At 63.6% G+C, this 115,343-nt stretch carries 94 protein-coding genes, 6 tRNA genes and 1 rRNA gene (1 of these 101 running past the window's edge); 50 read left to right on the top strand and 51 right to left on the bottom strand.

What is annotated here, in order from left to right; all coding sequences use genetic code 11:
- The 3 genes from mreD to QD280_RS09130 form a co-directional block, all read right to left on the bottom strand.
- Window positions 1–422 carry the 5' portion of a rod shape-determining protein MreD gene (gene mreD / locus QD280_RS09140; RefSeq protein ID WP_043332574.1) on the bottom strand. 61 nt of this gene lie to the left of the window's left edge, so the window shows 422 of its 483 coding nt (coding positions 1–422); the start codon lies at window positions 420–422; its stop codon lies off the left edge, out of view.
- Window positions 422–1,399 (bottom strand): rod shape-determining protein MreC, encoded by a 978-nt coding sequence (gene mreC, locus QD280_RS09135; RefSeq protein WP_268750727.1) that lies wholly within the window; start codon window positions 1,397–1,399, stop codon window positions 422–424. The genes mreD and mreC overlap by 1 nt, the downstream gene beginning before the upstream one ends.
- Before the next feature lie 64 nt (window positions 1,400–1,463).
- Window positions 1,464–2,501, bottom strand: coding sequence for a rod shape-determining protein (locus tag QD280_RS09130; RefSeq protein ID WP_043332576.1), 1,038 nt, complete (start codon window positions 2,499–2,501; stop codon window positions 1,464–1,466).
- Window positions 2,502–2,830: 329 nt separating this feature from the next.
- On the opposite strand from QD280_RS09130, the gene gatC reads away from it, so the two are divergent.
- From gatC to QD280_RS09110, 4 genes are all read left to right on the top strand, one after another.
- A complete protein-coding gene (gene gatC, locus QD280_RS09125; protein ID WP_054555110.1) occupies window positions 2,831–3,118 on the top strand; it encodes an Asp-tRNA(Asn)/Glu-tRNA(Gln) amidotransferase subunit GatC in 288 nt (95 codons plus the stop codon).
- A 130-nt stretch (window positions 3,119–3,248) separates the two neighbouring features.
- A complete protein-coding gene (gene gatA / locus QD280_RS09120; RefSeq protein ID WP_153635165.1) occupies window positions 3,249–4,727 on the top strand; it encodes an Asp-tRNA(Asn)/Glu-tRNA(Gln) amidotransferase subunit GatA in 1,479 nt (492 codons plus the stop codon).
- Window positions 4,727–6,181 (top strand): Asp-tRNA(Asn)/Glu-tRNA(Gln) amidotransferase subunit GatB, encoded by a 1,455-nt coding sequence (gene gatB, locus QD280_RS09115; RefSeq protein ID WP_043332582.1) that lies wholly within the window; start codon window positions 4,727–4,729, stop codon window positions 6,179–6,181. Before gatA ends, gatB begins: the two co-directional genes overlap by 1 nt.
- 165 nt (window positions 6,182–6,346) lie before the next feature.
- Window positions 6,347–6,898 (top strand): cupin domain-containing protein, encoded by a 552-nt coding sequence (locus QD280_RS09110; RefSeq protein WP_043332584.1) that lies wholly within the window; start codon window positions 6,347–6,349, stop codon window positions 6,896–6,898.
- Window positions 6,899–7,020: 122 nt separating this feature from the next.
- Here the strand turns inward: QD280_RS09110 and QD280_RS09105 are convergent, their stop codons facing one another.
- From QD280_RS09105 to QD280_RS09095, 3 genes are read right to left on the bottom strand one after another with little or no spacing between them, the layout of a single operon-like run.
- Entirely contained in the window at window positions 7,021–8,517 is a 1,497-nt protein-coding gene (locus tag QD280_RS09105; protein WP_279839001.1) for an aldehyde dehydrogenase, read from the bottom strand.
- 2 nt (window positions 8,518–8,519) lie between these two features.
- Entirely contained in the window at window positions 8,520–10,034 is a 1,515-nt protein-coding gene (locus QD280_RS09100) for an aspartate aminotransferase family protein (protein WP_279839000.1), read from the bottom strand.
- 2 nt (window positions 10,035–10,036) lie between these two features.
- Window positions 10,037–10,825 (bottom strand): gamma-glutamyl-gamma-aminobutyrate hydrolase family protein, encoded by a 789-nt coding sequence (locus tag QD280_RS09095; protein ID WP_279838999.1) that lies wholly within the window; start codon window positions 10,823–10,825, stop codon window positions 10,037–10,039.
- A gap of 260 nt (window positions 10,826–11,085) precedes the next feature.
- Here QD280_RS09095 and QD280_RS09090 point away from each other — a divergent pair, with 260 nt between their 5' ends.
- Together QD280_RS09090 and QD280_RS09085 are read left to right on the top strand one after the other, a co-directional pair.
- Window positions 11,086–12,462 (top strand): glutamine synthetase family protein, encoded by a 1,377-nt coding sequence (locus tag QD280_RS09090; protein ID WP_192838334.1) that lies wholly within the window; start codon window positions 11,086–11,088, stop codon window positions 12,460–12,462.
- A gap of 317 nt (window positions 12,463–12,779) precedes the next feature.
- A complete protein-coding gene (locus tag QD280_RS09085; protein WP_279838998.1) occupies window positions 12,780–14,192 on the top strand; it encodes a Na+/H+ antiporter NhaC family protein in 1,413 nt (470 codons plus the stop codon).
- Window positions 14,193–14,353: 161 nt separating this feature from the next.
- On the opposite strand, the gene QD280_RS09080 is transcribed toward QD280_RS09085, so the two are convergent.
- From QD280_RS09080 to hemA, 13 genes are all read right to left on the bottom strand, one after another.
- Window positions 14,354–15,646, bottom strand: coding sequence for an FAD-binding oxidoreductase (locus tag QD280_RS09080; RefSeq protein ID WP_279838997.1), 1,293 nt, complete (start codon window positions 15,644–15,646; stop codon window positions 14,354–14,356).
- 237 nt (window positions 15,647–15,883) lie between these two features.
- Window positions 15,884–17,266: a glutamine synthetase family protein gene (locus tag QD280_RS09075; protein WP_052384404.1), complete on the bottom strand. Its 1,383-nt coding sequence runs from the start codon at window positions 17,264–17,266 to the stop codon at window positions 15,884–15,886.
- Between the two features lie 73 nt (window positions 17,267–17,339).
- Window positions 17,340–18,404 carry a spermidine/putrescine ABC transporter substrate-binding protein gene (locus QD280_RS09070; protein WP_192838332.1) on the bottom strand — a complete coding sequence of 355 codons (1,065 nt, stop codon included), beginning with the start codon at window positions 18,402–18,404 and terminating at the stop codon, window positions 17,340–17,342.
- Window positions 18,405–18,473: 69 nt separating this feature from the next.
- Window positions 18,474–19,538: a spermidine/putrescine ABC transporter substrate-binding protein gene (locus tag QD280_RS09065; RefSeq protein WP_279838995.1), complete on the bottom strand. Its 1,065-nt coding sequence runs from the start codon at window positions 19,536–19,538 to the stop codon at window positions 18,474–18,476.
- A gap of 112 nt (window positions 19,539–19,650) precedes the next feature.
- Entirely contained in the window at window positions 19,651–20,451 is an 801-nt protein-coding gene (locus QD280_RS09060; RefSeq protein ID WP_279838994.1) for an ABC transporter permease, read from the bottom strand.
- Window positions 20,448–21,371, bottom strand: a complete 924-nt coding sequence (locus tag QD280_RS09055) for an ABC transporter permease (RefSeq protein ID WP_279838993.1) — start codon at window positions 21,369–21,371, stop codon at window positions 20,448–20,450. Before QD280_RS09055 ends, QD280_RS09060 begins: the two co-directional genes overlap by 4 nt.
- Before the next feature lie 2 nt (window positions 21,372–21,373).
- Complete coding sequence (locus QD280_RS09050) at window positions 21,374–22,702, bottom strand: ABC transporter ATP-binding protein (RefSeq protein WP_279838991.1); 1,329 nt, start codon at window positions 22,700–22,702, stop codon at window positions 21,374–21,376.
- Window positions 22,703–22,777: 75 nt separating this feature from the next.
- The gene (locus tag QD280_RS09045) at window positions 22,778–24,115 is read right to left on the bottom strand and encodes an FAD-binding oxidoreductase (RefSeq protein ID WP_279838990.1); all 1,338 of its coding nucleotides are present in this window, start codon (window positions 24,113–24,115) and stop codon (window positions 22,778–22,780) included.
- A 298-nt stretch (window positions 24,116–24,413) separates the two neighbouring features.
- On the bottom strand, window positions 24,414–25,166 hold the full coding sequence (gene moeB, locus QD280_RS09040) for a molybdopterin-synthase adenylyltransferase MoeB (protein ID WP_279838988.1): 753 nt from the start codon (window positions 25,164–25,166) through the stop codon (window positions 24,414–24,416).
- 72 nt (window positions 25,167–25,238) lie between these two features.
- Window positions 25,239–25,739 (bottom strand): Lrp/AsnC ligand binding domain-containing protein, encoded by a 501-nt coding sequence (locus QD280_RS09035; RefSeq protein ID WP_043335877.1) that lies wholly within the window; start codon window positions 25,737–25,739, stop codon window positions 25,239–25,241.
- Between the two features lie 287 nt (window positions 25,740–26,026).
- Entirely contained in the window at window positions 26,027–26,875 is an 849-nt protein-coding gene (gene prmC, locus QD280_RS09030; protein WP_279838987.1) for a peptide chain release factor N(5)-glutamine methyltransferase, read from the bottom strand.
- 1 nt (window position 26,876) lies between these two features.
- Window positions 26,877–27,962, bottom strand: a complete 1,086-nt coding sequence (gene prfA, locus QD280_RS09025; protein WP_043335881.1) for a peptide chain release factor 1 — start codon at window positions 27,960–27,962, stop codon at window positions 26,877–26,879.
- Window positions 27,959–29,230, bottom strand: coding sequence for a glutamyl-tRNA reductase (hemA, locus tag QD280_RS09020; protein WP_192838326.1), 1,272 nt, complete (start codon window positions 29,228–29,230; stop codon window positions 27,959–27,961). Before hemA ends, prfA begins: the two co-directional genes overlap by 4 nt.
- Before the next feature lie 502 nt (window positions 29,231–29,732).
- On the opposite strand from hemA, the gene QD280_RS09015 reads away from it, so the two are divergent.
- The 8 genes from QD280_RS09015 to ychF all read left to right on the top strand — a co-directional run bounded on the left by QD280_RS09015 (window position 29,733) and on the right by ychF (window position 37,218).
- Window positions 29,733–31,595: a tetratricopeptide repeat protein gene (locus tag QD280_RS09015; protein ID WP_192838325.1), complete on the top strand. Its 1,863-nt coding sequence runs from the start codon at window positions 29,733–29,735 to the stop codon at window positions 31,593–31,595.
- A 122-nt stretch (window positions 31,596–31,717) separates the two neighbouring features.
- Entirely contained in the window at window positions 31,718–32,362 is a 645-nt protein-coding gene (lolB, locus tag QD280_RS09010; protein ID WP_279831760.1) for a lipoprotein insertase outer membrane protein LolB, read from the top strand.
- Window positions 32,363–32,418: 56 nt separating this feature from the next.
- Window positions 32,419–33,291, top strand: coding sequence for a 4-(cytidine 5'-diphospho)-2-C-methyl-D-erythritol kinase (gene ispE / locus QD280_RS09005; RefSeq protein WP_131431347.1), 873 nt, complete (start codon window positions 32,419–32,421; stop codon window positions 33,289–33,291).
- Window positions 33,292–33,320: 29 nt separating this feature from the next.
- A tRNA-Gln gene (locus QD280_RS09000) sits at window positions 33,321–33,395 on the top strand.
- Window positions 33,396–33,467: 72 nt separating this feature from the next.
- A complete protein-coding gene (locus QD280_RS08995) occupies window positions 33,468–34,409 on the top strand; it encodes a ribose-phosphate pyrophosphokinase (RefSeq protein WP_172978614.1) in 942 nt (313 codons plus the stop codon).
- A gap of 179 nt (window positions 34,410–34,588) precedes the next feature.
- The gene (locus QD280_RS08990) at window positions 34,589–35,224 is read left to right on the top strand and encodes a 50S ribosomal protein L25/general stress protein Ctc (protein ID WP_192838323.1); all 636 of its coding nucleotides are present in this window, start codon (window positions 34,589–34,591) and stop codon (window positions 35,222–35,224) included.
- A 29-nt stretch (window positions 35,225–35,253) separates the two neighbouring features.
- Window positions 35,254–35,838 carry an aminoacyl-tRNA hydrolase gene (gene pth / locus QD280_RS08985; RefSeq protein ID WP_043335900.1) on the top strand — a complete coding sequence of 195 codons (585 nt, stop codon included), beginning with the start codon at window positions 35,254–35,256 and terminating at the stop codon, window positions 35,836–35,838.
- 288 nt (window positions 35,839–36,126) lie between these two features.
- Entirely contained in the window at window positions 36,127–37,218 is a 1,092-nt protein-coding gene (ychF, locus tag QD280_RS08980; RefSeq protein WP_043335902.1) for a redox-regulated ATPase YchF, read from the top strand.
- Window positions 37,219–37,355: 137 nt separating this feature from the next.
- Here the strand turns inward: ychF and QD280_RS08975 are convergent, their stop codons facing one another.
- The gene (locus QD280_RS08975; protein ID WP_279838986.1) at window positions 37,356–38,306 is read right to left on the bottom strand and encodes a LysR substrate-binding domain-containing protein; all 951 of its coding nucleotides are present in this window, start codon (window positions 38,304–38,306) and stop codon (window positions 37,356–37,358) included.
- Between the two features lie 36 nt (window positions 38,307–38,342).
- Here QD280_RS08975 and QD280_RS08970 point away from each other — a divergent pair, with 36 nt between their 5' ends.
- Window positions 38,343–39,830 (top strand): FAD-dependent oxidoreductase, encoded by a 1,488-nt coding sequence (locus QD280_RS08970; protein WP_347881961.1) that lies wholly within the window; start codon window positions 38,343–38,345, stop codon window positions 39,828–39,830.
- A gap of 81 nt (window positions 39,831–39,911) precedes the next feature.
- Window positions 39,912–39,988, top strand: a tRNA-Met gene (locus QD280_RS08965).
- A gap of 216 nt (window positions 39,989–40,204) precedes the next feature.
- Here the strand turns inward: QD280_RS08965 and QD280_RS08960 are convergent.
- A complete protein-coding gene (locus QD280_RS08960) occupies window positions 40,205–41,533 on the bottom strand; it encodes a M18 family aminopeptidase (protein ID WP_279838983.1) in 1,329 nt (442 codons plus the stop codon).
- Window positions 41,534–41,826: 293 nt separating this feature from the next.
- Here QD280_RS08960 and QD280_RS08955 point away from each other — a divergent pair, with 293 nt between their 5' ends.
- Entirely contained in the window at window positions 41,827–43,935 is a 2,109-nt protein-coding gene (locus QD280_RS08955; protein ID WP_279838982.1) for a carboxy terminal-processing peptidase, read from the top strand.
- Between the two features lie 503 nt (window positions 43,936–44,438).
- On the opposite strand, the gene QD280_RS08950 is transcribed toward QD280_RS08955, so the two are convergent.
- From QD280_RS08950 to QD280_RS08930, 5 genes are all read right to left on the bottom strand, one after another.
- Window positions 44,439–44,514: transfer RNA gene (locus QD280_RS08950), tRNA-Asn, on the bottom strand.
- Between the two features lie 97 nt (window positions 44,515–44,611).
- Window positions 44,612–44,687: transfer RNA gene (locus QD280_RS08945), tRNA-Asn, on the bottom strand.
- A gap of 78 nt (window positions 44,688–44,765) precedes the next feature.
- Window positions 44,766–44,841 (bottom strand) — tRNA-Asn (locus QD280_RS08940).
- Between the two features lie 174 nt (window positions 44,842–45,015).
- Window positions 45,016–45,092: transfer RNA gene (locus QD280_RS08935), tRNA-Met, on the bottom strand.
- Window positions 45,093–45,178: 86 nt separating this feature from the next.
- The gene (locus QD280_RS08930) at window positions 45,179–46,075 is read right to left on the bottom strand and encodes a choline ABC transporter substrate-binding protein (RefSeq protein WP_279839122.1); all 897 of its coding nucleotides are present in this window, start codon (window positions 46,073–46,075) and stop codon (window positions 45,179–45,181) included.
- A gap of 482 nt (window positions 46,076–46,557) precedes the next feature.
- On the opposite strand from QD280_RS08930, the gene betI reads away from it, so the two are divergent.
- The 4 genes from betI (at window position 46,558) to QD280_RS08910 (ending at window position 53,621) form a co-directional block, all read left to right on the top strand.
- Window positions 46,558–47,214 carry a transcriptional regulator BetI gene (gene betI / locus QD280_RS08925; protein ID WP_043335913.1) on the top strand — a complete coding sequence of 219 codons (657 nt, stop codon included), beginning with the start codon at window positions 46,558–46,560 and terminating at the stop codon, window positions 47,212–47,214.
- Window positions 47,207–48,688, top strand: coding sequence for a betaine-aldehyde dehydrogenase (gene betB / locus QD280_RS08920; RefSeq protein ID WP_043335915.1), 1,482 nt, complete (start codon window positions 47,207–47,209; stop codon window positions 48,686–48,688). Before betI ends, betB begins: the two co-directional genes overlap by 8 nt.
- A 387-nt stretch (window positions 48,689–49,075) precedes the next feature.
- The gene (betA, locus tag QD280_RS08915) at window positions 49,076–50,791 is read left to right on the top strand and encodes a choline dehydrogenase (RefSeq protein ID WP_279838981.1); all 1,716 of its coding nucleotides are present in this window, start codon (window positions 49,076–49,078) and stop codon (window positions 50,789–50,791) included.
- Window positions 50,792–51,152: 361 nt separating this feature from the next.
- Complete coding sequence (locus QD280_RS08910) at window positions 51,153–53,621, top strand: acyl-CoA dehydrogenase (protein ID WP_279838980.1); 2,469 nt, start codon at window positions 51,153–51,155, stop codon at window positions 53,619–53,621.
- A 141-nt stretch (window positions 53,622–53,762) separates the two neighbouring features.
- Here QD280_RS08910 and QD280_RS08905 read toward each other — a convergent pair whose 3' ends face one another.
- A complete protein-coding gene (locus tag QD280_RS08905) occupies window positions 53,763–54,350 on the bottom strand; it encodes a hypothetical protein (protein ID WP_054555137.1) in 588 nt (195 codons plus the stop codon).
- A 365-nt stretch (window positions 54,351–54,715) separates the two neighbouring features.
- On the opposite strand from QD280_RS08905, the gene ugpB reads away from it, so the two are divergent.
- The 7 genes from ugpB (at window position 54,716) to QD280_RS08870 (ending at window position 61,975) form a co-directional block, all read left to right on the top strand.
- On the top strand, window positions 54,716–56,086 hold the full coding sequence (gene ugpB, locus QD280_RS08900; RefSeq protein WP_279838979.1) for a sn-glycerol-3-phosphate ABC transporter substrate-binding protein UgpB: 1,371 nt from the start codon (window positions 54,716–54,718) through the stop codon (window positions 56,084–56,086).
- Window positions 56,087–56,286: 200 nt separating this feature from the next.
- Window positions 56,287–57,162, top strand: a complete 876-nt coding sequence (gene ugpA / locus QD280_RS08895; protein ID WP_107335458.1) for a sn-glycerol-3-phosphate ABC transporter permease UgpA — start codon at window positions 56,287–56,289, stop codon at window positions 57,160–57,162.
- Window positions 57,162–58,007, top strand: a complete 846-nt coding sequence (gene ugpE / locus QD280_RS08890) for a sn-glycerol-3-phosphate ABC transporter permease UgpE (RefSeq protein ID WP_279837259.1) — start codon at window positions 57,162–57,164, stop codon at window positions 58,005–58,007. The genes ugpA and ugpE overlap by 1 nt, the downstream gene beginning before the upstream one ends.
- Window positions 58,008–58,109: 102 nt before the next feature.
- On the top strand, window positions 58,110–59,225 hold the full coding sequence (locus QD280_RS08885; RefSeq protein WP_279838978.1) for a sn-glycerol-3-phosphate import ATP-binding protein UgpC: 1,116 nt from the start codon (window positions 58,110–58,112) through the stop codon (window positions 59,223–59,225).
- 180 nt (window positions 59,226–59,405) lie between these two features.
- Window positions 59,406–60,233: a glycerophosphoryl diester phosphodiesterase gene (locus tag QD280_RS08880; protein ID WP_279838975.1), complete on the top strand. Its 828-nt coding sequence runs from the start codon at window positions 59,406–59,408 to the stop codon at window positions 60,231–60,233.
- Window positions 60,230–61,051, top strand: coding sequence for a DeoR/GlpR family DNA-binding transcription regulator (locus QD280_RS08875; protein WP_064503346.1), 822 nt, complete (start codon window positions 60,230–60,232; stop codon window positions 61,049–61,051). The genes QD280_RS08880 and QD280_RS08875 overlap by 4 nt, the downstream gene beginning before the upstream one ends.
- A gap of 105 nt (window positions 61,052–61,156) precedes the next feature.
- On the top strand, window positions 61,157–61,975 hold the full coding sequence (locus QD280_RS08870; RefSeq protein WP_216059670.1) for an HAD-IIB family hydrolase: 819 nt from the start codon (window positions 61,157–61,159) through the stop codon (window positions 61,973–61,975).
- 153 nt (window positions 61,976–62,128) lie between these two features.
- Here QD280_RS08870 and trpC read toward each other — a convergent pair whose 3' ends face one another.
- From trpC to QD280_RS08845, 5 genes are all read right to left on the bottom strand, one after another.
- Window positions 62,129–62,953, bottom strand: a complete 825-nt coding sequence (trpC, locus tag QD280_RS08865; protein ID WP_279838974.1) for an indole-3-glycerol phosphate synthase TrpC — start codon at window positions 62,951–62,953, stop codon at window positions 62,129–62,131.
- Window positions 62,953–63,999: an anthranilate phosphoribosyltransferase gene (gene trpD / locus QD280_RS08860; RefSeq protein WP_213114584.1), complete on the bottom strand. Its 1,047-nt coding sequence runs from the start codon at window positions 63,997–63,999 to the stop codon at window positions 62,953–62,955. The genes trpC and trpD overlap by 1 nt, the downstream gene beginning before the upstream one ends.
- Before the next feature lie 77 nt (window positions 64,000–64,076).
- Complete coding sequence (locus tag QD280_RS08855) at window positions 64,077–64,712, bottom strand: aminodeoxychorismate/anthranilate synthase component II (RefSeq protein ID WP_107336649.1); 636 nt, start codon at window positions 64,710–64,712, stop codon at window positions 64,077–64,079.
- Between the two features lie 322 nt (window positions 64,713–65,034).
- The gene (trpE, locus tag QD280_RS08850; protein WP_043335326.1) at window positions 65,035–66,522 is read right to left on the bottom strand and encodes an anthranilate synthase component I; all 1,488 of its coding nucleotides are present in this window, start codon (window positions 66,520–66,522) and stop codon (window positions 65,035–65,037) included.
- Window positions 66,523–66,709: 187 nt separating this feature from the next.
- A complete protein-coding gene (locus tag QD280_RS08845) occupies window positions 66,710–67,414 on the bottom strand; it encodes a phosphoglycolate phosphatase (RefSeq protein WP_279838972.1) in 705 nt (234 codons plus the stop codon).
- A 252-nt stretch (window positions 67,415–67,666) separates the two neighbouring features.
- Here QD280_RS08845 and QD280_RS08840 point away from each other — a divergent pair, with 252 nt between their 5' ends.
- Window positions 67,667–68,968, top strand: coding sequence for an NAD(P)/FAD-dependent oxidoreductase (locus QD280_RS08840; protein WP_192838310.1), 1,302 nt, complete (start codon window positions 67,667–67,669; stop codon window positions 68,966–68,968).
- A 96-nt stretch (window positions 68,969–69,064) separates the two neighbouring features.
- On the opposite strand, the gene QD280_RS08835 is transcribed toward QD280_RS08840, so the two are convergent.
- Together QD280_RS08835 and rpe are read right to left on the bottom strand one after the other, a co-directional pair.
- Entirely contained in the window at window positions 69,065–69,406 is a 342-nt protein-coding gene (locus QD280_RS08835) for a GIY-YIG nuclease family protein (protein ID WP_347421885.1), read from the bottom strand.
- A gap of 4 nt (window positions 69,407–69,410) precedes the next feature.
- Complete coding sequence (gene rpe, locus QD280_RS08830) at window positions 69,411–70,118, bottom strand: ribulose-phosphate 3-epimerase (RefSeq protein WP_043335268.1); 708 nt, start codon at window positions 70,116–70,118, stop codon at window positions 69,411–69,413.
- Between the two features lie 350 nt (window positions 70,119–70,468).
- On the opposite strand from rpe, the gene ggt reads away from it, so the two are divergent.
- The 3 genes from ggt to QD280_RS08815 all read left to right on the top strand — a co-directional run bounded on the left by ggt (window position 70,469) and on the right by QD280_RS08815 (window position 74,507).
- On the top strand, window positions 70,469–72,229 hold the full coding sequence (gene ggt / locus QD280_RS08825; RefSeq protein ID WP_279838970.1) for a gamma-glutamyltransferase: 1,761 nt from the start codon (window positions 70,469–70,471) through the stop codon (window positions 72,227–72,229).
- A gap of 165 nt (window positions 72,230–72,394) precedes the next feature.
- Entirely contained in the window at window positions 72,395–73,678 is a 1,284-nt protein-coding gene (locus tag QD280_RS08820; protein WP_279838969.1) for an MFS transporter, read from the top strand.
- A 223-nt stretch (window positions 73,679–73,901) separates the two neighbouring features.
- Window positions 73,902–74,507, top strand: coding sequence for a YajG family lipoprotein (locus tag QD280_RS08815; RefSeq protein WP_279838968.1), 606 nt, complete (start codon window positions 73,902–73,904; stop codon window positions 74,505–74,507).
- A 137-nt stretch (window positions 74,508–74,644) separates the two neighbouring features.
- On the opposite strand, the gene tmpT is transcribed toward QD280_RS08815, so the two are convergent.
- Window positions 74,645–75,316 carry a thiopurine S-methyltransferase gene (gene tmpT, locus QD280_RS08810; protein WP_225996460.1) on the bottom strand — a complete coding sequence of 224 codons (672 nt, stop codon included), beginning with the start codon at window positions 75,314–75,316 and terminating at the stop codon, window positions 74,645–74,647.
- A 40-nt stretch (window positions 75,317–75,356) separates the two neighbouring features.
- Window positions 75,357–76,055, bottom strand: coding sequence for a TIGR04211 family SH3 domain-containing protein (locus QD280_RS08805; protein WP_279838967.1), 699 nt, complete (start codon window positions 76,053–76,055; stop codon window positions 75,357–75,359).
- An 834-nt stretch (window positions 76,056–76,889) separates the two neighbouring features.
- Between QD280_RS08805 and miaB the strand changes: the two genes are divergently transcribed.
- From miaB to QD280_RS08775, 6 genes are all read left to right on the top strand, one after another.
- Window positions 76,890–78,239, top strand: a complete 1,350-nt coding sequence (gene miaB / locus QD280_RS08800) for a tRNA (N6-isopentenyl adenosine(37)-C2)-methylthiotransferase MiaB (protein ID WP_279838966.1) — start codon at window positions 76,890–76,892, stop codon at window positions 78,237–78,239.
- A gap of 268 nt (window positions 78,240–78,507) precedes the next feature.
- Window positions 78,508–79,617, top strand: coding sequence for a PhoH family protein (locus QD280_RS08795; RefSeq protein WP_131431329.1), 1,110 nt, complete (start codon window positions 78,508–78,510; stop codon window positions 79,615–79,617).
- A 113-nt stretch (window positions 79,618–79,730) separates the two neighbouring features.
- Entirely contained in the window at window positions 79,731–80,408 is a 678-nt protein-coding gene (gene ybeY / locus QD280_RS08790) for an rRNA maturation RNase YbeY (protein WP_347881963.1), read from the top strand.
- A gap of 128 nt (window positions 80,409–80,536) precedes the next feature.
- Window positions 80,537–81,445: a transporter associated domain-containing protein gene (locus QD280_RS08785; protein ID WP_052384764.1), complete on the top strand. Its 909-nt coding sequence runs from the start codon at window positions 80,537–80,539 to the stop codon at window positions 81,443–81,445.
- A gap of 86 nt (window positions 81,446–81,531) precedes the next feature.
- The gene (gene lnt / locus QD280_RS08780) at window positions 81,532–83,049 is read left to right on the top strand and encodes an apolipoprotein N-acyltransferase (RefSeq protein ID WP_279831820.1); all 1,518 of its coding nucleotides are present in this window, start codon (window positions 81,532–81,534) and stop codon (window positions 83,047–83,049) included.
- 103 nt (window positions 83,050–83,152) lie between these two features.
- Window positions 83,153–83,905 (top strand): YdcF family protein, encoded by a 753-nt coding sequence (locus tag QD280_RS08775; RefSeq protein WP_043335281.1) that lies wholly within the window; start codon window positions 83,153–83,155, stop codon window positions 83,903–83,905.
- Between the two features lie 124 nt (window positions 83,906–84,029).
- Here QD280_RS08775 and QD280_RS08770 read toward each other — a convergent pair whose 3' ends face one another.
- Window positions 84,030–85,247 carry a hypothetical protein gene (locus QD280_RS08770; protein WP_279838964.1) on the bottom strand — a complete coding sequence of 406 codons (1,218 nt, stop codon included), beginning with the start codon at window positions 85,245–85,247 and terminating at the stop codon, window positions 84,030–84,032.
- Complete coding sequence (locus tag QD280_RS08765; RefSeq protein ID WP_347881960.1) at window positions 85,247–85,927, bottom strand: zinc ribbon-containing protein; 681 nt, start codon at window positions 85,925–85,927, stop codon at window positions 85,247–85,249. Before QD280_RS08765 ends, QD280_RS08770 begins: the two co-directional genes overlap by 1 nt.
- A gap of 319 nt (window positions 85,928–86,246) precedes the next feature.
- Between QD280_RS08765 and leuS the strand changes: the two genes are divergently transcribed.
- The 4 genes from leuS (at window position 86,247) to QD280_RS08745 (ending at window position 91,354) form a co-directional block, all read left to right on the top strand.
- The gene (leuS, locus tag QD280_RS08760) at window positions 86,247–88,847 is read left to right on the top strand and encodes a leucine--tRNA ligase (protein WP_279837238.1); all 2,601 of its coding nucleotides are present in this window, start codon (window positions 86,247–86,249) and stop codon (window positions 88,845–88,847) included.
- A gap of 180 nt (window positions 88,848–89,027) precedes the next feature.
- Window positions 89,028–89,573, top strand: a complete 546-nt coding sequence (gene lptE, locus QD280_RS08755) for an LPS assembly lipoprotein LptE (protein WP_131431324.1) — start codon at window positions 89,028–89,030, stop codon at window positions 89,571–89,573.
- 350 nt (window positions 89,574–89,923) lie between these two features.
- Window positions 89,924–90,982, top strand: a complete 1,059-nt coding sequence (holA, locus tag QD280_RS08750) for a DNA polymerase III subunit delta (RefSeq protein WP_043335288.1) — start codon at window positions 89,924–89,926, stop codon at window positions 90,980–90,982.
- A 21-nt stretch (window positions 90,983–91,003) separates the two neighbouring features.
- On the top strand, window positions 91,004–91,354 hold the full coding sequence (locus QD280_RS08745) for a hypothetical protein (RefSeq protein WP_279838962.1): 351 nt from the start codon (window positions 91,004–91,006) through the stop codon (window positions 91,352–91,354).
- A gap of 247 nt (window positions 91,355–91,601) precedes the next feature.
- On the opposite strand, the gene QD280_RS08740 is transcribed toward QD280_RS08745, so the two are convergent.
- From QD280_RS08740 to fadB, 3 genes are all read right to left on the bottom strand, one after another.
- Window positions 91,602–92,534 carry an amidohydrolase family protein gene (locus tag QD280_RS08740; protein ID WP_107335475.1) on the bottom strand — a complete coding sequence of 311 codons (933 nt, stop codon included), beginning with the start codon at window positions 92,532–92,534 and terminating at the stop codon, window positions 91,602–91,604.
- Window positions 92,535–92,739: 205 nt separating this feature from the next.
- A complete protein-coding gene (gene fadA / locus QD280_RS08735; RefSeq protein WP_043335293.1) occupies window positions 92,740–93,918 on the bottom strand; it encodes an acetyl-CoA C-acyltransferase FadA in 1,179 nt (392 codons plus the stop codon).
- 93 nt (window positions 93,919–94,011) lie between these two features.
- Complete coding sequence (fadB, locus tag QD280_RS08730) at window positions 94,012–96,162, bottom strand: fatty acid oxidation complex subunit alpha FadB (protein WP_279838961.1); 2,151 nt, start codon at window positions 96,160–96,162, stop codon at window positions 94,012–94,014.
- 425 nt (window positions 96,163–96,587) lie between these two features.
- On the opposite strand from fadB, the gene QD280_RS08725 reads away from it, so the two are divergent.
- Both QD280_RS08725 and slyA read left to right on the top strand, forming a co-directional pair.
- Window positions 96,588–97,700 carry a DUF5924 family protein gene (locus QD280_RS08725; protein WP_279838960.1) on the top strand — a complete coding sequence of 371 codons (1,113 nt, stop codon included), beginning with the start codon at window positions 96,588–96,590 and terminating at the stop codon, window positions 97,698–97,700.
- A 217-nt stretch (window positions 97,701–97,917) separates the two neighbouring features.
- Window positions 97,918–98,364 carry a transcriptional regulator SlyA gene (gene slyA / locus QD280_RS08720; protein ID WP_043335305.1) on the top strand — a complete coding sequence of 149 codons (447 nt, stop codon included), beginning with the start codon at window positions 97,918–97,920 and terminating at the stop codon, window positions 98,362–98,364.
- Window positions 98,365–98,488: 124 nt separating this feature from the next.
- On the opposite strand, the gene QD280_RS08715 is transcribed toward slyA, so the two are convergent.
- Window positions 98,489–99,037: a hypothetical protein gene (locus tag QD280_RS08715; RefSeq protein WP_054555152.1), complete on the bottom strand. Its 549-nt coding sequence runs from the start codon at window positions 99,035–99,037 to the stop codon at window positions 98,489–98,491.
- A gap of 209 nt (window positions 99,038–99,246) precedes the next feature.
- Between QD280_RS08715 and QD280_RS08710 the strand changes: the two genes are divergently transcribed.
- Complete coding sequence (locus QD280_RS08710; protein ID WP_043335309.1) at window positions 99,247–99,699, top strand: universal stress protein; 453 nt, start codon at window positions 99,247–99,249, stop codon at window positions 99,697–99,699.
- Between the two features lie 161 nt (window positions 99,700–99,860).
- On the opposite strand, the gene QD280_RS08705 is transcribed toward QD280_RS08710, so the two are convergent.
- Window positions 99,861–101,798 (bottom strand): ATP-binding cassette domain-containing protein, encoded by a 1,938-nt coding sequence (locus tag QD280_RS08705; protein ID WP_279838959.1) that lies wholly within the window; start codon window positions 101,796–101,798, stop codon window positions 99,861–99,863.
- Window positions 101,799–102,124: 326 nt separating this feature from the next.
- On the opposite strand from QD280_RS08705, the gene QD280_RS08700 reads away from it, so the two are divergent.
- Together QD280_RS08700 and QD280_RS08695 are read left to right on the top strand one after the other, a co-directional pair.
- On the top strand, window positions 102,125–103,075 hold the full coding sequence (locus QD280_RS08700) for a TatD family hydrolase (RefSeq protein ID WP_279838958.1): 951 nt from the start codon (window positions 102,125–102,127) through the stop codon (window positions 103,073–103,075).
- Window positions 103,076–103,123: 48 nt separating this feature from the next.
- The gene (locus QD280_RS08695) at window positions 103,124–103,690 is read left to right on the top strand and encodes a hypothetical protein (RefSeq protein WP_225347560.1); all 567 of its coding nucleotides are present in this window, start codon (window positions 103,124–103,126) and stop codon (window positions 103,688–103,690) included.
- A gap of 91 nt (window positions 103,691–103,781) precedes the next feature.
- Here QD280_RS08695 and QD280_RS08690 read toward each other — a convergent pair whose 3' ends face one another.
- The 5 genes from QD280_RS08690 to QD280_RS08670 all read right to left on the bottom strand — a co-directional run bounded on the left by QD280_RS08690 (window position 103,782) and on the right by QD280_RS08670 (window position 110,133).
- On the bottom strand, window positions 103,782–105,461 hold the full coding sequence (locus tag QD280_RS08690) for a DEAD/DEAH box helicase (RefSeq protein ID WP_347881959.1): 1,680 nt from the start codon (window positions 105,459–105,461) through the stop codon (window positions 103,782–103,784).
- 216 nt (window positions 105,462–105,677) lie between these two features.
- Window positions 105,678–106,214 carry an HPP family protein gene (locus tag QD280_RS08685; protein ID WP_166019098.1) on the bottom strand — a complete coding sequence of 179 codons (537 nt, stop codon included), beginning with the start codon at window positions 106,212–106,214 and terminating at the stop codon, window positions 105,678–105,680.
- 113 nt (window positions 106,215–106,327) lie between these two features.
- Window positions 106,328–108,136 (bottom strand): iron ABC transporter permease, encoded by a 1,809-nt coding sequence (locus QD280_RS08680; RefSeq protein ID WP_279838957.1) that lies wholly within the window; start codon window positions 108,134–108,136, stop codon window positions 106,328–106,330.
- A gap of 141 nt (window positions 108,137–108,277) precedes the next feature.
- Complete coding sequence (locus QD280_RS08675; protein ID WP_279831848.1) at window positions 108,278–109,324, bottom strand: Fe(3+) ABC transporter substrate-binding protein; 1,047 nt, start codon at window positions 109,322–109,324, stop codon at window positions 108,278–108,280.
- 236 nt (window positions 109,325–109,560) lie between these two features.
- A complete protein-coding gene (locus QD280_RS08670; protein WP_279838955.1) occupies window positions 109,561–110,133 on the bottom strand; it encodes an elongation factor P hydroxylase in 573 nt (190 codons plus the stop codon).
- 378 nt (window positions 110,134–110,511) lie between these two features.
- On the opposite strand from QD280_RS08670, the gene QD280_RS08665 reads away from it, so the two are divergent.
- Entirely contained in the window at window positions 110,512–111,951 is a 1,440-nt protein-coding gene (locus QD280_RS08665) for an MATE family efflux transporter (RefSeq protein WP_240548781.1), read from the top strand.
- A 317-nt stretch (window positions 111,952–112,268) separates the two neighbouring features.
- Window positions 112,269–113,003, top strand: a complete 735-nt coding sequence (locus tag QD280_RS08660; protein ID WP_052384769.1) for a hypothetical protein — start codon at window positions 112,269–112,271, stop codon at window positions 113,001–113,003.
- Window positions 113,004–113,044: 41 nt separating this feature from the next.
- Here QD280_RS08660 and tusA read toward each other — a convergent pair whose 3' ends face one another.
- Entirely contained in the window at window positions 113,045–113,290 is a 246-nt protein-coding gene (gene tusA / locus QD280_RS08655) for a sulfurtransferase TusA (RefSeq protein ID WP_279838953.1), read from the bottom strand.
- A gap of 62 nt (window positions 113,291–113,352) precedes the next feature.
- Here tusA and QD280_RS08650 point away from each other — a divergent pair, with 62 nt between their 5' ends.
- On the top strand, window positions 113,353–113,637 hold the full coding sequence (locus tag QD280_RS08650; protein WP_043335322.1) for an antibiotic biosynthesis monooxygenase: 285 nt from the start codon (window positions 113,353–113,355) through the stop codon (window positions 113,635–113,637).
- Window positions 113,638–113,760: 123 nt separating this feature from the next.
- Here the strand turns inward: QD280_RS08650 and rlmM are convergent, their stop codons facing one another.
- On the bottom strand, window positions 113,761–114,834 hold the full coding sequence (gene rlmM / locus QD280_RS08645; protein WP_131431318.1) for a 23S rRNA (cytidine(2498)-2'-O)-methyltransferase RlmM: 1,074 nt from the start codon (window positions 114,832–114,834) through the stop codon (window positions 113,761–113,763).
- A 210-nt stretch (window positions 114,835–115,044) separates the two neighbouring features.
- Window positions 115,045–115,160 (bottom strand): 5S ribosomal RNA (rrf, locus tag QD280_RS08640).
- Window positions 115,161–115,343 lie beyond the last annotated feature (183 nt).

The following is a 115,343-nucleotide window of genomic DNA, read 5'->3' as shown; positions in this document are numbered from 1 at the left end:
CCGCCGATGACCGCCGAGAGCAGGAACGACAGGCTGACGGGGCCGGCACCGAACAGACTGCGCAGCCATTGATCCAGCAACTGCGCGATGCCCAGCACCACGATCACCAGCAACGCCTGCTGCAACAGCGAGTAGGCGCGAATGCGCTGATAGAGCAGCACACCCATGAAGGCCGTCAGCGACAGCACCAGGGCGTTGTGCCCCAGCGGTGCGCCCTGCAGGACATCCAGCGCCAGCCCGAACAGGAAGCCGTGGAAGACTCCGACACTCTGCGGCGAGACGATGCACCAGTAGACCAGCATCAGACCCAGCCACTGGGGCCGCCAGATCAGCCATACATCCGGCAATGGCATGACCTGCAGACACAGCGCCAGCAGCAGCGAGAACCAGCACAGCAAGGTGGTCTGGGGACGAAAGGCCATCAGTTGTTCTCCCCGGCAGCATCGGTGGGTGCCTGTGCGTCTGCCGCATCCTCGGCGGAGCCTTGCGCGGCGTCGTCACCCTCGGGTCTGGGCGCCGCCAGGTTGTCGCGCGGCAACTCATCGAGGCTGTCATCGACATACAGGTTGTCGGTGTCCACCGGCGGCGGCATCTGGATCAGGAAGTTGCGCGAACGCTCCAGCTGCGCGATGGGCTCGGCACTCACGCGGGCGAACGGCTTGCCGGGATCATGGTAGACCTCGGTGACACGTGCCACCGGCAAGCCGCGCGGAAAGCGCAGCGCCAGTCCGGAAGTCACCAGCAGATCACCGACACGAATGTCGGCGGTATCCGGCACATGCAGCACATCGACCTGGTCGATCTTGCCACTGCCCTGGGCGATGAAGCGCAGACCATTGCGATTGATCTCCACCGGCACGGCGTGACTGGCATCACTGATCATCAGCACGCGACTGTTGTAGGCCGAGGTGGAGATGACCTGCCCGACGAGACCATAGGCATCGAGTACCGGCAAGCCGATGCGCACGCCATCCTGCTCGCCGCGGTCCACCACCATGCGGTGGGAGAACGGGTCAGCATCGAGGGTCAGCAACTGGGAGGTGATATAGGGGATATCGCTACGCTGCCCGGCATTGAGCAATTCGCGCAGGCGCGTATTCTCGGAGGTCAGGCTCGCCATGCGTTGCACACGGCTGGACAGATTGAGCAGCTGTTCGCGCAGCGCGCGATTCTCGTCGGCCAGCTCCTGCTGGTCAGCAAACACCAGCGCGCCCCAGCTGATGCCTTCCGTCGGCAAGCTGACGACCCACTGCACGGGCGATACCAGCGTCGCCATGCTGGCGCGCACATCGACCATCCAGCTGAAGCGATCTTCGGCAAACATCAGCGCGAGTGACAGCACCGCGCACAACAGCATGCGGTAGCCGGGCACGGGGCCACGCGTGAACAGGGGTTTGATAGCACTTCCTCCGACAGGCCGGGACCAGCCGTACAGCACACAGCATGCCCGGCCCCGGACGAGGTCAATCGCTCGACAGCAGCTCGAAGGTGTGCTGATCGATCATTTCCAGCGCCTTGCCACCGCCACGCGCCACGCAGGTCAGCGGGTCTTCGGCGATGATCACCGGCAGGCCCGTCTCTTCCGCGATCAGCTTGTCGATGTCACGCAGCAGCGCACCACCACCGGTCAGCACCAGGCCGCGCTCGGCGATGTCGGAAGCCAGCTCCGGCGGAGACTGCTCGAGCGCGCTCTTGACCACCGAGACGATGGCCGCCAGCGGTTCCTGCAGCGCATCGAGGATCTCGTGGGAGTTGAGCGTGAAGGAACGCGGAATGCCCTCGGCCAGGTTGCGGCCGCGCACGTCGATCTCTCGCAGCTCGCCACCCGGGTAGGCACAACCGATCTCTTCCTTGATGCGCTCGGCCGTCGCCTCACCGATCAGGCTGCCGTAATGGCGACGCACATAGGAGGTGATGGCTTCGTCGAAGCGGTCACCGCCGATACGCACGGATTCGGAATAGACCACGCCGTTGAGCGAGATGATGGCGATTTCAGTGGTACCACCACCGATATCGACCACCATGGAGCCCATCGCCTCTTCCACCGGCAGGCCCGCACCGATCGCGGCAGCCATCGGCTCCTCGATCAGGTAGACCTCACGCGCGCCGGCCCCTTCGGCCGATTCCTTGATGGCGCGACGCTCGACCTGGGTCGACATGCACGGCACACACACCAGCACACGAGGGCTGGGTGTCAGGAAGGTGCTCTGATGCACCTTGCGGATGAAATGCTGGAGCATCTGTTCGGTAACGGTGAAGTCGGCGATGACGCCGTCCTTCATCGGACGGATGGCCGTGATATTGCCGGGGGTACGCCCCAGCATGCGCTTGGCATCGGCACCGACGGCCGCCACACTGCGGGCATTCCCGGACTGGCGAATGGCCACGACTGAGGGCTCGTCGAGCACGATACCGCGACCGCGCACATAAATAAGCGTGTTGGCAGTACCCAGATCGATCGACAGATCGCTCGAGAACAGCCCACGTAAACGTTTAAACATGGAAGTTGATCACCTAGTCCAGACCGGAACCCTGTGCAGACGCGAACGGTACCATTGCCACCCCATGGCGGCAAGCTGACACGCCTGCCAGAGCGACGCAGATGTGGTACATTTCACGCCGAATCACACTGTAACGGCGCATTCGGCGACAGATTGCTCCATCGCTGCAAAGCGCGCTGTTTTACAGGGTAACGGGCATCGGGTTTGCCGGGACACCACAATTTTCGAATTCGGCTTTTCGCGTACCTCGCGCCAGCCCAATTCCGTGTGGTCGTCTCCGACTCCTGCCGTCACCTCAAGCCTCTCGAAGCCAAGACAGGGAAACTTCAATGGCCCTTGAACATTCAGATGTGCTGCGTGCCGCTCACCTCGCACGCCTGGGTCTTGCCTCGCAGGATGCCGAAGCCTACGTCGAGGATCTCGACCGGATTCTCGCCATGGTCGACCAGCTGCAACAGGTCGATACCGACGGCGTCGCACCGCTGGCACACCCGCTGGAAGCCACGCAACGCCTGCGCGCGGACGAAGTCACCGAATCGAATCAGCGCGAGCGTTTTCAGCAGGTGGCCCCGGCCACAGAGCAGGGTCTGTATCTGGTTCCGCGCGTCGTCGAGTGATCTCGCCTGGCAGGTCGCTCACGCATCGTGACCGGCTGCCATCGGATACCACGTCACGCGGCACGCCCCGTCCGCCCCGGAATTTCTGCGGACGATGCCCGGCGCATCGTCTGCACTGATGGAATCGAACATGTCATCGTCCATTGCACTACATGACAAGACGCTCAGTGAGCTGGCGCAAGGCCTGGAGGCCGGCGAATACACCAGCCGCGAGCTGACGGAAGCCTTCCTGGCCCGTATCGAACGCCTCGACGGCGAGCTCAACAGCTACATCACCCTGTGCCGCGAAGACGCGCTGCGTGATGCGGATGCCGCCGATGCACGCCGTGCCGCTGGCAATGCCGCCGCGCTGACCGGCGTACCGATGGCCATCAAGGACATCTTCTGCACCGAAGGTGTGCGCACCAGCTGTGGCTCGAAGATGCTCGACAACTTCGTCGCGCCCTACGACGCCACCGTGATCGAGAAGCTCAAGGCCGAAGGCGTGGTGATTCTCGGCAAGACCAACCTCGATGAGTTCGCGATGGGCTCCTCGAACGAGAACAGCCACTACGGCGCCGTCAAGAACCCGTGGGATCTGTCCGCCGTGCCGGGTGGCAGCTCCGGTGGGAGTGCCGCCGCCGTCGCCGCAGGCCTTGCGCCGGCCGCCCTGGGCACCGACACCGGCGGTTCCATCCGCCAGCCGGCCGCCTTCTGTGGCATCACCGGCCTCAAGCCGACCTACGGTCGCGTCTCGCGCTACGGCATGATCGCCTACGCCTCCAGTCTCGATCAGGGCGGCCCGATGGCCCGCTCCGCCGAAGACTGCGCGCGCCTGATGAACGTGATCGCCGGTGCCGACCCGCGCGACTCCACCAGCGTGGTGCGTGGCGTGCCGGATTACGTCGAAGGGCTGGACTACAACCTCAAGGGGCTGAAGATCGGCCTGCCGAAGGAATACTTCGGCGAAGGCCTGTCCGAGGAAGTCGAAGCCTCCGTGCGTGCCGCGATCAAGGTCTTCGAGGATGCCGGTGCCAGCGTGCAGGAAATCTCGCTGCCGCATACCCACCTGGCCATCCCGACCTACTACGTAATCGCGCCGGCCGAGGCCTCCTCCAACCTGTCGCGTTACGACGGCGTGCGTTTCGGCCATCGCTGCAAGGACCCGCAGGACCTGGAAGACCTCTACAAGCGCACCCGCGAGGAAGGCTTCGGCGACGAAGTGAAGCGCCGCATCATCATCGGCACGCACACCCTGTCCGAAGGCTTCTTCGATGCCTACTACATCAAGGCCCAGAAGGTGCGTCGCCTGATCCGCCAGGACTTCCTCGATGCCTTCGACCAGGTCGATGTGCTGATGGGCCCGGCGGCGCCGACCCCGGCGTTCGATCTCGGCGCGCACAAGGACCCGCTGTCCATGTACCTGCAGGATCTCTACACCATCGCCATCAACCTGGCGGGCATTCCGGGCATCAGCGTGCCGGCTGGCCTGGCAGGCAAGCGTCCGGTGGGTCTGCAGATCCTCGGCCCGCACTTCGGTGAGCAGACCCTGCTGGGCGTCGCGCACCAGTTCCAGCAAATCACCGACTGGCACCGCCAGCGCCCGGAATTCGGACAGGAGCAAGCCTGATGCAATGGGAAGTCGTAATCGGGCTTGAGGTTCACGCTCAGCTCGCCACCCAGTCAAAGATCTTCTCCGGCTCTTCCACCACCTACGGTGCCGAGCCCAACACCCAGGCAAGCGCCGTGGACCTCGGTCTGCCGGGCACCCTGCCGGTGCTCAACGAGCAGGCCGTGGCCATGGCCGTGCGCTTCGGCCTCGCCGTCGATGCCGCCGTTGCCGGCCGTTCGGTGTTCGAGCGCAAGAACTACTTCTACCCGGATCTGCCCAAGGGCTACCAGACCAGCCAGATGGATCAGCCCATCGTCGGCCCTGGCGTGCTCGAGATCCTGCTGGAAGATGGCACGCGCAAGTCGATCCGCATCCACCACGCCCACCTCGAGGAAGATGCCGGCAAGTCGCTGCACGAAGACTTCCAGGGCATGACCGGCATCGACCTCAACCGTGCCGGCACACCGCTGCTGGAAATCGTCTCCGAGCCGGACATGCGTTCCGCCAAGGAAGCGGTGGCCTACGTGAAGGCGATCCACGCCATCGTCACCTACCTGGGCATCTCCGACGGCAACATGGCCGAAGGTTCCCTGCGTTGCGACGTCAACGTCTCGGTGCGCCCCAAGGGCCAGGAAGCCTTCGGCACCCGCGCGGAGATCAAGAACGTCAACTCCTTCCGCTTCATCGAGCGCGCCATCCACTTCGAGGTGGAGCGTCAGATCGAGCTGATCGAGGACGGCGGCAAGGTCGTGCAGGAAACCCGCCTGTATGATCCGGACGCCGACGAGACGCGCAGCATGCGCACCAAGGAAGAAGCCAACGATTACCGCTACTTCCCGTGCCCGGACCTGCTGCCAGTGGAAGTGGACGAGGCCTACATCGAACACCTGCGCCAGACCCTGCCGGAACTGCCGGCCGAGAAACGCGCCCGTTTCGAAAGCGAACTGGGCCTGTCCGCCTATGACGCCAGCGTGCTGTCCGCCAGCCGCGAGATGGCCGACTTCTTCGAGGAAGTGAAGGATGTCTGCGGCGATGCCAAGCAGGCCGCCAACTGGGTGCAGGGCGAGCTGGCCGGTCGTCTCAACAAGGAAAACCTCGACATCACCGTCAGCCCGGTCTCCGCGGCCCAGCTGGGTGGCCTGATCAAGCGCATCGTCGATGAGACCATCAACGGCAAGGCCGCCAAGCAGGTGTTCGCTGCACTGTGGGATGGCGAAGGCAAGAGCGCCGACGAGATCATCGAGTCACGCGGCCTCAAGCAGGTCACCGACACCGGTGCCATCGAAGCCGTGGTCGATCAGGTCATCGCCGACAACCCGGCCCAGGTGACCCAGTATCAGGAAGCCGAGCCGGACAAGCGTGGCAAGATGATCGGCTTCTTCGTCGGCCAGGTGATGAAGGCCTCACGCGGCACCGCCAATCCGCAACAGGTCAACAAGGTGCTGAAAGACAAGCTGGATAGTCTCAGCTGATCGCGTGGCCGATGATCAGGACAGCGCCGGCTCTGATGCCGGTGCCCCTGATCTTGACCACCAGCACGTGAACGACGGCCAGTCGCGGAGCTCCGTGGCTGGCCGTCGTCGGTCTGGAAGGGCTTGCCCCTCTCCTCAACTCGTCGCGACATGAAGGATGTTCTGATGGCAGATGATGTCGGTGCCCGCCTGCGGGCATTGCGTACCTTGCGTGGCATCTCGCAACGCGAGCTGGCCAAGCGCTGCGGTGTGACACACTCGAGCCTGTCACTGATCGAACAGGGCAAGGTCAGCCCGTCGGTGAGTTCACTGTCGAAGATTCTCGCCGCCATTCCCATGAGTGTCGGAGACTTCTTCACCATGGAGCTCGAGAACACCGCCAAGGTGTTTTACAGCGAGGAGGAGCTGATCAACGTCGGCAGCGGCGATGTCATCTTCAAGCTGGTGGGCGCCAAGCGGCGTGACCGCGCCCTGTCGTTCATGATCGAGACCTACCCGCCCGTCACTGACACTGGCCGCGAGATGATCACCCATCAGGGTGAGGAAGCGGGCGTGGTCATCGAGGGCGAGATAGAGATCACCATCGGTGGCGACACGCGGGTATTGAAGGCGGGCGACGCCTACTACTTCGATACCAACGTGCCGCATCGCTTCCGCAACATCGGCGATGTCGAGTGCCGTCTGGTCAGCTGTGCCACGCCGGCGCGGATGTTCTAGCCCTTGCGGCGAAGGCAAGAAAGAAGAGGCCACGCAATCGCGTGGCCTCTTCTTTCTTCGCAAGCCCCTGAGTTCACGGGGACCTACACAGCTCATTTCATTTCAGTTCAGCTCATCCCGGTTCAGCTCAGCTCGATCCAGACACTCTTGAGCTGGGTGTATTCCGCCAGCGAGTGATGTGACTTGTCACGGCCGTTGCCGGACTGCTTCACCCCACCGAAGGGCATGGTCTGATCGCCCCCCGCCCAGTTGTTGACGAAGACCTGACCGGATTCGAGACGATGCGTCACGCGCATGATGCGATCGATATCCTGGCTCCACACCCCTGCCGCCAACCCGAAGTCACTGTCATTGGCCAACGCCAGCGCTTCGTCTTCGGTCTCGAAGCCGAACACGGACAGCACCGGGCCGAAGATTTCCTCGCAGCCGATCGCCATCTGTGGCGTGACGCCATCGAAGACCACAGGACGAATGAAGAGTCCGGGCCCGTCGACCTCCTCACCGCCGGCGCGCAGTGCCGCGCCCTCCTCGACACCCTGACGGATATAGCCCATCACGCGCTCATACTGGGTGCTGTCGACCATCGCGCCCATGAAGCTTGCCGGGTCCAGCGGGTCGCCCGGCTGCATGCGTTCGGCAGCCGCGACCACCTTGGCGACGAAGGCATCGCGGATCGAGTTCTCCACCAGCAGACGGGAACCCGCGATACAGACCTCGCCCTGGTTGTAGAAGATGGCGGCAGCGGCACTTTCGGCGACGCGATCCAGATTGGCGCAATCGGCGAAGACGATGTTGGGACTCTTGCCGCCACACTCCAGGAACACCCGCTTCAGATTCGACTGCCCAGCGTACTGCATCAGCTGCTTGCCGACGGCGGTGGAACCGGTGAAGGCCAGGCACTCGACGTCCATCGACAGCGCCAGCGCACGCCCGACGGTATGCCCGAAGCCCGGCAGCACCTGGAAGACGCCGCTCGGGATACCGGCCTCACGCGCCAGCTGCGCCAGACGCAGCGCCGACAGCGGTGACTTCTCCGACGGTTTGAGGATGACGCTGTTGCCCGCCGCCAACGCCGGGGCGATCTTCCACGCCGTCATCATCAGCGGGAAGTTCCACGGCACGATGGAGGCCACCACGCCCAGCGGTTCGCGCAGCACCATGCCCAACGCCTGCTGACCGGTCGGGGCGACCTCACCGTAAAGCTTGTCGATGGACTCGGCCTGGTGGCGGATCGAGCCGATCGCCCCGGCCATGTCGTTCAGCGCGCTAGTGACCGGCTTGCCCATGTCGAGGCTATCCAGCAACGCCAGCTCATCCTGATGGGCTTCCATCAGCTCGGCCAGCCTGAGCAACACCTGCTTGCGCCGATTCGGGGCCATGCGCGACCAGACACCGCTCTTGAAGGCGGCACGCGCATGACGAATGGCGATCTCGGCATCGGCGCTGTCACAGCTGGCGACCATCGCCAGCCGCTCACCGGTGGCCGGGTTGAGGCTCTCGAAGGTCTCGCCGCTGACCGCCGGCACGAATTCGTCATTGATGAAGGCATTGCCTTGCAACTGCGAGGTCAGGCGGGCGGCCAGCGCCTGCCATTCGGCCAATGTCTGAGGACGGCTCATGATCAGGATTCCGAGGTCAGGGAAGAGGAAGGTTCAGAGGATGGAGCAGAGGAGAGTGAAGAAGGCAGCGAGGACGAGGGCGAAGTGGCCTTCAGCGCAGCGGAAGAGCAAGCGGCGGCGTGACTCGCCAGCTGGCGCGCCGTTTCATCCAGTGCCGCGCGCGCCAGACTGACCAGCGCATCGATCTGCTCATGCGTGATCACCAGCGGCGGCGAGATGATCATGGTGTCACCTACCGAGCGCATCACCAGCCCCGTCTCGAAACAGATATCACGACACAGGTTGCCGACGGCCTGGGAAGAATCGAAACGCGCGCCACTGGCCTTGTCGGCCACCAGCTCCAGCGCCCCCATCAGGCCAAGCGAACGCGCCTCGCCGACCAGCGGGTGGTCTGCAAGCGTGGCCCAGCGACTGGCGAGATACGGCCCCAGGTCGTCACGCACCCGGGTGACGATATCCTCGCGCTGCATGATCTCGAGGGTCTTGAGCGCCACGGCGGCACACACCGGGTGTCCGGAATAGGTGAAGCCATGGAAGAACTCGCCGCCCTCTTCGATCAGCGTATCGGCGACCCTGTCGCCGACCAGCACACCGCCGATCGGCAGGTAACCAGAGGACAACCCCTTGGCGATGGGCATCAGATCGGGCTTCAGGTCGTAATGCTGACTGCCGAACCATTCGCCGAGGCGACCGAAGCCGCAGATGACCTCATCCACCACCAGCAGGATGTCATATTTCGCCAGCACGGCCTTGATGGCAGGCCAGTAGCTGTCAGGCGGCATGATCGCACCGCCGGCACCCTGCACGGGCTCCGCCAGGAAGGCGGCCACATTGTCCGGGCCCAGTTCCTGGATGCGCGCATCCAGCGCCTCGGCACACAGTCGCCCGAAATCATCTCGGCTGTGTGGTTCAGATGCCGGGCTTTCACTCCCCTTTCCACGACCTTCCGCGAACCAGTAAGGCTGGCGAATATGCGTGATGCCGGGCACACAGGGGCCGCCCTGGGCATGCATCGGTGCCATGCCGCCCAGGCTCATGCCCGCGACGGTCGAGCCGTGATAGCCATTCTCGCGCGCGATGATCCACTGCTTTTCCGGCTTGCCCTTGAGCGCCCAGAACCGCCGAACCATGCGCAGCATGCTGTCGTTGGCTTCAGAGCCGGAGCCGGTGAAGAAGACATGATTGATATGCTCTGGCGCGAGACGACACAGCTCGGCCGCCAGCTCGATCGCCGGCGGGTGGGCGGTCTTGAAGAAGGTGTTGTAGTACGGCAGCTGCGTCATCTGCTGGGTGGCCGCCGCGACCAGTTCCGGCTGGTCATAGCCGAGGTTCACGCACCACAGCCCCGCCATGCCATCGAGAATCCGCTGGCCATCGGCGTCATGGATATAGACGCCGATGGCACCGGTGATGATTCGACTGCCCTGCTCGCCCAGCTGCTTGAAGTCGGTGAAGGGGTGCAGGTGGTGGCGCGCATCCAGCGCCTTCAGGCGTTCGCCAGCGTCATTCATTGCCATCTTCACGCCTCCTCGCGAGTCGGGTGACAGGTCGGCAAGGTGCCACCCTCGGCCTTGTCACGACAGGCCGCGGCAAAGCCTTCCAGAATCGCCTGATACAAGGCGTGCTCACGCGGCTTCCATTCCGGATGCCACTGCACCGCCAGCGTGAAGGACGCCGCACCACTGACCGAGACCGCCTCGATTAGCCCATCCGGGGCAACCGCTTCGATATTCAGGCCCTCACCAAGACGGGCGACCCCCTGCTGATGCAAGGAATTGACCTGCGCCTCGGGCGCGGCGTAAAGCCCTGCCAGCACTCCGCCGGGCGAGATGCTGATGGCATGCGATGGCGCGAACTGCGCCTCGAGATCGCCCTTGGGCTCACGATGATCCATCAGGCCTGCCACCTTCTGCACCGCCTGGTGCAAGCTGCCGCCGAAGGCAACGTTCAGCTCCTGAAACCCGCGGCAGATCCCCAGCAGCGGCAGTCGCAACTCAAGCGCCAGCGGCACCCAGCAGAGCACCGCAGCGTCGCGGGCCGGGTCTTCATAGGTGTTCTCCGGCGCGCTGGTCTCGCCGTAGCGTGAGGGGTGCATGTTGGAATAGCTGCCAGTCAGCAGCAGACCATCCAGGCGTGCCAGCAGGGCGCTGGCGGCGCCGGGCTCGACATCCTCCCAGACCGGAATGACCACCGGATCCAGTCCGAATTCACGCAGGGCGCTGACGTACTTGTCGGTCACCATATGCGCCGGATGACCTTCTACGGTGCGACGGCAGGCAATGACGCCCACCAGGGGACGAGGTGGCATGGGATCTCCTTTGAGGCGAACAAGCAGGCCTTGGATGATTGGTATGTTTTAATCAACATAGACTGAACGCCTTTCCTTGCCAACCCGACGAAACGACGATTTCACATAAATCAACATAAACCACTGTTCAAAAAGAATTTATCGCCATAACACCAAAGCCATCCAGCCACGAAAACCGTCACGTGTTGTAAAATATTTGACAACAATGGCCATGATGGCGATATATAAACCACAACATCCCATGCCCACAGGTGATATCCATGTACAGCCTCCCCGTCGATGAGGCCAGAGAATTTCTGGACCGTCATCCGGAAATCGAGAACATCGATCTGCTGATCAGTGACATCAGCGGTATCCAGCGCGGCAAGCGAATCCCGCGCGAGAATCTGGAAAAGGCCTATGAGAATGGCATCAACCTGCCAGGCTCCGTCTTCGCACTGGATATCGCCGGCAACACCATCGAGGAAACCGGGCTGGGGCTCAGCAGCGGCGACAGTGATCAGGTCTGCCGCCCCATCCCCGGCACCTTGATGGCAGCCCCCTGGCTGCGCAACGGCAAGCAGGGGCAGCTGCTGATGAACATGCGTGATGACAAGGATGGCCCCTTCTTTGCCGACCCGCGCAATCAGCTGCAGAAACAGGTCGATATTCTTGCCGACATGGGCCTGACGGCGGTCGTCGCGCTGGAGCTGGAGTTCTATCTGGTCGATCGCGAGCGCGATGACCTGGGCATGGTGCAGCCGCCGTGCTCCCCGCTGACAGGCGAGCGCGCCAGCGAAAGCCAGCTCTATTCCATCGGCGAGCTGGATGAGTACGCCGACTTCCTCGACGAGATCCAGACTGCCGCGCGCATCCAACAGCTGCCGCTGGATACCGCGCTCAAGGAATGTGCGCCGGGCCAGTTCGAGATCAACCTGATCCATCTCGACGATGTCATGAAGGCCTGTGACAGCGCTGTCCTGCTCAAGCGTCTGATCAAGGGCGTCGCCCTGCGCCACGGCTTCGATGCCACCTTCATGGCCAAGCCGTATGGCGACGAGGCCGGCAACGGCATGCATGCGCACATGAGCCTGGTGGACCAGCACGGCAACAATGTCTTCGCCGCGCAGGACGAGAATCCGCTGGGCACCGAGACCCTACGTCACGCCATCGGCGGCCTGCTGGAACTGATGCCCGCCTCGATGGCGCTGTTTGCGCCCAACCTGAATTCCTATCGCCGCTTCCAGCAGGGCCTGTACGTGCCGATGGCGCCGACCTGGGGCTTCGACAATCGCTCGGTCGCCATCCGTATCCCCTCCGGCCCCAACGAGGCACGTCGTCTCGAGCACCGCGTAGCCGGGGCCGACGTCAATCCCTACCTGCTGCTGGCCACCTTGCTGGCCTCGGTGATCCACGGCATCACGCATCAGGTCTCGCCGGGCGAGCCGGTCACCGGCAATGCCTATGACCAGTTCGAGCCGAGCCTGACCAACAGCTGGCCCGAGGCGCTGACGCTGCTGGAGGAGAGTGAAGCATTGGCCCACGCCTTCAGCGAGCGCTTCCTGAAAGTCTTCATCGCTGGCCGTCGCGCGGAGCGTGAAGCGGCCATGCAGATCATCAGCCGTCTGGAATACGACTGGTACCTGCGCAACATCTGATCCACACCGACCTCTCCACCAACTCCAGGGCTCAGGACATGACAATCATAAAAACCGTCGCTGCCCGCGACTTCGTTGGTCACTCACTGCATGGCCACGGCTTTGCAGACCGGCTCCCCGCAGAGCGCTGCTGCGCTGACCAACTCAGTGCCGAGCAAGTCAGTACCGACCAAGTCAGTACCGAGCAAGTCAGCACCGAGCACTTCCTCGCTGCATGGGAGGCCCGGGCATGAATCAGGTCTCTCCCGTCCCCCCCAGCGTCCCCACACCCCTTCGCTCCCTCCGTCAGCGCCCGTGGCAAGGGGCGCAGCATTGCCATGTTCGGCGTCATCCTGGCACTGGTGCTGGGCATCACCTTTACCCATGAGGCCGGCACGCCGTTCGGCTGGATCAGCCTCGTGCCATCGCTGATCGTGCTGGTGGTCGCCATCGCGACCCATCGCACCCTGGAAGCCCTGGCCATCGGCGCGCTCTCGGGTCTGCTGATACTGCAGCCTGACGACTACATCGGAGAGCTGGCCGATATCTCGCTGGGCGTGATGATGAACGAGACCATCGCCTGGCTGATTCTGGTCTGTGGGCTGATGGGCGGCTTCATCGCCATGATGGAGAAGTCCGGGTGCACGCTGAGTTTCAGCAACATGATCGGTCGCCTGCTCAAGACACGCCGTCAGTCGCTGATCGGCACCGTGATTCTCGGCATCCTCATCTTCATCGATGACTATCTGAATGCCCTGGCGACGCCGGCGGCGATGAAACGCCTGACGGACCGCTTCGGGGTCTCGCGTGAGAAGCTGGCCTATATCGTCGACTCGACTGCCGCCCCCATCTGCATTCTGGTGCCCCTCTCGACCTGGGCGGTGTACTTCTCCCAACTGCTCGAGGAAGGCGGTGCCACCGAAAGCGGCATGTCGCTCTATATCCAGGCGATTCCCTACATGCTGTATGGCTGGATCGCGATGGCGCTGGCCATGCTGGTCGCCATTGGCCTGATGCCGGACATCGGCCCGATGAAGGCCGCCGAGCGACGCGCCAAGGCCGGCCAGCCGATTCCTGACGGCGCCCCGGAGCCCCTGCCGGAAGCCCAGGCGCCGCAGTCCAGCCCCTGGATCGGTCTGATGAACTTCGTGCTGCCAATGGCCGTGCTGATCGGCGCAAGCGCCTGGTTCGAGATCGACCTGCTCAAGGGCGTGATCGTCGCTACGCTGTTCACCATCCTGCTGTATCTCGCCCAGCGCCTGGTGTCGTTTTCCTCGCTGATGGACGCGGTGATGGACGGCTTTCGCACCATGATGCTGCCCCTGGCCATCGTGGCGGTCGGGTTCGTGCTGCGCGAGGTCAATGACCAGCTCGGCATGACTACCTTCATGATCGAGAGCCTGACGCCCTATCTGACTCCGGCGATCCTGCCGGCCATCGTGTTCGTCAGCATGGCCGTCGTGGTCTTCGCGACCGGCTCCTCCTGGGGCGTGTTCGTGATCTCGATCCCGATCGTGATTCCCATCGCGCTGCACATGGATGCCTCGCTGCCGCTGATCGTCGGTGCCCTGCTGTCAGCCTCCAGCTTCGGTAGCCACGCCTGCTTCTTCTCGGACTCTTCGGTGCTGTCCTCACAGGGCTGCGGGGTACAGCCGATGCAGCATGCGCTGACGCAACTGCCCTACACCTTGATCGGTGCGCTGGTCACGACGCTAGGCTTCCTGCTGTTGGGATTCTGGATCGCCGGCTGACCCAACACTCACGCCATGAATCGGCAAGACATGCACTGCGCCCCGCTTTCAAAGGCGGGGCGCAGTGCGTTTCGGGCCAGGTCAGGCGTACTTTCCAGCCCATAGAAAAAGCCGCCTCCCGATAAGGAAGGCGGCTTGGGGCATTCTGGAGAACAGGCTGATCAGATACCGAGCTTGTCGCGGGTCTGGTAGTACCAGGCACCCACGGCAGACAGCGGCACCCGCAGCATGCGGCCACCGGGGAACGGCAGGTGCGGCAGGCCGGCGAAGGCATCGAAGCGGCCATCACGGCCGGTCATCACCTCACTGATCAAGCGCCCTGCCAGATGGCTGCAGGTCACGCCATGCCCGGAATAGCCCTGGGCGTAGTAGACGTTGTCATTGAGCACGCCGAACTGGGGCAGACGATTGAGCGTCATCAGGAAGGTACCGCTCCAGGCGTAGTCGATCTTGACGTTGGCCAGTTGCGGGAAGGCCTTGAGCATCTTGGGGCGAATCAAGGCTTCGATATTGCTGGGGTCTTCGCCGCCATAATTGACGCCGCCACCGAAGATGAGTCGGTTGTCACGGGTCAGGCGGTAGTAATCGAGCAGGTAATTGCAGTCTTCCACCGCCATGTTGTTGGGCAGCAGACTACGCGCCACATCCTCCGCCAGCGGTTCGGTGGTGATGATCTGGGTACCACAGGGCATCGACTTGCCTTCAAGCTCCGGCAGCACGCCGTTGAGGTAGGCATTGCCCGCCATTACGACGCGGTCGGCCCGCAGGGTGCCGCCCGCGGTCTTGAGCACGACGGGGCTGCCATGCTCGAGACTCAGCAGCGGGCTGTGCTCGAAGATCACGCCGCCCAGTGACTCGAAGACTGCGGCTTCGCCCAACACCAGATTGAGCGGATGGATGTGGCCACCGGAGTGATCGACCAGCGCGCCCGTATAGCCTTCGGCACTCACTTCACGCTTGTAGGCATCGCCTTCCAGCAATTCGAGGCTGGTGTTGCCATAGCGCTCCCACAGCGCCTTGTGCTCCTTGAGCCCCTTGAGCTGACGCGCATTGCAGGCGGCAAACAGATTGCCTTCGCGCAGGTCACAATCGATGCCATAACCGGCGATACGCTCACGAATGATGCGGTTGCCTTCAAAGGCCATGTCGCCCAGCGCACGTGCCGTCTGGGCGCCGAAACGCTCCTCGATCACATCCATGTCGCGGCTGTAGCTGTTGACGATCTGCCCGCCATTGCGACCAGATGCGCCGTAACCCACGCGAGCGGCCTCCAGCACCATCACCTTGAGGCCCTGCTCGGCCAGGTGCAGCGCCGCCGAGATGCCGGTGAAGCCAGCCCCGACGACGCAGACATCACAGCTGACATCTCCCGCTAGCGGGGGCCGTTCGGGCACGGCATTGGCTGAGGCGGCATACCAGGAGGCAGCATGTTCCAGGGGCAGAGAGGCACTCATGACAATTTCCTTGTGGTTATTTTAATCAACATAAAAGCACGATATCACGGATCATCGAGCCAATCACGCCGACTTTGATATGCAATAATCACCACAAGCAGCGACCTGCCAACACAGAGTGCACCACCTGAAACGCCGAAAGGCCGTGACGACTGTCACGACCTCTCGGCTCCCTCATGGGCATGCCCCGCAGGGTGAGATACACAGTGCTAGACACACAGGACATGTCCCGAAGGGCTAGACACGCAGCAGCAGGTGCTCCCGCTCCCACGAGCTGATGACCTGGAAGTACTCACGATGCTCGGCGCGCTTGACGGCCAGATAGCTCTTCACGAAGCGCTCGCCGAGAATATCCGCCAACGGCTTGCAGGAGTGCAGCGCATTCAGTGCCGGCCCGATATCGTCCGGCAGGCTGTTGCCGCCCTCCCAGGCAGAGCCCACGGCCGGCGGACGTGGCTCGATCTGCGCCATCATGCCCAGATAGCCGCAGGCCAGCGAGGCAGCCATCACCAGATAGGGATTGGCGTCGGCGCCGGCCAGACGGTTCTCGACCCGCGTCCCCTCGGCATCTGACACCGGCACCCGCAAGCCGACGGTGCGGTTGTCAAAGCCCCACTCCACGTTGATCGGTGCGGAGCCACTGGTCTCGCTGCGCATCAGGCGGCGATAGGAATTGACGTTGGGCGCGAAGAACGGCATCGCGGACGGCATGTAGGTCTGCAAGCCGCCGATGAAGTTGCGAAACAGGGTGCTGGCCCGCCCCTCATCATCCGCGAACAGGTTCCTGCCGGTCGCGACATCCACCAGACTCTGATGGATATGCATCGAGCTGCCCGGCTGATAGGCCATCGGCTTGGCCATGAAGGTGCCGTACATGCCGTGGCGCAATGCCGTCTCGCGCAGCGTGCGCTTGAACATCACGACCTGATCGGCCAGCGCCAGCGGGTCACCATGCTCGAAATTGACCTCCATCTGCCCGGCGCCCTCCTCATGGATCAGGGTATCGAGATCCAGCCCCATGGCCTCGCAGTAGTCATACATCTCCTCGAAGAGCGGATCGAACTCATTGACCGCATCGATGGAATAGGACTGACGGCTGCTCTCCTGACGACCGCTGCGCCCGATGGGCGGCTCCAGCGGATAGTCGGAGTCCTTGTTGGTCTTGACGAGGTAGAACTCGGCTTCGGGGGCCACCACCGGCTTCCAGCCGCGTGCGGCATACAGCGCCAGCACTCGCTTGAGCACATAGCGCGGCGACAGCTCAACCGGATCACCATTGAGGTAATAGCAGTCATGGATGATCTGCGCGGTGGGGTCTTCCGCCCATGGCACCAGATAGACGGCACTGGTATCCGGGATCAGCTGCATGTCCTGCTCGGCCGGATTCCAGAAGCGGCTGTCTTCATCATCCGGATACCCGCCGGTGACGGTCTGGATGAAGATGGAGTCCGGCAGGCGCGGTCGCCCACCATTGAGGTACTTGCGCGCCGGCATGATCTTGCCCTTGAGAATGCCGGTCAGGTCGGTGACCAGACATTCCACCTCGGTGATGCCATGTGCCGTGAACCATTCCTGCAGCACGGCTTCGTCGTCTTCGCGACCAGTGGGTTCGTACTTCATGACACCTTCCTTGAACGCTACAGGGCAGGCCACGCGCTCGGCAGCCTGCTTCGATAGACCCGATTGCCAGCGCTCAGCGCGCCTTCACCTCGGACCACAGCTGCTGGAATATCTGCAGCTGCTCGCCGGAGAGACTCGGTGAAAAACGCAGTCGCGCCATGTCCTCTTCGGAGGGCTGAATCGGTGGCTGAGTCAGCACCTCATCCAGATACGGCTCTGCCGCGGCATTGGGGCTGGCGTAGTAGTTGTAGTTGGAGAGCTGCGCGCCGACCCGGGCATCGAGAATGAAGTTGATGAAGGCATTCGCCAGCTCCGGGTGCGGCGCCCTGGCGGGAATCATCATCGAATCCACCCACTTCTCGGTGCCCTCTTCGGGGATGACGAACTTGATGTCAGCGAAGGACTCCGGATTTTCCTCACGATAGAACAGGTAGTCGCCATTGAAGGACAGCCCGGCATGCGTGACCTTGCGCGCCAGCTGCTGAAGTGCGGGCGTGCCGTCGGAGAAGCCACTGAAATTGCCGCGATGCTTGGTCTCGATCAGCAACCTGGCGGCCTCGCGCCAGTCGTCGAGATCCGTGCAGTCATAGCCATGGCCGAGATAGGCGCAGGCGATGCCCATGCTGACCTGACCACCGGTCATCAAGCCGAACGGCCAGGCATCATTGACGGTCGGATCAAACACCATCGACCAGCTCTTGGGCGCTTCCTTGAAGGTGCTGGCGTTGTAGACAAGCCCGGTGACACCCCACTGATAGGGCGCGGCATAGTCGAGCCCCTCCCCCAGCACCGGATCACGGAACTGCTCGGCGAGATTGGCCAGATTCGGCACCTTGTCCTTGTCGAGCTTCTGTACCAGGCCCATCTCGATCAGGCGCGGTACGTAGTAGCTGGAGGGCACGATGATGTCGTACTGGGAGACACCCCCGGCATTCAGCTTGGCGACCATTTCCGGCTGCGAGTTGTAGTAGTTCTCGACCACCTCGACGCCGAACTTCTCCTCGAAGGCGGTGATGATTTCCGGGTCCATGTACTGGGTCCAGTTGAAGAGATACAGCTTCCTGTCTTCAGCCTGGACGCCACCGGCCAGCAACAGGCTGGCGATGGCCGCAGCGAAACGCAGCGTGTCAGTTGTCATCGTGATGCTCCATGCGTGGCTTCGACTCAGACATCAATCAGAGCTCCTTCGGTTCAGAGCTCCCTCGGTTCAGCGCGACTGCACCTCAGACCACAGTTGCTGAAATACCTGCAGTTGTTGGCCGGAGAGACTCGGTGAGAAACGCAGGCGCGCCATGTCATCCTCAGAGGGCTGAATCGGTGGCTGAGTCAGTACCTCATCCAGATACGGCGCCGCGGCGGCGTTGGGGCTGGCGTAGTAGTTGTAGTTGGAGAGCTGCGCGCCGACCTTGGCATCCAGAATGAAGTTGATGAAGGCGTTCGCCAGCTCCGGGTGCGGTGCCTTGGCCGGAATCATCATCGAATCCACCCACTTCTCGGCACCTTCGTCAGGAATGACGAACTTGATGTCAGCGAAGGACTCCGGGTTTTCCTCCAGATAGAACAGGTAGTCGCCGTTGTAGGACAACGCGCCATGGGTGACCTTGCGCGCCAGCTGCTGAAGCGCCGGCGTGCCATCGGAGAAGCCGCTGAAGTTGTCGCGGTGCTTGGTCTCGATCAGTAGCCTGGCGGCTTCGCGCCAGTCATCCAGGTCGGTGCAGTCGTAGCCGTGCCCGAGATAGGCACAGGCAGACCCCATGCTGACCTGACCATCGCCCATCAGGCTGAAGGGGTAATCGCCATTGACGGCGGGATCAAACAGCAAGGACCAGCTCTTGGGCGCCTCTTTGAAGGTGCTGGCGTTGTAGACCAGTCCCGTCACGCCCCACTGATAGGGAGCGGTATATTCGGCGCCCGGATCGAAATTCGGGTCACTGAACTGCTCGGCGACATTGGCCAGGTTCGGGACCTTGGCCTTGTCGATCTTCTGCACCAGGCCGGTTTCGATCAGACGCGGCACGTAATAGTTGGACGGCACGATGATGTCGTACTGGGAGACGCCGCCCGCGTTGAGCTTGGCCAGCATTTCCGGCAGCGAGTTGTAGTAGTTCTCGACTACCTCGACACCGAACTTCTCCTCGAAGGCGGTGATGATTTCCGGGTCCATGTACTGGGTCCAGTTGAAGAGATACAGCTTCTTGTCTTCGGCCTGGACGGCACCTGCCAGCAGCAGACTGCCGATGGCGACAGCGAAACGCAGCGTGTTGTTTGTCATTGTGATGCTCCGCTCAACGTGCTTGAGAAGTGATGGGACGTGCGTGATTAATGATCAGGCCCGACGTCGGCAAGGACAGCAGTGTCAGACCGCCTGTGGATATTGCGTATGCTCACGACGCCGCGCGCCGGCGCGACAGCACCAGACTCATGAGCGCCGCCAGGGCGACCGCCGCCATCATCAATGTGGCGATGGCATTGATTTCGGGCGTCACGCCCTTGCGTATCGCGCTCCAGATGTAGATGGGCAAGGTGGCGCTCTCCGGTCCGGCGGTGAAGAAACTGATCACGAAATCATCCAGCGACAGCGTGAAGGAAAGCAGGAAGCCCGAGATCAATGCCGGCTTGAGTGTCGGCAACATGAAGAACTGCACGCGCTGCCGCGGTGTCGCGTAGAGGTCCTTGGCCGCCTCGAACAGCGTCGGGTCCAGCCCGATGAAGCGCGAGTAGACGATCAACGCCACGAACGGCACCTGGAAGGTGACGTGTGCGATGGTCATGGTGGCCAGTCCCGGCGACAGCAGACCGGTCAGCTCATTGATCTTGACGAAGAAGGTCATTTCCGAGATCCCGAACACGATGTCCGGCAGCACGATGGGCAGATAGATCAGCACGATCAGCCAGCCCAGCTTGCGGTGACGATGGCGATACATGCCATACCCGATCAGCGTGCCGATCATCAGCGCCAGCAATGACGACACCACCGCCAGCAGCAGCGAATTGCCCAGCGCCGACAGAATCGCGTCATTGCCCAGCAGGCGCCGATACCAGCGCAGTGACACGCCAGTGAAGCTGGCGGCACTGTTGGAGGCATTGAAGGAAAACAGCATCACCACGATCAGCGGCAGATACAGAAAACCGAGCGTCAGCCACCAGAAGCCCCGCAATCCCTTGTGAAAACCACCGCGCCTCATATCACCACCTCTTCACCGCCGCCCAGCCGCTTGCCGATGCGGCGCATGGCGTAGAGACCAATGAAAGTGGCGATCAGCATCAGGATCGCGCCCGCCGCCCCCAGCGGCCAGTTGGCGCTGCCAGCGAACTGATTGGCGACCAGATTGCCCAGCATCATGCCCTTGCCGCCGCCCAGCAGCTCCGGAATCACGTACATGCCGAAGGCCGGAATCGCCACCAGCACGACACCCGCCAACAGCCCCGGCAGCGTCTGGGGGAAGACCGCGTGCCAGAAGGCCTTGAGCGGCGAGGCGTAGAGGTCCTGCGCCGCCTCCACCAGTGAAAGATTCAACTTCTCGAAGGCGGCGTACAGCGGCAGCACCATGAACGGCAGGAAGTTGTAGACCAGCCCCAGAGTGACCGCGAAATTGGACGGATAGAGCCCCATGTTGGGCGCGATCATGCCCATGGCTTCTGCCAGCTCCGCCAGCGGCGTGCCCGGCGCCAGCAGATTCATCCAGCCGAAGGTGCGAATGACCTGATTGGTCCAGGACGGCACCACTATCGCCAACAGCATGATCGGCCGCCAGCGCTGGTCTGCCTGCGAGATGTAATAGGCGATCGGATAGGCCACCAGCACCACCAGCACAGTGGAAAGCACGGTCTGCCACAGCGAGCGCCCCAGCGTCATCAGGTTGCCCGGGCTCCAGCCGAGAAAGCCCTGTCCGGCCAGCTGCTGAAACGAGGTCAATGACAACGGCATTTCCGGCAGCCCATAGGGGCCGTTGGTCATGAAGGCCACGCTCATCAGATAGAGACTGGGCAGCACCAGAAAGACGATGATCCACAGTGCACCGGGCGCGACCGTCAGCAACAGGTGGCGTGACTCGGCGACCACCGCGCGGCTGCGCGCAGTGGCCAGGGTTGCGTGATAGGCCATCGTCATTCCCCCAGCGTGATCAGGTCTTGCGCGGCGACCACCACATCGACCTGGTCGCCGACTTCCGGCAACTGGCCACCCCGGTTGTTGACCACCACCTGCACGCTGACACCCGCTACCTCGACACGATATTCGGCGTGGCTGCCGCGGTAGAGTCGCTCCTGCACTCGGCCCGGCAAGTGGTTCTCCAGCACGTCGTGACGCTCGAACTCGCTGGCGGGTCGCCGGCGCAGGTCCAGCGTCTCGGGACGCAACAGCAGCAGACTGCCAGTGCCCGGCGCCTGTGCGGTCAGTACGCCCAGCGGCGTGGTCAGTCGGATGGCGTCACTGCGGCTGTCATCGCGAGCCGTGACGTCGAACAGATTGGCATGGCCCATGAAGCGCGCCACGAAGGCATTGGCCGGACGCTCGTAGATCTCACGCGGCGAGCCCACCTGCTGGAGGCTGCCGCTGTCGAGCACCGCAATGCGGTCCGACATCACCATCGCTTCCTGCTGATCATGGGTAACGAAGACGAAGGTCATGCCCAGGCGCTTCTGCAGGCGCAGCAGCTCGATCTGGATCTGGCTGCGCAGGCCGGCATCCAGCGCCGACAGCGGCTCATCCAGCAGCAGCACATCCGGCTCGCAGACCAGCGCCCGCGCCAGCGCGATGCGCTGACGCTGACCACCGGAGAGCTGGTCGACCCGGCGATCGATCAGGCTGCCCAGCTTGATGAACTCCGCCATCTCGGCAACCCTGGCCTCGCGCTCCCGGGGGGCGACACCGCGCATCTTCAGGCCGAATGCCAGGTTGTCGCGCACCGACAGATGCGGAAACAGCGCATAGGACTGGAAGACCGTGTTGACGCTGCGCTGATGCGGCGGCACCTCGGTGACATCCCGTCCGCCGATCACCACCTGACCTTCATCCAGCGCCTCGAGACCGGCCAGAATCCGCAACAGTGTCGTCTTGCCACAGCCCGAAGGCCCCAGCAGCGTGAAGAACTCGCCGGGCTGGATGCTCAGGTCAACGCCATCCAGCGCCGCCACCTCATTGCCGAAGCGCTTGTGCAGCCCCTTGAGCTGGATGGAGGATGCCGCGCGTCGCGGCAGCGCGGGCTGATCCGCCTTCGCGCCGTGGCTCTCGCCGACGCTCTCATTGACGGTATCGCCAAGGTTCTCACCGGCGTTATCGTCGAAGCTCTCACCGACATGCTCACTGACGCTATCGCTGGCGTGCGTGCCGCCAGGCGCCCGCGCGGCGGCAGGCTTTCTCGTCGTGTGCTGCTCGGGCGTACCAGCGTCCTTGCCATCCACCGCGCTCATCGCGCCTCCCTTGCGATTACTCACCAGTCGTTTCCAGCTCTTGGGCTGTCGGGATGTTCAACAATGTCAAATGTGCAGCACCTTCATCATGGCCTCGGCCTAGAGCCGATCACGCAACGTGTAGAAGCTGGTCGCCAGGACCAGCAGAGGAGTTCGCAGCCAGCGCCCGCCCACGAAGGGACGGTGCGGCATGGCGGCAAAGATATCGAAACGTTCTGCCTGACCGGCGATGGTCTCGGCGACCAGCTTGCCCGCCAATCCTGCAAGCGACATGCCATGTCCCGAGTAGCCCTGGGCGTAATAGACATTCGGCGCGAGACGCCCGAAGTCCGGCGCGCGGTTCATGGTGATGGCCACGTCACCGCCCCAGCGGTAATCGATCGCCACGCCATCGAGCACCGGAAACAGGCGGCGAATCTTGCTGTCCATGCGCGCCTTGAGGCCACGCGGCTCCTGACCGGTATAGCTCACCTCACCGCCATACAGCAGGCGCCTGTCGGCAGAAAGACTGTAGTAGTCGAGCACGAAGTTGGCATCGGAAAGCGCGTCATCCTGCGGCAGGACCTGCGCGACCTGAGCCTCGCTGAGCGGTTCGGTGGCGACGATGTAATTGGCGACGCGCATGATGCGCTCTTCCAGCGAGGCGACGAGGCCATTGAGGTAGGCATTGGTGGCCACGACCACGAATTCGGCGCTCACGCAGCCATGCTCGGTTTGGATACGAGCACGCCGTGAGGTGCCATCGGGTGTATCGCCGCTCCGGCCGTGGTCGAGCTGACGCACCCGGCTCTGTTCGCAGAGCGTGACGCCGGCCTGCTGGGCAGCTCGCGCAAGTCCGAGGGTATAGTTGAGCGGATGCAGATGCCCCCCCTCACCATCATGCAACGCGCCCGGATAGGCGTCGGTGACGACCCGCTCGCGCAGCGCATCGCCCTGCAGCCACTGCAGCGCGTGATAGTCGTAATCGCGTGCCATGCGCGCCTGGAACTCCTGCAGTTCGCGCACATGACGCGACTTGACCGCGGCATGCAGATAGCCCTGGGTGAAATCGCAGGGAATCTGATGCCGGGCGACCAGCTCGGCGGTCAGGCGCACGGACTCGCGGCTCATCTCCCAGATGGCGCGTGCCTGCTCGCGCCCCAGCGCCTTCTCGACCGTCGCGATATCGGTGCCGAGCCCCGGCAGGATCTGGCCGCCACTGCGCCCGGAGGCCCCGAAACCGATGGTCTGCGCTTCCAGCAGAATGACCGAATAGCCACGCTCGGCGAGATGCAGCGCAGCGGAGCAGCCCGTGACACCGCCGCCGATCACGCAAACATCGGCACGCTGCTCACCAGCTAGAGGCGGGCATGGGTCAAGCGTCACACGCTGGCTGTCCTGGTAGTAGGAATACGAGCCAGCACACTCGCTCTGCGTGCCTGATCTGAAGCCGCCCATGCACCTCCTCATCCGCTCTTGTTGAGTTTATTCACCATCGACTGGAATATTTTCGATATTTACCACACGTTTCGCTGGAATGCTGCATGTTGATTGCGCTGCATGGGAGAAATCTTCAACACCCCACGGCATTGGCGCACCCTGGTGGTGCGCACACCCAGCATGCGCAGCGCCGGCCGCTCCACCACAACATGCGACAAAAAAGCCCCGCCAGCCAGAAAGGCTGCGGGGCTTTTTAAAGATATGCTGTCCTGAAGACATGCGACTTGGAGATATGCCGTCGATTTGACCGGCTACATCATGACGCTTGACCACACACCTGGCAGCCGGGGTCGCGCTTGAGGCCCATGCGCCGCCATTCACCGCTCAGGCCATCGAAGGTGGCCAGGCCGCGATGCACGCTGCCGGCACCGCTGATCAGCTTGAGCGCTTCCAGCGCCTGGAAGGCGCCGATGATGCCGACCAGCGGCGCGATGACCCCGCTCTCGGCACAGGTCAGCTCTTCATCGCCCAGCTCATCCGGCGGGTACAGACAGCCATAACACGGCGCCTGTGGCTCACGGCGATCGAACACCGCCAGCTGGCCGGAGAAGCGTATCGCGGCGCCGGACACCAGCGGGGTGCCCGCTGCCACGCAGGCGGCGTTGATCGGGAAGCGCGAGCTGAAGCGATCGGTGCAATCGAGCACCACGTCTGCGGCGGCCACCTGCTCGGCAAGTGCCTCACCCTCGAGACGCTCAGCCAATGCGATCACCTCGGTATCGGGATTGATCGCCAACAGCGAGGCGGCGAGTGATTGCGCCTTGGGCTGATCGATGTCGGCGTCACCATGGGCGATCTGGCGCTGCAGATTGGACAGCTCGACGTGGTCATCATCGGCCACCACCAGGGTGCCGATGCCCGCGGCTGCCAGATAGAGCGCTGCCGGGCAGCCCAGACCACCCGCCCCGATCACCAGAACCCGCGCCGCCAACAGGCGCTGCTGCCCGGCGATGTCGACCTGAGGGAGCAGGATCTGGCGCGAGTAGCGCAGCAATTGCGAATCTTGCATGGGAGAAAAGCCGCCTATCGGTAAATGAAGTGAGAAGCCATGAGCCCTGCCTGGCAACAGCAGGGCTTGCCATTACTTGGCATCCAGCTCCTCGATATCGGGCACATGCAGCGAGAACTGCTCCTTGACCTCTTCCATCACCACATAACTCTTGGATTCCTTGACGCCGGGCAGCGTCAGCACCACATCGCCGAGCAGCTGACGATAGGCGGACATTTCCGGAATCCGGCACTTGAGGATGTAGTCGAACTGACCGGAGACCAGATGACATTCCTGGATCTGCGGCAGCTTGGAGACGGCGCGGCGGAACTCATCGAACACCGACGGCGACTGCGTCTCGAGACTGATCTCGACGAAGACCAACAGATTGGCCTTGAGCGCCTTGGGGTCGAGTACCGCCTTGTAACCGCGGATGACGCCGGCACGCTCGAGGCGCTTGACGCGCTCCAGGCACGGCGTGGTGGAAAGGCCGACTTCCGAGGCGAGGTCGACATAGGAGATACGGGCATTCTCTTGCAGGCAACGCAGAATCTTGAGGTCGATGCGGTCCAGAGAGCGTGATTTTGCTTTCATTGTAATAGTTTTCCCAGCAGGGTGACTTGCAGCAGGATCATCCGTGCTCCTGGCTTCCGTGCAGTCAGGCCGTCGGATAACAAGGGGGTTATCAGATGACCATGCCAATCATGCAGGTTCATTACTATCATACCCGGCCAACAGGGGATACGCCTTCACTGGCGGTACTGTGACGAGGATTCCACGCAGACTCCACTGAAAACGGTGGAATGCACTACAGGGGTGCCATGCGCGAGGATGTCAGCGGGGAGCACGCACGGGCACCACTAGACGGTGCCCGGAGAGCATCAGGCCAGCTTGCCCAGCGTGATGCGTTCGCGCCCGCCCAGGTCTTCCAGGGTCTCGACGTCGATGAAGCCGCCGGCACACAGTGCCTCGCGCACTTCATTGCCCTGGGTGAGACCATGCTCCAGCATCAGGTGGCCGCCTGCGGCCAGGTGCTGCGGCGCAGTGGCGATCAGATGCAGGAAGTCCGCCAGCCCTGCCTCGGCCGCGACCAGCGCCGAGCGAGGCTCGAAGCGCACATCGCCCAGCGCGAGATGCGGGTCATCATCGGCCAGATAAGGGGGGTTGGCGGTAATCAGCGCAAAGCCGCTCTCGGTGACGGCACTGAACCAGTCACTTTGGCGGAATTCCGCATTGGCGATCGCCAGACGCTCGGCATTGCCGCGGGCAAGCTGCACGGCTTCCTCGATGAGATCGACCCCCAACACCTGCCACTGCGGGCGATGACGCGCAAAGGCCAGCGCGATGGCGCCGGTGCCGGTGCCGAGATCCAGCAGCTTGCCGCTGGTGGCCTCGGCCAGTTCCAGCGCGCACTCCACCATCACCTCGGTGTCCGGGCGCGGAATCAGCGTGGCCGGCGAACAGGCCAGCGTCAGGCCATAGAACTCACGCCGCCCGAGCAGATGCGCCACGGGATGGCCCTCGGCGCGACGCGCCAGCAGCGCCTCGAAACGTGCCACGCCCTCGGCGCCGGCCTCGCTCTCGAGATCACGATCGCCCCAGGTGTAGAACCAGGTGCGCTCTCGTCCCATTACCTCGCCCAGCAGCAGCTCGGCATCCAGACGCGGAGAATCGCTGCCCGCCTCGCTCAGACGGGCAGTCGCGGCTGCCAGGGTGACATCGATTCTCACCTTATTGCTCCTGCAGTGCGGTCAGCTGATCGGCCTGGTATTCCACCACCAGCGGCTCGATCACTTCGTCCAGCTGGCCGGCGATCACTTCATTGAGCTTGTAGAGCGTCAGGTTGATGCGGTGATCGGTCAGACGCCCCTGCGGGAAGTTGTAGGTCCGGATGCGTTCGGAGCGATCACCCGAGCCGACCAGCTTGCGACGGGCATCGGAGGTGGCCTGAGCCTGGGTGTCCACCGCGGCCTGCTTGAGGCGCGCCGCCAGCAGTGACATGGCGCGCGCACGGTTCTTGTGCTGGCTGCGCTCGTCCTGACACTCCACCACCACGCCGGTGGGCAGGTGGGTGATGCGAATCGCGGAATCGGTAGTGTTGACGTGCTGACCACCGGCACCGGAGCTGCGATAGGTATCCACGCGCAGATCGGCCGGATTGATGTCGACGTCACCGACTTCATCGGCCTCGGGCATCACCGCCACGGTGCAGGCCGAGGTATGGATACGCCCCTGGGATTCGGTGGCGGGCACGCGCTGCACGCGGTGCGCGCCGGACTCGAACTTGAGGCGCGAGTAGACGCCCTCGCCCTTCACGCGGGCGATGACTTCCTTGAAGCCGCCGTGCTCGCCGTGGCTGGCGCTGACGGTCTCGACCTTCCAGCCCTTGAGCTCGGCGTAGCGCGAATACATCTTGAACAGGTCACCGGCGAACAGCGCAGCCTCGTCACCGCCCGTGCCGGCACGCACCTCGAGGAAGACGTTGGCACCATCATCCGGGTCACGCGGAATCAGCAGCTGGGTGATCTCGGCTTCCAGCGTCTCGAGCGCCGCATCGGTATCGCGGACTTCCTCACGCGCCATGTCGCGCATCTCGGGATCACTGTCCTCCGCCATCGCCAGCGCGGCGTCACGGTCTTCGTTCAGGCCGCGATGGCGGCGCCATGCCTCGATCAATGGCTCAAGCTCGGCATACTCCCGCGACAGGTCGCGGAACCTGGCCTGGTTCCCGATCACTTCGGGCTCCGACAACAGTGCGGAGATCTCCTCGAAGCGGTCATGGAAGGTGTCGAGCTTGGTGATGAGGCTGTCTTTCATGAAGGGTCCTGTGATGAATCAGCCGGCGCGAGCAGAAGCGTCTGGGCCGTCTGAAGAATATCCTGGCGATCGTCTCCCGAGGCCTGGCGCAGTGCCAGCGTCGGGTGATGCATGAAGCGATTGGCCAGCTGGCGTGCCAGCTGCGCGACCACTTCCTGGGGGTCGCGTCCCTGATCGAGCTCCGCCAGCGCCTGCGCCTCGCATTCGGCGCGCAGTTGCTCGCCATGGCTGCGGTAGCGCTTGATGACTTCGCCGCCACTGCGCACCCGCTTGAGGTGCAACCAGGCGTTGACGCCCTGGCGAATCAGCTCTTCTGCCTGGGCAGCGGCCAGCTCACGGTGGCGACGATTCTCGTCGATCACTTCCTGCAGATCATCGACCGTATAAAGGAAGACGTCGTCGAGGTCACCGACCTGCGGCTCGATATCGCGCGGCACGGCGATGTCGACCATGAACACCGGCTTGTAGCGGCGCTTCTTGAGCGCGCGTTCCACCATGCCCTTGCCGAGAATCGGCAGCTGGGAAGCGGTGGAGGCTATCACGATATCGGCATTCTCGAGGGCATGCGGAATGCCTTCCAGGCCGATGGCGCTCCCGCCCAGCTCATCGGCCAGACGCTCGGCGCGCGATACGGTGCGGTTGGCGATGCACAGGTTGGCGATGCCCGCTTCCTTGAGATGGCGCGCGACGAGCTCGATGGTCTCGCCAGCACCGATCAACAGGGCATTGGCCCGCGAGAAGTCATCGAAGATGTGGCTGGCCATGCTGACGGCGGCGTAGGCCACCGAGACGGGGTTCTCGCCGATACCGGTCTCGGTACGTACCTGCTTGGCGACCTGGAAGATATGCTGGAAGAGCTGCTCGAGCTCACCGCCCAGCCCCACCGAGTTGCGCGCGAACTGATAGGCGTCCTTGAGCTGGCCCAGAATCTGCGGCTCGCCCAGCACCATCGAGTCCAGCCCCACCGCGACACGGATCAGATGGCGTACCGCCTCTTCTCCCAGGTGCTGATAGCTGCAACGCGACAGCTCCTCCACCGGCAGGCGGTGAAAACGCCCCAGCCACTCGAGCACCGACTTGGCGCCATCGCTGGTCACGCAGTAGAGCTCGGTACGGTTGCAGGTCGACAGCACCGCCGCTTCGGAGACCGCCGGCAAGCGCTTCAATTCGCCCAGCGCGGCATCGAGCTGCGCAGGCGTGAAAGCAACGCGCTCGCGCACGTCAACGGCGGCGGTGCGGTGATTGATGCCAAGGGCAAGAAGGGTCATGGAGTCAGTCGTCAGGGTCTGGCCGGCAGGAATCGGCGTCAATGTCAGGCGGCTCTCGGTGCTGGCCTGCCGCGAGGCCAAGGCCAGGACAGCAGGTAATCCGCGCAGGCTCGGTGCCTTTACACCTGTCGACTCAATGGGGACAAAGGCGGCTGACATAAAGGCACACAGGGCTGCCGAAGCGGCTGAGATCGTAATATTAGCGCGCTCATTCTACCACAGCGTCTGGACCACGCGACCCCGCAGCACGTCGCAGCCGATGAGGATTTTCCATGATGCCGGCAGGCTATCGCTATCAGCCCGCGCGGCGTATCTGTCGGCATACGAGGCATCCGGTGGGTCATGCCACTTCCTCGCGTCGGCAACGCTATCCCCGCTCGCCGCCAGCCGTTATGCTGCGAGACACGACGCCTTCGTCAGCGCCACGCTGCGCGCATGACCCGGCCTGCGGCTCGACCGCCCCGTTCCCTCATCCTGCCCCCACTGACAAACGCGAGGTTGCATGCACGCTTCGACTGCCGCTGAACATAGCCCCCCGCACGCGCACACCACCCTTGATGCCCCCCGTCGCCCACGCGGCGGGTGGAAGTCCTGCGTCGTGGGCGGGTTGCTGCTGGGCATGACCGGCTGTCAGTCGATGAGCAACTCCGCGCCCCTGATGGCGCAGCCCGACCCGCTGGCCACGGCGCCGCCCATCCAGCAGGGCCTCGATGCCGACAGCCTCAATCAGCTGCTGAGCGCCGAACTCGCCGGACAGCGCGGGGACTACCCCCGCGCCGCCAATGGCTATCTGGCCGCCAGCCGTCACTTCGATGACCCGGAACTGGCGCGCCGCGCCGTGCTCGCGGCTCGTTTCGCCGACAACCCGGCCCTGCTGGAGCGCGCCGCCGAACGCTGGCAGCAACTCGACGAGTCCGCCAGCGAGCCCGGCATCATCCGCGCCCGCCTGGCGGTCGAGCGAGGCGACTGGCAGGCCGCACTCGAGCAGCGCCTGATGCTCACCGCCAGTGGCGGCAATGGCAATCTGGCGACCCTGGCCGAGCAGGCGATCGATGCCGGTGCCGAGCTTGAACCCCTGCTGGCGATGCTGGAGACGCATATCGCCCAGTATCCCGAGCAGCCGATGCCCGAGATTGCCGCGGCATTGTTCGAGGCAGCGCTGGGCGATGAGACAGCGGCGCGTGCACGCCTGGTGCGCCTGGAAAGTGCTCACGCCACACTGGCGGAGCTATGGCTGGCGCGCAGCGAGATCGAACGCAGTGCAGGGCGTCTCGAGGCGGCGCGGCGCGCGGTGGCCCGAGGCCTTGAGATCGCTCCCGATGACAGCCGCCTGATCCTGAGCGCCGCGCAGACCGAACTGGCCAGCGGCGATCTGGACGCGGCACGCGAACGCATCGACAGCCTCATCACCCGCCACCCCAACGCGCCACGCCTGCGCCTGGCGCTGGCCAGCCTCTATCTTGATGCCGATTCCCCCGAGGACGCCCATCGCCTGCTGCTGCCGCTGCTTGATGAAGACCCGGTGCCGGACGCCGCCTACGCCCTGCTGGGGCTGGCCGCCGAGTCCAGCGGCGACGTCGACAACGCCATCCTTTACTACCGTCAGGTGCCGGACGGCGAGCGCTACATTTCCAGCCGCGCCCGCGCCGCCCAGTTGCTGGTCGAACACGAGCGCACGGACGAGGCCCGTCAGTTCCTGGCCGTGGAACGCCTGCGCCATCCGCGTCATGCCATGACGCTGCTCAGCTTCGAGATCGACCTGCTCGACTCCCAGGAGGCGCATGCCGAAGCCGATGCCCTGCTCAGCAGCAGCATCACCACGCGCCGCAAGGCACTTGCGCAAGCCATCGCCGCCCAGGAGGCCGACACGCGCAACACGCTGGAAAGCGAGCTGGGCAGCCTGTTGTTCCTGCGCGGCATCCGCCGTCTGGAAGATGATCAGCTGGGCGGCATGGAAGAAGACCTGCGGGAAGTCATCGCGCTGGAACCCGACAACGCCAGCGCCTACAACGCGCTCGGCTACACCCTGCTGGTGGAGACGGACCGCCTCGAGGAAGCACTGGCCTTGATCGAGCGCGCCCATGCGCTGTCGCCCGACGACGCGGCCATTCTGGATAGCCTCGGTTGGGGCCGCTATCTGACCGACGACCTCGACAATGCGCTGGCACCACTGGAAGCCGCCTGGGCCCAGCAGCAGGATGCCGAGATCGGCGCCCATCTCATCGAGGTGCTATGGGCGCTGGGCCGCGAGGATGAAGCCCGTGGCCTGGCGGTAGAGCTGAGCGAGCGCTTCGAAGAAGCCAGCGAGCTCGAAGCCCTGTTCCAGCACATCCCCGAGCTGCGCCCGGTCGTCGACGCGCCCTGAAGGGCACTGCCACGCTACCCGGCACTTTCTGCCCACTGGCGAGTCCATTATCCTGACCCGTCAGTGAGTGGAGTCTCACTCACCGTCACTCATCTTCTCGCCATCCGGAAGGCCTTCGCGTCATGATCACTTCTCCCCTGTCACTCCCCCTGCTGGGCCAGGCACGCCGCCTGCTCGGGCCAGCCCTGCTGGCCATGACACTGGTACTCAGCGGCTGCGCCAGCCAGATGGCCAGCGACAATGCCGGTGATCTGACGCGCAGCGACGGTGACTGGCAGCAACAGGACGCGCAACTTGCCGCCCTGACCCACTGGCAGCTGGCAGGCAAGGTCGGCATTCGCACCCCCGAGGAAGGCCATAGCGCCAACCTCGACTGGCAGCAGGACGGCGATGACTACCACATGCTGATCACCGGCCCGCTGGGCGCGGGGCGCACGACTCTGGTGCGCGACGCCGATGGTGTGCGCCTCTCCTCCTCCGAGGGTGACTTCGAGGCCCCGGATGCCGAGAGCCTGATGCTGGCGCAACTGGGCTGGTCATTGCCGCTGGGTGCCCTCGACAACTGGGTGCGCGGCGTACCGGCCGCAGGCGAGCATGACATCGAGACAGATGAGCTGGGCTTCCCGACCATCCTCTACCAGGACGGCTGGGAAGTGGACTATCAGGATTGGACCCGCGCCGAAGGCCTGTGGCTGCCGCGCAAGATGAAGCTCTACTACGGCGACCTCACCGCCACGCTCATCGTCAACCAGTGGCAGGCGCTGTGATCGTGACACCTTCTCCTTCTTCCATGACGACCCCGACAGCCGCATCCGCATCGACCATGACTCTCACCCTGCCGGCACCGGCCAAGCTCAACCGCATGCTGCATATCACGGGCCAGCGTGCCGATGGCTATCACGAGCTGCAGACGCTGTTCCAGTTTCTCGAGCACGGCGACAGCCTCAGCTTCACGCTGCGCGACGATGAGGCCATCCGCCTCTCACCGCCTATTGAAGGCGTGCCCGAAGAGGCCAACCTGATCGTGCGCGCCGCGCGCCTGCTACGAGAAGCCGCACACGCGCAGGGCAAGGTCGCGTCACCCACCGCATTGCCCGGTGTCGATATCACGCTGGAGAAAGTGCTGCCGATGGGTGGCGGCCTGGGGGGCGGCAGCAGCGACGCCGCCACGACCCTGCTGGCGCTGGACAGACTCTGGGGGCTCGAGCTTGGCGAAGACGCCCTTGCCGAGCTCGGGCTGTCGCTTGGCGCGGATGTGCCGGTGTTCGTGCGCGGCTTCGCCGCCTGGGCCGAAGGCATCGGTGAACGCCTGGTGCCAGCCCCGCTGGACACCCCATGGTTCGTGGTGATCCACCCCGGTGTCGAGGTCGCGACACCGGCCGTGTTCGGCCACCCGCAATTGACACGTTCCAGCCTCGCGATTAGTATGGCGCGCGCACTGCAGGGGGGCCGCAACGACTGTGAAGTCGTGGTGCGCACTTTGTACCCGGCAGTCGCCGACGCCCTGGACTGGCTGGACCAGTTCGGCACCGCCAGACTGACGGGCACCGGCGCCTGTGTGTTCTGTGCGTTTGACGACGCACGACAGGCCAGCGAGGTGCTGGGTCGACTCGAACTCGAGCGCCCGATGTGGCACGCCTTCTCGGCACGCGGTTGCAATATCTCCCCTCTTCATGCCGCTCTGGCTTCGGCCTGAGCACAGCAACTGGTTGAAGTGAACGTTGCTGGGGTATCGCCAAGTGGTAAGGCACCGGTTTCTGGTACCGACATTCCCAGGTTCGAATCCTGGTACCCCAGCCAATCCTGGCCGTTCCCGGTCAACCCGGAATTCTCCACTCCCGAGATCCCACAAGACTCCAAAGGTGGCTGCGCGTGTCAAAACTGATGGTATTCGCGGGGAATGCCAATCCCGCTCTCGCCCGCAAGGTAGCTGAAGCCCTCGATACCCGCCTGGGCCATGCAACCGTCGGTCAGTTCAGCGATGGCGAGATTGCGGTAGAAATCAACGAAAACGTTCGCGGCAAGGACGTCTTCATCATGCAGTCCACCTGCGCACCGACCAACGACAACCTGATGGAGCTGATCCTGATGGTGGACGCGTTGCGTCGTGCGTCTGCGGCGCGTATCACTGCGGTCGTTCCCTACTTCGGTTACGCCCGTCAGGACCGCCGCGTGCGCTCTGCTCGCGTGCCGATCTCGGCGAAGGTGGTCGCGGACATGATGGTCAAGGCTGGCGTCAATCGCGTCATGACCATGGACCTGCATGCCGATCAGATCCAGGGCTTCTTCGATGTGCCGGTGGACAACGTCTACGGCTCACCGATCCTGCTCGACGACATCGAACGTCAGAACTATGACAACCTGATCGTCGTCTCCCCGGATGTGGGCGGCGTGGTACGTGCCCGTGCCATCGCCAAGCAGCTCAACTGCGAGCTGGCCATCATCGACAAGCGTCGTCCCCAGGCCAACCAGGCCCAGGTGATGAACATCATCGGTGATATCAAGGACCGCACCTGCGTGCTGGTCGATGACATGATCGATACCGCCGGCACCCTGTGCAAGGCGGGCGAGGCACTCAAGGATCATGGCGCCAACCGCGTCGTGGCCTATGCGTCCCACGCGATCCTGTCCGGCCCGGCGGTCGACAACATCACCAACTCCGTCCTTGACGAAGTGGTGGTTGCCGACACCATCCCGCTGTCCGACGCCGCGCGTCGTTCCGGCAAGATCCGCCAGCTGACAGTCGCTGGCCTGATCGCCGAGGCGATCCGTCGCGTCAGCAATGAAGAATCCGTCAGCGCCATGTTCCACTGAGTCCTGTCGGCGGGCCCTGCTCGCCGCTGCTCGGGGAAGAGGCACTGACAACGGCAGATGATCCGTCATCTGCCGACAAGCGGCCGGCCCGGAAATCTCCGGGCCGGCCTCATGGATCCGGTAGCGCTCTGGTCGCGGGGGCTACCGGATTCTCATTAGACCCTTGAGGTATCTGCAAAATGAAACTGTTCAAACTGAATGCTGAAGTTCGTGAAGACCTGGGGAAAGGTGCGAGCCGCCGCCTGCGTCGTACGAACGACTTCGTGCCGGCCATCATCTACGGTGCCGACCAGGCCCCGACTCCGGTCATGATCGACAAGCCGAGCCTGTACAAGGCGGTTGACGATGAGGCGTTCTACTCCTCCATCATCACCCTGAATGTTGCGGGCAAGACCGAGAAAGTCGTCATCCGTGACCTGCAGCGTCACCCGTTCAAGCCGCTGCTGACTCACGTCGACTTCCTGCGCATCGATCCGAACCACAAACTGACCATGAACGTGCCGCTGCACATCACTGGTCAGGAAGCCTGTGTCGGTGTCAAGGACCAGGACGGCGTCCTGCACGTCCTGGCGACTGACGTCGAAATCAGCTGCCTGCCGGAAGCCCTGCCGGAATACCTGGAGCTGGACGTGTCCAAGCTGGAAGTTGGCCACACCCTGCACCTGTCCGACATCGCTCTGCCGGAAGGCGCCGAGTCCGTTGCCCTGTCCCACGGTGCCGATCACGACACCGCTGTGGTCAACGTCACTCGTCCGAACATCTCTGCTGACGCAGAAGATGCTGCTGAAGGCGAAGAAGCACCTGCTGCAGAATAACGCAGCCTGATCAAGGAGCCAGACAGCGCATGTCACGAGTGAAAGCGATCATCGGCCTCGGTAACCCGGGGAACGAATACGAAGACACCCGTCACAATGCCGGCGTCTGGCTCCTTGACGCTCTTGCGCGCCACGGTCACACCACGTTGCGTCCGGAACGCAAGTTCCATGGCCAATACGCGAAGGTCCACTTCGCCGGCCAGGATCTGCATTTGCTGTTCCCATCGACGTTCATGAATCGCAGCGGTCAGGCCGTGGCCGCATTGTGCAACTTCTACAAGCTCGCCCCGGATGAACTGCTCGTCGCCCACGATGAGCTGGACATCGACCCCGGCACCGCCCGCTACAAGCAGGGTGGCGGCCATGGCGGTCACAACGGGCTGCGCGACATCATCAGTGCACTGGGCAACGACAAGTCGTTCCATCGTGCCCGCATCGGCATCGGCCACCCCGGCAATGCCAAGCTGGTGACCAACTTCGTGCTCGGACGCCCCGGCAAGGCTGAACGCCAGGCCATCGACGACGCCATCGACGAAGTGGTGATGACCCTCCCCGACGCCATCAGTGGCGAATGGGCACGGGCCATGAATCGCCTGCATTCCTTCAAGAGCTGAACCTCTGCATCACCCCTCTCCGAATTTCGGTGATTCGCTCAGCGCATCACCTCGCTTGCGTGCGCGCGTCTCGCCACGCGATCAGCAGCAAAAGGCATCATTTGTCGCGCGACATGCGCCCAATGGATGACCTCGGCGGCATGAGGCCTTACACTTCCCGCCTGTCTTCATTCCGTGCCTGCCCACTCGTTTCCCCGCATGCCCAGTGCCTGTGCACTCAGAGCCTGCTGGTCGAGACGACTGCCAGTGCCACGCCCCATTCGATACGTCACACCAGGATCTAGCGCCATGGGTTTCAATTGCGGCATCGTCGGCCTGCCGAACGTCGGCAAGTCCACTCTCTTCAATGCACTGACCAAGTCTGGCATTGACGCCGAGAACTTCCCCTTCTGCACCATCGAGCCGAACACCGGTATCGTGCCGATGCCTGACCCTCGCCTGAACGCGCTGGCCGAGATCGTCAAGCCGGAGAAGGTGATCCCGACCACCATGGAATTCGTCGATATCGCGGGTCTGGTCGCGGGCGCTTCCAAGGGCGAAGGTCTGGGCAACAAGTTCCTGGCCAACATCCGCGAGACCGACGCCATCGCGCACGTGGTGCGTTGCTTCGAGGATGACAACGTCATCCACGTCGCCAACCACGTCGACCCGGCCGCCGACATCGAGACCATCAACATCGAGCTGGCCCTGGCCGATCTCGACAGCGTCGAGCGCAGCATCCAGCGTCTGGCCCGTGTCGCCAAGGGCGGCGACAAGGAAGCCATCGCCACCAAGGCCGTGCTGGAACGTATCCAGCCGCACCTGGCCGAAGGCCAGCCGCTGCGCAGCTTCGGTCTCAGCGATGACGACCTGAAGATCGTGCGTGGCTTCGGCTTCCTGACCCTCAAGCCGACCATGTACATCGCCAACGTCAGCGAGGAAGGCTTCGAGAACAATCCCTACCTCGATATCGTGCGCGGCATTGCCGCCAACGAAGGCGCCAGCGTCGTACCGGTGTGCAACAAGATCGAAGCCGAGATCGCCGAGCTGGACGAGGAAGAGCGCGAGATGTTCCTCGACGAACTGGGCATGGAAGAGCCGGGCCTGGACCGCGTCATCCGCGCCGGTTACGAGCTGCTGGGTCTGCAGACCTACTTCACCGCTGGCGTGAAGGAAGTGCGTGCCTGGACCGTCAAGATCGGCGCTACCGCACCGGAAGGCGCTGGTGTCATCCACACCGACTTCCAGAAAGGCTTCATCCGTGCCGAAGTCGTCTCCTATGACGACTTCATCGCCTACAAGGGCGAGCAAGGCGCCAAGGATGCCGGCAAGTGGCGTCTGGAAGGCAAGGACTACATCCTCAAGGATGGCGACGTGGTGCACTACCGCTTCAATGTCTGATGGCTCACCGGTGCCCGGCGACGCCCGGGCCCAGCTGACGCCCTGACAGCCTGTCCTGACAGAACGCCCCTGATCTCTCACGAGGTCAGGGGCGTTCTGCGTTGTGGCGCGGCAAACTGTACAAACAGGGACACCGATCAAGCCATGGAGGGCTCAACCAGCGGCACCTGCAGCCACTGCGCGGCCTGTCTGGCGAGCTGGTCTGCCAGCGACTGCGCCAGCCTCGAACGCCCCGCCTCGCGTCGCCACACGGCACTCAGCACCAGCTCACCCGCCTGGGGCAGCTGACGCGCGCTCAAGCCGCGCTCCGTAGTGGCGGCATGCGCCGTGAGTGCATCGACCACCGCCAACCCCTCCCCCGCCTGAACCAGCGCCGCCGCCAGTGGATAGGTCTGCACACGCGTCACGATGCGCGGTGAGGATGGCAAAGCGCTTGAAGCTTCCTGCGCCACGCTCGCCAGCAGACCATCGAGTCGCCGCGCCAGCGGGTCGTGCGCTCCCAGCGCGATCAGGCGCTGACCGGCTAACTCCGCCACCGTCATCGGCGCCTGCTGACAGTCCTGCGCCCAATACCCTGCGGGCGCGAGCACCAATAGCGGCATGCGCACCAGCGGACGCGTCATCAGCGCAGGATGCGTCGGCGCACTCAGCGTGAAGGCGATATCCACCTCATGCAGCAACAGGGCATCGACGATCTCGCGGGTATGCTGGGTCGCCAGCTCACAGCTGACCCGTGGCTGACGCCTGCGCCACTGACCCAGCGCCTGCGGCAGCAATTGCTGGGCGATGGCAGGCGTCGCCACCACCTTGAGCGTGCGTGCCTCGCCCTCACGCAAGCCATCGACCAGCCGCCTCACATCGTCCAGCTGACCGAGCATTCCCTGACTGACCGCTTCCAGCTTGCGTGCCTCCTCGGTGGGATGAAGCTGCCCTGCACTGCGCGTGAACAGCGTGATGCCCCACTGGCGCTCGACCTGCTGCAGCGCCTTGCTCGCCGCCGGCTGGGAGATATGCAGCAACCGCGCCGCGCCGGTCACGCTGCCGGCCTGCAAGACGGCGTGAAAGATCTCCAGGTCCCTGAGCCGCATGCGCTATCTCCCTGTCCGGTTGTCTAGAGGGCTTACTTGAGGGCGTACTTGAGGGCGCAATTGAGCGCCTGCGCATCAGGTTACCCCATAACCTCGGGTTATGGCGCGGCACATCCTTTTCATTCGCCACTTACGCCAGCGACCGGCAAGCTCGAGCATGACTCGACCTTCACGACCCGGGAGCCCAGCATGCAACGCCACGTGACCGTCATCGGAGGCGGTGTGATCGGCCTCGCCAGTGCCCACGCCCTGGTACGCGCCGGCCACTGCGTGACCCTGATCGATGCCCATGCCGAGGTCGCCAGCGAGACCAGCCACGCCAATGGCGGCCAGCTGAGCTATCGCTATGTGGCGCCACTGGCCGATAGCGGCGTGCCCCGCCAGGCCATCAAGTGGTTGCTGGCAGGCAATGAGGCACCGCTGAAACTGCGCCCGAACCTGGACCCCGCACAATGGCGCTGGATGGCCCGCTTTGTGGCCGCCTGCAATCACCGCACCCATCAGGCCAGCGCAGCGCAGATGCTCTCGCTGGCACTGCACAGCCAGGCGATCATGAGCGAGTGGCGCACTCGAGATGCGCTCGGCGACTTCGCCTGGCAGCAGCGCGGCAAGCTGGTGATCCATCGTGACCCGGTGGCGCTCGACAAGGCGGCCGCCGCGCGCGTCGCCCCGCAGGACCAGCAGGTGCTCGATGCGCGCCAATGCATCGCGCTGGAGCCCTCACTGGCCCATCAGCAAGCCCATCTGTCGGGCGGCATCTTCAGCGCCTCGGACGAGACGGCGGATTGCCATGCCTTCTGTCAGGCGCTGGAGCGCAAGCTGCAGGCCTCCGGGCGCTACACGCGCATCGCCAACACGCGCGTCGCCCCGCTGAGCGCACGCAACGGGCGCATCGCGCAGCTCGAGCTCAGACACCTTGATGGCCGCCGAGAACACCATGCCGTCGAAGAGATCGTCATCGCGGCCGGCAATCATGCCGCCGAGCTGGTGCGCCCCCTGGGCATCCACCTGCCCCTGCAGCCGCTCAAGGGTTATAGCCTCACCCTGCCACTGGCAGCTGACACCCCGGAGACGGCCGCGCCGCGCATCAGCGTCACCGACTCGGCACGCAAGGTGGTCTACGCCGACCTGGAGTCGTCGGCATCGCGCCAGCTGCGCGTCGCGGCGATGGTGGATATCGGCCAGCGGGAGCGCGACAGCTTCCACCCCGAACTGGATGAGCAGCGCATTGCCGCGCTGCGCAAGCTGGCCAGCGCCACCTTCCCCGCAGCCGGCAATTTCGCGCAGGCCACTCCCTGGGCCGGACTGCGCCCCAGTACGCCCAAAGGGCCGCCGATCCTCGGCCGCCCCCGGCAAGCGAACAGCCCGGACAATCTGTGGCTGAACGTCGGCCATGGCAGTCTGGGCTTCACGCTGGCCTGCGCCAGTGGCGACCTCATCGCACGCGCCATCTCGCGAGAGGCTCTCCCCTGCTCTCTCTCCGACAGCCTACCTGATGCCCTCGCTGCGCGGCCGGGACGCTAGCCTGATGAATTCCCTGCCACTTTTTCGCGCTGATGCGTTGACAACATCGCGGACAATCCGTAATATTCGCCTCCGTTGGACGGCTACATAGCTCAGCTGGTTAGAGCACATCACTCATAATGATGGGGTCCCCTGTTCAAATCAGGGTGTAGCCACCAACCAAGATTCGAAAGGCCTGACTGCTTGCAGTCAGGCCTTTTTCGTTGTGCGCGATCCATACGCAAGACTCGCGCATCCGGCGTCCTGCGCCGTAGTCCTCGAGCCAGATCACAGGCATCAAAAAGGGCGACCCGCAGGCCGCCCTTTTTCCAGGCTCGTCTTTTTACGATATTACGCTACGCGCCCGCTCTCTCAGCACAATCCGGCTCGACTACTCAGTCCAGCTGCTCGCGATTGCAGAAGGCTACCAGCACCTTGATCAGCATGGCGACATCGGCACTGCCGGATGTCTCACGAATCGAGTGCATGCCCCACTGCGGCAGCCCCACATCCAGAGTCGGCACCCCCACCTCACTGGCGGTGATCGGCCCGATGGTGCTGCCACAGCCCATGTCGGCACGACTGACGAAGGTCTGCACCGGCACATCCTGCTCGCGACACATCTCGCGGAACAGCCCGGCCGTGGTGCTGTTGGTGGCGTAACGCTGATTGGCATTGACCTTGATGACCGGCCCGGCATTCAACTTCGGCCCATGCCCCGCATCATGCTTGTCCGCGAAATTGGGGTGCACGGCGTGGGCATTATCGCAAGAAATCATCAAGGAGCGCTGCACGAGGCACTGATAGCCTTCTTCGCTGTCCAAGCCGACGTAGTGATTGATGCGCTTGAGCACATCAGCCAGGAAGGGCCCCTGGGCACCACAGGCGCTGGCACTGCCGACTTCTTCATGATCGGTGGTGACGAACAGCGCCCCCTGACTGCCATCGGCCTCCAGCAGTGCCTCGAGACCGACGAAACAGGACAGCAGATTGTCGAGGCGCGCACTGGTGATCAACTCACCTTTCAGCCCCGACTGCGCCGCCGGCTGCAGATCATGCAAGCCCAGCTCGAAGTCGACGACATCCGCGACCCGCACGCCGTGCTGCTCCTCGATCAGCTCGATCAACAGCGCATTGAAGGCCTCCGCGGGCGTCCCGGCCTCTTCCCCAAGCTGCATGACCACGGCTGACATCTGGGTCTGGGCATTGATGGCACGCCCGCTGTTGACGTCACGATCCAGATGGATCGCCAGGCTCGGCACGCAGGCAAACGGACGCATGACCGTCAGCAGCAGCGTCTCGCGACGACCGTCCGCATGCCGCACCTGGACGCGGCCCGCAAGCCCCAGATCGCGATCGAACCAGGTGCTCAGCAACACGCCACCATAGGTCTCGACGCCCAGCGTCAACCAGCCCTGACTGGCCTGTGCCGGATTGGGCTTCAGGCGCAGACAGGGCGAATCAGTGTGCGCACCGATCATCCGAAGTGAGCTCAGCGACGTATCACCCTTCGGGAGCTGAAAGGCAATCAACGAGGAATCATTGCGCGTGACATAGGCGCGCTCACCGGGCGCCAGCTGCCAGGAAGACATCTCGCTGAGGCGACGATAGCCCGCCTGTTCAAGACGCTGCGCCATGGAAGCCGTCGCGTGCCACGGCGTGGGAGAAGAAGACAGGAAGTCGAGCAGTGCGGGAACGCGGGAATCCGCAATCGCATGAGTCATGATGGCGTCTGGTCCTCGAAGATATATGCAAGGCACTGTATAAGAAGAAACATGATGGGGAAAACCTGTGACGACCCTTCGATGACATGACTGCCATCCAGTCACCATTCAGCGGGGCGTCGAGAAGCGCGGCATGCCAGCCAAAGCCCTGCGCTGACAGAGTTTTCACAACCCCAACGCATCAACGCCAGACAACTGTGTATGGTGCGTGAGACTGCTACAATGCCCGCTCGACCCCCTGCGGGGAGGTCGTTCAGGGAGCAGAGTGTACATGAATCGGGAGTGCTTCATTGATGAGCCTGTTCGCAAACGTCCGGCGCACGGCATTCGTTGCCCTGTGTCTTGCCATGGCCGGCCCTGCCAGTGCCGCGGTCACCCCTACTGACGCCGATGCACAGGCTGCTCGCGAAGTTGCCGAGTCTTTGCGCTATGGGCATTACGAAGATGTGACCCTGGATGACCACTGGGCCAACCGCGCCTTTACGCAATACCTCAAGACTCTCGACCCCCAGAAAGCCTATCTGCTGGATACGGACATCAGCGAGTTCAGCGACCTGCGTCACGATTTCGACGACGCCATGGTCGATGGTGATCTCGAGCGTATCTATGGCCTCTACGAGCGCTATCAGCAACGCCTCACCGCACGCCTCACCTGGCTGGTGAAGACGCTGGACGCCAAGCCGAGCTTCGATTTCGACAAGGACGATCGCCTGGCGCTGGACCGCAAGGACAGCCCGTGGGCCGATAGCGAGCAGGAGCTCGACGAGCTGTGGCGCAAGCGCCTCAAGAATGCCTGGCTATCGATGTCGCTGTCCGACAAGAGCGATGACGAGATCGCCAAGACGCTCAGCGAGCGTTATTCCAACCAGCTCAAGCGCATCAAGCAGACCAACGATGAAGATATCCTGACGCTGGTGATGCATGCCGTGACCGGCAGCATCGACCCGCACAGTGAATACTTCTCGCCGCGCCAGGGCGAATCCTTCGATATCCAGATGAAGCTGTCGCTGGATGGCATCGGCGCCCTGCTGCAATCCGAAGGCGAATACGTCAAGGTCTCGAGCCTCGTGCCCGGCGGCCCTGCCGAGAAGGATGGCGAGCTCAAGCCGGCTGATCGCATCGTGGCCGTCGGCCAGGGTCAGGGCGACAGCGAGTGGACCAACGTGGTCGGCATGCGCCTGGATGACGTCGTGGATCTGATCCGCGGCCCGAAGGGCTCCGTCGTGCGCCTGGAAGTGATTCCGGCCCAGTCGCTGGATGTCACCAAGACACGTGAACTGGATATCACCCGCGACACCGTCAAGCTCGAGGACCAGGCCGCCAATGCCAAGGTCATCGACGTCAAGCGCGATGACGGCGTCCACAGGATCGGCGTCATTCATGTGCCCGCCTTCTATGTCGATTTCGATGCCTGGCAGGCCGGTGAAGACGACTACCGCAGCACCACCCGCGACGTGGCGCGCCTGATCGATGAACTGAAGGCCAAGCAGGTGGAAGGCATCATTCTCGATCTGCGCAACAACGGCGGTGGTGCCCTGCAGGAAGCCAATTCGATGATCGGCCTGTTCATCGATCGCGGCCCCACCGTGCAGGTGCGTGATGCACGCGGCCGTATCAGCCTCTACGGCGATACCGACGCCGGCACCCACTATGACGGCCCGCTGACCGTGCTGGTCAACCGCCTCTCGGCCTCGGCATCCGAAATCTTCGCCGGTGCGATCCAGGACTACGGCCGCGGCCCGATTCTCGGCAGCCAGACCTTCGGCAAGGGCACGGTGCAGACCATCTCCTCGCTGAGCGAAGGCGAGATCAAGCTGACCCGCGCCAAGTTCTATCGCATCTCCGGCGACTCGACCCAGAACAAAGGTGTGAAGCCGGACATCGCCTTCCCCAGCGTCATCGACCCGCAGGAGATCGGCGAATCCAGCCTCGACTACGCACTGCCCTGGGATCAGGTACGCCCGGTGAAGTATCGCCGCTACGGTGATCCGGCACGCTATCTGGCCGCATTGCGCGCCCGCCACCAGAGCCGCGTCGAACAGGACCCCAACTTCAGCTACCTGAAGAGCGAAGTCGCGCTGTCAAAGGCACTGCGCGCGCAGCAGACCAGCATCAGCCTCAATCGTGAGCAGCGCAAACGCGAGATGGATGCCCAGGAAGCCGAGCAGCTGGCACTGGAAAACAAGCGCCGTCGTGCCCTCAACCTCGAGCCACTGACAAGCTTTGCCGAACTCGATGCCGCCAGCGACCACATCTCTTCCCCCGAGAGTGATCCCGAGCAGGAAGCCGATATCGAAGAAGGCAGCAGCGACAAGGAAGCCAAGGACCCGATCGATCAGGCTCAGCTTCAGGAAAGTGCCGAGATCCTGCTCGACTACGCCCACCTCACCGGTGATCGCTAGACTCTCGTGACTCGCACCATGACCCGCGTCTGACGAAGCTGGTCGACCGCCAAGGCCCCTACCCTCATGCAACACCGAGCGCAGGGGCTTTTTCATGCCACAAAGAAAGCCAAGGCATGCGCAGCATCAAGGCCGCGCGAGGCAGCAACGCACACACATCAACACATACGAAGCAACACATACGAAGCAACGACAAGACAGAAAACGTAACAGCAGAAGCGGAATGGCATGCATCGCAACGCCAGGCAGCTGCCGCGCAGAGGATGACAGCAGCATGCTGGCGACGCGGGAACACACTCTCGAGGCAGAAAGCACGAAATGCTGAAGCAGCACGAAATACCAAAGCAAGATGCGGAGCAGGAGCGGACTGACGAGCAGAACTGAGGAAGCAGGGTTTGCGAACAGAGCTCAGAAACAGGGCTTATGGTCAGGGCCAACAAGCAAGGCTCAGGCAGCGATGGTGCGACCAGCAGAGAACACGAGGGGAAGCAGGGAAGTGATATTGGCTCCTCGAACAGGACTCGAACCTGTGACCCAATGATTAACAGTCATTTGCTCTACCAACTGAGCTATCGAGGAACAACAAAATATCGATCGATATCAGGGCGATATCGAAGCTGACGACGAGGAGCTCATCTATCAGCGTCATTTCCGGCATTGGCAGGAAGCCTTGGATTGGCTCCTCGAACAGGACTCGAACCTGTGACCCAATGATTAACAGTCATTTGCTCTACCAACTGAGCTATCGAGGAACGACCGGAAATCCATCTGTCAGTGACATCATCATGGATGCTATCAGGCTGACATTTCAAGCATGCTACATGTGCTATTGGCTCCTCGAACAGGACTCGAACCTGTGACCCAATGATTAACAGTCATTTGCTCTACCAACTGAGCTATCGAGGAACAACCTTGAACACGCGACGAATTATACGGAAATACTCAATGGCGTCAACCACCTTCGGCCATTCAGACCACCGCAGAACTCGTTCGATTCCTCCTGCCGGATCCACCTCCGAAAGCGCACTAAGCGACATCCAGATGTGACAAGGCCCGCACGGATGCAGGCCTTGGAATCACTGGTGGCTACACCCTGATTTGAACAGGGGACCCCATCATTATGAGTGATGTGCTCTAACCAGCTGAGCTATGTAGCCACACGACGAGGCGTATATTGCAGGTCAGGCTGCTGAATTGCAAGCACTTTTTATCAAAAGCTCAACAGACGAGCCTGACGGACCGATCAGATCCCCAGCGATGTCTTCACCGCGGCAAGGCCCGGCTGACCCTCCACGGTCTCGACCCCCTTGAGCCAGGCCTCCAGCACCTGCGGGTTCTGCTTGAGCCAACTGGCCGCCGCGTCATCCGGGTCTTCGCCGCCATCCATGATGTCGCCCATCAGCTGGTTTTCCATCTCCAGGGTGAACTCGAGATTGGAAAGCAGGGCCCCGACGTTGGTGCATGTCTCGCTGTAGCCCGCGCGGGTATTGGTATACACCGTCGCACCCCCCAGATTCGGCCCGAAGTAATCATCGGCTCCTTCCAGATAGCCCATCTCGAAGCGGGTATTCATCGGGTGCGGTTCCCAGCCGAGGAACACGACCCACTCCTCGGCGGCAATCTTCGACTTCACTTCCGCCAGCATGCCGGCTTCCGAGGAGTCGATCATCTCGAACTCGCCCATGCCGAAGGCGTCGTCATCGATCATGTCGGCAATGATCATGTTGCCGTCGTTGCCCGCCTCTATCCCGTAGATGCGGCCGTCGAACTTCTCGAGATTGTCGGCAAGGTCCGCCACCGAGGTCACGCCGGCATCCAGCACATACTGCGGCACCGCCAGGGTGTATTTCGCACCCTGGAGATTGGCGCGCGGGCGATCGACCTGCCCCTTGTCGATGTAAGGGTCACTGATGGAGGCCATCGACGGCATCCAGTTGCCCAGGAAGACATCGAAGTCATCATTCTTCATGCCGGCATAGGCGATCGGCACCGAGATGGTGTCAGAGGTCGTCTCATAGCCCAGCCCTTCCAGCACGGCACGCGTCAGGGCGGTGGTTGCCGTAATGTCCGTCCAGCCGACTTCGGCGAAACGCACCGTGCGACATTCTTCCGACACGGCGGCCTGGGCCTGATTCGCCATGACCGGCACGGCGATGACGCCCAGTGCCAACAGCACCTTACCAGGTGATCGTTTCATGCTAACCCCTTGTTTTATTGTTCGTTGTCATTCAACTCTCGGCCATCGGCGCAACGTTCAACCTACGTTGAGATCGACATGCTGCCCCTCCATGTTCTACCGCACTGTAGCGCTTTTACCAACCGGCCTCACCAACCCACAGTCTTGAACGCCCGCCTGTCGTTGGCCGCCACCTGCTCTCGATTCCTCGTGCGCCTCCCCCTCCTGACCATCCCTGACCGCCCCCCCTGACTGCTTCCGGCTGCCCCGCCTTGCCTCGACTTGACGCATCGGGAACCAGCCTCTACACTTTTTGTTAATTGAACGTTCAATAAAAATTTTGCACACGACAGCATGGTGCAGCGCTCGCGGCAAACCGGTGATGATCCAGTACCATGGCCACACCAAGTGTCACACCGACCCGATATACGAAAAGGACTCCGTTGATGCCCAAAGTGGGAATGGAACCTATCCGCCGCCGCCAATTGATCCAGGCCACCATGCAAGCCATCGATGAGGCAGGACTCGCCGACGCGACCGTGGCCCGTATCGCCCGTCACGCAGGTGTGTCCACCGGCATCATCAGCCACTATTTCGGCGGCAAGGATGGCTTGATGGAAGCCACCATGCGCCAGATTCTCACTGACCTGCGCAGCGCCGTCAGTGAGCGTCGCGCCGCACTGGCCGACGATGACGTCCGCAGCCATCTGCGCGCGGTGATCGACGGCAACTTTGACCGCAGCCAGGTCAGCCAGAGCGTCTCCAAGACCTGGCTGGCCTTCTGGGCCTCCAGCATGCACCGCATTCCGCTGGAACGCCTGCAGCGGGTCAACGACAGGCGGCTGATCTCCAATCTATGTGCCCTGTTCCGCCGCTGCATGCCGCTGAACGAGGCACGTGATGCCGCGGCCGGACTGGCCGCCTTGATCGACGGCCTGTGGTTGCGCGGTACGCTGGACCCGACCGGCCTCGATGTCGAGCGCGCACGCCGCCTCGCCTACGAATATGTCGACTACCAGCTGACACGTCACATGGCAGCATCCCTGAACGCGACAGACTCCCCCACTTCCCCTGAACCCAGTAAGGAGCGCACGCATGGCTAACGGCAACGCAAGCTTCCCGACCCAGACCCTCTACATCGGTGGCCGTCGGGTCGAGGCTACCTCCGGCGAGACCTTCGAGACCGTCAACCCGGCCACCGGCGAAGTCATCGCCGAGATCCAGCAGGCCAGCGGTGCCGACGTCGATACCGCCGTCGAAAGCGCCCTGCAGGGTCAGAAGGTGTGGGCCGCGATGACCGGCATGGAGCGTTCACGCATCCTGCGTCGCGCCGTCGACCTGCTGCGCGAGCGCAACGACGAACTGGCGCTGCTCGAGACACTCGACACCGGCAAGCCGCTGTCGGAGACCGAAGCGGTCGACATCGTCACCGGTGCCGATGCACTCGAGTACTACGCGGGCCTCGCGCCGGCCATCGAAGGCAGCCAGATGCCGCTGCGTCAGGAAGCCTTCGTTTATACCCGCAAGGAGCCGCTGGGCGTCATCGGCGCCATCGGTGCCTGGAACTACCCGATCCAGATCGCCTGCTGGAAGTCTGCCCCGGCCCTCGCCGCCGGCAACGCCATGGTCTTCAAGCCCAGCGAAGTCACTCCGCTGAGCGCACTGAAGCTGGCCGAGATCTTCACCGAAGCCGGTCTGCCGGATGGCGTGTTCAATGTCGTGCAGGGCGATGCCCGCGTCGGCGTGATGCTCACCGAGCACCCGGATATCGCCAAGATCTCCTTCACCGGGGAAGCCGGTACCGGCAAGAAGGTCATGTCCGCGTCCGCCTCTTCCAGCCTCAAGGAAGTCACCATGGAGCTGGGCGGCAAGTCCCCGCTGCTGGTGTTCGCCGACTCCGATCTCGACCGTGCCGCCGACGGCGCCATGATGGCCAACTTCTACAGCTCCGGTCAGGTGTGCACCAACGGCACCCGCGTGTTCGTCGAAGCCAGCGTCAAGGACGCCTTCGAAGCCAAGATCGTCGAGCGCGTCGCGCGCATCAAGGCCGGCGACCCGCAGGACCGCGCCACCACCTTCGGCCCGCTGGTCAGCTTCGAGCACCTGGACAAGGTCGTCTCCTATCTGGAGATCGCCAAGCAGGACGGCGCACGTCTGCTGGTCGGCGGTGAGCGCATGAGCGAAGGCGACTTCGCCAAGGGCGCCTGGGTCGCACCGACCGTCTACACCGACTGCAGCGATGACATGCGCATCGTGCAGGAAGAGATCTTCGGTCCGGTGATGTCCATCCTGTCCTTCGACAGTGAAGAGGAAGTCATCCGTCGCGCCAACGACACCACCTATGGCCTGGCGGCTGGCCTGTTCACCGAGAGCCTGAACCGCGCGCATCGCGTGATTCACCAGCTCGAAGCCGGCATCTGCTGGGTCAACACCTGGGGCGAGTCGCCGTCCGAGATGCCGGTCGGCGGCTACAAGCAGTCCGGTATCGGGCGCGAGAACGGTGTCGAGACGCTGTCTCACTACACCCAGACCAAGTCCGTGCTGATCGAGATGGGTCCGTTCGAGTCCGCCTTCTGAGCCATCACTGGCCGCAAGGCCTGACGACAGCAGCACCCTCTGGCGCCAGAGGCTGAAGTACCGGCTCTCAAGACCGGGCCTCAAGACCGGGTCTGAGCACCGGGCCTAAGCACCGGACCTCAAGTACTACAACGCGCCAGATGCCCCACCTGCCGGCATGTCGAACACTCGCCATGCCGGCTGCACGCCGCGTCGCTCGCCAGCGCCGCGCGCAGTGCCCGAATCCCGATGAGTCGTTGAGTCACCGATGGCAGCTTGCTGTCATGCGGTGCCCCGACGGCTCACCACAGACAAGCAAACGTATCCAGCAGCCCGGCAGTGGCCACTCCCCGTCGTGAACGGGGCATCATGTGCCCGCATGTGGCACCCGATACGAGAGGAGATTTCATGAGCCAATTCGAGCGTGAATACGACTACGTCATCATCGGCGCCGGCAGCGCCGGCAACGTGCTGGCCACCCGCCTGAGCGAAGACGCCGATGTCAGTGTGCTGTTGCTGGAAGCCGGTGGCCGCGACCACCGCTTCGACTTCCGCACCCAGATGCCCGCCGCGCTGGCGTACCCGCTGCAGGGTCAGCGCTACAACTGGGACTTCAAGACCGATCCCGAGCCGCACATGAACAACCGTCGCATGGAATGTGGCCGCGGCAAGGGTCTGGGCGGCTCCTCGTTGATCAATGGCATGTGCTACATCCGCGGCAACGCGCTGGATTACGACAACTGGGCCAAGGACCCCATCCTGGCCGACTGGAACTATCGTGAGTGCCTGCCCTACTTCCGCAAGTGCGAGACGCGCGATATCGGCCCGAATGACTACCATGGCGGCGACGGCCCGGTGTCGGTCACCACGCCCAAGCAGGGCAACAACGAGCTCTATCATGCCTTCATCGCGGCAGGCATCGAGGCAGGCTACCCGGCCACCGAAGACGTCAACGGCTTCCAGCAGGAAGGCTTCGGCCCGATGGACCGCTTCGTGACCAAGGAGGGCCGTCGTGCCTCCACCGCGCGCGGCTATCTGGATACCGCCAAGAAGCGCTCCAACGTCACCATCGAGACGCGTGCCACCACCGACGTCATCCTGTTCGAAGGCAAGACGGCGGTCGGTGTGAAGTACGAGCGCAAGGGCCAGGACCACCGCGTGCGTGCGCGCAAGGAAGTGCTGCTGTGCGCTGGCGCCATCGCCTCGCCGCAGATCCTGCAGCGCTCCGGCGTCGGCAATCGTGAACATCTCGAGCCGCTGGGCGTGAAGATGGTCCATCACCTGCCGGGCGTGGGCGAGAACCTGCAGGATCACCTCGAGCTCTACATCCAGTACGAGTGCACCCAGCCGATCTCGCTCTACCCGTCCCTCAAGTGGTACAACCAGCCGCCCATCGGTCTGGAATGGATGCTCAAGGGCACCGGTGTCGGCGCCAGCAACCAGTTCGAGGCCGCCGGCTTCATTCGCAGCGATGACAACGAGGCCTGGCCGAACCTGCAGTATCACTTCCTGCCGATCGCGATCAGCTACAACGGCAAGAGCGCGGTGCAGGGCCACGGCTTCCAGGCGCACGTCGGGTCGATGCGCTCCCAGAGCAAGGGTCGCGTTCGCCTGACCTCTCTCGATCCCAAGGCTGCACCGTCGATCTTCTTCAACTACATGGCCGAGGAGCGTGACTGGGAAGAGTTCCGCGCCGCCATCCGCCTGACCCGCGAGATCATCGCCCAGCCCGCGCTGGACCCCTACCGCGGCCGCGAGCTGGCACCGGGCGCCCAGGCACAGACCGACGCCGAGCTCGACGAGTACGTGCGCAACCACGCCGAGACCGCCTACCACCCGTGTGGCAGCTGCCGCATGGGCAGTGACGAGACTTCAGTGGTCGATGGTGCCGGTCGCGTGCATGGCCTCGACAACCTGCGCGTCGTCGATGCCTCGCTGTTCCCGGTCATCCCGACCGGCAACCTGAATGCGCCGACGATCATGCTGGCCGAGAAGATGGCCGACAAGATTCGTGGCCGCGCGCCGCTGCCGCCGTCCGACGCCGATTACTTCGTGATCGAACCCGGCACGCCGGCCAAGAAGCCCGCCAAGCGCAAGATCGACTCTGCTCCGATCAATGGCTGAGCACTGATCAATGACTGAGCACTGATCAACGCCAGAGCCCGTGCGAGTCAACGCCTGCGACAGGTAGTCTGACCTCACGCACGCAAGCGCTATCGATCGACCAAGGCCCCGCATTGCGGGGCCTTTTTCATGCCTGTCAGACAGCTTTCACTCACCCCGGTCTGGCGCTCGCCGACCGCCTCCCCCGGGCGACTGCCCTTTTCGAGAATGAATCCGCACACCTTAGACCTTGGACGTACTGCAGGTTCGGGCAACATGGGATACGCTGAAGAGAATTCAAACAACTGTTCTAAACGCATGGCTGCTACGCTGTAGAAACGCCATGCAAAGACACCATCCCTCGCCACCCGGAGATCCTGCCATGACGCAGCTCATCCTCATCCTTGTCGCCGTTGCCGGTCTGTTGGCCGTCATGGCACGCGAAGCCGGGGCCCTCGCGGCCATCGGCGTTCTCGCCATCATCGGTATCGTCGGCCTGGCGGTCGACGCGCCGGTGCTGGGTTGCCTGCTGCTGATCGGCGCGGCACTGGTCGCGGTATGTGGCCTGCCGGCCCTGCGCAGCAAGTGGCTCAGCCCGCGCCTGTTCGCGATGTTCAAGAAGGTCTCCCCCAAGGTCTCGGACACCGAGAAGGTGGCGCTGGAAGCCGGCACCGTGTTCTGGGACGCCGAGCTCTTTTCCGGCAAGCCGCAATGGGACACCCTGACCGCACAGCGCAACGACGGCATCTCCAGCGAAGAGCAGGCCTTCATCGACGATCAATGCTCTGTCGCCTGCGGCATGACCAACAGCTGGGAGATCGCGCGTGAGCGTGCCGATCTGCCCGAAGCGCTGTGGGAATTTCTCAAGCGCGAGAAGTTCTTCGGCATGATCATTCCCAAGGAATATGGCGGCCTGGGCTTCTCGGCCAAGGCGCAGTCGCTGGTGCTGCAGAAGCTGGCAGTCAACGAGACACTGATGGTCACCGTCGGCGTGCCCAACTCCCTCGGCCCGGGCGAGCTGCTGCTCAAGTACGGCAGCGAAGAACAGAAGAACTACTACCTGCCGCGTCTGGCCGATGGCCGCGAGATTCCGTGTTTCGGCCTGACCGGCCCGCGTGCCGGCAGTGACGCGACCTCCATCCCGGACACCGGCATCGTGTGTCGCGGCATGCATGACGGCGAGGAAGTCGTCGGTATTCGCCTGAACTTCGAGAAGCGCTGGATCACCCTGGCGCCGGTCGCCACCGTGGTCGGCCTGGCCTTCCGCATGTTTGACCCCGAGCACCTGCTGGGCGACGTGGAAGACATCGGTATCACCTGTGCCCTGATTCCGCGCGACACCGACGGCATGGACATCGGCCGTCGTCACCACCCGATCGGCGCGCCGTTCATGAATGGCCCGATCTTCGGCAAGGACGTCTTCATTCCGCTCAGCTACCTGATCGGTGGCGAGCAGATGGCCGGACAGGGCTGGAAGATGCTGGTCGAGTGTCTGTCGGTGGGTCGCTGCATCACTCTGCCGTCCGGCTCCGCGGGCATCTCGCGCTACGCACTGGGCTGGAGCGCCGGCTTTGCGCGCATCCGTCGTCAGTTCAATCTGCCGGTGGCCGAGATGGAAGGCGTGCAGGAGCCGCTGGCACGCATGGCCGCGATGAACTACATCAGCCAGGCGTCGGTGCTGCACACCGCCAACATGATCGACAACGGCCACAAGCCGGCGGTGCCCTCCGCCATCCTCAAGAGCCAGCTGACCGAGATGGCCCGCTCGCTGCTGGCCGACGGCATGGACATCCACGGCGGACGCGGCGTGACGCTTGGCCCGCGCAACTACATCGGCGTGGCCTACGCCGGCACTCCGGTATCAATCACGGTGGAAGGCGCCAACATCATGACCCGCAACCTGATGATCTTCGGTCAGGGCGCGATCCGCTGCCATCCTTACGTGCTGGAGGAGCTGGCCGCCAAGGACGCCGATGACCTGAACGCCTTCGACAAGGCCTTCTTCCGCCATGCCGGCCTGATCTTCGGCAACGCGGCACGCGCCTTCACCCAGAGCTTCGGCATCGGCGGCAAGGCCACCGGCTTCGACGCCGTCGCCACGCCCTACGCCAGCCACATCAACCGCTTCAGCGCCGCCTTCTCGCTGTCCGCCGATGCGGCCATGGCAAGCCTCGGCTCCAGCCTCAAGGCGCGCGAGATGCTGTCGGCACGCCTGGGCGACGTGCTCTCCAACCTCTACCTGGCGTCACTGACGCTCAAGCAGTGGCACGAATCCGAGGCCTGCGAACACGAAGAGGCGCTGTTCCACTACAGCATGCAATGGCTGTTGCACCGCGCGGAAAAGGCACTGGATGAGCTGTTCGCCAACCTGCCCAACCGTGCGCTGGGCACTGCCCTGCGCGTGATCGCCCTGCCGCGTGGCCGTCAGTTCGCCATGCCCAGGGACAGCCTGACCCGCGAGATCGCCCGCGCCGTCTCCACCGACACCGCCCTGCGTGCCAAGCTGACCGACAACACCTGGGACGCGCAGGACGAAGGCCAGCAGGACAACGCCCTCGCCCGCTACAACGCGCTGCTCAAGGACTACCCGCGCGCCGAGCCGATCTACAAGGCGCTGGCCAAGGCCTACCACAAGGGCGAGATTCCGGCCGACGCACTGTCACCGGAAGCGCGTATCGAAGCGGCGGTCGAGGCAGGCATCCTGTCCGCCGAGGATGGCGACTTCATGCGCGTCTTCGAAGCCGAGGTACTCGACATGCTGACCGTCGACCACTTCGAATTCGACGCCTTCGTGCGCAAGCCGATGGCGAGTGACGGCACCGCCTCCAACCCGCAGCAGGACGCCGCCTGATGACTGGCCGACGCCCGCTTGATCGACGCCCACCTGATCGATACAGGAATTGATCGCCGATCGCAGAACCACAAAGGCCCCGCTCACTGAGCGGGGCCTTTGTCTTGGCAGAGCATGTCATTCGCTTGCGTCATCTCATCCTCAGATATGACGCGCGAAGTGCTCCAGGTCACGCACGAAGGCGTTCTTGTAGGTCTCGAAGTCCTTCGGGCGCGCCTTGAAGGAGCGTTTGATGCGCTCGCGGTCCAGGCGCAGCGGCGCGTCGAGGGCCGCCAGGTTGCCGACACGCGCCGCCGGATTCATGCCGACCAGCTCGCGCGGTTGATCGCCTTCGGCCTCGGCCTCCAGCCAGTCGTTGATGCCGGCGCGACGCAGCACGCTGACCAGTGAGCTGTCGGTGATGCGCACCTGCAGGCGGCCGTGATCGGACAGCTGGGAGACCAGCGCGATGCCGTGGTCGTGACCGCGATGCACCGTCGGCGTCGCCCACAGCGCCAGATTCAGGCCACGTGCGTTCTCGTCGAGTACCAGCAGCGCGGCAGAGTGGATGCGCTCGGCATCGTCGACCAGCGCGAACAGGCGCGCCATCTCATTCTCGAACCACACCCCACGCACGCCGGCGTAACTCACCAGCGCATCCAGACCACCCTCGCGGCCATGGACTTCGGCGCACAGCATCGCCAGACAGGCATCACGTCGGGCACCGGCACTCACTTCAACCACTTTCATCGCGTTCTCCGCCACAGGCATTTTCAGCGCGCAAGACTAGCACACTCGCTCGCCGGCCGCTTATTCCGGACTTGAGTTACCCCCGGCGCCTCGCTTGCCAGTATGAGCCGAGCTGGCGGCGCCACACACTCGCTGCTCATTCACAAACTCAGTCACAAATTCAGCCATAAGCTCAACCTCGCTCGAATGAACATCTTCCTGTCACAAAGTTGTAAGGCGGGCGCTATAGAGTCGTCTACGCTTTTCGGACGATCATCAAAAGAACAAGAAAATGTTCACTTGATCGTCGCCATCGATCGTCAGCGGCCAGCGTCCTTCTTCTTTGTTGCGGAAGCTGGCCAGGGGAACCTCTCAGGAGTTTGACCATGCGCCGCCCGACTCATCATGCAAGCACCCGCACGACTGCCACCGCGTCTCGTCGCCTCGCCAGCCTCGCGCTGGCCATCGGTTTCGCCTCCGCCTCCGCCAGTGCCCTCGCCGCCACCGAGGTGGAGTGGTGGCACGCCATGGGGGGCGGACTCGGCAAGAAGGTCGACGAGATCGCGGCCGACTTCAACGCAAGCCAGGACGACTACGTCGTCAAGCCGGTCTTCAAGGGCAACTACTCCGAGACCATGACCTCCGCCATCGCCGCCTTCCGCGCCGGCAAGGGCCCGGACATCGTGCAGATCTTCGAGGTCGGCACCGCCACCATGATGAGCGCCAAGGGCGCGATCGTCCCGGTGCATCAGCTGATGGCAGACTTCGCGCCGCAGGAAGGCACCGCCTTCGACCCGAACGCCTACCTGTCTGCCGTCACCGGCTATTACACCGATACCGACGGCAAGATGCTGTCGATGCCGTTCAACTCCTCGACGCCGGTGACCTACTACAACAAGGACGTGTTGGCCAAGGCGGGCGTCGAATCCATCCCGCAGACCTGGCAGGAGATGGGCGCCGCGCTCAAGAAGGTCGTCGATTCCGGCGCCGCCAGCTGTGGCCTGACCACCACCTGGCCGTCCTGGGTGATGCTGGAGAACTTCTCGGCGCGCAACGACGTGCCCTTCGCCAGCCAGGCCAATGGCTTCGCCGGCACCGATACCCGCCTTGAATTCAACACGACCGCCGTGGTCGACCACATCCAGCGTCTCGATGACTGGCAGGCCGACAAGCGCTTCGTGTTCGGCGGTCGCTTCGATGACGCGGCGCCCAAGTTCTACTCCGGCGAGTGCGCGATGATGATGGGCTCTTCCGCCAGCTATGCCGGCGTCAAGGAAAGCGCCAAGGGCTTCGAGTTCGGCGTGGCACCGCTGCCCTATGACAGCGACGTGATCGAGACGCCACAGAACTCCATCATCGGTGGCGCGTCGCTGTGGGTGCTGTCCGGTCACAGCGATGAGGAATACCAGGGCGTCGCCAAGTTCTTCCAGTACCTCTCAAAGCCTGAAGTGCAGGCCGACTGGCACCAGTTCACCGGCTATCTGCCGATCACCACTGCCGCGGCAGAGCTGACGCGCGAACAGGGCTTCTACGCCGAGAACCCGGGCACCGACGTCGCCATCACCCAGATGACCTCCGCGACGCCGACCGAGAACTCCAAGGGCCTGCGCCTGGGCAACATGGTGCAGATTCGTGACGTGATCAATGAAGAGCTGGAGAAGATCTTCTCCGGCAAGGAAAGCGTGCAGGACGGTCTCGACAACGCCGTCAAGCGCGGCGATTCGCTGCTCGAGAAGTTCGAACGCGCCAACGGCTGATCATCGCCACACCGGGGGCGGGCCCATGCCGGGCTCGCCCTCCCGCTATTTTCTCCAGCCAGAGAGCGGAAAGCGCATCCGACATCCGGTGTCCTTTCCCTTCTCTCACGGCTTGATGGCGCAGGAGCGGCCGAGGCTTGCCGACTCCGTGCTACCGACGGAACCACCCAGTCCCTCCTTGCTTGCGAGACCCCTGCTGCATGGCCCATTTCAATCGACACCCCATCACGCCCTGGATACTACTGGCGCCTCAGCTGCTGATCGTGGCCGTGTTCTTCTTCTGGCCGGCCTACCAGGCCATCGAACAGGCCTTCTATGTCGAGGATGCCTTCGGGCTCTCGCGGGAATTCACCGGGCTGAGCAACTTCGTCGGCGTACTGAGCGAGCCGGAATATCTCACGACACTATGGACGACCACCTATTTCTCCTTTGCGGTGGCCTTCGGCGCCATGGCATTGGCGCTGGGGCTGGCCGTACTGGCCGACCGCGTGCTGCGCGGCGCACACGCCTACAAGACCCTGCTGATCTGGCCCTACGCCGTGGCGCCCGCCGTGGCCGGGGTGCTGTGGCTATTCCTGTTCGACCCGACGCTGGGCATTCTGCCGGAGCTGCTGTCCGCCATCGGCATCGACTGGAATCACAAGCTCAATGGCGATCAGGCCATGTTGCTGGTGGTGCTGGCCTCGATCTGGAAGCAGATGAGCTACAACTTCGTGTTCTTCCTCGCAGGCCTGCAGGCGATCCCCAAGAGCCTGCTGGAAGCGGCCGCGATGGACCGCGCCGGCCCATGGCGGCGTTTCTGGACCATCACCTTCCCGCTGCTCTCGCCGACCAGCTTCTTCCTGCTGGTGATGAACGTGGTCTACGCCTTCTTCGAGACCTTCGGCACCATCGATGCCACCACCCAGGGCGGCCCGGCCGGCTCGACTCGCACCCTGGTCTACAAGGTCTATGAAGATGGTTTCGTCGGGCAGGACCTGGGCTCGAGTGCTGCCCAGTCGGTGTTGTTGATGGTCATCGTCGGCGTGCTGACGCTGATCCAGTTCAAGTATGTCGAGAAGAAGGTGCAGTACTGATGCGCTACAACCGCCCCGGGCTTGATATCGCAAGCCATGCCCTGCTGATCGTCGGCTGCGCACTGTTCTTCCTGCCGGTCTGGATCGCCTTCAGCGCCAGTACCCACGAGATGGGTGACCTCTACTCCAACGTCGCCCCCGTCTGGGTCGGCGAGGCTGGCCTGGGCAACTACCGCCAGCTGCTGGCAGACCCGGTCAGCAGTCTCGGCGCCGACGTGATGACCCTGTTGTTCAACTCGATGCTGATGGCACTGGGCATCGCCATCGGCAAGATCATCATCTCGGTGCTGGCCGCCTACGCGATCGTCTTCTTCGAGTTCCGCTTCCGCAAGCTGTGCTTCTGGCTGATCTTCATCACCCTGATGCTGCCGGTGGAGGTGCGCATCCTGCCGACCTTCAAGGTGGTGGCCGACCTCAACATGCTGGACAGCTACGCCGGCCTGATCCTGCCGCTGATCGCCAGCGCCACCGCGACCTTCCTGCTGCGCCAGTTCTACCTGACCATCCCGGCGGAACTGGTCGAGGCCGCGCGCATCGATGGCGCCGGGCCGTGGCGCTTTCTCAAGGACATCCTGCTGCCGCTGTCGAAGACCAACATCGCGGCGCTATTCGTGATCATGTTCATCTACGGCTGGAATCAGTATCTGTGGCCGCTGTTGATCACCACCGATGCCGACTACCTGACCATCGTCGTCAGCCTCAAGCGCATGCTGACCACCGGGGATGGTCTGGTGCCGTGGCAGGACGTCACCGCCACCACGCTGCTGGCCATGGGCCCGCCGGTACTGGTGATCCTGTTCATGCAGCGCTACTTCATCAAGGGCCTGGTGGACAGCGAGAAGTGACCTCGCGCGCCGACCCGCGATACCTCGCCCCAAGCCCCCTGATTCCGTTACGTCGTGATGGACAGACTTGCCCGTCACGCCACCGCTCTGGATACACAACTCATGGCAACACTGGCGCTCAAGCAGCTCAAGAAGCAGTACCCCAATGGCTACAAGGCCCTGCATGGCATCGACCTGGCCTTCGGCGAAGGCGAGCTGATCGTCATCGTCGGCCCGTCCGGCTGTGGCAAGTCGACCCTGCTGCGCACCCTGGCAGGCCTGGAGGACATCTCCGAGGGCGATCTGGAGATCAACGGCAAGCGCGTCAATGAGCTGGAACCCGCCGAGCGCGACATCGCGATGGTGTTCCAGAACTACGCGCTCTACCCGCACATGAGCGTGTTCGACAACATGGCCTACGGCCTCAGGAACCGGCGCACGCCCAAGGACGAGATCCAGCAGCGCGTCAGCGAGGCCGCCGAGCTGCTGGGCCTGACCGAGCTGCTCGATCGCCGCCCCAAGCAGCTCTCCGGCGGCCAGCGCCAGCGTGTCGCCATGGGGCGCGCCATCGTGCGCAAGCCGCAGGTCTTCCTGTTCGATGAGCCACTCTCGAACCTGGACGCCAAGCTGCGTGTGCAGATGCGTCTCGAGATCCGTCGCCTGCAGAAGCGTCTCAAGGTCACTTCCGTCTACGTGACCCATGATCAGACCGAGGCCATGACCCTGGCGGATCGCCTGGTGGTGATGAATGGCGGCCATGTCGAGCAGTTCGGCACGCCGATGGCGCTCTATGATCAACCCGCCAGCCAGTTCGTCGCCGGCTTCATCGGCTCGCCGGCGATGAACTTCTTGAGCGCCACCCAGGCACAGGCAGGCCTTGCGCTGCCGTGTGGCGCAACCATTGCCCTGCAGGGCGAAGGCCTGGCCACGGGCGCCGAGCTGACCCTCGGCATTCGCCCCGAGCACCTGCAGGTACTGGGAGCAGCCGATGCCCTGCCCGCAGGGGCCGCGGAGCTTGAGGCGCGCATCGAGCTGGTCGAACCGCTGGGCGCGGACACCCTGGCGTACTGCCGACTGCAAGGCCAGAGCGAGCCGCTGGTGGTGAGACTGGATGGCGAGCACGCCGTCGCGGAAGAACAGACGCTGCGCCTGGCCATCCTTCCGGCGCGTGCCCATCTGTTCGGCGCCGACGGCAAGCGGCTGGCAACCCGCGAGCAGGCGACAGCGGCCATCGAATGAGCGCTTGCGTCCTGTCGCGGGGCGACGGAACCCCTTGCCCTGATAACGTCATCATTGGATGGTAATGCTTGAGACCTGCCCTGATCCGTCTCGCGTCTGAGCATCAGTGATCCGCCTCGACCGATCAGCGCCACAGCTGCGTGGCGGGCAGACATGCCATTCTTTCTGTGAGGATTCACCATGGTTTCATCGTCACATTCAGCCGACACATCACATTCAACTGACAGCGTCCTGTCCCTGCCCCTGGCGATCGCACATCGCGGCCTGTCGGCCTATGCGCCGGAAAACACCCTGGCCGCCATTCAGGCGGCGCATGAAGCAGGCTTTCAATGGGTCGAGCTGGACGTACAGTTGCTGGGCGATGGCACGCCGGTCATCTGGCACGACGCCGGCGTGAATCGCTGCTCGGATGGGCGTGGCAAGCTCAAGAATCTGGATTGGGACAGCGTGCAGACCTTCGATGTCGGCAGCTGGTTCAATGCGTGCTTTGCCGGTGAGCGCATGGCCTCGCTCAAGCAGGCGCTGGAGCTGATCGCGCGCCTGGACATGCGCCTGAATCTGGAACTCAAGCTCAGCCCTGGCCACGATGCCCAGGCGCTGGTCGATGCTGCCATCCCGATGGCCAGCGCCCATCTGCCCGCCTCACACCTGATCATCTCGTCGTTTGATCCCCAGGCGCTGCGGTTGACGCGTCAACGCGACCCGCAGGTGCATATCGGCCTGCTCTACGATGACATCCCCGACGACTGGCAGAGCCTGGCCGATGAGCTGAACGCAAGTTCCGTGCATGCCGATTGGCGCGCCCTGACTCGCGCCGCGGCCAGTGACATCACCAGCCGGGGCCACAAGCTGCTCTGCTATACGCCCAACGATGCAGCCGCCTTCGCGCCGCGCTGGGCCTGGGGTGTGGATGCCGTCATCAGCGATGACCCGGCCATCTTCAGCGAGGAGGATCGCGAGCCCACTCTACCGCACGACACCACCACGCAAGGGCTACCCCAGACATGACCCCGGGCATCGAGCGCGACAGTCGCAGCGTTGAACACGCGAGCAATGATGCACTGACGCCGCGCCAGCAACAGATTCTCGAGCGACTGGCCCGCGAGGGCCAGCTGGCCGTCGACCCGCTGGCCCACGCCTTCGACGTCACGCCCCAGACCATCCGGCGTGACCTGGGCGTGCTGTGTGAGCGCGGGCTGGCGCGTCGGCGTCACGGCGGCATCGAGCGCCCACCGGGCGGCTACAACCTGGGACATTCCCAGCGCATCATGCTGGCGCGCACTGCCAAGCAGGCCATGGCCGCCAGCGTGGTCGCCGAGATTCCCGATGGCGCCACCCTGGCGCTGGGCATCGGCACCAGCGTGGTGGCGGTCGCCGAAGCCCTGCTTGCCCGACGCGGCCTGCGCGTGATCACCAACAACCTGCAGGTGGCGCAGGCGCTCTCGACCCACCCGGATGTCGCCGTCCAGTTGGCGGAAGGACAACTGCGCCCGCAGGACCTCGACGTGGTCGGCAGCGCCACCGTAGCCTTCTTCGCGCGTCATCAGGTCGATATCGCGGTCCTCGGCTGTGGCGGTCTCGATGCCGGTGGGCTGCTCGACTTCGATCCGGAAGAAGCCGCGGTCAGCCGTGCGCTGGTCCATCACGCCCAACGCCGGATTCTGGTCGCCGATGCCAGCAAATGGGGGCGCGCCGCCATGTGCCGCATCGCCCCGCTCGAGGAGATCGACCTGCTGGTCACCGATGAACTGCCCCATCAGCCCGATTATCGCAGCGCGCTGGAGGCTGCCAGCCAGCAGAGCCTGTCGGTGCGTTTCACTGCCTGAACCGAGGCGCGTCGCGCAAGCCGGCACGCATCGACGATACTGAAGGGACACGCGACTGATGACAGCCGCGCTCCCGCTCACCTTCTGAGGATTTCTGGAATCACCATGCAAGCCTTCGCCCACTGTCCTGCCAGCACCCTGTCGGGTATCCGGTATCTGTTGACCGATATCGATGACACCCTCACCCATGAAGGGCGTCTCGCGGCATCGACGCTGGCGGCGCTGGAGCGCCTGGATGCCGCCGGCATCAAGGTCATCCCCGTCACGGGCGGTTGTGCGGGCTGGTGTGATCACATCGCACGCGCCTGGCCGGTCGCCAGCGTGATCGGTGAGAATGGCGCCTTTGCCTTCCGCCGCCAGGGGCAGCGCATCCTCACCACCTGGTGGGAAGACGAACAGCGCCTGCGCGCTCGCCAGCGCCACGTCATGACCGTCGCCCGCCAGCTGCTGCTCAACCATCCGCGCGCAGCACTGGCCCAGGACCAGCCCTTCCGCTTCGCCGATGTCGCGGTGGACCACTGTCAGGCGGTCGGCCCACTGGCCCAGAGCGAGATACGCGCCATCATCGCCGGCTTCACGGCCGCCGGTATTCAGGCGCGTGCCAGCTCCATCCACATCAATGCGTGGCAGGGCGAGTTCGACAAGGCGCGCATGGCGGTGCGGGTCCTCACCGAGACCTTCGGCCTGGACCGCATGCAGCTGGAGCAGGAGGTGATGTACGTCGGCGATGCGCCCAATGATGCGCCGATGTTCGCCACCTTCCGCCACACCGTGGGCGTGGCCAACATCATCCAGCACCGCGCGGCACTCGGTTGGGAGCCCAGCTGGGTGACACGCCACAGTCATGGCGCCGGGGTCGAGGAAATCGCCGAGGCTCTGCTCACGGCACGCAAGGGAGTCGAGAGCATCAAGACAGACGCCTGAGCCTGTGACTGATGGCGGGCATAGACCTCCAGCAGGATGACGGCCACAGGCCTTTGGACAGAAGTCAGCAGACAGGCATGAAAAAGCCCGCATGGCATTGCCATGCGGGCTTTTGTTATCCATAAGATAACGAATAACGCCAACTACCGGCTATCAATCCCCGAAAAACAATCCCCGCAGACCCTCGCCCGGATCATCAAAGCGCATGAAGGCTTCTCCCACCAGGAAGCCGTGGACGCCAGCGTCGCGCATCTTCGCCACATCGTCACGGGTATGGATGCCAGATTCGGTGACCACACGCACGCCCTGCGGCATGTCGGTCAGCAGGTCCAGCGTCGTCTCCAGCGACGTCTCGAAGGTGCGCAGGTCGCGGTTGTTGATGCCGACCAGCTCGATGCCCAGCGCCAGTGCACGCTTGAGCTCTTCGCCGTCATGCACCTCGACCAGCACATCCATGCCCAGCTCACGCGCCTGACGATACAGAGCACTCAGGCGCGCATCGTCCAGCGCCGCGACGATCAACAGGATGCAGTCGGCGCCGATGGCACGTGCTTCCAGCACCTGATACGGGTGGATGATGAAGTCCTTGCGAATCACCGGAATCGAGACGGCGTCGCGCGCCTCGATCATGAAGTCCTCATGCCCCTGGAAGAAGTCGGCATCAGTGAGCACCGACAGGCAGGCCGCACCGGCCTGCTCGTAGGCCACGGCGATCTCGGCGGGCACGAAGTCTTCACGGATCACGCCCTTGGAGGGTGACGCCTTCTTCACTTCGGCGATGATGGCCGGCTCGCCACGGTCGATGCGCGACGTCAGCGCCTCGATGAAGCCGCGCGGCGCGCTCTGCTTCTCGATCAGGGTCTGCAGGTCCGCCTCGCTCACCGCGGCGCTGCGCTCGGTGATCTCTTCTTCCTTGCGCGCCAGAATCCTGGCCAGGATGGTCGGCAATGCCTTGTCAGTCTTCTGCTCGGTGCTCATCAGCGGGTCGCTCCTTGATCATTGACCTGGGCGTAGACACGGGTGAAATCCGCCAATTCCTTCATCTTCTCGAACGGCAGCTTGCTGGCCTGCACGTCCTCGGCAATGCTGACACCCTCCTTGAGACTGTCCGCGATGCCCGCCACGTAAAGGGCCGCACCGGCATTGAGTGCCACGATGTCACTGGCCGGGCCTTCATCACCGCGCAGCGCCTGCTGCACCAGCTTGAGGCTGGCGTCCGAGGTCTCCACCGCCAGACTTTCCAGCGACTGGCGCGCGATTCCGAAGTCTTCCGGCGCGATGCGGTATTCGCGGATCTCGCCATCCTTGAGTTCATTGACCAGTGTCGGTGCCGCCAGCGAGATCTCGTCCAGACCATCATCGCTGTGCACCACCAGCACATGCTCGGCCCCGAGACGCTTGAGCACCTCGGCCATCAGCGGTACCAGCGCCGGGTCATAGACCCCCAGCACCTGGCGGGTGGCGCCGGCCGGATTGGTCAGCGGACCGAGGATGTTGAACATGGTACGCACGCCCATCTCGCGGCGCGGGCCGATCACGTGCTTCATGGCGGCGTGATGATTGGGCGCGAACATGAAGCCGACCCCGATATCATCGATGCAGCGTGCGACCTGCTCGGCGTCCAGCGCCAGATTGATGCCGGCCGACTCAAGCAGGTCGGCACTGCCGGACGATGACGAGACACTGCGGTTGCCATGCTTGGCCACATGACCACCGGCGGCCGCCACCACGAAACTTGCCGCCGTGGAGACATTGAACAGGTTGGCACCATCACCGCCGGTGCCGACGATATCCACTGCATCGGTGGCGCGCACCGTGACCCGCGTCATCAGCTCACGCATCACCTGGGCGGCGGCGGCCAGCTCATCGACGGTCTCGCCCTTCATCGACAGCGCCATCAGCAAGGCCCCGATCTGCGCCTGGGTCGCCTCGCCGGTCATGATGGCCGTCATGACCGCATGAGTGTCGTCGTAGCTCAGGTGCTGGCGGCGCATCACGGCGCCAATCGCCTCACGCATCTGCATGTTGTGTCTCCGCAGGCGCCAGCCTCGGCGGCTGACGCATGAAAAAATAGGATGTGACTCTTGCGATCAACGCCCGCTCAGGCGGCTTTCGCAGCCTCGCCGCGACGCAGGAAGTTAGCCAGAAGCTCATGACCCTGCAATGTCAGGATCGACTCAGGGTGGAACTGGACACCTTCGACATCCAGCTCGCGATGGCGCAGGCCCATGATCAACTGCGGCGTGACATCGTCGTCATCCGTCCAGCTGGTGACGATCAGACACTCGGGTAGGCTCTCACGATCGACCACCAGCGAGTGATAACGCGTGACTTCCAGCGGCTCGGCCAGCGCGGCGAAGACACCGCTGTTGTCGTGACGCACGGCGGAGGTCTTGCCGTGCATCACCTGGGGCGCACGTACCACCTTGCCGCCGTAGACCTGACCGATGGCCTGGTGACCGAGGCACACGCCCAGAATCGGCAGCTTGCCGGCGAAGTGGCGAATGGTTTCCAGCGTGATGCCGGCCTCGTTGGGCGTACACGGCCCCGGGCCCAGCACCAGATGTGATGCACCGAGCGCCTCGATCTGCTCGAGCGTGATGGCGTCATTGCGCACGGTCAGCACTTCCGCGCCCAGCTCACTCAGATACTGGACGATGTTGTAGGTGAAGCTGTCAAAGTTGTCGATCATCAGCACGCGTGGCGTGCTGGCGTCCTGCGAAGTGAATGTCTGCATGGTCAGTGTCCATTCTCGGGAGCGGATCATGCGCCGTGATTGACCGGCCTGCCCGCTCTCCTGTGGTGTCGTTCCCGCCGTCCAGCAACAAAAATGCCGCCCTGGTCGGCGGCATTCTTCTGGTCGTACGTCCTCGAACTTCAGACATGCGAAAGCCGCCCCCTTGTCAGGAGCGCCACCACTGCTGGCTGAGGTCGTGCGGGTTACGTAGCGTCATGGGTCAATAGTGCGTTGAGCTGCCAGGAGTGTCAATCACATGCGCCGTTGCAGGGAGTGACCCGCGAACACTGGCGAGTCACTCCTGAAATGCGTGGCGCGCCGATCAGTCCAGATTGTCCAGACCGCGCTCCGCCATCGCTACGGCACGGAACAGGGCACGCCCCTTGTTGAGGGTCTCGTCCCACTCGGACTGCGGCACGGAATCGGCCACGATACCGGCGCCGGCCTGGACGTGCAGCACCTTGTCCTTGAGCACCGCGGTGCGGATCGCGATGGCGGTATCCATGTTGCCGTGCCAGGAGAGATAGCCCACCGCACCGGAATAGATGCCGCGCTTGACCGGCTCCACCTCGTCGATGATCTCCATGGCGCGAATCTTCGGCGCTCCGGACAGGGTGCCGGCCGGGAAGGTGGCCCGCAGCACGTCCATCGGCCCCAGGCCTTCCTTCAGCTTGCCGGTGACGTTGGAGACGATGTGCATGACGTGGGAATAGCGCTCCACCACCATCTGGTCCGTCACCTTGACGCTGCCGGTCTGGCTGATGCGACCGGCGTCATTGCGACCCAGGTCGATCAGCATCAGGTGCTCGGCGACTTCCTTGGGGTCTGACAGCAGGTCCTTCTCCAGCGCCAGGTCTTCCTCTTCGGTGGCGCCGCGCACGCGGGTACCGGCGATCGGGCGCACCGCGACCTCGCCATCCTCGAGACGCGAGAGAATCTCCGGCGACGAGCCGATGACATGGTGGTCATCCAGATTGAAGAAGAACATGTACGGCGAGGGATTCAGGCTGCGCAGTGCACGGTAGAGATCCAGCGGCGCGGCGCGGTAGGGAATCGACATGCGTTGCGACGGCACGCACTGCATGACATCACCGGCCAGCACGTATTCCTTGATCTTCTCCACTGCGCCCTTGAAGCCTTCCTCGGTGAAGCCGGAGGTGAAGTCGGTCTCCTTGACCGGCTCGCCGCCGGTGCCGGGGCTGACAGTGTTCAGCGTCGCGCTGCGCAGCTGGATCTCGAGGCGCTCGAGACGCTCGCAGGCGGCCTCGTAGGCGTTCGGCGTTGCCGGGTCGGCGTGGGTCAACAGCGTCAGACGCCCGGACAGGTTGTCGAAGATCACCAGCTCGTCGGCGACCATCAGCAGGATGTCCGGCACGCCCAGCGGGTCCGGCTTCTCGACGCCGCGCAGGCGCGGTTCGATATAGCGCACGGTGTCATAGCCGAAGTAGCCGACCAGACCGCCATTGAAGCGTGGCGCACCGTCGATGACCGGCACACGGAAGCGGGTCTGGAACTGCTCGATCCAATCGAGGGGGTCCTCGACCTCGGTCATGCCGGTCTGCTCGCCATTTATCAGATGCGAGACCACCTGGCCACGCACCTCGATGCGCTCACGACACGGCAGGCCGATGATGGAGTAACGCCCCCACTTCTCTCCGCCCTGCACGGACTCCAGCAGGAAGGTCCACGGCATGTCGGCCAGCTTGAGATAGGTAGACAGTGGCGTGTCGAGATCCGCCAGCACGTCACGGGTGACGGGAATGCGGTTGTAACCGGCTTCGGCCAGTTCAGCGAAGTGTTGTGGGGTCATCATGACCTGCAGTTCCTTCCACGGAGGGTGCGTTGCCGACATGGGGCCGGCTTGTCTGGGACTCAGTCTATCATCGCGGGTCGCTGGCGGCAGCGCTGGTGGAGGCAAGTTCTGCCATCTCATGCTTCACTGTGCGCCCGAGCTGGACACCAGCCTCGCTCTGTCAATTCCCATCAATCCGCGTCACTCAGCCAGCCACGACCAGCTCGGCGAGCGAGTCGACGAGGTAGTCCGGGTGGCTGCGCGAGATCGGCTCGCCATGGTTGTAGCCGTAAGGTACCGCCAGGGTGCGGAAACCGGCGGCGCGGCCTGCCGCGATATCGTGGCGCGAGTCACCGACCATCAAGGCCTGACGCGGCAACACTCCCAGCCGCTCGGCGGCGAACAGCAGGGGCGCGGGGTCCGGCTTGCGCGTCGGCAGGCTATCGCCGCCCAGCGCCAGCGCGAAATGCTCGCTCAGCGCGAAGTGCGAAAGCAGCGGTTCGATGAAGGCTTCCGGCTTGTTGGTGATCAGCACCAGCGGGATCCCGGCCTGGCGCAGACCCTCCAGGCATTCCTGCACCCCGGGATAGAGTCGCGTACGCGAGCTGGGGTCGGCGGCGTAATGTGCCAAAAAGCTCTGATGCGCCTGCTCGACCCGCGCCAGGTCATCGGTCGCCAGGCCATGAGCTGCCAGGGCGCGCTCCACCAGTACCCGCGATCCATTGCCGACAAAGTCGCGTATCCGCGCCTCCCCCAGCGCCGTCAGCCCCTCTTGCTCAAGCATGCAGTCGATCGCATGGGCGAGGTCCGGCACCGAGTCGATCAGGGTGCCATCGAGGTCGAAGGCGACCATCTCGATCGCCCTGAGCGACGGATGTACCGGACCTGTGAATGTGGGATGATCGTGCATCCTTGCTCCTTTTCAGCGACAGAATTCGTGTAGGTGCCAAAAGCGCAACGACGAGTTCTCGCGTGCTCATGGCGAATATACGTAAAATAACGACATCTCGCGCATGCAGCACTATTTAGCACGCTCATTATCTTGTTATCATAGCGGTATCGCGACGCCAGTTATCGACTCCGGGCCTTGCATGTTCTGACTCGATAGCCGGCCGACACTTTTCACACCTTCCCCATCAATCTTGTCACTGAGGAGCACTCAATGGCCATTCCCCGCATCGTAGTCGTTGGCGGAGGCGCCGGCGGTCTGGAACTCGTCACCAAACTGGGCCACAAGCTGGGCCGCAAGAAGAAAGCCGAGATCATTCTGATCGACCGCAACTCCACGCACATCTGGAAGCCGCTGCTGCACGAAGTGGCCACCGGCGTGCTGGATTCCGGCCTCGATGAAGTCTCCTACCAGGGCCATTCCAAGGCCCACGGCTACAAGTTCCAGCGCGGCACCCTGGAAAGCCTAGAGCGTGAAGAGAAGCAGCTGACCCTGGCCGCCATCCATGACGCCAAGGGCAACGTGCTGCTGCCCGCCCGCCAGCTCAGCTATGACTATCTGGTGCTGTCACTGGGCAGCGTGTCCAATGATTTCGGCACCGAAGGCGTCGCCGAACATTGCCACTTCCTGGACAGCCCGCAGCAGGCCGAGAAATTCCGCCGCGACATGCTCGACACCTTCCTGCGCTTCAGCGCCAACGGCGAGGAATGTGAGCGCCAGCAGCTCAACGTCGCCATCATCGGCGCCGGCGCCACCGGGGTCGAACTCTCCGCCGAGCTGTTCGATGCCTCCAAGATGCTGCACAGCTACGGCTTCTCCTCGCTGGAAGACCGCCAGGTCAAGGTCCACCTGATCGAGGCCGCACCGCGCATCCTGCCCGCCCTGCCGGAACGCATCGGCAAGCCGGTCGCCAAGGAGCTGACCAAGCTGGGCGTCGATATCCACGTCGATACCCGGGTGACCTGTGCCGACTCACGCGGCATCACCACTGCCGATGGCACTCTGATTGAAGCCGACCTGAGCGTGTGGGCCGCCGGTATCCGTGCGCCCGCCTTCCTGTCCGAGCTGGGTCTGTCCACCGAGCGCAACCATCAGGTCAAGGTGCACCAGACCATGCAGAGCATCGATGATGAGTTCATCTTTGCCCTCGGTGACTGTGCCAGCTGCCCGCAGCCGGATGACAAGCGCGTCCCGCCGCGCGCCCAGGCCGCTCACCAGCAGGCCAGCCTGATGGTCAAGAACCTGCGTGCCGCGATGGCCAACAAGCCGCTCAAGGACTTCGTGTTCAAGGACCACGGCTCGCTGATCTCGCTGGCGCACTTCGATGCCGTCGGCTCGCTGATGCGCGGTGCCTCGGCGCGTTCGCTGTTCATCGAGGGCCGCCTGGCCAAGTTCTTCTACGCCTCGCTGTATCGCATGCACCAGATGGCGATCCACGGCGTGGTCAAGACCGGCGTGACGGTGGTGGTCGATGGCCTGAACCGCTACCTGCGCCCGAAGATGAAACTGCACTGAGACTGAGCCTGCCCGGCAGGGTCGCCAGTCAACAAAACGCCCCCGACGGATTCCGTCGGGGGCGTTTTCATTTCACGCATTCAATCAAGCAGGCCGTCAGGTCTCGCCGAGCAGGCTGTCCAGTGTCATCTCACCGGTGATCAAGCGACGCTTGGCCGCCACACTCAACTGCTTGACGCGATACTCGAGCTTGAGCGCCCGCGAGCGATCGCCGACCACCTGTTGATAACACAGCGTCAGCGGCCCCTTGCCGCGCAGCGCTCGCGCACCGCGCTTGCCGCCCTCATGCTCGCTCAAGCGGCGCGCCACATCGGTACTGATACCGGTGTAGAGGCGCCCCTGGGCCGTCTCGAGCACATACAGCGACCACTCGCTGAGCGCCGCGGCGTGAACCGAGCCGTCGGCTGCCTCGCCAGCTCGCGCGCTGTCATCCGTCACGCGATCAGCTGCGCACGCTGGCAAGCTCGGCACGCAGCTTCGCCAATACGCTGTCGTAGCGGTTGGCATCGCTGTCGCTGCGCGCATTGAAGATGGCGGAACCGGCCACGAAGGTGTCGGCACCGGCACGCGCGATCTCGGCGATGTTGTCGACCTTGACGCCACCATCGATCTCGAGACGGATGTTGTAGCCGGAGGCATCGATGCGACGACGCGCTTCACGCAGCTTGTCGAGGGTACCGGGGATGAACGACTGGCCGCCGAAGCCCGGGTTGACGCTCATCAACAGAATCATGTCGACCTTGTCCATCACGTAGTCGAGGTAGGACAGCGGCGTGGCCGGATTGAATACCAGACCGGACTTGCAGCCCGCATCACGAATCAGCTGCAGCGAGCGATCGACGTGGTCGGAGGCTTCCGGATGGAAGGTGATGTAGCTGGCACCGGCCTCGGCGAAGTCACCGATCATGCGGTCGACCGGCGTGACCATCAGGTGGGCATCGATCTCGGCGCTGATGCCGTAGTCACGCAGCGCCTTGCACACCATCGGCCCGATGGTCAGGTTGGGCACGTAATGATTGTCCATCACGTCGAAGTGGACGATATCGGCCCCGGAGGCCAGCACATCCTCGACCTCCTGCCCCAGGCGGGCGAAGTCAGCGGACAGGATCGACGGGGCAATCTTGAAGTCATTCGGCAGTAGTTCAGACATGTCATCAGGCGCCAGCGAGAAGTGGAAGGGGCATTTTACGCCACCCTCTCACAAAAGACAGGCGCTGTGTGAATGTGTACGGCCAGCCTACCGGTCCGTCGCCGGCCCACGCCAGGCACTCCACTGCGACCCACATCCTCAAGCCGCCCCCACACCAGGACCTCATCCCCTTTCCAGATCAGGCACCAACAAGAATATTGCCGTGCAAAGTTGAAATTGGTGCATTAGCAACTGATAGTTAAGCTGTTCTCTCGGCCCAGTGAGCAGCTCGCTGGCCTTCTGCGCATGTTCCTCGCACTGCACGCGTCATGTCGCATCTCTTATAACGATAACAGGAACCGACACCTCTCATGTTCGACACCTCTCTCGCAAACCGCAGACATCTCAAGGCGCTGGCCGCCGCCGCACTGTTGCCGCTGGCCGGCCTGCTGCCGACGGCGATTCCCGCCGCCTTCGCCGAGTCTTCCGCGATTCTGGAAGGCGAGCGCTTCCACCCCCAGGAAGGCCAGCACGGCATGGTCGCGACCAGCCACTATCTGGCCTCTCAGGTCGCACGCGATGTGCTGGCCGATGGCGGCAACGCCGTCGACGCCGCCGTGGTGGCAGGCTTCGCGCTGGCCGTGACCCAGCCGCGCTCCGGCAATATCGGTGGCGGCGGCTTCATGCTGGTGTCGGATGAGAAGACCGGTGAAGTGGTGGCCATCGACTACCGCGAGAAGGCCCCGGCCGCGGCCAGCGAGACGATGTTCCAGGACGAGAATGGCGAGGCGGTCTCCGAGTGGTCGCGCTTCACCCACCGTGCGGCAGGCGTGCCCGGCACCGTCGCTGGCCTGGCCAAGGCGCTGGAAGACTACGGCACCCTGAGTCTCGAGCAGGCCCTCGCCCCGGCCATCAAGCTGGCCGAAGACGGCTTCGTGATTCCAACGCGCTTCGCCAAGGGCTTGAGCGATGCCAAGGACCGTCTGGCCAAGTGGGACAGCACCGCCAAGGTGTTCTACAAGCCGGATGGCAGCAACTATCAAGCCGGTGAGCTGTTCAAGCAGCCGGAACTGGCCGCGACCCTCAAGCGCATCGCCGCCAATGGCCCGCGCGAGTTCTACGAGGGTGAGACCGCCCGGCTGATCGTCGCCGAGATGGAGCGCCACGACGGCATCATGACGCTGGATGATCTGAAGGCCTACAAGCCGGCCATCCGCGAACCGGTCCACGGCACCTATCGTGGCTATGACATCTTCTCGATGAGCCCGCCCTCCTCCGGCGGCGCGCACATCGTCGAGATTCTCAACATGCTCGAAGGCGATGACATCCAGGCGATGGGCTTCAATTCCGCCGCCACCCTCCATGTGATGGCGGAAGCGATGCGCCGCGCCTACGCCGACCGCTCCGAGTATCTTGGCGACACCGACTTCGTCGATGTGCCGCTGTCGGGCATCATCTCCAAGGACTACGCCAAGGAATTGCGCGCCCAGTTCGAGCTCGACAAGGCAACGCCCTCCAGTGAGGTCAAGCCCGGCAAGCCGCAGCCGTATGAGTCCAATCAGACCACCCACTTCTCGATTGCCGATGGCAATGGTCTGGCCGTCTCCAATACCTACACCATCAACTTCAGCTACGGCTCCGGCATCGTGGTCGATGGCGCAGGTTTCCTGCTCAACAACGAGATGGATGACTTCTCCGCCAAGCCGGGCGTGCCGAATGCCTATGGCCTGATCGGTGGCGTCGCCAACAAGATCGAGCCGAACAAGCGCATGCTGTCTTCCATGAGCCCGACCATCGTGATGAAGGATGGCAAGAACTTCCTCGTCACCGGTAGCCCCGGCGGCTCGCGCATCATCACCACCACGCTGCAGGTGATCATGAACGTGATCGACCACGGCATGAACATCCAGTCGGCGGTCAGCGCACCGCGCATCCACCACCAGTGGCTGCCGGACGAGATTCGCATCGAGGCGGGCATCAGCAAGGACACCATCCGTCTGCTCGAGGCGATGGGCCACAAGGTGGTGACCAAGGACGCCATGGGCGCCATCCAGTCGATCATGATCGACGACGGCACCTTCTACGGCGGTGCTGACCCGCGTCGCTCCACCTCTTCGGCCATGGGGCTGTAGACGATGGCTGCGACGGGGTAGTCTCTGCATCGCATCGCCGAGCTGCCCCATCAATGACGCCTTGACCCCATTGATGGGGCGGGCTATCTGTGACGGGCGACACTTCGGTGTCGCCCGTTCGCGTCTTGCTGCGCCATCACGCCCTCTGCCCTACAAGGTGCCCTCGTGTCCTCAACCAAGTCACTCACGCCGCCCATCTCTGGCTGGCGGCAATGGGCCAACCGCTATCCGGTCGCCTTGATCGCCCTGGCGCAGCTGTTCGGCACCAGCCTGTGGTTCACCCCCAATGCAGTCCTCACGCCGATGCTGGCGAGCTGGGACTTTACCGGCGATAGTGCCGCGGCACTCGGCCAGCTGACCTCCTCGGTGCAGGGCGGCTTCATCGTCGGCACCCTGGTGCTGGGGCTTGCCGGCCTGGCGGACCGTTTCGCGGCGCGCCATCTGTTCATGGCTTCCTGCGTGCTGGGCGCGCTGACCAATCTGGCGTTGTTGATCGCGCCGGGGCTGCTGAGCGCCTCAGGCTTGCGCGTGCTGACGGGGCTGGCACTGGCCGGCATCTACCCCATCGGCTTGAAGCTGATGGTGCAGACCGCACCGGACCGTGCCGGTGCCGCGCTCGCCTGGCTGGTCGGCATGCTGGTGCTTGGCACCGGGCTGCCGCATGCACTGGCCGCACTGCAACAGGGCGAAGGCATGCAGCTGCCGTGGGGCGCAGCCATCAGCACTGCCTCGCTGCTGGCCATCGTCGGTGCCGGTCTGGTCGCCTTGCTGGCCCCACCGGCGGCGAAAGCCACCGCGGCGCCCCGCCAAGCACCAGCGGCGAAAGACGGCCGCAACACCTTTCTCGCGCGTGCCACTCGAGGACTGGCGGCCTGGCAATATCCCGGCTTCGTACGCGGCGCACTGGGCTACTTCGGCCACATGTGGGAGCTGTACACCCTGTGGGCACTGACACCTCTGCTGCTGACCCAGATGGCCAGCGCGACAGGCGTGACGCTCTCTCCTGCCAGCCTGGCCTGGCATAGCTTCCTAGTGATCGCCATCGGCGCGCCCGGCTGTGTCATCGGGGGCTGGCTCTCGCGCAGCCGAGGCAGTCTGTGGGTGGCGCGTCTCGGGCTCGCCGGTTCGGTGACGCTGACGTTGATCTTCGTCGCCGCCACGCAGCTTGAGGCCGGTTACGGCGTGCTGCTGGCTCTGCTGGCGCTGTGGAGCCTTCTGGCCGTGATCGACTCGCCGCAGTTCTCGGCACTCGCCGCGGGCGGCACCCCGGTCGAGCTGCAGGCCAGCGCCCTGGCGATGATGAATGCCTTCGGCTTCAGCCTGTCACTGGTCTCGATCGCCTTGCTCACGCCGCTGATCGCCGGCCACGGCAGCCTGCTGTTGCTGGCCTTGCTGCCCGGCCCGCTGTTGGGCCTGCTGGCCTTGAGCAGACGCGTCGACGGCGCATGAGCCATGGACCATGAGCTACGAGCCATGAGCTACGGGCCATGAACCTCGCCAACTGTCGCTTGCAGAGGACAGGCGTGAGCCTGAATCTCCACTACGCTCAGGCGCCATTCTGGCCCTATACTCGCGCCATTGTGCTCCGGCCATCCCGCGCGGCAGGCGAGATATTGGCAACGGATGGCCGAGATGACTCCCATGACAACCGGCCTCAGGCCCAGGAACCCCGATGATGATGCACAAGTTGCGCACCACCTGCATGAGCGTGGCACTGATCGCCACGGCGGCACTTCTCAGCGCTTGCGGCACCAGCCCGCAGCGCCTGTACGTCAATCCGCAGGTCGGCGAGATGGGCGTGGTCGGCCACGGGCAACAGGTGGTGGTGGATGTGCTCGATGAGCGTCCGTCAGAGCGCATCGGCTCTCGCGATGGCGCCACCAATGCCTCGAGCTATCTGGTCGTGCCGACCGGCGACCTGACACCCAAGCTTGAGGCCCAGACCGTCAGCGCCCTGCGCCGCATGGGCTTCGTGCCGGTGTCCGCCGAACAGGCTAACCAGGACGCAGCAGAGCTGACCATCTCGCTGACCGAGCTGGCCTATGGCGTGAAGCGTGGCGGCCTGATCACCGATACCGCGACACTCAATGGCGTGATCAAGGCCGTCGCCGTGTCCGGCAAGCAGCGCTATACCGGCAGCTACACCGCGACGCGTGACCAGGGCTATGCCCTCAAGCCGAGTCAGGAGAAGAACACCGAGATGGTCTCTGAGGTGATCGGCGATGCGCTGACTCGCGCCTTCCAGGACACCACGCTGATCCGCCAGCTCGACCAGTAGGTTCGATCAGCAAGCTCGATCAGCAGCTCGCCACCAACGAAAACGCCACCGCCGCCCATTGGGCGGCGGTGGCGTTTTTCATGCGAGCTGAACCTTCATGAGGACTGGACCTGACTGACAAGGTCACCTCTGAGTCGTCAGCGACGCGGTCCCTTGCGCACCAGACTCCACACCGTCTCACGCAGGCCGCGCTCATCCGGGGCACGACGCTCCAGCACCTCAAGCGTGAAGTTGGCGCTCAACAGCTGACGAATCTCGTCTTCGGCGACATGGAACGGCGGGCCCTGATGCTGCTCCGTCTGCCGCTCGAGACTGATCAACAGGCCACGCGCGCCCGGGGGCAGCAGCTGCGCCAGATGGAAGGCGTAGCGCTGACGGGTGGCCGGCGGCAAGGCGATCAGCGCGGCGCGATCATAGAAGGCGTCCAGATGATCGACATGGTCGATATGGAAGTGGAAGAAGTCTCCGCACCACAGCTCGACCATGCCCTGGCGGAAGCATTCGAAGTGCTCCAGCCGATAGCGCGAGACATCCCCGGCACCTTCGGCGACGAACTGCTCACAGGCCTGGCGTGCAAGCTCGATGCCCAGCACCGGATAGCCCTGCGCCGCCAGCCAGCGCATGTCGAGACTCTTGCCACACAACGGCACCAGCACCTTGGCGCCCGCCGCGATCTCAAGCCGCGGCCACCAGCGCTCCAGCGCCGAATGCGTGGCAGGCAGATGAAAGCCGATCCGCCCTTCCTGCCATCGCGCCAGCCAGGGGTCACTGGCCGGCGTCGCGTCCATCGTCGTGTCTTGTGCCGACATGAGCTGACGCACTCCCTCTGCTATCGGTTACCGGAATGCCTTACAGGAAGCCGTGACGCTTCTTCTTGCGACGCGGCAGGTGCGGCACGATCAGGCCGACCAGCAGGCCGACACCCGCCACGCCACCGCCGTACATGAAGTAGCGCATCAGCAGGTCCTGCTTCTTGGTATCGAGCTTGGTTTCCATGTCCTGCATCTTGCTACGCGCCTGGGCAAGCTCGGCTGACTGGCTGTTGCTGGCCTGCTCAAGCTCCTCGATGCGCGCCTGACGCGTCTCGAGGCCGGTCTTCATGTCCTCGACACGGGTTTCCCACTCTTCATTGATGCCGTCGAGCCTGGCAGTCAATTCCTTGACCCTGGCGCTCAGCTCGGGCACCCGGGCATTGACGCTCTGGGTGTCCTGCAGGTCAGCGGAGGGAATCCACACCACGTCACCGCTGGCGGTGCGGATCTTGCTGTAGTCATTCTGGACCTCGAGCAGCTCGACCGGCTGGCCGGCTTCCACCGTGCCCACGATGCGGTAGCCATCCGTCGGGCCACTGCGCACGAAGGTGGTGAGGTCATCGGCGACCCAGCGGTCGGTGGCCGCATTGGCCAGCGGTGCACCCAGCAGCAGGCTGCCGGCGACGCCAGCCCCCAGCACCACACGGCGCAGTGAGCGCGCAAGCGTCGAACACGGCGATCGGGGTGACAGGAAACCGAAAGATGAAGGGGTGCTGGTAATGGAGAATCGCGTCATATCGTGTTCTTCATGGCTGTCTAAGGGCGTAAGCCGACCGTGTCAGGCGTGTGGGCACGAGGAGCAAGCGCGCTGAATCCTGCGTCCCCACATGCCGAACATGATCGACCGCTTTTGGGCGAAGGAAGGCTCGCCCTGTCTGCCCATGCGGTGTCTGCCAGGTTGCGCAATGCAAGGCATCCTGCCTGGCATCGCTGTCGCGCTTGGACGTACGGTAACGAAATTGCCGCGAGAAAAATCCGAGACTGTCATTTCAGTGTCTTCAGACATCCACACTTTCTGTGGATAAGTCTTGGGACAACCTCAAAGGGGCAGGTCTGCGCACGGCGAAATGCCTGCCCCGCCAACAAATCGATCAAATTTTAACCAGCTCAGGCAGCCGGGCTATCGGCATGAAAACCTCAACAAATCAAGCCATTGACAGCCTGATGTGCGTTGCGCAACACCTGCCTGATAACTATGAAACATGCCAAGCCCCTGTTGTAGCGTCAGGGCATGCGCGGGCTTTCTCGTGAGGATACCACAGCCACCATCAGGCTGAACCGGTGGTTGGCAGGCATCCTCCTCATTGCTGACAGCGATGCGACAGGGCTGGCCGCATGGCCGCCAGACTCCTATACTGTGCCGTCCCGATTTTGGCCTCGACCCGATCAGCGTGCCGCTTGGCACAGTATCGTCGCGCCCTCGATTCCCGGCCAGCCATCGGCGCCGGGGCTCATTCATTACAAGTCGTGCCCGCTTCTCCTGACCGCTGACGCTGCCCGCCGCCACCATGTGCCCGGGCGCGAGGCGCACGAAGCCCGGGCGCGCAGCTCAGAGCGTTCACACAAGGCAATGGCGAAGAAACTCTTCATCAAGACTCACGGCTGCCAGATGAACGAGTATGACTCCGCGCGCATGGCGGATCTGCTCGGCGAATCGCATCAGATGGAAGTCACCAGCGACGAATCCGAAGCAGACGTCATCCTGCTCAACACCTGCTCCATCCGCGAGAAGGCGCAGGAGAAGGTGTTCCACCAGCTGGGGCGCTGGAAGAAGCTCAAGGAAAAGAACCCGGAGCTGGTGATCGGCGTCGGCGGCTGCGTGGCCAGCCAGGAAGGCGACAACCTGCGCAAGCGTGCCCCGCATGTGGACATGGTGTTCGGCCCGCAGACCCTGCACCGCGTGCCGAAGATGCTCGACACCCGCCGCGACAGTCTCAAGCAGATTTCCGTGGTCGACGTGACCTTCCCCGAGATCGAGAAGTTCGACAACCTGCCCGCGCCCAAGAGCGACGGTGCCAGCGCCTTCGTCTCGGTGATGGAAGGCTGCTCCAAGTACTGCACCTTCTGCGTGGTGCCCTACACCCGCGGTGAGGAAGTCTCGCGTCCCTTCGAGAAGGTGATGGATGAAGTCATCCACCTGGCCGACCAGGGTGTGCGCGAGATCAACCTGCTGGGCCAGAACGTCAACGCCTACGCCGGTCTCAACCAGCTGGGCGAGGAGATCGACCTCGCCGAGCTGATCAGCTGCGTGGCGCAGGTCGAGGGCATCGACCGCATCCGCTTCACCACCTCGCATCCGCTGGAGTTCAAGGACTCGCTGATCGAGGCCTTCGGTGAGATTCCGGAGCTGGTCAGCCACCTGCACCTGCCGGTGCAGTCGGGCTCCAACCGCATCCTGGCGGCGATGAAGCGCGGCCACGAGCGTGACCTCTACATCGACAAGCTCGAACGCATCCGCGCGCTGCGCCCGGACATCAGCTTCTCCTCCGACTTCATCGTCGGCTTCCCGGGCGAGACCGATCAGGACTTCATGGACACCATGGACCTGATCGGCCAGATCGGCTTCGATCACTCCTTCAGCTTCATCTACTCCGCACGTCCGGGCACCCCGGCGGCGAATCTGGAAGATGACACCCCGGAAGAGGTGAAGAAGGAGCGCCTGCTCATCCTGCAGGAGCGCATCAACCAGCAGGCGATGCAGATCGGGCGCAAGATGGTCGGCACCACCCAGCGCATCCTGGTCTCCGGCTTCTCGCCGCGTGACCCGGGCCTGCTGTCAGGGCGCACCGAGAACAACCGGGTGGTCAACTTCCGCGCCGCCAACCCGACCGAGCTGATCGGCTACCTGGTGGATGTCGAGATCACCGAGACCTACCCCAACTCGCTGCGCGGTGAGCTCAGCTCGCCCTACCGCTATTGATCGCTCGTCGCTCATTGACGAAGCGCCATCAGCCCCCACTATCAAGCAGATAGCCACGCTGGCCGTACAGGACAATTGCCCTGTACGGCCATCGCGCATTAAGCTCTCTTGAGACTTCGGCAACGCGTCACCATTGACTCTGAAATGGCGCCGTCATGCGCCGTGGCGGGCAGAGCGCCCCGTGCATTACGCGCAGGTATCCGCCATCGCGGCTGCCCCTCATCGCCAAGCATCATCGCCACTCATCACTATCAGGATATTCGACGCCTTGAGCCACCAGTCACAGCAAGCCAATCGCATTCTCAACATGACGCTTGAGCCGGCAGACCCGCAGCGTCTGGCCAGCCTGACCGGCCAGCGCGACGAGCATCTCAAGCTGATCGAATCCCGGCTCGGTGTCACCCTGCGCAATCGCGGCAACGACTTCCAGATCGCAGGCCCCGCGGCCGCCGTGAAGGCGACCGCCAACGTGCTGGAGCATCTGTACCGCGAGACCGGTGCCGGCGAAGTCGATGCCGAGACCGTTCATCTGTTCCTGCAGGAATCCGGCGTCGAGGCGCTGGTCGAGGCCGCCGAGGACCAGGGCGCCACCTACGGTGATGTGGTGATCCGCACGCCCAAGGTGCTGGTGCGCCCGCGCGGCTTCAATCAGCAGGGCTATGTCACCGAGATGCGCAATCACGACATCAACTTCGGCATCGGCCCGGCCGGTACCGGCAAGACCTATCTTGCCGTCGCCGCTGCCGTGGAAGCGCTCAACAACAACGAAGTGCGACGCATCCTGCTGGTACGTCCGGCGGTCGAGGCCGGCGAGAAGCTCGGCTTCCTGCCGGGAGACCTGGCCCAGAAGATCGACCCCTACCTGCGCCCGCTCTACGACGCCCTGTACGAGATGCTCGGCTTCGAGCACGTCAACAAGATGATCGAGCGCCAGATCATCGAGATCGCGCCGTTGGCCTACATGCGCGGCCGGACGCTCAACAACGCCTACATCATTCTCGATGAGTCCCAGAACACCACGCGCGAGCAGATGAAGATGTTCCTGACGCGCATCGGTTTCGGCTCCACCGCCGTCATCACCGGTGACGTCTCGCAGGTCGATCTGCCGCGTGGCACCCAGTCAGGTCTCGCGCACGTGATGGAGGTCCTCAAGGACACCCCGGGGATCAGCATCACGCGCTTCCTGGCCAAGGACGTCGTGCGTCACCCGCTGGTGCAGCGCATCGTCGAGGCCTACGACACCTTCGAAGCCGCGGAAGAGCAGCAGGAAGGTGAGCGTCGCGAGCAGCGTCAGGCCGAGCGCGAAGCCCGCATGGCGGCGCTGAATGCCCAGAGCAACGTGCCGCCTGCCAGCACTCCGGCGGGAGGTAGCCAGTGAGCGAAGCCCCCGCAGTCGTCGTGGACCTGCAACTGGCCATCGGCGAGAGTGAACTCGATGGCCAGCCGCTGCCGGCCAGCCATCAGCTGGAAGCCTGGGTGGCGGCTGCGCTGCTGGCCGCCGCGGAAGACGGCGCGCTGGAGCGCGATGCCAGCGACGCCGCGGCGCCGTACGAGCTGACCGTGCGTCTGGTGGAAGAAGCCGAGAGCCAGGGCCTCAATCGCGATTATCGCGGCAAGGACTCCCCGACCAACGTGCTGTCCTTCCCGCATGAGCCGCTGGATCTGGACGACTTCGCCCTGCCGCCGGAACTGGCCGCGCGCTTCGCCGAGGAAGGCGATGACGACAGCCTGCCGCTTGCGGGCATGCCGGAGGGCGATCTGGATGCCGGCGAAGAGGAAGGTCTCGACGGTCACAACAGCGACGATGTCATGCTGGCGTCAGACGCCATGAGCGAAGCTGATGAGGCAGACGCCACTGACGCCGTGTCTTCTGGCTTCTCGACTTCTGCCCTCGGCTCTGCGGCTCCCGAGACCGCGGCTGAGCAAGCTCTTGATGAGCAGCGCTTTCTGGGCGACCTGATCATCAGCGTGCATGTCGTCGCCCGCGAAGCGCGGGAACAGGGCAAGTCGCTGGAAAATCATTTCGCCCACATGCTGGTTCATGGCACCTTGCACTTGCTCGGCTATGACCATATCGAGGACGATGAAGCCGAACGCATGGAAGCGCTCGAGCGTCATGTGCTGGCAGGGCTCGGCATCGCCGACCCCTACCGGGAAGAGAATCACTGATGCCGGCGCCCCTGCGCATCGGCAGCACCCGCCGTCGGGTGACTCGGGGCTTGTCCCCGGGTCGCTCGGCTGCCCCGATACCACCACGACGATGGGGTATCGCCACCGAGGAAAAGAGAAACTAACGCATGAGCGAAGACCGATCGGGAAGCCAATCGAAAACCTGGCTCGATAAGCTGTTCGGCGCCTTCTCAAGCGACACCGACGAACCCAGCTCCCGTAGCGAGCTGCTCCAGTTTCTGGCTGAGGTAGGCCCACGCCTCAACCTCGATCAGGACGCCATCGCCATCATCGAAGGCGCGCTGGAAATCAGCGACCAGCAGGTGCGCGAGGTGATGATCCCCCGCTCTCAGGTGCAGGCCATTCAGGTCGATCAGCGCCCGGAGGAGTACCTGCCGCTGATTCTCGAATCGGCTCACTCCCGCTATCCCGTCATCGACGAGAACCTCGACGAGGTGCTCGGCATCCTGCTGGCCAAGGACCTGCTGCCGCTGATTCTGCAAAATGACAGCGAGCGCAAGCGCTTCGATCTGCGCGAAGCGATCCGTCCGGCGATGTTCATCCCCGAATCCAAGCGCCTCAACAGCCTGCTCAAGGAATTCCGCGAGACCCGCAATCACATGGCGGTGGTCATCGACGAGTACGGCGGCACGGCAGGCCTTGTCACCATCGAGGATATCCTCGAGCAGATCGTCGGGGATATCGAGGATGAGCACGACACCGATGAGGATGAGGACATCCGCGAGCTGGGCGATGGTCAATTCGCCGTCAGCGCGCTGACCACCATCGATGACTTCAACGAGCATTTCGATACCGACTTCTCCGATGAGGAATTCGACACCATCGGCGGTCTGATGATCCAGCGCTTCGGTCACATGCCGCGCCGTCAGGAATCCACCGATTTCGCCGGCTGGCGTTTCACGGTGCTCAATGCGGACAATCGTCGCATTCGTCAGGTACAGGTATGCCGTCTGGAAGATGCCACCGGTGACGCGCCGCCCTCGGCCGAGCATCGTGCGCACATCAGCGGCGAGTGATTCATGGCCTGATCACAGGCTGACCCGATAGAGGACAATGCCAGACACATCCGCCGATGTGTCTGGCATTTTACAAGGAGAGCGGCATGTCAGATTCCCCCCGCGCGAGGAGCTTCCCGGGCGCCTCGTTGCTGGCCAATGTAGTGGCGATCATTGCCGGGGTACTGGTCACCTTGAGCTTTGCCCCCTTCGAGCAGTGGTGGCTGGGCCCGATCGGCGCAGGCCTGCTCTACGGGGCGCTGCGCATGGAAGGCGGTGGCTTCCTGCGCGCCTGGTGGTTCGGGGTCGGCCTGTTCGGCAGCGGGGCCAGCTGGGTCTACGTCTCGATCCATGATTATGGCTATACCGGCATGCCGCTGGCGGTGCTGCTGACGATGCTGTTCGTGGCCTGCATGGCGCTGTTCCCGATGCTGTGGATGGGCCTGTGGCAGCGCTTCTGCTCACGCAAGCTCGATGTGCTGTCATTCGCCGCGGTATTCGTGCTCAGCGAGCTGTTCCGCACCTGGGCCTTCACCGGCTTCCCGTGGCTGCTGCTGGGCAACAGTGCCGTGGGCTCACCGCTGGCCAGCTGGGTGCCGGTGCTTGGCGTCTACGGTATCTCGCTGATCATCGCGCTGTCCGGGGCGCTGCTGTGGAATCTGGCGCTGCGTCGCCGCTGGTGGGCGATCGCGCCGCTGCTCGTGCTGTGGAGCGCGGGTCTGCTGCTGCCGACCGACTGGACACAGTCCGGCGGCCAGCCGGCACGCGTCGCCCTGTTGCAAGGCAACCTGCCGCAGTTGATCAAGTGGAGTGCCGAAGGGCAGCGTCGTGCAGCCAATACCTACGCCGCGATGACGCGCGCCGTGCAGGACGATGCCGACCTGATCGTCTGGCCGGAGACGGCACTGCCGATGCTGCGCGACCAGGCCGAGCCCTTCCTCGAGCGCATCCAGGCAACTCTGCCGCCCAAGACCGGTCTCATTACCGGGATCGTCGAGCGTGACGCCGACAATCGCTTCTACAACAGCGTGATTCCCATCGATGACCCGTCGGCCCAGTATCGCAAGGAGCACCTGGTGCCCTTCGGCGAGTATGTGCCGCTGGAAAGCTGGTTGCGGGGCATCATCGGCTTTTTGGACCTGCCGATGTCGAGCATGCAGTCAGGCGACAGCCAGCAGCCGCCACTGATGGTCAGCGGTCTGCGTATCGGCGTGGCGATCTGCTATGAGATCGTCTACCCGGAGCTGGTCCGCCAGCGCGCCTTGAGCTCTACGGTGCTGCTGACCGTCTCCAACGACACCTGGTTCGGTCACTCCATCGGCCCGCTGCAGCACCTGCAGATGGCTCAGCTGCGCGCGCTGGAAAACGGCCGCTATCTGCTGCGTGCCACCAGCAATGGCGTTACGGCGATCATCTCGCCGCAGGGTGAGATCATCGCCCAGGCGCCCCAGTTCGAGGAGGCCACCGTCACTGGCGATATCCGCCTGCAACTGGGCATGACGCCCTGGATGCACTACGGCCTGCTGCCGGTGTGGATCCTGATCGCGCTGCTGCTGGCGCCGGGCCTTGTGCTGGGCATCAACGAATGCCTCAAGTCGCGCCGTCAACGCCCGCAGGACGCCTGAGGGCCAGAACGTCTGAGTCCCCTGGACCTCAGACGCTTGAACGCTCAACCTTACCCGTTGCCGGGCCGATGCCCGGCACTGCCTCTGCACAAGCGAGACCACAATGGGCATCACCGAGTTACTCGGCATCATCAAGGACCTGGTATTGCCGCCCGGCGGGCCTCTCCTGCTGCTGTTTCTGGCCATGCTGGTGCTCAAGCGCTGGCCGGGCCTGGCACGCGCCATGATGGTCGTGGCCATCCTGGGCATGTGGCTGCTGTCCTCGCCTGTCGTCTCCACGCGCCTGATGTCAGGGCTGGAGCGCATTCAGCCCAGTGAACCGGCAGAGTGGATCCAGGCGCAAGCCGTGGTCGTGCTTTCCGGCGGACGCTACTACGACGCCCCGGAACTGCAGGGCCGTGATCGCATCAATGGCGAGACGCTCAGCCGTCTGGACGAAGGCGTCCGCGTGGCCCGCAACGCGGAGCTACCGATTCTGCTCACCGGTGGCAAGGTATCGTCCTCCGATGACGGCACCCTCGCCGAGCTGATGCAGCGCTCGCTGATCGATGAATTCGACTACCCGGCGCGCTGGCTGGAGAATCGCAGCGAGAACACCCAGCAGAATGCGCTCTTCACGCGCGAGATGCTCGAGCAGGACGACATCAACAAGATCGTGCTGGTGACCAGCGCCTGGCACATGCCGCGCGCGATGCGCAATTTCCAGAACCAGGGCTTCCGCACCATCATCCCGGCGCCGGTGGGCTACACCACGGTGTCCGGACTGGGTATCGATGCCTGGATCCCCAACAGCTCCGCGCTGACCCAGTCACGCTGGGCACTGCATGAATGGATCGGCTGGCTGGTGGGTCGCTAGACCCGACAGCGCTGTTGGCAAGACAAGCGAAGGACTGCTGGCAAGACACACGAAGGGCTGCCCATGGGCAGCCCTTCGTGTATCTATATAACCCGCTCAGCAGACGCTTATCGCTGGATTGCGTTCAGACGTCGCTGTCACGCATCCAGCTGGCCTCCTTGAGCCATGGCCCCAGCTGGCGGAGCTGGAAGGCGCGATTGCGCGTCCACTCGTCACTGCCGACATGCACCGTGCCGCCAGGCGCTTCTCCCAGCACGTCGTCCGGGAACTTCAGGCTGTCGCGACCCTTGATCTGCAGCGAGTAACACCGGTCGTGGCTGACCAGGCTTTCGCGCAGGTAGCGCCACACGCATTCCTTCATGAACCACTGATCGATATTCGGCGTCTCGACATGCTGTGGCTGCCACTGGGCCAGCAATGTCTCGAGTGGCGGCAGGACTCCGGCCACCCCGCCCCACAGCCCCGCCAGCACCAGATCGGTATGACTCCACCAGTCACGCATGACATGGAAGAAGCGCCCGGAGGTCAGCCACATCTGCACCGCGCGCACTTCGCGCAGGCTGATGACGCTGTCGCAGTCGCGAACCACGAAGTAGCCCACCGTCGGGTCATCGGCGACCGCGAAGCGCCAACACAGCCGCTGTCTCAGGGTGTCACTGGAGGGACGCTCACACAGCTCGGCGTCCAGTTCCCGGGCCAGGGCCAGGAAATCATCGGGCACGCTGTCATCGTGATAGAGCCGAACCCGCCACCCCGGATACAGCACCGGCGCCAACAGCAGGTTATGCAGCATGCCGTTCAAGTAGCGCGGCCCCTTGCCCCAGAGGCCGAAGGACAGCACGCGCGTCTTGCCGGCGGCGACTGCCGAGGGGGATTCAGCGGGCAGCCGCCAGCCCTTCGCCAACGGCAGGCTCCCATGCTGCTCGTCCTTGAGCGCCAGGGCGCGACTGCCATGCTCGCGTGCCTCGTCATGGCGCTTGAGTCTGGCCGCGCTGCTGGCCAGCGAGTCGAACAGCACCGGATTAAGACAGCCTCGTGCGGCCAACGCCTCACCGGCCGCCAGCGAGCCGGCGGCATCATTGGCGCGCGACAGACACACCACCTGATTGAGCGCGATCTCTTCATCGGCCGGACACTCCACATGCCCCTGGGCCAGAATCTGGCTGGCCGAGCGATAATCCGCGAGCAGAAACAGGTAATAGGAGATCTGCTTGAAGAGGCCCGCCTCACGTGGACGCGGGCGCTGATTGAAGTGATCGATCAGCTGTTGCAACGCCTTGTGGCGCTGACCGGCGCTCCAGGTGGCATGCGCCGGGGCGAACCAGTCTGACGGTGTCGCCATCAGCCCTGATCACTCTCATCGGCCGCGGGAGGCTGACGAGTGACGGGCGGCGCGCCACGCGAGAAGAAGCGATGTCCACAGGCATGGCAGGGTTCCAGCACGCTGGGCCGCGTGAGCGTGGTGGTCGACTCGCAGTGCACGCAATGCAATAGCCCCGGCGCGATGACCTCGCCGCTGGTGTAGTCGGCGCGCGCGGCCTCGAGGTCTTCCTCGAAGTGGGCGCGGTCCACCACGGTGCGGTCCGCGATCGACATCAGCGCGGAACTGACACTGCGCGACAGCACCGAGAGATCGATCCCCAGCCAGCTGGCGATCCCTTCTCCACCGGTCGCCAGATGGCGGCGGAATTCACGCATGTCACGCTCGACCCAGGCACGCAGCAGCGCCAGCTCGTCGAGCGTGAATTCCTCGACCTCGGCCTCGAACTTGACCGCTTCATCCAGCTCGGCCTTGAGGCCATCCCACGACAGTTCACCGCTGCTGTCTTCCAGCCGCGTCAGGATTCGCCCATAGGCATCGCCGAGACGTCCTTCACCTTCGCTCTGCGGCTGACTGGAGGCTGAGCGCGAGGGCATCGGTGTATCTTCAAAGCCACTGTCATGCGAGGACGTGGCAGCCGTATCACGATCCGTGGCGCTGATCGGCTCATGGGGATCGCGGGGTTCACGTGGTTGGCTCATGGACTCTCCTTGTGTCTTCACCTTCTCCCGTACTACGGGAGGGCATGGCGCTCTACCTTCAGCATGGTGGCGTTGGCGTTGCGACACAAGCCACACTCTTCCACTCCCTGACACGCATCAAGGGCGTGGCACTGGCAGCATGAAGCGCATTCGCCTGGCGCCACAGCACTCGCCTCCCCTACCTGAGTCCTGGCGTCTGGGGTAGACTTGACCCCATCGCAGACAGCGGCGGCCCATCCCGATGTGACCGCCCACCTCTTCACGCCCTGCCTGTCCCTGGTGACGGGTAGCGGCCAATGCCAAGGTAGTGACGGACCCGATGGATTCACAGGATACTTCTCAACAGTACGCTCCCGATCAGATCGAACAGGCTGCCCAGCAGTACTGGGAGAAAAATCAGTGTTTCAAGGCGGTGGAAGATGCCAACCGCGAGAAGTTCTACTGCCTGTCGATGTTCCCCTACCCCAGCGGCAAGCTGCACATGGGTCACGTGCGCAACTACACCATCGGTGACGTGATCTCGCGCTTCCAGCGCATGCAGGGCAAGAACGTCATGCAGCCGATGGGCTGGGACGCCTTCGGCCTGCCGGCGGAAAACGCCGCGATGAAGAACAACGTCGCGCCGGGCAAGTGGACCCACGAGAACATCGCCTACATGCGCGATCAGCTCAAGGCGCTGGGCTTCGCCTACGACTGGAGCCGTGAGTTCGCCACCTGCGACCTGGAATACTATCGCTGGGAGCAGTGGTTCTTCGCCAAGCTGGTCGAGAAGGGTGTCGTCTACAAGAAGAGTTCCATCGTCAACTGGGACCCGGCGGATCAGACCGTGCTCGCCAATGAGCAGGTCATCGACGGCCGTGGCTGGCGTTCCGGCGCGCTGATCGAGCGCAAGGAAATCCCGCAGTGGTTCCTGCGTATCACCGATTACGCCGAAGAGCTGCTGGCCGACCTCGACAAGGTCGAGTGGCCGGAGCAGGTCAAGACCATGCAGCGCAACTGGATCGGCAAGTCGCGCGGTGTCGAGCTGAGCTTCGGCCTCGATGCCAAGGCCAGCCAGGTGCAGGAATCCCTGACCGTCTTCACCACCCGTCCGGACACCCTGATGGGCGTGACCTACGTCGGCGTCGCCGCCGCTCACCCGCTGGCCAAGGCCGCGGCGGAGCACAATGCGGAGCTTGCCGAGTTCAACGCCGAGTGCGCGCGTGGCGGCACCAGCGAAGCCGACATGGCGACCATGGAAAAACGCGGCATGGATACCGGCTTCAAGGCCATCCACCCGCTAACCGGCCGTGAAGTGCCGGTCTTCGTCGCCAACTTCGTGCTGATGGAATACGGCACCGGTGCCGTGATGGCCGTGCCGGCCCACGACGAGCGTGACCACGAATTCGCCACCAAGTACGACCTGCCGATCGAAGCCGTGATCGCCGATGCCGACGGCAATGCGCCTGACGTCAGCGAAGCCGCCTTCACCGAGCACGGCGTGCTGATCAACTCCGGTGACTTCGATGGCCTCGACTTCGAGAGCGCCTTCGATGCCATCGCCGCGCGCCTGGTCGAGCAGGGCCGTGGTGAGGTCAAGACCAACTTCCGTCTGCGCGACTGGGGCGTCTCCCGTCAGCGCTACTGGGGCGCGCCGATCCCGGTCAAGAATGGCCCGAACGGTGAATCCATCCCGCTGACCGACGACGAACTGCCGGTCGCTCTGCCGCTGGAAGTCGAATTCGACGCCTCCGGTGGCTCGCCGATCAAGAAGATGCCGTCCTTCAGTGACCTGGGCGATGGCTGGCAGCGCGAGACCGATACCTTCGACACCTTCATGGAGTCCTCCTGGTACTACGCGCGCTTCTGCTGTGCGGACAACGCCGATGCCATGCTCGACGAGCGTGCCAACTACTGGCTGCCGGTCGATTACTACATCGGCGGCATCGAGCACGCCATCCTGCACCTGCTCTACTCGCGCTTCTTCCACAAGCTGATGCGTGACTTCGGCCTGGTCGACAGCGACGAGCCGTTCAAGCAGCTGCTGACCCAGGGCATGGTGATCGCGGACACCTACTACCGCATCAACGCCAAGGGCGGCCGCGACTGGTTCAACCCGCTGGACGTGGACGTCGAGACCGACGACAAGGGCCGCGCCATCAAGGCCGTGCTGAAGTCCGATGGTCTGCCGGTGGAAATCGGTGGCACCGAGAAGATGTCCAAGTCCAAGAACAACGGTGTGGACCCGCAGTCGATGATCGACCGCTTCGGTGCCGACACCGTGCGCCTGTTCATGATGTTCGCCGCGCCGCCGGAGCAGTCGCTGGAATGGTCCGATTCCGGTGTCGAGGGCGCACACCGCTTCGTCAAGCGCGTCTGGCGTCTGGTCCACGAACATGTCGCCGCCGGCACTCCGGGCGCGCTGGACGTGACTGCCCTGAACGATGATCAGAAGGCGCTGCGTCGCAAGACCCACGAGACCATCGCCAAGTGCAGCGATGACATCGGCCGCCGCACCACCTTCAACACCGCCATCGCGGCCGTGATGGAGCTGGTCAACGCCATCAGCCGCTTCGAGGACACCTCCGAGCAGGGCCTGGCCGTCAGCCGTGAAGCCGTCGAGGCCTGCGTGCTGCTGCTGTCGCCGATCATCCCGCATGCCAGCCACTCGCTGTGGGCGACACTGGGCCACGACGAAGCCGTGATCGACGCCAGCTGGCCGGCCGCCGATGCCGAGGCGATGAAGAAGGACAGCATCGAGCTGGTCGTGCAGGTCAACGGCAAGCTGCGTGCGCGCCTGTCCTTCGCCGCCGATGCCGATCGCGACGCCATCGAAGCCGCGGCGCTGGCAGATGCCAATGTCACCAAGCACACCGATGGCAAGACGGTGCGCAAGGTGATCGTGGTGCCGGGCAAGCTGGTCAATATCGTCGCCAACTGATAGCGACCAGACCGAGCAAGATACCGGCGGCCCGAGTCGCCGGTCCCGTCAGAGCCCGACAGGCAGCTGGAAGGATGTCGGTCTCTGACGGCCATATTCCGTGCGCTGCGTGATGCTGACAGGCACCACGCAGCGCTCTCGCAAGATATTCATGACACTCGTTCATGACAGGAGGTCACGGTGACGCAAGCGAAGTCTTCCAGTGTTTCAGCAGACACATCAGAGCGTGCATCCCGCGGCCTCGGCCGCCGGCGTGTGCTGGCCGCCCTCGGCGTCGGCCTGGCGCTGACGCTGAGCGGCTGCGGCTTCCAGCTGCGCGGCGTGAACGATGCGCCGATGGCCATCACCGAGCTGGACGTCCAGGCACCGATCACCAAGACCCACGACGCCCTGCGCGACGCCCTCGAGCGTGCCGACGTCCAGTTGAGCGACAGCGCCCCGCTGACTCTCAACCTGGGCAAGGTTCGTGAGAACGTGCAGCAGATCACCTACGGCGATGCCGGCAGCATCAAGCGTGAACTGACCTATCGCCTGACCTACTCGCTGCAGCGCAAGTCCGATGGGGCCTATCTGGCCAACCAGCAGGAGCTGCAGGCCAGCAGCTTCTTCTATACCAACGATGATGACCTGCTCAACACCGACAACGTACATGAGCGCGCAGCCGGGGAAGTCAATCGTGATCTGAGCCGTCAGTTGCTGGAGCGCCTGCGCGCAATCAAGCCCTAAGCTCCACGCTCCCGCACTGAGGCGCCCCGTTCGTGAGTCATGAGTCGTGATCCATGAGTCGTGATCCATGAGTGCTGAAAGGCCAGACGATTGACGACAAGCCGATTGACGACAAGACGATTGACGACAGGCGAAGCCGGGAGAAGTGGAAGGAAGCAGACATCAGTTGGTAGAGATTGGAAATCGCAACGTTCGCCAGGCACGGCTCCACGATATCGGGCACCCGATCATCATGGAGCCGTGCCTGTTCAGGGCCACCATCACGCCAGGGCTAGCACCCTGCTCGCGACTGGCCGCCCGAGCCTTAGGCGCACTTGCCCACCAGACCCGCGCAGTATCGAAGGACATTCATGAAGGTCTATCCCGACAAGCTCGACGAGCAGCTCAACAAGCGCCTGTCTCCCGTCTATATCGTGGCCGGTGATGAGCCGCTGATTCACCAGGAAAGCTGCGACGCCATCCGGCGTGCGGCGCGCGCTGCCGGTGTCGAGGAGCGCGAGGTACTGCATGTCGAGAACGGCTTTCAGTGGGGCCGTTTGACCGAATCTGCCGCCAGCATGTCACTGTTCGCCTCGCGCAAGCTGATCGAGCTGCGCATGGGCACCCAGAGTGCCGGCCAGGAAGGCAGCAAGGTCCTCAAGGCCTACGCCGAGCGCATCGAGAAGGATGGCGACATCCTGCTGATCACCGCGGCGCGTCTCGATCGCAAGGTGCAGCAGACGGCGTGGTTCAAGGCATTGGAGAAGGTCGGCGTCTTCATCGCGGTGTGGCCGGTGGACCATTCCCGCCTCGGCTTCTGGATTCGCGATCGTGCCCGTCGTCACGGCCTCGAGCTGAATCAGGACGCCGCCCGCCTGCTGGCCGAGCGCATCGAGGGCAACCTGCTGGCCGCGGATCAGGAGCTGCAGAAGCTGGCGCTGCTGCACCCGCCGGGCGCGCGCCTGGATGGCAATGCCATCGTCCAGGGCGTCGAGGACAATGCCCGCTATGATGTCTTCACGCTGGCCGATGCGTGTCTGAAGGGGGAAGTCGAGCGCAGTGGCCGCATCGTGCTCGGGCTGCGGGGAGAAGGCGTCGAGCCGCCGGTGATCCTGTGGGCCCTGACCCGCGAGCTGCGCACCCTGCTCTCGCTGCGCCAGCACCTCGATCAAGGCCAGAGCTTCGAGCATGCCTGCAAGGCGCAGAAGCCGATGATCTTCGACAAGCGTCGCCCCTTCTATCAACAGGCGCTCAACCGCCTGCCCCACAAGCGCCTGCACAAGCTGCTGCTGTTCTCGCAGCGACTCGACATGGCGATCAAGGGCGGGATGACGCTGCCCATCTGGGACGGGATGGTCGATCTCGCCCTGACGCTCGCCGGCGGACGCGGCCCACTGGCCGAACTGCCTCACGCCTACAAGGTGGTGTGATTCAGACACCCGGGAGAACGCATGCAGACTTCCTCCAGCACGCTTGGCGAAGCCGTCGACGTCGAGACCCTGCGGCGGTGGCTCGCCGAAGGCAATACCCTGACAGTGGAAGTGCAGACGCTGGATCAAGGGCTTCATGTGGTCCGCCTGCATCACGCCGCTGGCATCAGTCGTCTGATCGATGACAACGGCCAGTCCCTGCGCTTCACCGGCACCCAGTGGATCAGTCGCCTGCTGTTGCCGCTGGGGCTGACCCACGGCGTTCAGACCTGGGCGGAAGTACAGGATGAGATGATCGGCCTGCCCACGACGCCGATCGACCATGCCAGCCTGCTGGCCCATGGCACGCGCGTGGCCTTCCAGACCCGCTAGACGCTGCGCGCCACGCCTCTCCTCGCTTGTCTTTCTCCCCTGCTCGTCGCTTGTCTTTCTCTTCGCCTCCCCTCTTGCCTTTCTCCGGCTCCCCTCTTGTCTTTCTTCGCCAATCATCAAGACGCCCCCACCAGCAGGCTGATGAGGGCGTCTTGTCATTCGGCTTCTGTGCCTTATGCGGCTTTTCGGCTTATACAAGTGATACCGCGTCACTCAATTGCGCCCTGCAAGCGTGGCAACTCTTCGCTCAGTGCGCCGCATCCGCCTTGGACTTCACGAACGCCTTGTAGCCATAAAGCTTGCGCGGATTGTCGCGGAAGATCTTCTCGCGCATCTCGCGCTCCGGCAACCAGCGCTGCATCAGCTCGGCTAGGGTGTCCTCTTCCGGCATCTCGACGCCGATATAGGGATGCGGCCAGTCACTGCCCCACACGACGCGCTCCGGATTGGCCGCCACCAGCGCCCGCACCAGCGCCGTGACATCGGAGTAAGGCAAGCGACCACGCGTGGTCAGCCGGTAAGGCGCCGACAGCTTGACCCAGGTGCGCCCCTGCTTGAGCAGTCGACACAGCGCGGCAAAGCCGGGGCATTCAGGGCCACGCGTGGCCGCCAGATGGCCCATGTGGTCGATCACCACCGGCACCGGCAAGCTGCCGAGGCGCGCCTCCATGTCACGGAAGGTCGAGACATCGATCAGGCATTCCAGGTGCCACTTGAAGCGTGCCAGGCGATCCGCCAGCAGCACCACATCACGCCAGCGCAACCCGCCGGCGAAGATCAGGTTGAGGCGAACGCCACAGACTCCCAGCTCGGAGAGCCGCTCAAGCTCGGCATCACTGATGTCGGGCGTGACAACCGCCACCCCACGGTAATCCAGCCCACGCTCACGACAGCTCTGCAAACTGTCGCACAGCAGGCGATTGTCGTAGCCATAGACACTGGGCTGTATCAGCACGCCATGGCTGGCACCCAATGCATGATGCATCTCGAGTGCTTCATTGAGCCCCACGGGGGCCGGGTCATAGGTTCTGTCCGCCGCCAATGGGTAACGCACCGGGTCACCAAACAGGTGAAGGTGACAATCAATACTGCCCGCCGGCAACCGGAAGGTCAGGGGGTGTGGCAAGGGTCTGGGCGGCGTGGCGCGCGGCAGATCCTGCTCGACATGATTCCAGTCCATCGATGCGACTCCCTCGCGTAACCTCAATCATCAAGCCCGGGGCGACGTGACGCTCGATCGCCCACTGCCACGATACTGCGCCGCCCTTCGCGTTTCCAGACAAAAGCCTGCCGACGAAAAAGCGGCATGTCCGAAGACATGCCGCTTGAGGTATCAGACGAGGGTCTGATCGCTTATCGAAAACGCTGACCGAAGACGCTGACGCTCAGTCGAGTCGCTCGAACACGGTCGCGACGCCCTGGCCCATGCCGATGCACATGGTCGCCAGGCCCAGGCGCGTGTTCTGCTGCTTCATGACGTTGAGCAGCGTGGTGCAGATACGCGAGCCGGAGCAACCCAGCGGGTGACCCAGCGCGATGGCGCCGCCGTTGAGGTTGACCGCCGTATCGACACGCTCCAGCAGGCCAAGGTCCTTGAGCACCGGAATCGACTGCGCCGCGAAGGCCTCATTCAATTCGACGGTCTGGATGTCCTCGATGGTCAGGCCTGCCGCCTTGAGCGCCTGCTTGGAGGCCGGCACCGGCCCGTAGCCCATGATGGAGGCGTCACAGCCTGCCACGCCAGTAGAGAGCACACGAGCGATGGGCTTGAGGCCCAGCGCTTCGGCGCGCTCGGCACTCATCACCGCCATGCCCGAGGCGCCCACCGACAGCGCGGAGGAGGTGCCCGCCGTCACGCTGCCGCCCTTGGGATCGAACACCGGCTTGAGGTTGCCCATGGATTCCATGCTGGCATCGCCACGGATGACCTCATCGCGGGTCACCATCACGCGACGCCCCTCGGCATCATGGCCCTCGACGCCGATGATCTCGTCATCGAAGCGACCTTCATCGGCGGCGGCCTGGGCACGCTGGTGAGAGCGCACACCGAACTCATCCTGCTGCTCACGACTCACGCCATGCATCTTGCCGAGCAGTTCCGCGGTCAGGCCCATCATCATCGCCGCCTTGGCCGCATGCTTGCTGGCCGCCGGGTTGACGTCGACCCCGTGTGCCATCGGCACGTGCTCCATGTGCTCGACACCGCCGATGATATAGAAGTCACCCATGCCGGCCTTGATGTTGGCGGTGGCGATATGCAGGGCGCTCATCGAGGAACCACACAGGCGGTTGACCGTCTGCGCCGGTACGGTGCGCGGAATGCCGGTCATGATGGCGGCGTTGCGCGCGATGTTCATGGACTGTTCCAGGGTCTGGTTGACGCAGCCCCAGATGATGTCGTCGACCTCGGCCGGCACCAGGCCGGGATTGCGATCGAACAGCGCCTGCATCACCGCGGCGGACAGATTCTCGGCGCGCACGTGTCTGAAGGCGCCGTTCTTGGCCTTGGCCATGGCGGTACGCACGCCATCGACGATTACCACATCTCTCGGATTCAGATTCATTGTCTGGCTCCCTCATGGCCCTCGCTGTCGCGAGGGCCGAAAATTCTGGTCGGATAGTGCTGGCGGCCACACGGGCGCTCAGCCATCAAAGGCTCAGGAGTAGAAGGCTTCGCCACGCTTGGCGCGCTCGCGCAGCGCCTCGGTCGGGCGATACAGCGGCCCCAGCTCATCGGCCAGGCTGTCGGCCAGCGCGACGAACTCGGCCACGCCCATGGCATCGACATAGCGCAGCGCGCCACCACGGAACGGCGGGAAACCGATGCCGTAGATCAAGGCCATGTCAGCCTCGGCCGGGCTGCCGACGATGTCGTCTTCCAGGCAGCGGATGGTTTCCATGCACAGCGGCACCATCATGCGCGCGATGATGTCTTCATCGGAGAACTCGCGCGTCTCGCTGACAACCTGGGCCACCAGCGCCTGAGCCTCATCATCCGCCAGCTTCTTCGGCTTGCCCTTGCGGTCTTCCTCATAGCGGTAGAAGCCCAGATCGTTCTTCTGGCCGAGGCGCTTGTTGTCATACATCACCTGGATGGCCGTCTTGCCGTCTCGCGCCATGCGGTCCGGGAAGCCTTCCGCCATCACGGCATTGGCGTGCACCGCGGTATCCATGCCGACCACATCCAGCAGGTAGGCCGGGCCCATCGGCCAGCCGAACTTCTCCATCACCTTGTCGACGCGCTGATAGTCGGCGCCCTTCTCGACCAGCAGGCTGAAGCCACCGAAGTAGGGGAACAGCACACGATTGACCAGAAAGCCCGGGCAGTCGTTGACGACGATCGGCGTCTTGCCCATCTGGCGGGCATAGGCGACGGTCGCGGCGATGGCCGCATCGCTGGACTTCTCGCCACGGATGACCTCGACCAGCGGCATGCGGTGCACCGGGTTGAAGAAGTGCATGCCGCAGAAGTTCTCGGGACGCTTGAGCGATTCGGCCAGCCGCGTGATGGAGATGGTCGAGGTGTTGGAGGTCAGGATGGCGTCCTCGGCGACGTTGTCCTCGAGCTCGGCCAGCACAGAGGCCTTGACCTTGGGATTCTCGACCACCGCCTCGACGACCAGGTCCACATTGCCGAAGTCACCGTAGGACAGCGTCGGGCGGATGTTGGACAGGCCCTGCGCCATCTTCTCGGTGGTCAGCTTGCCGCGCTCGACGCCCTTGCCGAACAGCTTGCGAGCCTCCTTCAGGCCCAGTTCGATGGCCTCGCCGTTGATGTCCTTCATCAGGATCGGCGTGCCCTTGCTGGCGCTCTGATAGGCGATGCCGCCGCCCATGATGCCGGCCCCCAGCACGGCGGCCTGCTTGATCTCACTGGCCTGCTTCTCGTAACCCTTGGCCTTCTTCTTGACCACCTGATCGTTCATGAACAGGCCGACCAGATTGAAGGCCACGTCGGTCAGCGCCATCCTGGCGAAGGTCTTGGCCTCGATGGCCTGGGCGCGCTCACGCGATTCCCCCGCCCCCTTCTGGATGACCTTGATGGCCTCCACCGGCGCCGGATAGTGCGGACCGGCCTTGCCGGCCACAAAGCCCTTGGCGGTCTCGAAGGCCATCATCTGCTCGATGGCATTGAGCTTGAGCGGCGAGGTCTTCTCGAGACGACGCGCCTGATAGTCCAGCTCGCCGGCATTGGCACGCGCTAGAATATCGAGTGCCGCCGCATCCAGCTCGGCCACCGGCAGGACGGCATCGACGGCGCCCACTGCCAGCGCCTTGTCGGCACGGTTCTCGGTGCCACCACAGATCCACTCGATGGCGTTGTCTGCCCCGATCAGACGCGGCAGTCGTACACAGCCCGCCCAGCCCGGGATGATGCCGAGCTTGGTTTCCGGCAGGCCGATCTTGGCGCTGTCGGCCATGACCCGGAAATCGGTGGTCAGGGTGATCTCGCAGCCGCCGCCCAGCGCCAGCCCATTGATGGCAGTGACGGTGGGGAACGGCAAGTCTTCGATGGCATTGAAGATGCCATGGATGTTCATGTTCATGTCGATGAGGAAGGCTTCATCCTTCTCGAACATCTGATGGAACTCGGTGATGTCAGCACCGACCACGAACGCTTCCTTGGCGGAGCGGATGACCAGCCCCTTGAGATCGGACGTCGCCTTGATGGCCTCGACCGCCTCTCCCAGCTCCTTGAGTACGTAGCTGGCCAGCTTGTTGACCGATTCGCCTTCAAGGTCGAGGGTCAACAGGGCGATGGCGTCCTGATTGGCCTCGACGGTTAGCGTTTTGCCTGAATAGATCATCCACGGATCTCCACAAGAGAAAGAGGTGAAGGGGCTGCCCGGCGCTCGAGGGTCACTGCCATTTGGCGTTGGCCATGAGGGCACTGGCAACCGGCCTCGCCGGACTCGCCGCTGGCAGAGGCACCGCGCGAGAGTCATCTCTCACCACAGCGCTTCATACAAGCGTTTGAATACAGCCAGCTTGGGCCAGTGACGGGCAAAGATCAAGCCTGCGGACATTAGCGAAAGGTCGGGGGTCACGGGCCGTCTGTATACTGGCCCGGGCTGACTGGCGCACGCCATCGACAGCCGATGTAGGCAAAGATCGACGCTACACCGCACAAGGCAGCCGCGTTACCCTGAACGCTTTCCCAACCCGCAGGCTGGCCGCGACACCTCCTCGCGCGCCAGCAGGCTTTCAAAGGCCTCATCGATATCATGCTTTCATGAGCAGCACTCTCACCGCCCTGTATCTGCGCCTGACCGGCCTTGTCGAACGCACCAAGCGCTGGCACTGGCTATGGCCGCCCATCGGCTTCGCCGCCGGCATCTGCAGTTTCTTCCTCGTCAATCGTCAGCAATGGCTGGGCGGCATGCTGGCGCTGGGCATGATGCTGGCCTGGTTGATCCTGATCGCCGAAGGCCTGTGGAGCCGTCTGCGCCGCCATCGCGGCCAGAATGCCCTGCCCCGCAAGCTGGCGACCTTCGTGGCCCAGCTGATCCAGCAGGAGACACTGTGTTTCACCTTGCCGTTCTTCCTGGCGACCACCGACTGGGCCAGCGGCCAGGCGGGCTTCACGCTGCTGCTGTGCGGCGCGACCCTGCTGTCGATTCTCGATCCCTTCTACTACCGGCTAGCCGAGCGCCATCGCTGGCTGTACTTCGGCTTCCACGCCCTGTGCGTGTTCGTGGTGGTGCTGGTCACCCTGCCCCTGCTGCTGGAACTGACCACGGGTGAGAGCCTGCTGGCCGCCTGTGCCGCCATGAGCCTGTTCGCGCTGCCCAGCGTCGCCAACCTGCGCATCGCTCGCGGGGTGGTCGGCGGTCTGGCGATGATCGGCATCAGCGTGATGCTCGGGATAGGCGCATGGGGGGCACGCGCCTGGATTCCGCCCGCCACGCTGTGGATCAATGCCAGCAGCCTGTCGCCGGACTTCGATACCGCGGCGCGCGCACCGCGTGGCGAGATGCAGCTGACGCCTGCGCAGCTCTCCGCCCGAGGCCTCTACGCCTTCACGGCCATCCGCGCCCCGCGCGGCCTGTCGGAGAAGGTCTATCACGTCTGGCGGCATGACGGCGAAGTCGTCGATCGCATCGCCCTGAACATCAACGGCGGGCGCAGCGAAGGCTACCGCGCCTGGACGCACAAGACCGCCTTCCCGCAGGGCAGCGAGGGCGAGTGGCGCATCGATGTCGAGACGATGAACGGACAGCGCATCGGCAGTCTGCGCTTCGTGGTCAGCGATGATCCGCAGCAGGCGACTCTGGCCGACAGCACCATCAGCCAGCCACCCGGCATCCCCGGCTGGCGTATCACCAACCTGATTCCGGGTTTGTGACAGTCGTCATCATGAGTCACTTTGCAAGCGGGAACGCTGAGTTACTCGACCTTGGACGTAAAATTCGTTCGCAGGCTTGTAATTATCCAGACTGCCTAGCATGCTGATGTGAAGGGCGGCGCGCACAAGGAATCAGTCTCATTCAGGTTTGAGTGATACTGGACGCGCGCCAATGACAAAAGCCCCTTCACATTTGCACTCAGCGGACGACCTATCCATGCATGAAGATATCGGACTCAAGCTTTCCCGCCTGCCGCGCCTGTGGCGCGCCATTCTGGACCAGCGACTGTCCCCACTAGGGCTGACCCAGACTCGCTGGATGACGCTGGTACACCTGTGGCGCATGGGCGATGGTCAGCCCCAATGTGATCTGGCTCGCTCCATCGGTATCGAAGCCCCGTCGCTGGTTCGCACCCTGGACCAACTGACCGAACAGGGCCTGGTCGAGCGCCGTGCCTGTGAGGAAGACCGCCGCACCAAGCGCATCTTCCTGACCCGCAAGGCGCTGCCACTGATCGAGAAGATCGATGCCATCGCCGAGCAGACTCGCATCGAGATGCTCGAGGGCCTGAGCGAAGCGCAGGTCGATCAATTCTGTGAATGCCTGCGCGTCATGGAGCGCAATGGCCTGGAAATCTCCGAGAAGGTGCCGGAGAGCGCCTGAGCCTACACGCCGACCGGAAATGGCCGGCCGCGCCAGCAGGACATGAGCGCAAGCGGAACATGAAAAAGCCCCCATCGAGTGACTCGATGGGGGCTTTTTTCTGCGGGCAGGAAGGCTGCGCGTGTCAGGCGTCCGGCATCTTCGGCTCGGTGCCCACCAGCGGACGACGCTTGTGCGAGATAGGCGCCTTGTCGATCAACAGCGCATGCAAGGCCTCGAATTCGCGCCGCCAGTCGTGACAGCTCTCCACATCCAGACTCTCGCCCCACCACAGCGTCAGACCGGAGAGCGACGACTCCAGCATCAGGGCATCCTCCGGCAGCGTGCGCGTGAAGCGCAGCAAGGCCGCGGCAACATCAGGGTCATCCGCCAGGCGACTCTCCTCGCGCCAGCGATAGCCCGGCACCGCCTCACGCAGGGCATCACTGGCCCATTCATCCTGCACCAGAATGAAGGGCGTGACATCGCGCTCGGTCGGCCAGGGGCGGCGGTAACCGACGATGCCCTTGGGCGCGTCAGAAAGCGCCGGCGCCTTGAGGTCCACCCGCATGCCATCGGCGATCACCGCCTTGCGGACCAGTGAAGTGCGCGTCTCGCGTTTGCTGGGGCGTAACCAGGTCAGCGGCGACAGCATCGCCAGCACGACAAAAATGATGATCAGCGCAGTCGTCATCGTCTATCCAACGGTTGTCTATTCAAGGGTTTCATCAAGCAGGACGTGGCGTGAAAGCGCAGGATAGGCTATGCAGCCCCGCAGTGTTGCGTATCACGCACTGCCATTACGTTGATGTAAGTCATTGTGTTCAAGGGGGCGGCAAGCCTAGCATGGAAGCAGGTGCACGACGCCACTCGAATGGCCAACCTCTGCGGGAGGACCTCAGGATGAGCAACGAATACAAGCATGTACTGGTCGCTGTCGACCTGACCAAGGATTCCCATCTGGTGCTGGAGCGGGCACTGCCGATCGCCAAGCGCAACGGCGCCAAGATTTCCATCATCCATACGCTGGAACCGCTGGGTTTTGCCTATGGCGGTGATATCCCGATGGACCTGACCAGCATCCAGGACCAGCTGGATTCCCACGCCCGTGAACGGCTTGGCGAGATCGCCTCCCCTCATGATATCGCCGCCGAAGACCAGTACGTGGTGGTCGGCATGCCGGACAGCGAGATTCATCGCTTCGCGGCCGAACACGACGTGGACCTGATCGTGGTCGGCTCGCATGGTCGACATGGCTTTGCGCTGCTGCTGGGCTCCACCTCCACGGGTGTCCTGCACGGTGCCCAGTGCGACGTGCTGGCGGTGCGCGTCGGCGCGGATGACAGCGAGGAATGACGACACCTCACGTCGATGACATGTGAGGGACGACAAGAGGGCTGCCCATGGGCAGCCCTCTTGTGTGTTCAGCTGACGGTCTTTCTGCACCGCACGGTCATCAAGCATCGTCACTCATGACCGTAGTTCATGACCGTAGTTCATGACCGTTCCTTGCGGCTTCAGCCTTCCTGCATGGCCTCAAGTTCCATCCAGCGTTCCATCGTTTCTTCCAGCACCTGCTGCTTGTGGCTGAGCTTCTCCAGCGTGTTCTTCACCGCCTTGGCATCCCCGGTGTAGAACTCCGGCGCCGCGATCTCGGCTTCCAGCGTCGCGATCTCCGCTTCCAGCTTCTCGATGGTCGCCGGAATCAGGTCCAGCTCGCGCTGGAACTTGTAGGGCAGCTTGACCTTCTTGTTGGCCTGCTGCGCCTGGGCGGCCTCACGCTTGCGGCGCTCGTCTTCTGCCTGGGCATCACGACGGTGCTTTTCCTCACGCTCACGCTCGACTTCCCACGGCGCCGGCGGCAGATGCCCGCCCTGACGTATCCAGTCGCTGTAGCCCCCGACATACGGCTTGACGACCCCGTCGCCCTCGAAGGCGAGGATGTTGGTGACCACGTTGTCCATGAAGGCACGGTCATGGGAAACCAGCAGCACGGTACCGTCGAAGTCGAGCAACAGCTCCTCGAGCAGCTCCAGCGTCTCGACATCCAGGTCGTTGGTCGGCTCATCGAGCACCAGCACGTTGGCCGGCATGGTGAACAGACGCGCCAGCAGCAGGCGGTTGGACTCGCCCCCTGACAGGGAACGTACCGGCTGACGCGCGCGGTCCGGCGTGAACAGGAAGTTCTGCAGGTAGCTCATCACGTGCATGTCACGCCCGCCGACCGTGACACGGTCGCTGCCGCGCGCCACGTTGTCGTAGACGGTGGCTTCCATGTCGAGGCCCTTGCGCAGCTGATCGAAGTAGGCGATCTGCAGCTTGGTGCCTTCGATGCGCTTGCCTTCGCTGGCTTCCAGCTGACCGAGCAGAATGTGCAGCAGCGTGGTCTTGCCCGCGCCGTTGCGCCCGAGCAGGCCGACCTTGTCGCCGCGCTGGATCTCGACGCTCAAGTCACGGATGACCCACTGCTCCTGCGCCTCGTCGTAGCGATAGCTGAGGTTCTCCAGCTCCACGACCCGCTTGCCGCTGCGCTCGGCGGAGTCGACGGCGATACGCGCACGGCCCTGCACTTCACGCCGCTGGCCACGCTCGGCACGCATCTTCTCCAGTTCACGCACACGGCCTTCATTGCGGGTACGACGCGCCTTGACTCCCTGGCGGATCCAGGTCTCTTCCTGGGCCAGTTTCTTGTCGAACTCGGAGTTCTCCTTGGCCTCGACATCCATCTCGTGCTGCTTCTGGGCCTGGTAGGCCGCGTAATCGCCCGGGTAACGCCCGAGACGGCCACGGTCCAGCTCCAGAATCTGGGTCGCGAGGCGCTTCAGGAAGGCCCTGTCGTGGGTGATGAACAGCACGGCGCCGGAGAAGGCCGCGACCTGCTCTTCCAGCCAGGCGATGGTATCGAGATCCAGATGGTTGGTCGGCTCATCGAGCAGCAGCAGGTCCGGGTCGGAGACCAGCGCACGCGCCAGCGCGACACGACGACGCCAGCCGCCGGACAGGTCTTCCATCATGGTGTCTTCCGGCAGGCCCAGGCGGGTCAGCACGGTATCGATACGCTGCTGGAACTGCCAGCCATCGACGCTTTCCAGCGCGACCTGCACGTGCTCGAGACGCTTGAGGTCCGGCTCGGGATCGCTGATCAGGTGATGGTACTCCGCCAGCAGCGCGCCCGCCTTCGGCAGGCCTTCAGCGACGATATCGAAGATGGTGCGTCCTTCGGCGGCCGGCAGGTCCTGCGAGAGCACACCGATCTTGAGGCCCGGTGCCTTCCACAGCTCACCGGCATCGGCCTGGAATTCGCCGGTGATCAGCTTGAGCAGGGTCGACTTGCCGGTGCCGTTGCGGCCGACGAGCGCCAGACGCTCGCCGCGCTCGACGACAAGGTCCGCCCCGTTGAGCAAGACGTGATGGCCATAGGCCAGCTGAAGATTTTCCAGTCGTAACAATGCCATGTGCAGCAGCAACTCGTGACGGGTCCACGGCCGGGAAGGCCACGGAGGAAGTGGGAGTCAGGCGGACAGGCCGCCGCCAGCGACGCGCGCCGGAGAATGCTGCCATTCTACCCGAGGCGCAGCGTGCAGGCGATGGAAGACGCCGCAAGGGCTGAAAGACTCCGGCGCCTTGGGTAGAATGGCCGACCGCTTGCAATCACGTCACGTGCCCTGCACTGCCAAGGCCCGCCTGGCATGCAGCGCTATCGAGTGCCAGGCCGACGGGCTGTTGCCCAGCCTTGGGCTGTCACGTGTCTTCTCCCTCCCCGCGATCCCAAGGGTGTCCGATGTCCGCGCTTCCCCCGCATGCCGATCCTGCCCCCCTGCCCTACTATGATAGCGAGCGGCTGTCCGACGAGACGCTTGCCGCCTTGTGTGACGACCTTGAACTCGGCGAGGCCGATATCGCGGCCGCGCTGACGCTGCTGGCACCGGAGCTGCGTTTCGCCAGCCCCTCTGCACTGGTCGATATCGGCGTCAACCTGACGCATGAGAGCTACGCGCGCGACATCGAGGGCACCTTGCTGCGAGCACGCGCGGCGGGCGTCAGCCAGCAGATCCTGACCGGCACCAGCCTGGATGGCTCGCGTGAGGCCCAGGCGCTGGCGGCACGCTATCGTGGCCTTTCTGCCACCGCCGGCGTGCATCCACATGATGCCAGCCAGTGGAACGACGGCGTCGAACGCGGCATCCGGGAGCTACTGGCGCAGCCGGAGGTCGTCGCGGTGGGGGAATGTGGTCTCGACTTCAATCGCAACTTCTCGACGCCCGCCGAACAGGCCCGGGCGTTCGAAGCGCAGCTGACGCTGGCCGCCGAGACAGGCCTGCCACTGTTTCTGCATGAACGTGACGCCGGTCGCCAGATGCTCGAGATGCTCAAGCACTGGCGCGACGATATCAGTCACGCCGTCGTGCACTGTTTCACCGGTGAGCGCGAGACGCTCTACGGCTATCTCGATCTCGACCTGCACATCGGTCTGACCGGCTGGCTGTGTGATGAGCGCCGAGGCGAACACCTGCGCAGCCTGTGCCGCGAGATTCCCCTCGAACGCCTGATGCTGGAAACCGATTGCCCCTATCTGGTACCGCGCAATCTGCCCGCCAAGCTCAAGGGGCGCCGTCATGAACCCTCACTGCTGGTGTGGATCATGGCGGAGGTCGCGGCGCTGCGCGGTATCGACATGGAAGAACTCGCAGAGGCCACCACCGCCACTGCCACACGCTTCTTCCGCCTGTAATCGGCATCAACGACTTTCCCTGCACGCTTCCCTGCTCTGGACATCACCATGCACGAATATGAACCCGAAACAGGGGACTTCCCCGCCTTCATCGCCGTCGAGACCGGCGAGGACTCCAGTCTGCCGCTGGCCATCGCCTGGGCGCTGCCCGATGGCCAGATGAAGCATGTGCTGATCCAGCCGGATGACGAATGGCTGGATGGCGAGATGCTGGAGCTGGGCGACTACAGCCTGGACGACCTGCGCAGCTTCGGCGTCAGCCCCCTCGATGTGCTCAAGGAGCTGGAGCAGGACTACTACCAGACCACGCTCTATACCACTGGCGTCATGGATGATGAGCAGGCACTGGCCCGCCTGTTCGACGCCTACAACATGGACCCCTTCATCGAGTTCGCGCCGGCGGAAGGCCTCTACCCTGAGCTTGCCCCGGGTGACTGGGCGCGCGAGCGCAACAACATGCTGTTCGAACAGGGCCTGCAGCCCTTCCGCCCGGACAACGAGGTGCTGGTGATGCTGGCCATCCATACCCGCCTGCGCGGTGATGGCGTGCGTGGCGAGCAAGACATCCAGGGCACTGGCCCGGATTACGAGATCGACTGGGAAGAAGACGTCTGATCAGACGCTCCTGCTCCTGACACACAAACGCCCCGACAACCGCAAGGTTGTCGGGGCGTTTGTGTTCAAGCCTTGGCCTCTACGGCGCGGCTCAGCCGTTGGAGCGGCCACCACCGTTGCCACCGCTGGAGCGGTTGCGACCACCACGTGAGCGGCGACGCGGACGCTCATCATTGCTCGGCGCATTCGGCGCACGGTTGCCGTTCACCTCCGGCTGCGGCGCGACGCGATTGCCATCGACTTCACGCTGCACCGGTGCACGGTTGCCGCGGTTGTCATCATCGACACGCGCGGTCTGCTGAGGCTGACCGCCAGTGCGATGACCTTCAGAGCGCTGGCCGCCCGAACGCGCGCCACCAGAGCGCTGGCCGCCATTGCCACGACCTTCACCGGCAGGCTTGCCGCCAGTGCGCTGGCCGCTAGAACGCTGGCCTTCAGAGCGCTGGCCGCCCGAACGCTGGCCGCCAGAACGCTGACCTTCAGAACGCGCGCCGCCCGAACGCTGGCCGCCATTGCCCCGACCTTCAGCGGCAGGCTTGCCGCCAGTACGCTGGCCACCCGAGCGCTGACCACCACGCGGCTGACGCGGCTCACGTTCCGGCTCGACATCGACTTCCGGCACGAAACCTTCCACTTCGACGCGCTTGAGCTTGCCCTTGAGCAGACGCTCGATGCCGCCGAGCTCCTTGCGCTCATCGCTGGAGACCAGCGAGATGGCACGCCCACTGGCGCCGGCACGGCCGGTACGCCCGATACGGTGCACGTAGTCTTCCGGTACGTTGGGCAGTTCGTAGTTAACGACCTGTGGCAACTGCTCGATATCCAGGCCACGCGCCGCGATGTCCGTCGCGACCAGCACGCGCACTTCGCCGTTCTTGAAGCCGGCCAGTGCCTTGGTACGCGCATTCTGGCTCTTGTTGCCGTGAATCGCCGCAGCACTGATGCCGGACTTCTCGAGCTTGGTCGCCAGACGGTTGGCACCGTGCTTGGTACGGGTGAAGACCAGCACCTGGTGCCAGTTTTCCTTGATGATCAGGTGCTTGAGCAGCGAAGGCTTGTGGCTCTTCTCCACGGTGTGGATATGCTGCTCGACCTTCTCGGCCGTGGTGTTGCGCGGGCTGGCTTCCACCGCCACCGGGTCATTCAGCAGCTTGTTGGCCATGCCGCGAATCTCATCGGAGAAGGTCGCGGAGAACAGCAGCGTCTGACGCTTGGTCGGCAACAGCTTGAGCAGACGACGGATGTCGTGGATGAAGCCCATGTCCAGCATGCGGTCTGCTTCATCCAGCACCAGCGTCTCGAGATCGGAGAAGTCGATGGCCTTCTGGGAGTGCAGGTCCAACAGGCGGCCCGGCGTGGCGGTCAGGATCTCGACGCCAGAGGACAGGCGGCTGATCTGCGGGTTGATCTTCACGCCACCGAATACCACGGCATTGCGCAGCTTCAGGTGACGGGAATAGGCAGTGACGTTCTCGTCGATCTGCGCGGCCAGTTCACGCGTAGGCGTGACGATCAGGGCCTTGATCTTGCGGGCACCCGCGGGAGCGCTCTGTGAGAGGCGCTCGACCAGCGGCAGGGCGAAACCGGCGGTCTTGCCGGTACCGGTGCGCGCGGCAGCCATCACATCACGGCCTTCCAGCACGGCAGGAATCGCACCTGCCTGGACGGGAGACGGCGTGGAATAGCCCATCTCGGCGATCGCTTTCAGGACAGGAGCGGACAGCCCCAGGGAGGCAAACGCCGGGACGGAATTGGCAGTAGTCTCAGTCATCAATATCTCTTCGGCTGACCGGCCACGTGCTGGTCGATCATTAAGGAATGGCGCCTGGCCGGGCACGTGCCGGGAGAGGGAGCGAGGCGTATCAGGCGCAGAGAAGTAAGAATCGGTCAGAGGGACCTCATCCGGCTGCTGCCAGTCGCTCGCGTCAGGCGATGGCCCAGTCTACCATCTTCCGCCGTCGCCTGCAGAAACGCGCATCCGATGGGCTCAATGCCAGTGCAGCGGATAGCGACGATGACGCGCCAGATTGTTGATCAACACCGCCAGCACCAGCATCGCCGCACAGCCAAGCCCCACCGGCAACAGGGCGTACCAGTAGCCCAGCTCGTGCAGCGGCTGACCGCCGATCACCGCGATCAAGGCCGTGGCGCCGCCCGGCGGGTGCAGGGTGTGCGTCAGCTGCATGACCAGCAGTGCCACCGAGACCGCCATGGCCGCTGCCAGCCAGCCATCGCCCAGCCAGTGATAGCAGGCGACACCGACCAGTGCCGACAGCATGTTGCCGCCCAGCACATTGCGCGGCTGAGCCAGCGGACTGTGCGGCGCGCCGTAGAGCAGCACCGAGGTCGCGCCGAAGGACCCCACCAGCAACAGCGAGCTGACCGCCAGATAGTGCGAGGACAGCCAGCCGATCAGCGCCATGCCCAGAAAGGCCCCGAGCCATGACCACAGGGCATCGGCAACATGCGGCCTGCCCCGCTTCAGGGGGCCACCCCGCATCTTGGCTACGTAAGGCTTGAGCATCGTGCGAACCATCTCCGGCGTTGTCCTGTCAGTGTCGAGCGCTGCACCCTAGGCGATCTCCACACGAGGAACAACTCTCATATGGCAATAAGCTGATGCCGACGCTGTCTTCATCATGACTCGCTGCGCGAGGCCACGATGGTGCGCGAGATCACGATCACCGGCAGGATGCCGACCACCACGATCACCAGCGCCGGCAACGCCGCCTGCTCGAGCATTTCATCCGAAGCGTACTGATAGACGTGGGTGGCGAGCGTGTCGAAGTTGAAGGGCCGCAGCAGCAAGGTGGCCGGCAGCTCCTTCATGGCATCGACGAACACCACCAGCGCCGCGGTCAGCAAGCCGGGACGGATCAAGGGCAGGTGCACCCGGCGCAGTGTCGAGAAGGTGTTCTCACCCAGTGAGCGCGCCGCCATGTCCATCGAGGGCGTGACCTTGTCGAGGCTCGATTCGATGGAACCCGCGGCGATGGCGAGGAAGCGCACCACGTAGGCGATGATGATCGCGCCCATCGTCCCCGTCAGCAGCAGACCGCTGGAGAACCCGAAGTTGGCGCGCAGGAAGCTGTCCAGCGCGTTGTCGAAACCCGACAGCGGCACCAGCACGCCCAGCCCCAGCACGGCGCCCGGCATGGCATAACCGAGACTCGAGAGCTTGAGCGCCTGCTGTACGCTGGCGGTGCGATCCAGCCGCTTGGCGTAGGCCAGCAGCACCCCGATGATCAGCGTCAACACGGCAGCGCTGACCGACAGCATCAGGCTATTGAGCGCGTAACCGGCGAAGTCCGGTGTCCACGACTCCTCGAAGTAGCGAATGGCATGCCGCGTCAGCAGCCCCACCGGCAACAGGAAGCCGAACAGCAGCGGCAGCAGGCAGGCCAGTGTCGCCAGCCCGGCGCGCCAGCCATGCAGGGTCGGGCGACGATAGCGACGATAGCGATCGCCCTTGCCGAACTGACGCTGCCGGCGCCGGGCATGCCGTTCCAGCCAGATCAGCGTGACCACGAAGATCATCAGACACAGCGCGATCTGGGCCGCACCGCGCAGGCTGCCCATGTTGAGCCACACATTGAAGATACCGGCAGTCAGCGAACGCACCGCGAAGTAATCGACGGTGCCGAAGTCATTGAGCGCCTCCATCATCGCCAGCGCCAGGCCGACGGCGATCGCCGGGCGTGCACTGGGCAGCGCCACGCGCCAGAAGCTCTGCCAGCCATTGCAGCCCAGGGTGCGGCTGGCATCGCGCAGTGACGGTGATTGATCGAGAAACGCCGAGCGCGCCAGCATGAAGACATACGGAAACAGCACCAGCGACAGCATCAGGATGGCGCCGCCCAGACTGCGTATCTCGGGGAAGTAGTAATCCTGCGGCGAGTCCCAGCCGAACAGCGCACGCAGCGCGCCCTGGAAGGGCCCGGCATACTCGAAGACATCGGTGTAGATGTAGGCGATGACGTTGGCGGGAATCGCGAACGGCAGCAGCAATGACCACTCGAAGGTGCGCCGCAGCGGGAACTGATACATGGTGGTCAGCCACGCCGACACCACGCCCATGCTGCCGCTGAGCACCGCTACGCCGGCCACCAGCGCCAGACTCGTCATGACGTAGTCAGGCAGCACGGTGGAGACGAGGTGCGGCCAGATGCCGTCACCGGCCTGATCACTGCCATCATCGCCGAACAACGCCAGCCAGATGACGGCCAGCACCGGCATCACCACCAGCGCGGCGACCCCCCAGGCCGTCGTGAACCACCCCATGTGCGTGCCCAGGCGCCGCTGACGACGTCTTATCGCCGCGTCTTCGGCGACTGACGTGCTGTGAGTCGCGCGCTCCAGGGCGAGCTCCGTCGCGCTGGTTGCCGTGCAGGCTTCCTCTTCAAGGCTCGCACCTCGCTTTGCCAACAGCCGCTTGCCTTGCGTCATCTGTTCTTCCTCACTGACCTGCCAACTGCAATTGCGTCTATTTTACATTGTTCACTCAAACGAAGAGGGGCTGTCGCATCGCGACAGCCCCTCTTCGTTTATGACATCCCACCCGATGGCTTACGCCAGCGGTGAGTGCCGTTACTGGTTGAAGCCGACTTCATTGACCATCTGAGCAGCACGCTTGCGGTATTTGGCGACCTCGGTCAGCGAGAGGTCATCCTGCTTGAACTCGCCCCAGGACGTCAGCAGCTCCGAGCTTTCGGCAGCCGGGTTGGCCGGATACTCGAAATTGACCTCGGCATACATGTGCTGGGCGGTCTTCTCGGTCAAGAAGCGCATCAGCTTGAGCGCATTCTCTTCGTGCGGCGCGTACTTGGTCATCGCCATGCCGGAGATGTTCATGTGCGTGCCGACACCGTTCTGGTCCGGGAACTCGATGCGTGCCTTCTCGGCCCACGGACGCTGCTCGTCGTTGTCGAGCATCTTGCCGTAGTAGTAGCTGTTGCCGATGGCCACGTCACAGACGTTGTCACGAATCGCCTTGATCTGATCGCGGTCCCCGCCCTGCGGCTTGCGCGCCAGGTTGTCCTTGAAGCCTTCCAGCCATTCGCGGGTCGCTTCCTCGCCGTTGTGGGCGATACGCGAGGCGATCAATGCCACGTTGTAGGGGTGATCACCGGCACGCGAACAGACACGGCCCTTGAGGCTCGGGTCCGCCAGGTCGTCATAGCTTGCGACCTGACCGGCCTCGAGGCGCTCGACGCTGGTGTAGAGCACGCGGGCACGGGTGGTGATACCGAACCACTGGTTGTCAGGACCGTGATACTGCTCGGGCAGGTTGGCTTCGATGACGTCGTCATTGACACTCTTGACCAGATCTTCGTCGACCAGCTCCTGCAGGCGACCGATATCCACCGTCAGCAGGACGTCAGCCGGCGTGTTGCGACCCTCACGCTTGAGACGCTCGGCCAGACCCTGCTTAGCGAATACCACGTTGACCTTGACGCCGGTCTCCTCGGTGAACTCCTTGAGGAACGGCTCGATCAGATAGGCCTGACGATAGGAGTAGACGTTCACCTCTTCCTGGGCTTGCGCCGGCATGGCCGTGACAGCCGTCACGCCGACCAGCGCACTCAACAACAGCTTGCGAGCGGAGGATGCAGAAATCATGGATACAGCAGTCATCGAATACCCCTGTTCAAGGTGTCCTGTCCTGACCAGGACTGCCATGAGCAGACCTGCAGGCCAGTAAAAGCGGAACCATTGTGTCAATGCGAATCATTCTAATCACAAAGCCCTGACACCTGCAACGTGAGTGCAACGCTGATTTGCAGATAATGCAATCCCGCTCAGGAAGGCGAGTTCCTGGAGGCACGCCCAGCGGGCGACGCCACTGCCGCCTGGCATGCTCAGACAAGGCATCACGCCAGCCGGCCGTCCACCCCCACCGCAGGCAACAGGGGCCTGGCATGGGCGATGGCCTGCTCAAGCGGCATCCCCTGCTGCCAGACTCCGGCGAGTGCGTGGCGGAAGGCAGCGGCCCGGGCGGGCAGGCCGCGCTGCTCGACATCGGCGGCGCGCTGCATCACACGTTGCGCGAAGGCGTCTCGATCCACCTCCAGCTCAAGATTGTCGACGCTGACATGAAACGGCTTGCCCACCGCCCGGTGAAACAGCAGCTCCAGCGCTTGCGGTGCGACCTCGACACTCTCGAAGGCACGCTGCTGCTCGGCGTCGCGGCCATCCGGCGCATACCAGTAGCCGTAATCTTCCTCGAGCCGCCGTCTGGCACCTGCGATGCACCAATGGCTGATCTCATGCAGCGCGCTGGAAAAGAAGCCACGTGCCAGATAGATGCGGTGATAGCCAAGCTCTGATTCCGGGACATGCCTGCCTTCCCCTCGCATGCCGGCCGGAAGGTACAGCGGCTCTTCAGGATCACAGCGCAGCAAGGTGTTGAAGGTGTCGCCGAACAGACCGTCAAACAATGCCATCAAGGTGGCGAGGTCATGCGCACGACGGGGGCTCCCGCTGGCGGAATCAGAGCAATGGACAGCAGGTAGGGACTCATGGGACGACACGGCAATTCTCGGCAAGCGCTGGCAGTGTGTGGGCATTCGATGGCGGCAGGAAAACCTGCTCTGCCGGATGGCTCATTGTACGTGGCTAGCGTATAGCGCGTCATTTCAGCTGACAGTGTCGCTCACAGCCGTGATAATTCATCAGCTTGCGTTCATGAAACCTGCTTATCTGCTAGGATGGCGCGCCAAGCAAGAATGATTCTCGATTACTAGCAGGAGCCTGCCGTGCCCCCCGCCGATTCATCCACCCCCTCCAAGCCTCAGACGACCCCCGGTTCTCCGCCTCCGCCACTGATTCCCCGCGTCAGAGCGGAAACCTCACGCCTGCTGACCCTGGCGCTGCCGATCTGTGGCGCGCAGCTGGCTCAGGCAGGCATGAGTGCCGTGGACGTGTTGATGACGGGGCGTTCCTCGGCCACGGACCTGGCAGCCGTGTCGGTGGGCTCAAGCCTGTGGGTGCCCCTGCTGCTGTTGATGGCGGGCACCCTGATGGGCCTGACGCCGGTGGTCGCGCAATTGATGGGGGGCAATCGCAGCGGTGAGGTGCGTGGCAACGTGCATCAATCGCTGTGGATCTCGCTGGTGCTCGGCAGCCTGTCCGGGCTTGCGCTGTGGTATCTGGCCGCGCCGATCTTCACGCTGATGGAGGTGCCTGAGGCCGTGGCCGAGCAGGCGACCCTCTACCTGATGGCCATCGCCTGGGGCATGCCGGGTGCCGCCTTCTATCAGGTCCTGCGCGCCTACTCGGACGGCATGAACCATACCCGCCCGGCACTGATCATCAGCCTGATCGGCCTGATATCGAACATCCCGCTCAATTACGTGCTGATCTACGGGTCTGCAGGCGTGGATGACCTGCTGGGGATCACCTTGCCGGGACTGTTGGGCGACATTCCGGCCATGGGCGCCGCCGGCTGCGGTATCGCCACTGGCCTTGCGATGTGGATCATGTGCCTGAGCATGTTCGCCTACACGCGTTACAGCAGCGCGTATCGCGCCGTGGCGCTGTGGTGTCAGCCCAGCGCCCCCCACTTCAAGCAGATGGGCGAACTGCTCAAGGTCGGCCTGCCGATCGGGATCGCGATCTTCTTCGAGGTCACGCTGTTCACGGTCATCGCCCTGTTCGTGGCCAGCTTCGGCGAGATCAAGGTCGCGGCGCACCAGGTCGCGCTCAACTTCACCTCGCTGCTATTCATGCTGCCGCTGTCGATGGCGATGGCCCTGACCGTGCGCGTCGGCCACACCATCGGCCGTGGCGACATGCGCGAAGCACGTTTCGTGGCCTGGAATGGCGTGGCCTTCTCGCTGGTGGTGGCGCTGGTGAATGACATCGTGATCTGGGTACTGGCCGAGCCGGCCGTGGCGCTCTACACCAGCAACCTCAAGGTCCAGGCCCTGGCCATGTCACTGATCACCCTGGCGATGCTCTATCAGGTCTCGGACTCCCTGCAGGTCGCCATGGCAGGCGCACTGCGCGGCTTCAAGGACACACGCATCATCATGCTGATCACCATGTTCGCCTACTGGGTGGTCGGGCTGGGAGGCGGACACCTGCTGGGCGTCGGCAGTGAGGCCTTCCCGATCTCGCCCTGGTCCATCGAGCAGATGGGCGTCTATGGCTACTGGATCGGCATGGTGGCCGGCCTGACCGTGGCGGCGCTGCTGCTTGGCTGGCGCCTGTGGATCATCGCGCGCCGTGGCGTGCGTGACGAGGCATTGGCGAGCCAGTGATGCCTGGCGGATAACGCCTGCGTCTCAGCCTGCATCCCAACAGGAAGCTCGGCCCGGATGCTGGGCTGACAGCTGCCTGAAACGCCGTGATGAGCAAGCCCCGCGACACCCGACAGGGTGACGTGGGGCTTTTGCGTTTAAACACGAAAAAGCTGATAGACGGTCATTTCGTCCAAGGAGGGGTTACCGTCAAGGCTCTGGCTGTGCTAATGGTTATTCAAGGCAGTGCTCTCTCGCTGACGACACACATGGCAGAAGCGAGAGAACGCACCAGCACACGCCGAGGACGATCGACAAGCTGCTGAGGAGGGTTCGTCATGGGCGTACCAGTATCTTCCCCCCGCTCCGCCAAGGTCATCGACCTGAGTGTCATGCGTGACAGGATGCGTGCACGACGTCGTATTCTCCGGCTGGCGCCGGAACACGACGGGTTGGAAATGCTCTATCAGCTCGACAGCGATCCGGACAGCTATTACAGCATTCCGGTACTGGCCTGGGGGCTGCGCGAGGATGGTGAAGTCGTCGGCATGGTGCCGTGGATGGAGGGGCTGATGCCCTGCCACGAGCTGGAAGACCCCCAGCAGGGGCATTTCGTCGGCTATCGCGACCCGGAAACCGACGAAGTCTTCATGCTGGCGCCTGACCACAAGGTGTTCGAGCTCGAACATGCCGCGGCCTATTACGACTATGAAGTCTCGGACAAGACGACGCTGCTCCAGCAACTGCCGGACACGCTGGGTACCCACGCGCTGTGCATGACCAACGGCGAGACACAGTGGCAGCTCAAGCAGGTCTTCGGCTGGCGTCTCTACAGCGATGGCAACATCGAGGCCTTGCTGGTCGATGAAGCTCGCGTCACCCAGACACCCGTGCTGGCCGGCGACGACTGCCTGTACCCGGGGCGCAGCCGGCATGATGTGGTCTATTTCTTCCAGCGCGCCATCGCCAATCAGATACGCGAGCAGGACCCGGCGACGCTGGAGGCTCTCGCGCTGATGATGACCGGCGAGAGCGACCAGGTCTGCGTCGAGGTCCATGACCGCGAAGCCTGAGGGCCAGTCATGGCCAGCGACTCACCGGATGCGGATGGCGCTCAACTGATGCGGATGTAATACAGGAACTGTTCCGTCGTCTCGTGGCTCAGTTCCAGGGTGTGGCCGAGAAAGGCGCAGAACTTGGGCACATCACGGGTGGTGGCCGGGTCGGTCGCCACTACCCGCAACAGGTCACCCGAGGCAAGTTCACGCACCTTGTTGTGCAGCATCATGATGGGTTCCGGGCAATACAGGCCACTGGTTTCCAGTTCGGCATCGGCCTCGGGCAATGTGATATCGGTCATCGAAGACTCCTGACAATCCTGCCGCCCTGGCTGGCGGCACGTACAAAAATGGGGAGACAGGCATGATCAAGGTTCTGATCGAACGGCATATCATGCCGGGACTGGAACAGGATTACGAACAGGCCTCGCGTGAAGTCGTACGCGAGGCCACGCATGTCCCGGGCTTCATCTCGGGCGAGAATCTGATGGAAACCGGCCGCGCGGGTCACCGCATCCTGATCACCTCATGGCGCGATGCGCGAGCGTGGCAGGAATGGTCGGTCAGTCCGGCCAGAGATCGCATGATGGCGCGCCTGGCGCCCATGCTATCCCAACCGGAGCGGATAATCCTGCTGGAGCATACTTGAGCGCGCCTCTCCGGCGAGCGAAGTCATCAGGCGCCCCATACAAGAACCCCACGACCTGGGCAGGCCGTGGGGTTCTTGTATGGGCCATGTGCCACTCGTGCATGCTGATTGAGCAACAGCCAATCAGTGCGTGATGCGCACGTGCACAGTGACCTCTTCACGGTCGTGATACAGATGACGACAGCGAATCTCGGCACCGACGTTGGAACGCTCGAGACTGGCGGCCAGATAGTCGAGGCAGCGAGAGACTTCCTTCCAGCGCTGCTTCATCGGCAGCTTGAGGTTGAAGACGGCCTCGTTGCACCAGCGCTTCTTCAGCCAGCGCTCGACCATCTCGGTCACACGAATCGGCTTGTCGACGATATCGCAGACCAGCCAATCCAGGCGCAGCGGCGGCTCCCAGGTGAAGCCATCTTCCTTGAGATGCTCGACCTGTCCTGTCGCCATCAGGTCCTTGTTCATCGGGCCATTGTCGATCGCGAACACGAACATGCCCTTCTCGACCAGCTGGAAGGTCCAGCCACCCGGGGCGGCACCAAGATCCGCTGCCTGCATGCCAGTGGCGATGCGACGCTCCCACTGATCGCGCGGCACGAATTCGTGCCACGCCTCTTCCAGCTTGAGCGTGGAGCGGCTGGGCGCACGACTCGGCGAACGCAGGTGACGAATGCCATTGGCATACTCGCTGCGGTTGCCCGGGAAGCTCATGCCCAGCTGGACTTCATCGCCATCCGTCCAGAAGACATGCAACGCCCGACCACCGGCCTTGCGGCGCAGGGCGCCCCGCTTCTTGAGCGCGGACTCCAGCGGGCGACCGACGGCCTTGCCCAGCCCCGACAGTGCCTTGCCATCGTTGGTATCCGGCATCTCGTGGCGGATCTCCTCGAAGCTCCAGCCGGCGTCGACCACCTGCTGCAGAATCGGCGAGACACGATTCTCCCGCGACATGCCGACCAGCGGCTCCAGCGCCACCAGGGTCTGACGAGCGAAGACCAACGCCTGTAGCGGCATGTCACGATGCAGGGCATTGGCGGGCTCATCACCCGTCACCACATAACGCACGAAGCCACTGTCGCGTGCCGCAATCGGATAACCCGGCGTGCCGATATACGCCGCTTTCTCGCTGACTTCTGCGGCCAGGTCAGCCTCGAAGCCAGGGCGGCAATACAGCAACAGTTCTTGAGGTTGCATCATCATCTCCAATACAGAAGGCTGGGGAGTCTAGCTTCTCGCCGCTGCCTTCTACAAGCGTGCATGTACGTGATGGGGCTGTGACAACGCTCAGGCCGTCGTCATGGGCGCAGCAGACGCCTCACGAAGCGCGTACATCTCTTGCTTTGCGCAACTTTTCTCACCACAAAGAGAACCGCCCCTGCAGCAAGGCTACAGGGGCGGTTCGGTATAAGTGCCTGACGATGACCTACTCTCACATGGAGAAACTCCACACTACCATCGGCGCTAAGCGGTTTCACTTCCGAGTTCGGCATGGGATCGGGTGGTTCACGCTCGCTATGGTCGTCAGGCGAAACGGTGGCATCTTGCGATGCCTGAGTCCCGAGGCTTTTGGCCTCGCGACTCGCAATATGAATCATGCTGACCGATATGTCTCGATCCTGTCGCAATCCCGGCGTTTGCCTGCGCAAACCCCTTGGGTGTTATATGGTCAAGCCTCACGGGCAATTAGTACTGGTTAGCTCAACACATTG

It is taken from the genome of Cobetia sp. 1AS1 (assembly GCF_029846435.1).
Classification (GTDB): domain Bacteria; phylum Pseudomonadota; class Gammaproteobacteria; order Pseudomonadales; family Halomonadaceae; genus Cobetia; species Cobetia amphilecti.
Note: the sequence above shows the minus strand (reverse complement) of the source record. Positions and strands in the feature narration are given on the sequence as shown.

Excerpts from the sequence above, each read along its gene's own strand:
- QD280_RS08815 (WP_279838968.1), top strand. The coding sequence starts at position 73,902 with ATGATGATGCACAAGTTGCGCACCACCTGCATGAGCGTGGCACTGATC.
- QD280_RS09015 (WP_192838325.1), top strand. The coding sequence starts at position 29,733 with ATGCACGCTTCGACTGCCGCTGAACATAGCCCCCCGCACGCGCACACC.
- QD280_RS09065 (WP_279838995.1), bottom strand. The coding sequence starts at position 19,538 with ATGACAAACAACACGCTGCGTTTCGCTGTCGCCATCGGCAGTCTGCTG.
- QD280_RS08705 (WP_279838959.1), bottom strand. The coding sequence starts at position 101,798 with ATGGCATTGTTACGACTGGAAAATCTTCAGCTGGCCTATGGCCATCAC.
- QD280_RS08880 (WP_279838975.1), top strand. The coding sequence starts at position 59,406 with ATGGTTTCATCGTCACATTCAGCCGACACATCACATTCAACTGACAGC.
- QD280_RS08840 (WP_192838310.1), top strand. The coding sequence starts at position 67,667 with ATGGCCATTCCCCGCATCGTAGTCGTTGGCGGAGGCGCCGGCGGTCTG.
- QD280_RS08740 (WP_107335475.1), bottom strand. The coding sequence starts at position 92,534 with ATGGACTGGAATCATGTCGAGCAGGATCTGCCGCGCGCCACGCCGCCC.
- QD280_RS08685 (WP_166019098.1), bottom strand. The coding sequence starts at position 106,214 with ATGCTCAAGCCTTACGTAGCCAAGATGCGGGGTGGCCCCCTGAAGCGG.
- prfA (WP_043335881.1), bottom strand. The coding sequence starts at position 27,962 with ATGAAAGACAGCCTCATCACCAAGCTCGACACCTTCCATGACCGCTTC.
- QD280_RS09060 (WP_279838994.1), bottom strand. The coding sequence starts at position 20,451 with ATGAGGCGCGGTGGTTTTCACAAGGGATTGCGGGGCTTCTGGTGGCTG.
- moeB (WP_279838988.1), bottom strand. The coding sequence starts at position 25,166 with ATGCAAGATTCGCAATTGCTGCGCTACTCGCGCCAGATCCTGCTCCCT.
- QD280_RS08700 (WP_279838958.1), top strand. The coding sequence starts at position 102,125 with ATGTCCGCGCTTCCCCCGCATGCCGATCCTGCCCCCCTGCCCTACTAT.
- trpD (WP_213114584.1), bottom strand. The coding sequence starts at position 63,999 with ATGCAGATGCGTGAGGCGATTGGCGCCGTGATGCGCCGCCAGCACCTG.
- QD280_RS09045 (WP_279838990.1), bottom strand. The coding sequence starts at position 24,115 with ATGGGCGGCTTCAGATCAGGCACGCAGAGCGAGTGTGCTGGCTCGTAT.
- QD280_RS09090 (WP_192838334.1), top strand. The coding sequence starts at position 11,086 with ATGTACAGCCTCCCCGTCGATGAGGCCAGAGAATTTCTGGACCGTCAT.
- QD280_RS09035 (WP_043335877.1), bottom strand. The coding sequence starts at position 25,739 with ATGAAAGCAAAATCACGCTCTCTGGACCGCATCGACCTCAAGATTCTG.
- betB (WP_043335915.1), top strand. The coding sequence starts at position 47,207 with ATGGCTAACGGCAACGCAAGCTTCCCGACCCAGACCCTCTACATCGGT.
- QD280_RS08785 (WP_052384764.1), top strand. The coding sequence starts at position 80,537 with ATGAGCGAAGACCGATCGGGAAGCCAATCGAAAACCTGGCTCGATAAG.
- QD280_RS09070 (WP_192838332.1), bottom strand. The coding sequence starts at position 18,404 with ATGACAACTGACACGCTGCGTTTCGCTGCGGCCATCGCCAGCCTGTTG.
- QD280_RS08990 (WP_192838323.1), top strand. The coding sequence starts at position 34,589 with ATGAAACTGTTCAAACTGAATGCTGAAGTTCGTGAAGACCTGGGGAAA.
- trpC (WP_279838974.1), bottom strand. The coding sequence starts at position 62,953 with ATGAGCACCGAGCAGAAGACTGACAAGGCATTGCCGACCATCCTGGCC.
- betI (WP_043335913.1), top strand. The coding sequence starts at position 46,558 with ATGCCCAAAGTGGGAATGGAACCTATCCGCCGCCGCCAATTGATCCAG.
- QD280_RS08715 (WP_054555152.1), bottom strand. The coding sequence starts at position 99,037 with ATGACGACTGCGCTGATCATCATTTTTGTCGTGCTGGCGATGCTGTCG.
- gatC (WP_054555110.1), top strand. The coding sequence starts at position 2,831 with ATGGCCCTTGAACATTCAGATGTGCTGCGTGCCGCTCACCTCGCACGC.
- QD280_RS08845 (WP_279838972.1), bottom strand. The coding sequence starts at position 67,414 with ATGCACGATCATCCCACATTCACAGGTCCGGTACATCCGTCGCTCAGG.
- QD280_RS08745 (WP_279838962.1), top strand. The coding sequence starts at position 91,004 with ATGCAGACTTCCTCCAGCACGCTTGGCGAAGCCGTCGACGTCGAGACC.
- QD280_RS08775 (WP_043335281.1), top strand. The coding sequence starts at position 83,153 with ATGGGCATCACCGAGTTACTCGGCATCATCAAGGACCTGGTATTGCCG.
- tusA (WP_279838953.1), bottom strand. The coding sequence starts at position 113,290 with ATGACCGATATCACATTGCCCGAGGCCGATGCCGAACTGGAAACCAGT.
- ugpB (WP_279838979.1), top strand. The coding sequence starts at position 54,716 with ATGCGCCGCCCGACTCATCATGCAAGCACCCGCACGACTGCCACCGCG.
- QD280_RS08695 (WP_225347560.1), top strand. The coding sequence starts at position 103,124 with ATGCACGAATATGAACCCGAAACAGGGGACTTCCCCGCCTTCATCGCC.
- QD280_RS08690 (WP_347881959.1), bottom strand. The coding sequence starts at position 105,461 with ATGACTGAGACTACTGCCAATTCCGTCCCGGCGTTTGCCTCCCTGGGG.
- QD280_RS08905 (WP_054555137.1), bottom strand. The coding sequence starts at position 54,350 with ATGAAAGTGGTTGAAGTGAGTGCCGGTGCCCGACGTGATGCCTGTCTG.
- QD280_RS09110 (WP_043332584.1), top strand. The coding sequence starts at position 6,347 with ATGGCAGATGATGTCGGTGCCCGCCTGCGGGCATTGCGTACCTTGCGT.
- gatA (WP_153635165.1), top strand. The coding sequence starts at position 3,249 with ATGTCATCGTCCATTGCACTACATGACAAGACGCTCAGTGAGCTGGCG.
- QD280_RS08675 (WP_279831848.1), bottom strand. The coding sequence starts at position 109,324 with ATGACTGCTGTATCCATGATTTCTGCATCCTCCGCTCGCAAGCTGTTG.
- QD280_RS08930 (WP_279839122.1), bottom strand. The coding sequence starts at position 46,075 with ATGGCGAATCAGGCCCAGGCCGCCGTGTCGGAAGAATGTCGCACGGTG.
- QD280_RS08650 (WP_043335322.1), top strand. The coding sequence starts at position 113,353 with ATGATCAAGGTTCTGATCGAACGGCATATCATGCCGGGACTGGAACAG.
- rlmM (WP_131431318.1), bottom strand. The coding sequence starts at position 114,834 with ATGATGATGCAACCTCAAGAACTGTTGCTGTATTGCCGCCCTGGCTTC.
- QD280_RS08805 (WP_279838967.1), bottom strand. The coding sequence starts at position 76,055 with ATGACGCGATTCTCCATTACCAGCACCCCTTCATCTTTCGGTTTCCTG.
- ugpE (WP_279837259.1), top strand. The coding sequence starts at position 57,162 with ATGCGCTACAACCGCCCCGGGCTTGATATCGCAAGCCATGCCCTGCTG.
- QD280_RS09055 (WP_279838993.1), bottom strand. The coding sequence starts at position 21,371 with ATGGCCTATCACGCAACCCTGGCCACTGCGCGCAGCCGCGCGGTGGTC.
- QD280_RS09095 (WP_279838999.1), bottom strand. The coding sequence starts at position 10,825 with ATGCCACCTCGTCCCCTGGTGGGCGTCATTGCCTGCCGTCGCACCGTA.
- QD280_RS08710 (WP_043335309.1), top strand. The coding sequence starts at position 99,247 with ATGAGCAACGAATACAAGCATGTACTGGTCGCTGTCGACCTGACCAAG.
- hemA (WP_192838326.1), bottom strand. The coding sequence starts at position 29,230 with ATGACCCTTCTTGCCCTTGGCATCAATCACCGCACCGCCGCCGTTGAC.
- QD280_RS08910 (WP_279838980.1), top strand. The coding sequence starts at position 51,153 with ATGACGCAGCTCATCCTCATCCTTGTCGCCGTTGCCGGTCTGTTGGCC.
- pth (WP_043335900.1), top strand. The coding sequence starts at position 35,254 with ATGTCACGAGTGAAAGCGATCATCGGCCTCGGTAACCCGGGGAACGAA.
- QD280_RS08725 (WP_279838960.1), top strand. The coding sequence starts at position 96,588 with ATGAGCAGCACTCTCACCGCCCTGTATCTGCGCCTGACCGGCCTTGTC.
- gatB (WP_043332582.1), top strand. The coding sequence starts at position 4,727 with ATGCAATGGGAAGTCGTAATCGGGCTTGAGGTTCACGCTCAGCTCGCC.
- QD280_RS08885 (WP_279838978.1), top strand. The coding sequence starts at position 58,110 with ATGGCAACACTGGCGCTCAAGCAGCTCAAGAAGCAGTACCCCAATGGC.
- QD280_RS08955 (WP_279838982.1), top strand. The coding sequence starts at position 41,827 with ATGAGCCTGTTCGCAAACGTCCGGCGCACGGCATTCGTTGCCCTGTGT.
- leuS (WP_279837238.1), top strand. The coding sequence starts at position 86,247 with ATGGATTCACAGGATACTTCTCAACAGTACGCTCCCGATCAGATCGAA.
- ggt (WP_279838970.1), top strand. The coding sequence starts at position 70,469 with ATGTTCGACACCTCTCTCGCAAACCGCAGACATCTCAAGGCGCTGGCC.
- QD280_RS09100 (WP_279839000.1), bottom strand. The coding sequence starts at position 10,034 with ATGGCAATGAATGACGCTGGCGAACGCCTGAAGGCGCTGGATGCGCGC.
- ispE (WP_131431347.1), top strand. The coding sequence starts at position 32,419 with ATGACTCTCACCCTGCCGGCACCGGCCAAGCTCAACCGCATGCTGCAT.
- holA (WP_043335288.1), top strand. The coding sequence starts at position 89,924 with ATGAAGGTCTATCCCGACAAGCTCGACGAGCAGCTCAACAAGCGCCTG.
- miaB (WP_279838966.1), top strand. The coding sequence starts at position 76,890 with ATGGCGAAGAAACTCTTCATCAAGACTCACGGCTGCCAGATGAACGAG.
- ugpA (WP_107335458.1), top strand. The coding sequence starts at position 56,287 with ATGGCCCATTTCAATCGACACCCCATCACGCCCTGGATACTACTGGCG.
- ychF (WP_043335902.1), top strand. The coding sequence starts at position 36,127 with ATGGGTTTCAATTGCGGCATCGTCGGCCTGCCGAACGTCGGCAAGTCC.
- QD280_RS08975 (WP_279838986.1), bottom strand. The coding sequence starts at position 38,306 with ATGCGGCTCAGGGACCTGGAGATCTTTCACGCCGTCTTGCAGGCCGGC.
- fadA (WP_043335293.1), bottom strand. The coding sequence starts at position 93,918 with ATGAATCTGAATCCGAGAGATGTGGTAATCGTCGATGGCGTGCGTACC.
- lnt (WP_279831820.1), top strand. The coding sequence starts at position 81,532 with ATGTCAGATTCCCCCCGCGCGAGGAGCTTCCCGGGCGCCTCGTTGCTG.
- slyA (WP_043335305.1), top strand. The coding sequence starts at position 97,918 with ATGCATGAAGATATCGGACTCAAGCTTTCCCGCCTGCCGCGCCTGTGG.
- QD280_RS08960 (WP_279838983.1), bottom strand. The coding sequence starts at position 41,533 with ATGACTCATGCGATTGCGGATTCCCGCGTTCCCGCACTGCTCGACTTC.
- QD280_RS09105 (WP_279839001.1), bottom strand. The coding sequence starts at position 8,517 with ATGAGCCGTCCTCAGACATTGGCCGAATGGCAGGCGCTGGCCGCCCGC.
- QD280_RS08875 (WP_064503346.1), top strand. The coding sequence starts at position 60,230 with ATGACCCCGGGCATCGAGCGCGACAGTCGCAGCGTTGAACACGCGAGC.
- QD280_RS08770 (WP_279838964.1), bottom strand. The coding sequence starts at position 85,247 with ATGGCGACACCGTCAGACTGGTTCGCCCCGGCGCATGCCACCTGGAGC.
- QD280_RS08660 (WP_052384769.1), top strand. The coding sequence starts at position 112,269 with ATGGGCGTACCAGTATCTTCCCCCCGCTCCGCCAAGGTCATCGACCTG.
- QD280_RS08765 (WP_347881960.1), bottom strand. The coding sequence starts at position 85,927 with ATGAGCCAACCACGTGAACCCCGCGATCCCCATGAGCCGATCAGCGCC.
- lolB (WP_279831760.1), top strand. The coding sequence starts at position 31,718 with ATGATCACTTCTCCCCTGTCACTCCCCCTGCTGGGCCAGGCACGCCGC.
- trpE (WP_043335326.1), bottom strand. The coding sequence starts at position 66,522 with ATGACCCCACAACACTTCGCTGAACTGGCCGAAGCCGGTTACAACCGC.
- fadB (WP_279838961.1), bottom strand. The coding sequence starts at position 96,162 with ATGATCTATTCAGGCAAAACGCTAACCGTCGAGGCCAATCAGGACGCC.
- QD280_RS09085 (WP_279838998.1), top strand. The coding sequence starts at position 12,780 with ATGTTCGGCGTCATCCTGGCACTGGTGCTGGGCATCACCTTTACCCAT.
- rpe (WP_043335268.1), bottom strand. The coding sequence starts at position 70,118 with ATGTCTGAACTACTGCCGAATGACTTCAAGATTGCCCCGTCGATCCTG.
- QD280_RS09075 (WP_052384404.1), bottom strand. The coding sequence starts at position 17,266 with ATGAAGTACGAACCCACTGGTCGCGAAGACGACGAAGCCGTGCTGCAG.
- QD280_RS08855 (WP_107336649.1), bottom strand. The coding sequence starts at position 64,712 with ATGCAGACATTCACTTCGCAGGACGCCAGCACGCCACGCGTGCTGATG.
- QD280_RS08680 (WP_279838957.1), bottom strand. The coding sequence starts at position 108,136 with ATGACGCAAGGCAAGCGGCTGTTGGCAAAGCGAGGTGCGAGCCTTGAA.
- QD280_RS08670 (WP_279838955.1), bottom strand. The coding sequence starts at position 110,133 with ATGGCATTGTTTGACGGTCTGTTCGGCGACACCTTCAACACCTTGCTG.
- QD280_RS09080 (WP_279838997.1), bottom strand. The coding sequence starts at position 15,646 with ATGAGTGCCTCTCTGCCCCTGGAACATGCTGCCTCCTGGTATGCCGCC.
- betA (WP_279838981.1), top strand. The coding sequence starts at position 49,076 with ATGAGCCAATTCGAGCGTGAATACGACTACGTCATCATCGGCGCCGGC.
- tmpT (WP_225996460.1), bottom strand. The coding sequence starts at position 75,316 with ATGTCGGCACAAGACACGACGATGGACGCGACGCCGGCCAGTGACCCC.
- QD280_RS09130 (WP_043332576.1), bottom strand. The coding sequence starts at position 2,501 with ATGTTTAAACGTTTACGTGGGCTGTTCTCGAGCGATCTGTCGATCGAT.
- QD280_RS08870 (WP_216059670.1), top strand. The coding sequence starts at position 61,157 with ATGCAAGCCTTCGCCCACTGTCCTGCCAGCACCCTGTCGGGTATCCGG.